The 115,343-nt window shown below is 67.6% G+C and carries 85 protein-coding genes and 3 tRNA genes (2 of these 88 cut by a window edge); 43 read left to right on the plus strand and 45 right to left on the minus strand.

Annotated elements, in window-relative coordinates; all coding sequences use genetic code 11:
• The 5 genes from AZL_RS29365 to AZL_RS29385 all read right to left on the minus strand — a co-directional run.
• Positions 1 to 453 carry the 5' portion of an MBL fold metallo-hydrolase gene (locus tag AZL_RS29365; protein ID WP_012978020.1) on the minus strand. The gene continues 282 nt to the left of window position 1, outside the view, so the window shows 453 of its 735 coding nt (coding positions 1–453); the start codon lies at positions 451 to 453; the stop codon falls past the left edge of the window.
• Positions 454 to 456: 3 nt separating this feature from the next.
• Positions 457 to 1,569, minus strand: a complete 1,113-nt coding sequence (locus AZL_RS37730) for an ABC transporter ATP-binding protein (RefSeq protein ID WP_012978021.1) — start codon at positions 1,567 to 1,569, stop codon at positions 457 to 459.
• Positions 1,566 to 2,357 carry an ABC transporter permease gene (locus AZL_RS29375; protein ID WP_012978022.1) on the minus strand — a complete coding sequence of 264 codons (792 nt, stop codon included), beginning with the start codon at positions 2,355 to 2,357 and terminating at the stop codon, positions 1,566 to 1,568. Before AZL_RS29375 ends, AZL_RS37730 begins: the two co-directional genes overlap by 4 nt.
• A complete protein-coding gene (locus tag AZL_RS29380) occupies positions 2,357 to 3,220 on the minus strand; it encodes an ABC transporter permease (protein WP_012978023.1) in 864 nt (287 codons plus the stop codon). Before AZL_RS29380 ends, AZL_RS29375 begins: the two co-directional genes overlap by 1 nt.
• 110 nt (positions 3,221 to 3,330) lie before the next feature.
• Positions 3,331 to 4,422: a polyamine ABC transporter substrate-binding protein gene (locus AZL_RS29385; RefSeq protein WP_012978024.1), complete on the minus strand. Its 1,092-nt coding sequence runs from the start codon at positions 4,420 to 4,422 to the stop codon at positions 3,331 to 3,333.
• A 113-nt stretch (positions 4,423 to 4,535) separates the two neighbouring features.
• Here AZL_RS29385 and AZL_RS29390 point away from each other — a divergent pair, with 113 nt between their 5' ends.
• Positions 4,536 to 5,159, plus strand: a complete 624-nt coding sequence (locus AZL_RS29390) for a TetR/AcrR family transcriptional regulator (RefSeq protein WP_012978025.1) — start codon at positions 4,536 to 4,538, stop codon at positions 5,157 to 5,159.
• A 627-nt stretch (positions 5,160 to 5,786) separates the two neighbouring features.
• Here the strand turns inward: AZL_RS29390 and AZL_RS29395 are convergent.
• The 9 genes from AZL_RS29395 to AZL_RS29435 form a co-directional block, all read right to left on the minus strand.
• The gene (locus AZL_RS29395; RefSeq protein ID WP_012978026.1) at positions 5,787 to 6,800 is read right to left on the minus strand and encodes a patatin-like phospholipase family protein; all 1,014 of its coding nucleotides are present in this window, start codon (positions 6,798 to 6,800) and stop codon (positions 5,787 to 5,789) included.
• Positions 6,797 to 13,270 carry a type I polyketide synthase gene (locus AZL_RS37570; protein ID WP_012978027.1) on the minus strand — a complete coding sequence of 2,158 codons (6,474 nt, stop codon included), beginning with the start codon at positions 13,268 to 13,270 and terminating at the stop codon, positions 6,797 to 6,799. Before AZL_RS37570 ends, AZL_RS29395 begins: the two co-directional genes overlap by 4 nt.
• A gap of 135 nt (positions 13,271 to 13,405) precedes the next feature.
• The gene (locus AZL_RS29405) at positions 13,406 to 13,900 is read right to left on the minus strand and encodes a hypothetical protein (protein ID WP_012978028.1); all 495 of its coding nucleotides are present in this window, start codon (positions 13,898 to 13,900) and stop codon (positions 13,406 to 13,408) included.
• A gap of 209 nt (positions 13,901 to 14,109) precedes the next feature.
• Complete coding sequence (locus tag AZL_RS29410; RefSeq protein ID WP_247894546.1) at positions 14,110 to 14,877, minus strand: thioesterase II family protein; 768 nt, start codon at positions 14,875 to 14,877, stop codon at positions 14,110 to 14,112.
• 57 nt (positions 14,878 to 14,934) lie between these two features.
• Positions 14,935 to 16,968, minus strand: coding sequence for a methyl-accepting chemotaxis protein (locus tag AZL_RS29415; RefSeq protein WP_247894547.1), 2,034 nt, complete (start codon positions 16,966 to 16,968; stop codon positions 14,935 to 14,937).
• 256 nt (positions 16,969 to 17,224) lie between these two features.
• Positions 17,225 to 17,731 carry a cache domain-containing protein gene (locus AZL_RS29420; RefSeq protein ID WP_148219724.1) on the minus strand — a complete coding sequence of 169 codons (507 nt, stop codon included), beginning with the start codon at positions 17,729 to 17,731 and terminating at the stop codon, positions 17,225 to 17,227.
• 229 nt (positions 17,732 to 17,960) lie between these two features.
• Positions 17,961 to 19,571 (minus strand): AMP-binding protein, encoded by a 1,611-nt coding sequence (locus AZL_RS29425; RefSeq protein WP_042446200.1) that lies wholly within the window; start codon positions 19,569 to 19,571, stop codon positions 17,961 to 17,963.
• Positions 19,572 to 19,939: 368 nt separating this feature from the next.
• Entirely contained in the window at positions 19,940 to 20,179 is a 240-nt protein-coding gene (locus tag AZL_RS29430) for a helix-turn-helix domain-containing protein (RefSeq protein ID WP_012978033.1), read from the minus strand.
• Between the two features lie 9 nt (positions 20,180 to 20,188).
• Positions 20,189 to 20,767 (minus strand): DUF2975 domain-containing protein, encoded by a 579-nt coding sequence (locus tag AZL_RS29435; RefSeq protein ID WP_247894512.1) that lies wholly within the window; start codon positions 20,765 to 20,767, stop codon positions 20,189 to 20,191.
• 108 nt (positions 20,768 to 20,875) lie between these two features.
• Here AZL_RS29435 and AZL_RS29440 point away from each other — a divergent pair, with 108 nt between their 5' ends.
• Both AZL_RS29440 and AZL_RS29445 read left to right on the plus strand, forming a co-directional pair.
• The gene (locus AZL_RS29440) at positions 20,876 to 21,256 is read left to right on the plus strand and encodes a hypothetical protein (RefSeq protein WP_042446203.1); all 381 of its coding nucleotides are present in this window, start codon (positions 20,876 to 20,878) and stop codon (positions 21,254 to 21,256) included.
• 361 nt (positions 21,257 to 21,617) lie between these two features.
• On the plus strand, positions 21,618 to 23,597 hold the full coding sequence (locus AZL_RS29445; RefSeq protein WP_012978035.1) for an FUSC family protein: 1,980 nt from the start codon (positions 21,618 to 21,620) through the stop codon (positions 23,595 to 23,597).
• A gap of 90 nt (positions 23,598 to 23,687) precedes the next feature.
• Here the strand turns inward: AZL_RS29445 and AZL_RS29450 are convergent, their stop codons facing one another.
• Positions 23,688 to 24,167: an Lrp/AsnC family transcriptional regulator gene (locus AZL_RS29450; protein WP_012978036.1), complete on the minus strand. Its 480-nt coding sequence runs from the start codon at positions 24,165 to 24,167 to the stop codon at positions 23,688 to 23,690.
• A 206-nt stretch (positions 24,168 to 24,373) separates the two neighbouring features.
• Between AZL_RS29450 and ald the strand changes: the two genes are divergently transcribed.
• The 7 genes from ald (at position 24,374) to AZL_RS29485 (ending at position 32,699) form a co-directional block, all read left to right on the plus strand.
• Positions 24,374 to 25,495 (plus strand): alanine dehydrogenase, encoded by a 1,122-nt coding sequence (gene ald, locus AZL_RS29455; RefSeq protein ID WP_012978037.1) that lies wholly within the window; start codon positions 24,374 to 24,376, stop codon positions 25,493 to 25,495.
• Between the two features lie 761 nt (positions 25,496 to 26,256).
• Complete coding sequence (locus AZL_RS29460; RefSeq protein WP_012978038.1) at positions 26,257 to 27,162, plus strand: branched-chain amino acid ABC transporter permease; 906 nt, start codon at positions 26,257 to 26,259, stop codon at positions 27,160 to 27,162.
• A gap of 5 nt (positions 27,163 to 27,167) precedes the next feature.
• Positions 27,168 to 28,664 carry a high-affinity branched-chain amino acid ABC transporter permease LivM gene (gene livM / locus AZL_RS29465; RefSeq protein ID WP_012978039.1) on the plus strand — a complete coding sequence of 499 codons (1,497 nt, stop codon included), beginning with the start codon at positions 27,168 to 27,170 and terminating at the stop codon, positions 28,662 to 28,664.
• On the plus strand, positions 28,661 to 29,563 hold the full coding sequence (locus AZL_RS29470) for an ABC transporter ATP-binding protein (protein ID WP_042446206.1): 903 nt from the start codon (positions 28,661 to 28,663) through the stop codon (positions 29,561 to 29,563). The genes livM and AZL_RS29470 overlap by 4 nt, the downstream gene beginning before the upstream one ends.
• A gap of 3 nt (positions 29,564 to 29,566) precedes the next feature.
• Positions 29,567 to 30,277: an ABC transporter ATP-binding protein gene (locus tag AZL_RS29475; protein ID WP_012978041.1), complete on the plus strand. Its 711-nt coding sequence runs from the start codon at positions 29,567 to 29,569 to the stop codon at positions 30,275 to 30,277.
• Position 30,278: 1 nt separating this feature from the next.
• A complete protein-coding gene (locus AZL_RS29480) occupies positions 30,279 to 30,632 on the plus strand; it encodes a DUF6867 family protein (protein ID WP_012978042.1) in 354 nt (117 codons plus the stop codon).
• Positions 30,633 to 31,013: 381 nt separating this feature from the next.
• Entirely contained in the window at positions 31,014 to 32,699 is a 1,686-nt protein-coding gene (locus AZL_RS29485; RefSeq protein ID WP_148219725.1) for a methyl-accepting chemotaxis protein, read from the plus strand.
• Between the two features lie 28 nt (positions 32,700 to 32,727).
• On the opposite strand, the gene AZL_RS29490 is transcribed toward AZL_RS29485, so the two are convergent.
• A complete protein-coding gene (locus AZL_RS29490) occupies positions 32,728 to 33,504 on the minus strand; it encodes a response regulator transcription factor (protein WP_012978044.1) in 777 nt (258 codons plus the stop codon).
• Positions 33,501 to 35,813 (minus strand): ATP-binding protein, encoded by a 2,313-nt coding sequence (locus AZL_RS29495; RefSeq protein WP_052293804.1) that lies wholly within the window; start codon positions 35,811 to 35,813, stop codon positions 33,501 to 33,503. The genes AZL_RS29490 and AZL_RS29495 overlap by 4 nt, the downstream gene beginning before the upstream one ends.
• Before the next feature lie 676 nt (positions 35,814 to 36,489).
• On the opposite strand from AZL_RS29495, the gene AZL_RS35980 reads away from it, so the two are divergent.
• The gene (locus tag AZL_RS35980; protein ID WP_148219726.1) at positions 36,490 to 36,963 is read left to right on the plus strand and encodes a hypothetical protein; all 474 of its coding nucleotides are present in this window, start codon (positions 36,490 to 36,492) and stop codon (positions 36,961 to 36,963) included.
• A gap of 664 nt (positions 36,964 to 37,627) precedes the next feature.
• On the opposite strand, the gene AZL_RS29505 is transcribed toward AZL_RS35980, so the two are convergent.
• Entirely contained in the window at positions 37,628 to 38,806 is a 1,179-nt protein-coding gene (locus AZL_RS29505) for an acyl-CoA dehydrogenase (protein WP_012978046.1), read from the minus strand.
• A 207-nt stretch (positions 38,807 to 39,013) separates the two neighbouring features.
• Between AZL_RS29505 and AZL_RS33690 the strand changes: the two genes are divergently transcribed.
• From AZL_RS33690 to AZL_RS29545, 8 genes are all read left to right on the plus strand, one after another.
• Positions 39,014 to 40,786, plus strand: a complete 1,773-nt coding sequence (locus AZL_RS33690; RefSeq protein WP_247894514.1) for a VTT domain-containing protein — start codon at positions 39,014 to 39,016, stop codon at positions 40,784 to 40,786.
• A 217-nt stretch (positions 40,787 to 41,003) separates the two neighbouring features.
• On the plus strand, positions 41,004 to 41,936 hold the full coding sequence (locus AZL_RS37275) for a hypothetical protein (RefSeq protein ID WP_012978048.1): 933 nt from the start codon (positions 41,004 to 41,006) through the stop codon (positions 41,934 to 41,936).
• Between the two features lie 120 nt (positions 41,937 to 42,056).
• The gene (locus AZL_RS29520) at positions 42,057 to 42,707 is read left to right on the plus strand and encodes a DUF1345 domain-containing protein (RefSeq protein WP_012978049.1); all 651 of its coding nucleotides are present in this window, start codon (positions 42,057 to 42,059) and stop codon (positions 42,705 to 42,707) included.
• Positions 42,708 to 43,006: 299 nt separating this feature from the next.
• Positions 43,007 to 43,828, plus strand: a complete 822-nt coding sequence (locus AZL_RS29525) for a hypothetical protein (RefSeq protein WP_052293805.1) — start codon at positions 43,007 to 43,009, stop codon at positions 43,826 to 43,828.
• A gap of 79 nt (positions 43,829 to 43,907) precedes the next feature.
• Positions 43,908 to 44,588, plus strand: a complete 681-nt coding sequence (locus AZL_RS29530; protein ID WP_012978051.1) for a hypothetical protein — start codon at positions 43,908 to 43,910, stop codon at positions 44,586 to 44,588.
• 127 nt (positions 44,589 to 44,715) lie between these two features.
• Positions 44,716 to 48,294: a hypothetical protein gene (locus AZL_RS29535; RefSeq protein ID WP_012978052.1), complete on the plus strand. Its 3,579-nt coding sequence runs from the start codon at positions 44,716 to 44,718 to the stop codon at positions 48,292 to 48,294.
• A 26-nt stretch (positions 48,295 to 48,320) separates the two neighbouring features.
• On the plus strand, positions 48,321 to 60,611 hold the full coding sequence (locus tag AZL_RS29540; RefSeq protein ID WP_012978053.1) for an Ig-like domain-containing protein: 12,291 nt from the start codon (positions 48,321 to 48,323) through the stop codon (positions 60,609 to 60,611).
• Between the two features lie 231 nt (positions 60,612 to 60,842).
• Positions 60,843 to 62,171 (plus strand): ATP-binding cassette domain-containing protein, encoded by a 1,329-nt coding sequence (locus AZL_RS29545; RefSeq protein ID WP_042446213.1) that lies wholly within the window; start codon positions 60,843 to 60,845, stop codon positions 62,169 to 62,171.
• A 126-nt stretch (positions 62,172 to 62,297) separates the two neighbouring features.
• Here AZL_RS29545 and AZL_RS29550 read toward each other — a convergent pair whose 3' ends face one another.
• The 6 genes from AZL_RS29550 to AZL_RS29575 form a co-directional block, all read right to left on the minus strand.
• The gene (locus AZL_RS29550; protein ID WP_012978055.1) at positions 62,298 to 62,789 is read right to left on the minus strand and encodes a DoxX family protein; all 492 of its coding nucleotides are present in this window, start codon (positions 62,787 to 62,789) and stop codon (positions 62,298 to 62,300) included.
• A gap of 206 nt (positions 62,790 to 62,995) precedes the next feature.
• Positions 62,996 to 63,700, minus strand: coding sequence for a nitrogen fixation protein NifQ (locus tag AZL_RS33695; protein ID WP_012978056.1), 705 nt, complete (start codon positions 63,698 to 63,700; stop codon positions 62,996 to 62,998).
• 100 nt (positions 63,701 to 63,800) lie between these two features.
• Entirely contained in the window at positions 63,801 to 65,012 is a 1,212-nt protein-coding gene (locus AZL_RS29560; RefSeq protein ID WP_012978057.1) for an NAD-dependent formate dehydrogenase, read from the minus strand.
• 246 nt (positions 65,013 to 65,258) lie between these two features.
• Positions 65,259 to 66,200, minus strand: a complete 942-nt coding sequence (locus tag AZL_RS29565) for a LysR family transcriptional regulator (protein ID WP_012978058.1) — start codon at positions 66,198 to 66,200, stop codon at positions 65,259 to 65,261.
• Between the two features lie 114 nt (positions 66,201 to 66,314).
• The gene (locus tag AZL_RS29570) at positions 66,315 to 66,968 is read right to left on the minus strand and encodes a DUF2478 domain-containing protein (protein ID WP_052293807.1); all 654 of its coding nucleotides are present in this window, start codon (positions 66,966 to 66,968) and stop codon (positions 66,315 to 66,317) included.
• A gap of 2 nt (positions 66,969 to 66,970) precedes the next feature.
• A complete protein-coding gene (locus AZL_RS29575; protein WP_012978060.1) occupies positions 66,971 to 67,810 on the minus strand; it encodes a substrate-binding domain-containing protein in 840 nt (279 codons plus the stop codon).
• Between the two features lie 252 nt (positions 67,811 to 68,062).
• Between AZL_RS29575 and AZL_RS29580 the strand changes: the two genes are divergently transcribed.
• The 4 genes from AZL_RS29580 to AZL_RS29595 all read left to right on the plus strand — a co-directional run bounded on the left by AZL_RS29580 (position 68,063) and on the right by AZL_RS29595 (position 73,193).
• Positions 68,063 to 69,220, plus strand: a complete 1,158-nt coding sequence (locus AZL_RS29580) for a bifunctional nicotinamide-nucleotide adenylyltransferase/Nudix hydroxylase (RefSeq protein ID WP_012978061.1) — start codon at positions 68,063 to 68,065, stop codon at positions 69,218 to 69,220.
• A gap of 122 nt (positions 69,221 to 69,342) precedes the next feature.
• Entirely contained in the window at positions 69,343 to 71,058 is a 1,716-nt protein-coding gene (locus AZL_RS29585) for an NAD+ synthase (RefSeq protein WP_012978062.1), read from the plus strand.
• Between the two features lie 30 nt (positions 71,059 to 71,088).
• Positions 71,089 to 72,405 (plus strand): nicotinate phosphoribosyltransferase, encoded by a 1,317-nt coding sequence (locus AZL_RS29590; protein ID WP_012978063.1) that lies wholly within the window; start codon positions 71,089 to 71,091, stop codon positions 72,403 to 72,405.
• 17 nt (positions 72,406 to 72,422) lie between these two features.
• Positions 72,423 to 73,193, plus strand: coding sequence for an isochorismatase family protein (locus AZL_RS29595; protein WP_012978064.1), 771 nt, complete (start codon positions 72,423 to 72,425; stop codon positions 73,191 to 73,193).
• Between the two features lie 20 nt (positions 73,194 to 73,213).
• On the opposite strand, the gene AZL_RS29600 is transcribed toward AZL_RS29595, so the two are convergent.
• Genes AZL_RS29600 through AZL_RS29610 form a run of 3 tightly spaced genes read right to left on the minus strand, consistent with a single transcriptional unit; the run spans position 73,214 to position 75,454 of the window.
• Positions 73,214 to 74,422 (minus strand): glutathionylspermidine synthase family protein, encoded by a 1,209-nt coding sequence (locus AZL_RS29600; RefSeq protein ID WP_012978065.1) that lies wholly within the window; start codon positions 74,420 to 74,422, stop codon positions 73,214 to 73,216.
• Positions 74,423 to 74,426: 4 nt separating this feature from the next.
• Complete coding sequence (locus AZL_RS33700) at positions 74,427 to 75,023, minus strand: DUF1190 domain-containing protein (RefSeq protein WP_052293808.1); 597 nt, start codon at positions 75,021 to 75,023, stop codon at positions 74,427 to 74,429.
• 17 nt (positions 75,024 to 75,040) lie between these two features.
• Complete coding sequence (locus tag AZL_RS29610; protein WP_012978067.1) at positions 75,041 to 75,454, minus strand: DUF350 domain-containing protein; 414 nt, start codon at positions 75,452 to 75,454, stop codon at positions 75,041 to 75,043.
• 217 nt (positions 75,455 to 75,671) lie between these two features.
• Here AZL_RS29610 and AZL_RS29615 point away from each other — a divergent pair, with 217 nt between their 5' ends.
• The 5 genes from AZL_RS29615 to AZL_RS29635 are packed head-to-tail and all read left to right on the plus strand — an operon-like array spanning position 75,672 to position 81,985.
• Positions 75,672 to 76,259 carry a TetR/AcrR family transcriptional regulator gene (locus AZL_RS29615; protein WP_148219728.1) on the plus strand — a complete coding sequence of 196 codons (588 nt, stop codon included), beginning with the start codon at positions 75,672 to 75,674 and terminating at the stop codon, positions 76,257 to 76,259.
• On the plus strand, positions 76,256 to 79,669 hold the full coding sequence (locus tag AZL_RS29620; RefSeq protein ID WP_012978069.1) for an acyl-[ACP]--phospholipid O-acyltransferase: 3,414 nt from the start codon (positions 76,256 to 76,258) through the stop codon (positions 79,667 to 79,669). Before AZL_RS29615 ends, AZL_RS29620 begins: the two co-directional genes overlap by 4 nt.
• Complete coding sequence (locus AZL_RS29625; RefSeq protein WP_012978070.1) at positions 79,666 to 80,313, plus strand: CDP-alcohol phosphatidyltransferase family protein; 648 nt, start codon at positions 79,666 to 79,668, stop codon at positions 80,311 to 80,313. The genes AZL_RS29620 and AZL_RS29625 overlap by 4 nt, the downstream gene beginning before the upstream one ends.
• Positions 80,310 to 80,987 carry a lysophospholipid acyltransferase family protein gene (locus tag AZL_RS29630; protein WP_012978071.1) on the plus strand — a complete coding sequence of 226 codons (678 nt, stop codon included), beginning with the start codon at positions 80,310 to 80,312 and terminating at the stop codon, positions 80,985 to 80,987. The genes AZL_RS29625 and AZL_RS29630 overlap by 4 nt, the downstream gene beginning before the upstream one ends.
• 32 nt (positions 80,988 to 81,019) lie before the next feature.
• Positions 81,020 to 81,985 carry a phosphatidate cytidylyltransferase gene (locus AZL_RS29635; RefSeq protein ID WP_012978072.1) on the plus strand — a complete coding sequence of 322 codons (966 nt, stop codon included), beginning with the start codon at positions 81,020 to 81,022 and terminating at the stop codon, positions 81,983 to 81,985.
• Here the strand turns inward: AZL_RS29635 and AZL_RS29640 are convergent.
• From AZL_RS29640 to AZL_RS29650, 3 genes are read right to left on the minus strand one after another with little or no spacing between them, the layout of a single operon-like run.
• Positions 81,970 to 82,158 (minus strand): hypothetical protein, encoded by a 189-nt coding sequence (locus tag AZL_RS29640; RefSeq protein WP_012978073.1) that lies wholly within the window; start codon positions 82,156 to 82,158, stop codon positions 81,970 to 81,972. The two genes, AZL_RS29635 and AZL_RS29640, sit on opposite strands and share 16 nt — an antisense overlap.
• A complete protein-coding gene (locus tag AZL_RS29645) occupies positions 82,155 to 83,324 on the minus strand; it encodes a PepSY-associated TM helix domain-containing protein (RefSeq protein WP_012978074.1) in 1,170 nt (389 codons plus the stop codon). Before AZL_RS29645 ends, AZL_RS29640 begins: the two co-directional genes overlap by 4 nt.
• A gap of 44 nt (positions 83,325 to 83,368) precedes the next feature.
• On the minus strand, positions 83,369 to 85,513 hold the full coding sequence (locus AZL_RS29650; RefSeq protein ID WP_042446216.1) for a TonB-dependent siderophore receptor: 2,145 nt from the start codon (positions 85,511 to 85,513) through the stop codon (positions 83,369 to 83,371).
• A gap of 249 nt (positions 85,514 to 85,762) precedes the next feature.
• On the opposite strand from AZL_RS29650, the gene AZL_RS29655 reads away from it, so the two are divergent.
• From AZL_RS29655 to AZL_RS29685, 7 genes are all read left to right on the plus strand, one after another.
• The gene (locus tag AZL_RS29655; protein ID WP_012978076.1) at positions 85,763 to 87,082 is read left to right on the plus strand and encodes an efflux RND transporter periplasmic adaptor subunit; all 1,320 of its coding nucleotides are present in this window, start codon (positions 85,763 to 85,765) and stop codon (positions 87,080 to 87,082) included.
• A complete protein-coding gene (locus AZL_RS29660) occupies positions 87,079 to 90,234 on the plus strand; it encodes a multidrug efflux RND transporter permease subunit (RefSeq protein WP_012978077.1) in 3,156 nt (1,051 codons plus the stop codon). Before AZL_RS29655 ends, AZL_RS29660 begins: the two co-directional genes overlap by 4 nt.
• Positions 90,235 to 90,240: 6 nt before the next feature.
• Positions 90,241 to 93,372 carry an efflux RND transporter permease subunit gene (locus AZL_RS29665; RefSeq protein WP_012978078.1) on the plus strand — a complete coding sequence of 1,044 codons (3,132 nt, stop codon included), beginning with the start codon at positions 90,241 to 90,243 and terminating at the stop codon, positions 93,370 to 93,372.
• Between the two features lie 130 nt (positions 93,373 to 93,502).
• Entirely contained in the window at positions 93,503 to 94,048 is a 546-nt protein-coding gene (locus AZL_RS29670) for an RNA polymerase sigma factor (protein ID WP_247894515.1), read from the plus strand.
• Positions 94,049 to 94,059: 11 nt separating this feature from the next.
• On the plus strand, positions 94,060 to 94,503 hold the full coding sequence (locus AZL_RS29675; protein ID WP_247894516.1) for a hypothetical protein: 444 nt from the start codon (positions 94,060 to 94,062) through the stop codon (positions 94,501 to 94,503).
• Positions 94,500 to 95,006, plus strand: coding sequence for a periplasmic heavy metal sensor (locus AZL_RS29680; RefSeq protein WP_012978081.1), 507 nt, complete (start codon positions 94,500 to 94,502; stop codon positions 95,004 to 95,006). The genes AZL_RS29675 and AZL_RS29680 overlap by 4 nt, the downstream gene beginning before the upstream one ends.
• 244 nt (positions 95,007 to 95,250) lie before the next feature.
• Positions 95,251 to 95,505 carry a hypothetical protein gene (locus AZL_RS29685; protein WP_042446219.1) on the plus strand — a complete coding sequence of 85 codons (255 nt, stop codon included), beginning with the start codon at positions 95,251 to 95,253 and terminating at the stop codon, positions 95,503 to 95,505.
• A gap of 117 nt (positions 95,506 to 95,622) precedes the next feature.
• On the opposite strand, the gene AZL_RS29690 is transcribed toward AZL_RS29685, so the two are convergent.
• Complete coding sequence (locus AZL_RS29690) at positions 95,623 to 97,671, minus strand: methyl-accepting chemotaxis protein (RefSeq protein ID WP_012978083.1); 2,049 nt, start codon at positions 97,669 to 97,671, stop codon at positions 95,623 to 95,625.
• 244 nt (positions 97,672 to 97,915) lie between these two features.
• Positions 97,916 to 98,716: an SDR family NAD(P)-dependent oxidoreductase gene (locus tag AZL_RS29695; protein WP_012978084.1), complete on the minus strand. Its 801-nt coding sequence runs from the start codon at positions 98,714 to 98,716 to the stop codon at positions 97,916 to 97,918.
• A gap of 203 nt (positions 98,717 to 98,919) precedes the next feature.
• On the opposite strand from AZL_RS29695, the gene AZL_RS29700 reads away from it, so the two are divergent.
• Positions 98,920 to 100,125 carry a THUMP domain-containing class I SAM-dependent RNA methyltransferase gene (locus AZL_RS29700; RefSeq protein ID WP_012978085.1) on the plus strand — a complete coding sequence of 402 codons (1,206 nt, stop codon included), beginning with the start codon at positions 98,920 to 98,922 and terminating at the stop codon, positions 100,123 to 100,125.
• 1 nt (position 100,126) lies between these two features.
• Positions 100,127 to 100,555 carry a DUF2267 domain-containing protein gene (locus AZL_RS29705; protein ID WP_012978086.1) on the plus strand — a complete coding sequence of 143 codons (429 nt, stop codon included), beginning with the start codon at positions 100,127 to 100,129 and terminating at the stop codon, positions 100,553 to 100,555.
• 110 nt (positions 100,556 to 100,665) lie between these two features.
• Here the strand turns inward: AZL_RS29705 and AZL_RS29710 are convergent.
• From AZL_RS29710 to AZL_RS29730, 5 genes are all read right to left on the minus strand, one after another.
• Positions 100,666 to 100,741: transfer RNA gene (locus AZL_RS29710), tRNA-Glu, on the minus strand.
• A 44-nt stretch (positions 100,742 to 100,785) separates the two neighbouring features.
• Positions 100,786 to 100,861, minus strand: a tRNA-Glu gene (locus AZL_RS29715).
• A gap of 67 nt (positions 100,862 to 100,928) precedes the next feature.
• Positions 100,929 to 101,004, minus strand: a tRNA-Glu gene (locus tag AZL_RS29720).
• Between the two features lie 43 nt (positions 101,005 to 101,047).
• Positions 101,048 to 102,082 carry a threonine aldolase family protein gene (locus AZL_RS29725; RefSeq protein ID WP_012978087.1) on the minus strand — a complete coding sequence of 345 codons (1,035 nt, stop codon included), beginning with the start codon at positions 102,080 to 102,082 and terminating at the stop codon, positions 101,048 to 101,050.
• A gap of 21 nt (positions 102,083 to 102,103) precedes the next feature.
• Positions 102,104 to 102,487: a hypothetical protein gene (locus tag AZL_RS29730; RefSeq protein ID WP_012978088.1), complete on the minus strand. Its 384-nt coding sequence runs from the start codon at positions 102,485 to 102,487 to the stop codon at positions 102,104 to 102,106.
• A gap of 52 nt (positions 102,488 to 102,539) precedes the next feature.
• Here AZL_RS29730 and AZL_RS29735 point away from each other — a divergent pair, with 52 nt between their 5' ends.
• The 4 genes from AZL_RS29735 (at position 102,540) to AZL_RS29750 (ending at position 106,445) form a co-directional block, all read left to right on the plus strand.
• Positions 102,540 to 103,631 carry an RluA family pseudouridine synthase gene (locus AZL_RS29735; RefSeq protein WP_012978089.1) on the plus strand — a complete coding sequence of 364 codons (1,092 nt, stop codon included), beginning with the start codon at positions 102,540 to 102,542 and terminating at the stop codon, positions 103,629 to 103,631.
• A gap of 163 nt (positions 103,632 to 103,794) precedes the next feature.
• The gene (rpoH, locus tag AZL_RS29740) at positions 103,795 to 104,685 is read left to right on the plus strand and encodes an RNA polymerase sigma factor RpoH (RefSeq protein ID WP_012978090.1); all 891 of its coding nucleotides are present in this window, start codon (positions 103,795 to 103,797) and stop codon (positions 104,683 to 104,685) included.
• A gap of 28 nt (positions 104,686 to 104,713) precedes the next feature.
• Positions 104,714 to 105,259, plus strand: coding sequence for a GNAT family N-acetyltransferase (locus AZL_RS29745; RefSeq protein ID WP_012978091.1), 546 nt, complete (start codon positions 104,714 to 104,716; stop codon positions 105,257 to 105,259).
• A 142-nt stretch (positions 105,260 to 105,401) separates the two neighbouring features.
• Positions 105,402 to 106,445: a MarR family winged helix-turn-helix transcriptional regulator gene (locus AZL_RS29750; protein ID WP_042446421.1), complete on the plus strand. Its 1,044-nt coding sequence runs from the start codon at positions 105,402 to 105,404 to the stop codon at positions 106,443 to 106,445.
• Between the two features lie 42 nt (positions 106,446 to 106,487).
• Here the strand turns inward: AZL_RS29750 and AZL_RS29755 are convergent, their stop codons facing one another.
• From AZL_RS29755 to rnk, 5 genes are all read right to left on the minus strand, one after another.
• Positions 106,488 to 107,291, minus strand: coding sequence for a PhzF family phenazine biosynthesis protein (locus tag AZL_RS29755; protein ID WP_042446424.1), 804 nt, complete (start codon positions 107,289 to 107,291; stop codon positions 106,488 to 106,490).
• A 65-nt stretch (positions 107,292 to 107,356) separates the two neighbouring features.
• Positions 107,357 to 108,385 (minus strand): threo-3-hydroxy-L-aspartate ammonia-lyase, encoded by a 1,029-nt coding sequence (locus AZL_RS29760; protein WP_042446425.1) that lies wholly within the window; start codon positions 108,383 to 108,385, stop codon positions 107,357 to 107,359.
• Positions 108,386 to 108,446: 61 nt separating this feature from the next.
• Complete coding sequence (locus AZL_RS29765; protein WP_012978095.1) at positions 108,447 to 108,896, minus strand: GNAT family N-acetyltransferase; 450 nt, start codon at positions 108,894 to 108,896, stop codon at positions 108,447 to 108,449.
• Positions 108,897 to 108,900: 4 nt separating this feature from the next.
• Positions 108,901 to 109,152, minus strand: coding sequence for a DUF1127 domain-containing protein (locus tag AZL_RS29770; protein ID WP_247894517.1), 252 nt, complete (start codon positions 109,150 to 109,152; stop codon positions 108,901 to 108,903).
• 454 nt (positions 109,153 to 109,606) lie between these two features.
• Positions 109,607 to 110,029, minus strand: coding sequence for a nucleoside diphosphate kinase regulator (gene rnk, locus AZL_RS29775; protein WP_042446225.1), 423 nt, complete (start codon positions 110,027 to 110,029; stop codon positions 109,607 to 109,609).
• A 401-nt stretch (positions 110,030 to 110,430) separates the two neighbouring features.
• Here rnk and AZL_RS29780 point away from each other — a divergent pair, with 401 nt between their 5' ends.
• Entirely contained in the window at positions 110,431 to 111,525 is a 1,095-nt protein-coding gene (locus tag AZL_RS29780) for an ISAs1-like element ISAzs12 family transposase (RefSeq protein ID WP_012974334.1), read from the plus strand.
• Positions 111,526 to 111,764: 239 nt separating this feature from the next.
• Here the strand turns inward: AZL_RS29780 and AZL_RS36675 are convergent, their stop codons facing one another.
• The 3 genes from AZL_RS36675 to AZL_RS29790 all read right to left on the minus strand — a co-directional run bounded on the left by AZL_RS36675 (position 111,765) and on the right by AZL_RS29790 (position 115,103).
• On the minus strand, positions 111,765 to 111,905 hold the full coding sequence (locus tag AZL_RS36675; RefSeq protein ID WP_173380532.1) for a hypothetical protein: 141 nt from the start codon (positions 111,903 to 111,905) through the stop codon (positions 111,765 to 111,767).
• Positions 111,906 to 112,133: 228 nt separating this feature from the next.
• Positions 112,134 to 113,552, minus strand: coding sequence for a PLP-dependent aminotransferase family protein (locus AZL_RS29785; protein WP_012978099.1), 1,419 nt, complete (start codon positions 113,550 to 113,552; stop codon positions 112,134 to 112,136).
• An 81-nt stretch (positions 113,553 to 113,633) separates the two neighbouring features.
• Complete coding sequence (locus tag AZL_RS29790) at positions 113,634 to 115,103, minus strand: MFS transporter (protein ID WP_148219730.1); 1,470 nt, start codon at positions 115,101 to 115,103, stop codon at positions 113,634 to 113,636.
• A gap of 154 nt (positions 115,104 to 115,257) precedes the next feature.
• Between AZL_RS29790 and AZL_RS29795 the strand changes: the two genes are divergently transcribed.
• A protein-coding gene (locus AZL_RS29795; protein ID WP_012978101.1) for a LysR family transcriptional regulator crosses the window boundary here: on the plus strand, positions 115,258 to 115,343 show its start. The gene runs 820 nt beyond the window's last position; the window shows 86 of its 906 coding nt (coding positions 1–86); its start codon is at positions 115,258 to 115,260; its stop codon lies beyond the right edge, outside the window.

The raw sequence follows: 115,343 nt of genomic DNA on the forward strand, positions 1-115,343 counted from the left end.
GCCCAGGTCGATCCGGTCACCGTCCTGGAGGATGCGGGTCGCCGGGGCCTTCTTCACCGCGTAGCAGGTCGAGCAATAAGGTTCGGGCGGCAACCGATCGAAGATGCCGTCGCTGACATAAGGGTCGGCGAGCGTGTTGGCCCGCGTCGGCCCGGCGATGATGTCGGCTTCGGCGGCATGCACCGCGCGGCAGTCGAATTCATGATGGCAGCCGATATGGTCGAAATGGGTGTGGCTGGCCACCGCGATCAGGTCGCGTTCGGTGACCAGCGGCACCCAGTCCCGCAGCGAGACGACGCCCATGCCGCTGTCGACCAGCATGTCGCGGTCGCGGCCGCGCACATGCCAGATGTTGCAGCGGTAGAATTCCTGGATGAAGGGCTCGGAAATCGCCGTGACGCCATCATCGAGACGGCGCAGCGCATACCAGTCTTCGGCGCGGGCGCGCTCCATCGATCAGGCCCTCCCGGCCGGGGTGGGCAGGGCCACGACATCCTCGGCCTCGACCGCGAGCGCGACCTCCTGGCCGTCCGTGACCGTCGCCGACGCCGGCATATGCGCCATGATGGTCAGATCCCCGGCCAGATCCCCGGCGGCGGCGGGCTTCAGATGGCAACGGTAATGGGTGCCGAAGAAAGCGGCATCGGCGATGCGCGCCTGTCCGAGCGGCGTGAGCGGACGGTCGGCCTTGCAGGCGCGGCGGAAATGCTCCGGCCGGATGCAGAGCGTCACCTGCTGCCCCACGGCAGGCTCGGCGGCGGTGAAATTGCGCCGGGGAAGCACCAGGCTGCCGATCGCGGTCCCGACCTTGGCCGTCGCCGCGTCCAGCGCCTCGACCACGCCGGGCAGGAAGTTCGTCTCGCCCAGGAAGCCGGCGGAGAACAGCGAGCGTGGGCGCATGTAGATCTCGGCCGGCGGGCCGAAATCCTCGACACGCCCCCGGTTCATCACCGCGATGCGGTCGGCGATCGCCATCGCCTCCTCCTGATCGTGGGTGACATGCACGAAGGTGGTGCCGACCCGCTTCTGGATCGCCTTCAGCTCATCCTGCATCTGGCGGCGAAGTTGAAGGTCGAGCGCGCCGAGCGGCTCGTCGAGCAGCAGCACGTCGGGGTCGACCGCCAGCGCGCGGGCCAGCGCCACCCGCTGGCGCTGGCCGCCGGACAATTCGTGCGGCTTCTTCTCGGCCGACTCCTTGAGCCCGACGAGATCGAGCAGCGCCTTCGCCCGCTCGTCGCGCGCGGCCCTGGCGACACCGCGCATCCTGAGACCGAAGCCGACATTGTCCTTCAGCCGCATGTGCGGAAACAGCGCGTAGTCCTGGAACATCGTCGTCGTCGGCCGCTTGGCCGGCGCGACATGGGTCATGTCCTTGCCGCCGATCATGACGCGACCCGAGGTCGGCGAGAGAAAGCCGCCGAGGATGCTCAGGAGCGTGGTCTTGCCGCAGCCGGATGGCCCGAGCAGCACGATGAACTCGCCGGCCGCGATGTCGAGGCTGACATTGTCGAGCGCGGTGAAGCCGACGAAGGTCTTCGTGGCATTCACGATCGAAACCGGCGCGGTCATGATTTCCTCGTCCTTCTGAACAGCCAAAGTTCCAGCACCATCAGCACGCTGACCGACACCAGGAAGACCAGCGATCCAACGGCGTTGGTCTTCGGGTTGAGACCGGAGCGCAGCAGGCTCCAGATCTCGACGGGCAAGGTCACGTCGAAGCGCGACAGAAGGAACGCGATGATGAACTCGTCCCAGCTGAAGGTCACCGACAGGAAGAATGCCGCCAGAAGCGAGGGCAGCAGCATCGGCGCCGTCACCAGCAGCATGACCTTGACTTCGCCGGCGCCGAGATCGCGGGCGGCGCGCTCGATGTTGACATGGTGCGCGCCCATCGACGAGTAGATGAGGGCGAAGCAGAGCGGCAGGTTGATCACCACATGGCCGATGCCGACCGTCCACAGCGACAGTCCGACGCCGAGCGCGTTGAGCACGGTCAGCAGCCCGAGCGCGATGATCAGGTAGCTGACGGTCATCGGCGCGATCAGCAGCCCGCGCTGCAACGCCGAGCCGGGCAGCCGATAGCGGGCGAGCGCATAGGCGGCGAGAAAGCCGAAGAGACAGGCGACGAAGGACGAGACCATCGCCACCACGAAGGAATGCAGCAGCGCGGCCATCAGCTTGCCGTCAGCGAACACCGCCTCGTACCAGCGCAGCGAGACGCCGTTGAACGGCGGCACCGGCAGGCGCCCGTCCTGGAAGGAGAACAGCACCAGCACGACCACCGGCAGGAAGATGAAACCGAAGAGCAGGGCGGCGTAGAGCCAGGAGGCCAGGGCGGCGAGAAGCTTGCGCGTCATCAGGCCCTCTCGATCTTCAGCCAGCGCGCGCAGGCGATGTAGGCGGCGGTGATCACCAGCATCAGGATGATCGACAGGGCCGCGGCCATCGGGAAGTCGGCCCGGCGGCCGAGTTGCAGCATGATGATCTGCGGCAGGACCAGCTCATTGTTGCCGCCGAGGATCTGCGGCGTGACATAGTCGCCGATGCACAGCACGAAGGTCAGGAACGCGCCGGTCATGATGCCCGGCAGCGTCAGCGGCAGGATGACATGCCAGAAGGTCTGGAGCCCGTTGGCGCCCAGGTCGGCCGCCGCCCGCCGGTAGTTCGGCGACAGCTGCACGAGGTTGGCATAGATCGTCAGCGTCAGCAGCATGACGAAGAAATGCACGAAGCCGATGACGGTCGCGGTCCGGTTGCTCGCCAACTCCAGCGGCTGGCTGATCAGCCCGATCTGCATCAGGGTCTGGTTGATGATTCCGGTTTTCGACAGAACCAGCAGCCAGGAATAGGACCGCACCACATAGGAGGTCCAGAAGGGCAGCACGGCCAGCATCAGCGCCAGTCGCTGCAACCGCCGCGGCACCCGTTCGGCGATGATCCAGGCCAGCGGGTAGGCGAGCAGCACCGACAGGACCGTCACGATCGCCGTGATCTCCAGCGAGTTGACCAACCCCTTGAACAGCGCGCTCTTTTCGAAGAAGGCGAGATAGTTCGTCAGCGTCCAGCTTTGGACGATCACGCCGCCCTGCTGTGTCCACAGGCTCATCGCGACCATGAACAGAAAGGGCGCGACGAAGAAGACGAGCGTCCACGCAAGCGCCGGGACGACGAACGCCCATGCCTTGCGCTGCTCCTTGTCATTCAGGGATAGGGTCGTCATCGGCGCAAGCTCCGTGCCGTCGGCCTCCGGTCCCGTCCGGCCCGCCGGTTGGCAGGGACGGACCGGAGCGCCGCCATCGTCGTTCAGACGCAGCCCTGCGTCACCGAAGGCTACTTCTGGAGCATCTCGGTCCAGGCATCCTGCATTTTGGCGTCCAGGTCAGGCGTGGGGACCGGATAGAGCTGCGTCTTCTTCAAATAATCCGCCTGCTCGGTCCAGCGCAGCGCCGTCTTCTGCGCGTCGGTCAGCAGCGCGCCGGCCTTCTGGTTGGCGGGCATCGCCCAATAACAGGCGGCCGTCGCCAGACGCGCCTGCCCCTCGGGGCTGACGATATATTGCACGAACTTCAGCGCCAGATCCTTGCGGGTCGAGTCCTTCATGACGCCGATCGACTGCGCCCAGCGGACCGCGCCCTGATCGGGAATCACCCAGTCGAGATTGGGCTTGTCCTTGACGAGACCGGCCGTCAGCCATTCGCCGCCGCCGAAGACGATATCGACCTCGCCGGTGGCGAGCGCCGTCTGCGACGACACCACGTCGCTGACCTGCTTGGCGTTCTTCTTGAGGTCGAACAGCTTCGACCTGATCGCCGGCAGATCGGCCTCCTTCAGGTCCGCGGTCGGCTTGCCGAGCACGATGCCGGTCAGACCGATCATCGGCAGATAATAGTCGTAGACGGCGATCCGGCCTTTGTATTTGTCCGACCACAGCTTGGACATGTCCCGCATATCGGCGGGATCGACCTTGGTCTTGTCGTAGGAGACCGTGTTGTAGCCGAATTTTTCGGTGACCGCGTAGGTCTTGCCGTTGCGCGTGTTGTTGGCCTCCATGCGCACTTCCGGGAAGAGGTCGGCGGTCGGCAAGGCGCCCGCCGGGATCTCGCCGAGGATGTTCTTGTCGACCGCCTGCTGCACGTCGACGCCGTCGATGACGAGAACATCCCAGTCGCCGGGGCGCGACTGGCTGATGATCGACAGCGCCGTGCCGGTGCCTTCATATTCCTTCAGGTTGACCTTGACGTTGTTCGCCTTCTCGAACGGCTCGATCAGCGCCGGATCGGTGTGATCGCACCAGACGAGCGCGTTCAGCGTGGTCTGCGCGGCGGCTGGCGCCGCCACCAGAGCGGATGCGGCACCCAACGACAGCACGGCAATCGAAGACAGCAGCCGGCGCGCCAACGCGCCTTCCAATGCAGGATTCATCGTTTCGCTCTCCGCTCGGCGGCGCTCCCGTTCGCGCCCATACAAAAAGATTGAATGGATTCAGTTTTGCGTCAATATGAAATCTGAATGCGTTCAGAATTTGAGGTTTCGATATGACGGGGCTCCGCGCACGGCAGAAGGCGGACCGGAACCGGCGCATCCTGGAGGCGGCGACCGCCCTCTTTCGCGACGCCGGTTACGACAGCACGCGCATCGAAGACATTGCCGAGAGAGTCGGGGTGTCGCCGGGAACCCTTTATAATTATTACGAAAACAAGGGAGACATCCTGGTCGCCGCGGTCTCCATGGAGGTCGAGGAGGTGCTGGAATCAGGCAAGTCCATCGTCGAGGCCCCGCCCAAATCGGCGCTCGACGCCCTTCAGGCGCTCATTGACCTATATTTCGACCACTCGCTCGTCTATTTCAGCAAGGAGATGTGGCGCACGGCGATGGCGATCTCGATCCAGCAGCCCGAAAGCCCGTTCAGCCGCCGCTATACCGAACTCGACGCGAGGCTGTGCGATCAAGTTTCCACGCTGATTCAGACGCTACAGATGCAAGGCGTGATCATCCCCGGCATTGACGCCGTCGCCGTTGGCCAAATGGTCTTCAACAATCTCAACATGATGTTCATCGAGTACGTCAAGGATGACGCCATGACGCTGGAGACGCTGAAGGACCGTGTCTTGCGCCAGAACCGGCCCCTTGTGCAGTTGATCGGCCAACCCATGATTTAAATACGAGCGGATATCTTTAATAGGCCCCGTCAGCCTTCGCGTCAGCTTGCTCCGCGGCTCAGGGCTGATATGGAGGATCGCCTTCGATCTGGAGGTGAGGATTGGCCTCCCGCACTGCCACTCGATCGGGACGACGGAGCGTTCGGTCCACGGCCACCGCTGATTCCGCTGCCCGAGCTTGCACGATCGGACCGAAAGCTCCTACGCGGCTTGGTCTTTTCACGCTTGGCCTTAAGTGCGATCGTTTCAAGCGGTATCGCTTGAGGCGTTGATCGCACGAAAAACCAAAAGCTTGGAGTCTGTCTGTTGATTCAATAATCACCAGACAGACTCAAAAAGCCGTGGGCGGTGGGCGGCGGCACTACCTTCCAGAGCCCCATCATGCCTGGGCCATGGGCGTGCCGGTCAACCGGACAACGTCGGTGCACCAGGGTTATCGCATTTGACAAGAATTGCCCTCTCCCGGGGCGGGAGAGGGTGTCAAATGCGATAGCCGTGGTCGGTGCACAAGGTGCGGGTCGTCTGACACCGACCACTCTCCAATCGACATCCGATCCTCCCGCCGCCAAGCAGGAAAAGTGAATAAAAACACCACGTCAAATGAAGCTACGGCAACAGATATGCTTCTCAGCTCATATTCAGATCAGCGGCATGGTGTTTCAGGAAATTGATACCGGCCTCATAGCCGACACGGAAAAGCCGATCCAGGCTGGACCGCTTCCAGGTCAGGGCCTGGGACAGGTCGTGCGGCGTCAGGTCGAAATGAACCTTCAGCAATTTGCAATTCGGGTATTTGGCGTTGTGAACCAGTTCGAACAGCTTCAGATCGGCCCGCGCCAACGCCACCAGCGGAGTGATCATCTGCTGTCCATAGGAATCCCATAGATTCTTCGGAGCGTGAAGCAGGCCATCGATCCCGATCACGTCGAATACAACCATGGTGTCGATATCCGGCTCGTGCTCCAACAACGCCTTGAAGTTGAACGTATCGCGGCTGGCGCCCTCGATATAGAGCTTGTCATCAAGCGGATAGGGCGGATAGATGAAGGGATAGGACAGGCTTGCCTTGAAATGCCGCATGTCGATCTCGCTCTTGTCGAAGATCGCCATCTTCTGATCGGTCAGGCAATAGGCATTCAGATAATAGTCGAGCTTTACCTCTTTCAGCTTGTTAAAGTCCACCAGCTCTTCGATGAATGGCGCATGGGCGCACAGCCCCTTGCTTTTCAGCGTCAGGTTGGATGGGGAGACGATCGCCCAGATCATCTGGATGAAATCGCTGGCCAGCTTCTGCGATGGCGTCATGTTGAGCTGGTTGGTGATCTTCTCATAGCCCGGCATCAGCTTGAGCAAGCCACGGAACGCCGATGCGGCGAGACCGCCCTTCTGGAAAACCTTGTAGTCCATCGGGACGAACCGATAGATCGGATCGGAAATTCCCAGATTGACCGAATTGTAAAGCGCTTCGGTGCGGGTCATGCCTTTCGGGGCGAGATAGGTCAGCCCCACCACCGCGCCGCCGCCCGCCATGGAGATGACGTCGAACTGCACCCCGGCCTCCTCGAAGGCCAGCAGCGCGCCGGTCATCAGCGTATAATTGGGGGCACCGCCACCAAGAACAAGCGCGACCCTTTTCTTCATGATGTCCTCACTGTCCGGGGAGTGGATATGCGTCCCACAGTCTCAGCGGACGGGGAAGCCAGCTCATGATTGATGGTGCTCTGGATGAACAGCGCGTCCTCGACGATCGAGTAATGTGACCCGCGCCGGATGTGGACCTGAAAGCGGCTGTTGGTGAAGCGGCCCCATCCGAGCACGTCTTCACGCGAGACGTACGGATCGCCGTACGAGATGAAGCAGGTCAGCGGCACGTCCCAGGGACGGGTCGGCTGGAACCGATAGTTCATCGTCATCTCGAATTCGGCCCGTACCGCCGGAAGCATCAGGCGGCGCAGTTCGGGGTCGCGCAGGAACTGCTCGGTCGCCGCCATATCGAAATGGCGGAGCATCGCGGCGAACACCTGCTCGGACTGCCGGTAGGGAGGGATTTCGGGACGGTATCCCGGCATCCCCATCATGGCCCGCCCCAGCTTCTTCTCGAACCGACCGACCTCCTGCACACGGTCCGGCGCGCGGGCGCCGGACACGAAGATGTGCTGCGGCGTCACCCCGCGTTCACTGATCAGCTTGCGGGCCACCTCATACATGGTGAGGCCGCCCAGGCAGTGGCCGAACAGGGCGATGGGCCGGTCGAGCCGTCCGGCCAGGGCGTCCAGCACGCGATCGACGAACACGCCCAGCTCGTGGACCGGATCCTCGGTGATACGGGCGAGACGGCCCGGCGGTTCGACCGCCAGGACCTCCACGGTTGGATCGATGCCGTTCGCCCAGTCCCGGAACACCGCCGAACCGCCGCCGGCGAAGGGGAAGCAGATCAGGCGCATGCGCGGCTCGCGGCGCCGGCCGATCGTCACCAGCCAGGGGCTTCCATTGTCGCCGCCGGAATACGCGCCGTTCCGGCCTTCGGGCCGTCCGGCCGGCCTGAAAGCTCCCTGAGCCTGCCCCTGGCCCGACCCCTGGCCGTTGACCGGAGCGGAACGGACGACTTCGCGGACGGCTTCCGCCCGCACGGTGCGGTCGGGACCCGGCACAGCCGGCCCCCCGGCGCCCTTCAGATCGGGCCAGACCTCATCGACCAGCTCTTCGATGCTCGGTCCCCGGATCAGCACGACCGCGGGGATCCGAACCGACAAGCCAGCCTCGACACGGTTGATCAGCGTGACGGCCATCAGCGAGTCAAGGCCCAGTTCCCGCAACGGACGGGTGGGATCGACCGGCTTGGTCAAGCCCAGGGTCGCCATGACCTGCTGGCCGATGACGGCGACCAGGGCGCTCCGTCGCTGTGCCGGTTCGGTGGAGGTCAGCCCGTCCGGCAAGGCCGCCGGCTCCGCGGACTCCGCAACCGCTGCCGCCGGCAGCACCTCCTCGTAATAGCGCGGCGGCCGGGTGAACTGGCGGGCGAAGGCCGTCCAGTCGTTGATCGTGACCGCCGCCTGTTCGATCTCGCTGCCGACCACGGCGTCGAGCGCCTCGGCCCCCACCTCCGGCGGGATGTAGATCAGGCCGCGGGCACGCCAGATCGCCTCGCCCTGCTCGCCCGACAGGGTGGCGAGACCGACGGCGGCCCAAGGTCCCCAGTTGATGGCGAGCGCCGGCAGACCCAGCCGGCGCCGATGGGTGACCAACGCGTCGAGACAACCGTTGCCGCTGGTGTAGTTGACTTGTCCGCCGGCACCGAACAGGCTGAGAATGGAGGAATAGACGACGAAGGCGTCGAGGGGCAGGTCGCGTGAGTAGCGGTGCAGATACCAGGCCGCGTCCAGCTTGGGAATGGTGGCGCGGCGGAACTTCTCCCAACCCATCTGCGGAATGGTGGCATCATCGAGCACCCCGGCGGAATGGACGATGCCGCGCAGAGGCACGGAACCCCGGCCGAGCTTTTGCAGAAGACGCTGCACATCCTTCCGCCGCCCGATGTCGGCCTTGGCGACGGTCACCCGCGCGCCGAGCCCCTCCAGCATCTCGATGACCGGCTTGGCGGCGGGATCGTCGGCCCCGCGGCGGCTGGCCAGCACCAGATCGCGGACCCCCCGCGACTGGATCAGCCAGCGCGCGGTTTCCACGCCCAGCGCGCCCAGACCGCCGGTGATCAGCCAACAGCCGGCAACGCTGGAGCCGGCGGTGGCGAGAGTCGTGGCGACTGGCTGCGCCGACCGTTCCGGGACCGGCTGCCGGACGAAGCGGGCGACATATCGGGTCCGATCACGGAAGGCGACCTGATCCTCGCCATCGTCGCGGAGCAGATGATCGGCCAGCGCGGCCACCTCCACCTCGCTCCCGTCGGCATCCGCGGCCTCCAGATCAGCCAGTCCGCCCCACAGGGCCGGCGCCTCCAGCGAGACCGAGCGTCCGAACCCCCAGAGCCCGCCCTGGACGACGGCCTGGGGCGGCTCGGTTCCGGTGGCCGAAACCGCGTTGCGCGTCACCACCCACAGCCGGGGCACGGCCGGATGGCGGTTGCGCGCCTCGGCCAGCGCCTGGGTGAGCAGCAGCAGGTTGCCGAAGGCCCGGCGGCGTGCCGGCTCGATCTCAGCATCGCCATCGGGGTCGAGATGGGCGTCCAGTCCCCACAGGGAGACGACTCCCGCCGGACCGCCGCCGGCATTGCGGATGAGGCTGTCGATCGGCTCGGCGAATTCCGCGGCGCCGACGGCCATGCCGTCCTCGGCCGCGATCCCGTCAAGGGAAAGCAGGCGGCAGGTCGCGCCCTGCGCGGTCAGGCGGGCGGCCAGCGCCTGCCCCACCCCGCCGTCATCGGCAAGGATCAGCCAATGGGATGGGGCCGTCGCCGTTCTCGCCGCCACCTCCATCGCCGGAGAGGGCTTCCACGACACGCGGTAAAGCCAGTCGGCCGCTGTCCGGTGTTCGGCGAACGCCGAGACGGGAACCGGCTTCAGCGTCAGGCCGGCGATCTCGGCGACCGGGTGACCCTCCAGGTCGAGGATGTCGATATCGACCACCACCGTCCCGTCTGGCGTCCCGTCCTCCCCCGCGCTCCGCCGCCGGGCGTAGGCCCAGACCTCGCGCCGGCCATCGGCAGCCATGGCGAACCCCTCGATGGCCACCGGCAGATGAAGGGTCCGGGTCGGCAGGGGCGGCGCGACGAAGTCGCCATACTCCTCGATGACCGCCGGATAGATGTGCAGACAGGCGTCCAGCAGAGCCGGATGCGGCGGATCGCCATCGGCCGCGGCCACAATGTCCGGCAGCCGGACCTGGGCCAGCACCTCGCCGTCACCGCGCCACAGGGTCTGCACACCGCGGAAGGCCGGACCATAGGTCAGCCCGATGGCGGCGAGGGCGCCATAGACGCGGTCGGCCGGCAACCCCTCGCCGCAGCGCCCGCGAACCGCCGCCAGATCAAGCGGCGGCTGCCGCAGAACCTCCCCCGGGCGCAGGCGTCCGGTGATGTGGGGGATCCAGGGGGCGTCGTCCCCACCGCTGCTCGAAAGGCGGGCGTCGAGCGTCGATCCCTCGCCGGGGGACAGCAGCAGGCTGACCGCGCGTTCCCCATCATCGGGGAGGATCAGCGCCTCGTGATAGGAAAAATCCTGGATGGCCAGCGGCGCGGAGCCGAAATGCGGCGCGGCCGCCTGAAGCAGCGCCGTCAGGGCGGCGGTGGTCGGCAGCACCATCCGGCCATGAACCCGGTGATCGGTCATCCAGGCCGGATTTCGGGCGTCCAGCACGCTTTCATACTGGATGTCCCGCAGGGGGGAACGCACGCGCCGGCCGGGCCATCCCTGGCCGGGTATGCGCTGCGGTCCCGCCGCCGCCCCTCGCCCGGCCCGATCGCCCGCCCGGTCGATCCAGTGCCGTTCGCGCTGGAACGGATAGGTCGGCAGCGGGATCCGGCGCACGGCGTAGGGCCGGTCGAACGCCTGCCAGTCGATGCGATGACCGCGCCGGTAGAGCACGGCGGCCGTCTCGGCCAGTTCCTTCCACGCCGCGCCGTCCCTGCCGATGGTGGCGAGCCAGGCCAGCCCCTCGCCCTGCGCGGTGGTCTGGCCCAGCGCCAGCAGGCTCTTGCCGGGGCCGATCTCGATGAAGTCGGTGATGCCCTCCGCCGCCATCGCCCGCACGCCGTCGGCGAACCGCACCGCTTTCAGGGCATGGTCGCACCAGTAATCGGCGGATGGCGCCTCGGTGACCGGGCCGCCGGTCAGGTTGGAGATCCAGAGCAGCCGGGGCGCGCTGGCGGGAGCCGCCGCCGCCGCCGCCCGCAGCTCGGGCATCGCCGGGGCAAGCAGCGGCGAATGGAACGCGTGCGAGACCTTCAGAGGCCGGGCGGCGATGCCCTGGGTCTCCAGAATGGCGGTGAGTCGCCCGACCGCTTCCGCGCTGCCCGAAAGCACGGTGCTCTGCGGGCCGTTGACCGCGCCGACCCCGATCTCGTCCGGGTCGACCCCGCTGTCGGCGATCGCCTTGCGCACCGTCTCCTCGTCGGCGAAGACCGCCGCCATGGCGCCGCCGGCCGGCAGGGCCTGCATCAGCCGGCCGCGCGCCGCGATCAGCCCCGCCGCCGCCTCCAACGTATAGGCCCCGGCCAGATGGGCGGCCGCGAACTCCCCGACGCTGTGCCCGACCACCGCATCGGGCCGGATGCCCCAGGAGCCGAGGAGTTCGGCGAGCGCGACCTCCACCGCGAACAGCGCCGGTTGGGTATAGGCGGTCTGGTGGATGAGGTCGGCGGTTGCATCGGCGGCGAACAGGATGTCGAGAAGCCCGGTCTCCAGATGAGGCCGCAAGGCCTCGGCGCAACGATCGAGGGCGGCGCGGAAGACCGGCTGCGTCCGGTACAGGTCGCGGGCCATGCCGGGGATTTGCGAGCCCTGGCCGCTGAACAGGAAGCCGATCCGCCGCCGGCCGCCGCGTCCGGCGATCGGCCCGCCCAGCGCCAGCTTGCCGGCCAGTTCGGCGGTCGTCGCCGCCGAGGCGGCGTAGCGGTGGGTGAAATGGCCGCGCCCGACCGCCAGCGTGTGGCAGACGTCGCCCAGCGACGCGTCGGGATTGGCCTCCAGCCACAGGCGATGCTGTTCGAGAAGCTGGGACAGCGCTGTTTCGGACTTGGCCGACAGCACGGCGACATGGACCGGACGCTCCGCGATGGCCGGCAACCCGGACGCGTCGTCGGTCGCCACAGGATGCGCGGGTTCGGCCGGGACCTCAGTCGGAAACTTGGGCGCCTCCTCCAGGATCACGACGCCGTTGGTGCCGCCGATGCCGAGCGAGTTGACCAAGGCGCGCCGCGGCTTGCCGTCGGCCGGCCAGTCGCTCAGCTCGGTGTTGACGAAGAAGGGGCTGCCGTCGAACCGGATCACCGGGTTCAGCGTCCGCACATTGATGGTCGGCGGGATCCGCCCATGCCGGATCGCCAGCACCGTCTTGATCAGCGAGGCAAGGCCGGCGGCCTGTTCCGGATGCCCGATGTTGGGCTTCACCGAACCGACGGGGCAGAATCCGACCCGCTCGGTACTGGTCCGGAACGCGTGGGTCAGCGCATGGATTTCAATGGGGTCGCCCACCACGGTGCCGGTGCCGTGGCATTCGACATACCCGATCTCGTCGGGCGAGACGCCGGCGGCGTCCAGCGCCTCCAGCATCGCGCCGGCCTGACCGGCCACCGAGGAGGCGGAATAGCTGGCCTTGTCCGCGCCGTCATTGTTGACCGCGGTGGCCTTGATCACCGCATGGATCGGGTCGCCGTCGGCGATGGCCTGACGAAGGTCCTTGAGCAGCACCGCCGCGACCGCCGATCCGAAGACGGTCCCCCGCGAGTCGGCGTCGAAGGTCCGGACATGGCCGTCCGGCGAATAGATGCTGCCCTTCTGCGTCCGGTAGCCCAGCGCCTCCGGCACCCGGACCGTCGAGATGGCCGCCAGCGCCGTGCCGCATTCGCCCGTCCGGATGCTGCGGCAGGCCAGATGCACGGCGACGAGCGAGGTCGAGCAGGCGGTCTGGACGTTGATGCTGGGACCGGTCAGATCGAACTTGTAGGACAGGCGCGTGCTGGAGAAATCCTTGTCGTTGCCGAGATGGACGAGATTGGCGGTCCGGCCGCGCGCCTCCTCATGGTCGTCCAGCTCGTTGAGCAGATAGCTGGTGACGACGCCGCCGGTGCCGACCACCACCCCGATCTTCTCCGGGACGCCGCCCGGGCAATGTCCGGCATCCTCGAAGGCGTGCCAGGCGACCTCCAGCAGCATACGGTGCTGCGGATCCATCAGGCAGGCTTCCTTGGGCGACACTTCGAAGAATTCGGCGTCGAAACGGTCGATCCCACGGATCACGAACCCCGACTTCACGAAATCCGGATCCCGCAGATGCTCTGCGGAAACCCCGGCCGCCAGCAACTCCTCATCGCTGAACCGGGTGATCGATTCGACGCCCTCGCACAGATTCCGCCAGAACTGGTGGTAATCGTCGGCCCCGGGCACCCGGCAGGCCATGCCGATGATTGCGATGTCCGTGTCGTTCCGCCCTGCGCTCATACCGATGCCCGTCCGATGTTCGTCATAGGGTTATTCACGCCGCGCCGACAGCGGAGCCTGTCCTGAGACGCCGTCGCGGCCGGCAGCAGTTAAGGGTGGCGGCCTCCACCCGCCGGGGTTCACCGCGGGGCGGCGTCACCAGATTTCCTCATCCTCCGCCTGCCGGTCCTCGTCATCCGTCGCCGCCAGAAAGGCGGTGGCGGCTAGCTCGCGGGAAAAGCCACCAAGGACATCCAGCTCCTTGAGATCCCCGATCGAGCTGTCCACCGTCTTTTCGACGGCGGCCGCCCCGCCGAGCGCCGTTCTCAACGCCCAGCCGAGAAGGTTGAGTTGGAGGTCGATCGCCGCGCCCGCCACCCCCTTCGCCATGGCGCCGGGGGCCTTGAGCATTCCGGCCGCGACCAGGGCTGGCACGGCTGCGGGCCCGCCCGCCAGGTCGCCCGAGGTTGCCTTGTCAAGCAGTGCGGCGCCGATCCGTTGGATTGCCTGCGCCCCTGGAAGGCCGGGGAAAGGCGGTAGGGCATCCTGCCTTTGCAGGATGCCGAAGGGCCAGGGAAGCCGGACATCATCACCATCCTGCTCCACAGCGAACCCCTGCGCGTCTTTCTCTCCAGGAAATCCACTCTTCATCGCGCATCCCTTTTCATGGAACAAAAAAGTTGTATTTCATGAAAAATCTCCAGGCAATAAAAATATTCATTCAAACCATCAAACTACCTATTACTGTATTATTATATATCAAATCCATTAAAAGTGATCGCGTCCAGCAGGGACGGTCCACAGCGGCCGTGAGGCGTCGCGGGTGCGGAATTGGGGGCGCAGCCGACGGGATCGGCGCCTTATGTCCGTAGGTCTCGGGCGATGACGGCGAGAAGGTCCGACTCGCACGGTTCAAGATAGAAATGTCCACCGGGAAACAGCACCCGCCGATAGCCGGTCTTGGTCAACGCCGCCCAAGTATCGAGATCGTCCGGATCGCAGGCCGGATCATCCGTGCCGCCAAAAGCCGTGATCGGACAGTTCAAACGGGGGGCAGCCGGCAACCGGTAGGTTTCAAGCAACTCCAGGTCGGCCCGGAAGACCGGCAATACGGAGTGGAGGAATTCAGGATTGCGCAGTACCGCCGGAGGCGTTCCGCCGAAAGCGTGCAGCACTTCCACCAACCCGGCATCCGAGCGCGTATGCAGCGAGGCGAGCGCGGTTCCGCGACTGGGCGGGGTACGGGCGGATACGAACAGGTGTTCCGGACCACGGCCGCCAGGGCCACGCAAGGCGTGGGCGGCGGCATAGGCCACAATCGCGCCCATGCTGTGACCGAAAATCGCGAATGGCCGGTCCAGCAGACCAGCCAGAGCGACGGAGAGAGCGTCGAGCAGCGCGTCCATGCGGCGGAAAGGGGGCTCCAGAACACGCGCCCCATGGCCGGGAAGCTGTACCGGGCACACCTCCAGATCGGGCGGAAGCCGATCGCACCATGAGCGGTAGAGAGCCGCGCTGCCGCCGGCATGGGCGAAGCAGAACAGCCGCATCGCCGCGGAAGGACGCCCCCCCTCCGGCTCCAGCCACAAAGGCCGCACGGTCCTATCGTCACGAGGATCCGGAGTCATCACGCGGCGCTCTCTCCCTGTCCCTTGTTGCCGTCCGGACGATGCGCGATCCCCACCTCACCCCATCCGACGCAGGGTCTGCTGCCGACCGGCGATGTGCTGTCCAAGCCAAGTCCTGAGAAGATCCGCGATCGCCCTGCCGGTTCCGGCACCGTCGGTCTCAAGACGCTCCTCAAGCGTGGACAGGTTCGCCGGCAACGCCAGGAGTCCGGCATCCCTGCCGGAAGCGCCGGACGCCTCCTGCCGCAGATGCGTGACGGCATAGGCCTTGAATTCGGCCAGGGCGACCCGAATGTCCTTGGCTGCCCCCGACGAGGATGCGAGCTCGGCGAAGCGGTTCAACAGGGCGACCAGCATCTTGTGCTCGTCGTCGGTCTCCGCCTCGCCGCTGACCAGATCGGCGCTCCAAGGCATGAACACCGTCTCCGCATTGCCGGATTCCAGCTCCTCCAGCCGCGCGGCATCGACCGCCCGGACGCTGACCAGGAAGGTGCCCACCAGCACGTTCAGATCGCCGGCCTGACCGGTCAGGCTACCGGCGGCATCCAGCAGGCTCCGGGCCGACCGACCCGTCTCTCCGGCCCCTTCACGGACACCGTCGATATTGGCCGAGACATCGCGCGTGCCATCGGCGGCCTGCTGGGCATTGCTGGCGATCTCGCTGGTGGCGCCGCCCTGCTGTCCCACCGCGGCGGCGATGGCCGCTCCGATGTCGCTGTTCTGGTTGATGATCGAGGTGATCTCGCGGATCGCTTCGATCGCGGCCCGGGTCGCGGCTTGCACTTCCTGGATCTGCCGGGTGATGTCGTCGGTCGCCTTCGCCGTCTGGTTCGCGAGGGTCTTCACTTCCTGCGCGACGACCGCGAAGCCCTTGCCGGCCTCCCCCGCGCGTGCGGCCTCGATCGTGGCGTTCAGGGCGAGAAGATTGGTCTGTCCGGCGATCGCGGTGATCAGGCTGACGACTTCACCGATCTTGCGCGTGGCGGTATCGAGACCGCCGACGAGTTCGTTCGCGCGATGCGAAGCCGACACGGCCCGCGAGGAGATTCGCGACGATTCGGAGACCTGCTGGTTGATTTCGGCGATCGACGCCGAAAGCTCCTCGACACTCGCGGCCACCCTCTGGACGTTCGCCGACGCCTGCTGCGACGCGACGGCGGCGCCGGATGCCTGGCCTTCGGTATGATCGGCGATCGACAGCATCGTTTCGGCGGTGCGCTCCAGCGAATGGGCGGCGGCGGCAACCCCATCCACCGCCACGCCGGCCCGTTTGTCGAAATCGCGGGCAAGCCGCTCCAGCGCCTCGACCCGCTGCTGGCGGATGCGGCTTTCAAGCGCCTGCCGCGCGGTTGACTGGGCAAGGGCGATCTGGGCCTGCTTGAACACCTCCACGCTGCCGGCCATCCGACCGATCTCATCACGACGGCCGACTCCGACGACATCCACCGCGGCATCGCCGTCGGCCAGTCTGGTCATGGTCGTCGCGAGTTGGAGAACCGGCCGGCCGATCGCCCGCGTGATGACTCCGACGAGGACGACAGCGCCGACAACCGCCAGCACCAGCAGGACGCCCGTGCGGATCATCGCGTCGGCGGCTGCGGTATCGGCTTGCCGGAACGCTGCGGCGCCCCGCTTTTCCGTCAGATTGGTGATGTCCAACAAGGCCGAGTGCAGATCGCCGAACATCTGTTCGATCGTGACCAGGGTGAGACCCGCCGATTCGGGATCGGCGTCGGCCATCAGCAGAAGGCTGCCGATCTGGCCGTCATAGACCTTGACGTTCTGCAACAGCTTCTGCAGCGCATCCTTTTCCTGCTGGCTTGCCGAGGGGGCTTCAGCCAGCCGCTGGATGTCCGCGACGGCGCCGGACAGTCGCTTGGTGATCGACGCGCCGAGCGCCGCGATCTTCTGCGGCTCGATCTTGTTATGATACCACAGCATCAGCCGATGCATGTCGCCCTGGCTCTGGATCAGCGCCTCCGCGATGCCGGACGTGGTCCGGAACTCGACGAAACCGGTTTGATGAACCTCGGCAAGGCCATTGCGGCTCACCATCGCGCTCCAGGCGGCGACTCCCGCGATGGCGACCATGAACAGCAACAATACCGCCGAAAGGGTGCCGATCTTGAAGCGGATCGACAGATTTTCGAACCAGCGGACTAGCATCGACATCTAGACATACTCCCGGGTTTAGGTACCCGATCGCGAATGGGCATCCCGTCCCGAATAGGCACCCCATCTGGACTGGAGTGCGCCACCCAACGGCTCGGCCTTGGCCTCCGGCGCCGCTCCGGCCATGATCGCGCCCGGACGCTGCCGCTTGGTCATCGAGCCGGTCAGCCAGGGTTCAGGTCTTTGGCTTATAAGCACCAACGCCGACATAGAAGGTGTCGAAGGGAATGACATAGCTGGTCTTCGGCTCGATCTTCCCGGTCGCCAGATTGAGGAACATGTAATCCACCCAGCCGGCCTTGCCACCCGTCTGGGCGAAGATCGCCATATCTTTGACGAACAGCTTTCCGGAAGCGTCCTTGAGTTCAAGCATGTTCTTGCCGACAAAGGTCGTCTTGCCGTGGGCATACATCATGCCGTCATAGCCGATCACGAAGACATACAGGTCGCGGTCGACCCATTTCTGCTTCGGATCGTTGAACTGAGCCGACGCCGCGTCCCGACCGATTTCACGAACCAGGGTCGCGGCGCGTTCCGCCAACGCCTTGGCGTCCTCCAAAGACGCGTACTCTTCCGCCCGTGCGGCTCCGAAGAAGGGCATGACGAGAAGAAGCCCAATGATTACAAATATGAAACGCCGCATTTCAATCCCCTCACAAGCCTTGCGGTAGAAAATCGTCAATTACTCTCTACAACAGGGGTGTTTTTTCCGCAACCGCTCATCGTCGAATTGACGGACTCACGGAGTTGCGACGGTCGCGATCCGCTGGGCCGGCGGAGCGCATTTGCCGCGTGCCCTCCGCCGGGTACCGTCCAACCGAATGGACGTGCTGCGTGAGGCCGCAGGCGATCGGCCGGGAGCCGACCACCCGCGGACGACCGAAGGCGCGTTTGACAAAACGGGTACGGCGTCACCCGGCGGCCAGGGTGTTGGCGCGCAATTCGAACTTCTTGATCTTGCCTGACGCCGTCTGCGGGAACCGGTCCAGGAAGGTCCAGCGCCTGGGGATTTTGAAGGATGCCAGGTGATTGCGGCAGAAGGCGTCCAGTTCCTCGGCACTCGGCCGGTGGTCGTCCTTGACGCGGACGAAGGCGGCGACCACTTCGCCCCATTCCGGATCGGGAAGACCCACCACGGCCACGTCGACGACCGACGGATGGGTGAACAGAATCTCTTCGATCTCTCGCGGGAAGACGTTCTCTCCGCCACGAATGATCATGTCCTTCAGCCGTCCGTGGATCCGGCAATAGCCGTGGACGTCCATGCTGCCGAGATCGCCGGTATGCAGCCACCCGTCGGGGTCGAGCGCGGCCGCCGTAGCGACGGGGTCATCGAAATAGCCTTTCATGGTCAGATAGCCGCGGGTACAGATCTCGCCGCTCACGCCGAACGGCACCGTCTTCCCTGTCGCCTGGTCGATGACCTTGACCTCGGTCCGCGGCAAAGGCCTTCCGACGGACCGGCGCCAGTCGGGAACCGAGTCGTTGGGAAGCGTATGGGTGATGTAGGGCGACGCTTCGGTCTGGCCGAAGCCGATGGCCACCGTCAGACCCAGTTCGGCTTCGGCCCGTCGGATCAGTTCCGGCGGGACCGGCGCCCCCCCCAGAGTCACCATGCGCCAGGAAGACAGATCACGCCGGCGGCTGCCGGCCTGTTCAAGAAGGCGGATCAGCATGGTGGGAACGCACAACACCATGCTGCCGCCTTCCGATTCGATCAGGTCCAGGATCAGGGCAGGATCAAAACCATGGGGAAGGACTTGGGCGCCTCCGGTCTGCAGGGCGCCAAGGGTGGTCAGGCCACAACCCGCCGTGTGGAACAGCGGCATAGGGTTTACCCAGACGTCGTCCGGGCCCATGCCAATGGTGCGGGCATAGAAACGGCCATTGTTGACCAGCCCGCGGTGGCAAAGCATGGCGCCCTTGGGAAAACCGGTGGTTCCCGAGGTGTATTGGATTTGCGCGATGTCATCGGGAGCGACCGGAGGAAGTGCCTGATCGACCGACCCGGATGCGATGAACCCGGCCCAGTCGGACAGAGGAATCACGTCGCGCAGCCCCGGCAGGCCCGGACGTACGGCCTCGACCACCGCCATCATATCGCGCCCGCGGTATTCCGGCTGGACGAACAGTCCGCTGGCGCGGGAATGCCGCAGCACATAGGCCAACTCGTTGGGCAGGAACGCGGGATTGACCGTGACCAGGGTCACGCCGGCCAGCGCCGCGCCGAATTCCAGCATCACCCACTCGGGGCAGTTGGCGGCCCATACCGCCACATGCTCGCCGGGGCTGAAGCGTGCCAAAATCGCCCGCGCCACACGTTCCGCTTCGGTCAGCAGATCCGAGAAGCTCCAGCGGCGTGTTGGGATGCCGGGCGCCCCATCGATCAGAGCGCAGCGCGGGCCCCAATTCGCGGCAGCGGAACGCAGTGCCTCACCAATGGTTTGCTCAAGCACCGGCTCCGTCCATGAGCCTTTCCAATAGGATAGATTCAGGGAATAAACGCAATCATCGCCCTTCATCGAGTCTATCTCCATACTATTGTATGTATTTGCCAGGCCATATGGGTGGCCTATTATATTTATTTAAATTATGAGTCAAGATGTCGGCAAATTTCCCTATGGCCTTCCGGTCAAGCTCGGAAAATATTCTTGAGGAGATTCGGGTCAGAGGCCCTATCGCTCCATATCCAGGATAACCACCTCCGCCATGCCATCGAATGCATGAGTGAAGGCGGCCCGGACATCGCATGAGGGTCCAGGCGAGCGTTCCGACGATGGTTATCCGCCGTGCCGAGTACCGCTTCCCCGTCCTCGGGTCCGTCCTTCCCCCTGGCCGAACCAAGCCTATCCGACCGTCCGGGAAACGGGGACCAGCTCACCCCACGCCGTTACTCCACCGTCGGATCACCGGCATCGTCCGCGCCCCCGACTTCGTAGCTGAGAAGATCGCCCGGCTGACAGTTCAAAAAGGCGCATATCCGCTCAAGCGTATCGAAACGCACACCTTTCACCTTGCCGCGCTTGAGCAGTGAAAGATTCGCCTCTGTAATCCCGACATATTCGGCCAAGTCGCGTGACGTGACGTTGCGTTCCGCGAGCATGACCCCCAAGCGAACCTTGATCGGCATTCGACCGGCCTAGACGAACTGGTTGTTTTCATCGGAAATCTCCACCGCTTCGGCCATTATCCAGGCGAATGCGGCGACGATTCCGGCAAAGATCAGCGCGATGAGGCTGTCCGAGCCGATGATCAGCGCGAAGGTTTTTTCTCCTTTCGGACCGTCCCAACTCAACAGCACGCTCAGGGCTGCGCCGGCCAAGGGTCTCAGGATCGCCGAGGCGGCGATTCCCAGTGAAAAGGCTTGCAGGCTACCGATCGACTGCGGCGTGAAGATGCGGCCCATCGCGAAGCCGGCAAAACAGCGACGGGCGCTCAACAAACCGAAGATCAGCGCGCCGAGTGGCACCATCGAAATTGCGAACGCCATGGCGCGCCTGGAAATGTCGAGATCGATGCCGGGGTCATACCGCACTCCGCTCTGGCCCAGCAACACCGGTGCGGGAGTCGCGATCCAGTAGAACAACATACCCGCGGCCAACAATGCCGACGTGACGAGGCATCCGGCCGCCATCCACCGGCTGAATCCCCGAATGCGGCTGATCCGCGCTTCGCGCCCCGCTCCGGGGACGCCGGCCGTCATTTGCGATGGTGCCACGATACCACTCCTCATTCTCTGAGCTGCACCAGAGCTTGGAGGAAAATTTATCGTTTCACAATAATTTTTTTATGCTAGACAGTCTGAATGGCATCAAGGAGGCATGATATGTCCCGCTGTTTCCCCGGAAGGCCCTTCATCCTTGCGACCGCGACAACGGTCTTCGCGGTCGTTTCCCCGGTAAGCGCCGCTCCGTCCACGTCCCACGGCCAACTGTCGGTCGCTCAGCTCATCCAGATGTTGGACATGGCGCCGGGAGATCGGACGGCGCGGCAGATCCTCACCGCCTATCTTGCCGGCGCGGGCGAAGCCGCGAGCTTCGTCGTTCACAGGAGCGGAGCGTCCTGCAAGGAGACGCCAAGCCTGAATATGGTCGATATCCGCCACGCCATCGACGCCGCGGCCGCGAGGCCAGACGCCGCGGAGACGCCGGCAACCCCACTGATCGTTCGGGACATGCTCGACCGCGCGGGATGCCGCCCGTCGTGACAGGCTTTGGCCGCGGAAACGCCAGCGGCACCGGGCTGGACAAATGTCCTGTCCGTCGAGGGGGGAGATGACGGACAGCGTGGCCGAGACATGCGAGTCCTGCTTCGGGCGCGCAAGTCCCATGTCGCCCGCCACGCGGTACTTGAACTAGGATCGGGGCTCGATCCCTCGTCCGATCGACGGCCCCCGGCAAGGTGGCGGACCGGGCGGGGCATTTCCCAAGCGGCCTTTCCGAACTCCACCCACGGACGGACGGGTTCGGGAAACCTGCGAAACCGGAGAGTCCGCGGGTCTCTCCAGGCCGGGCCCGTGGCCCGATCCGGAGAAACCCGCTTAGGATTGCCAATATGGTCGGACCCTGATGCCCTTCGCCGCCTTCCTCGATCCCGTAACCCGCAACCTCGCCATCCGGCTGACCGTGGCCTCCATCCTTGCGATGGCCCTGGCCACGGCCTTGTCCCTCCAGAACCCATGGTGGGCCGCCATGGCGGTGTGGATGGTGGGGCAGCCGGCGCGGGGGCTGCTGCTCGAACGAAGCCTCGCCCAATGTCTCGGCACCGTTCTCGGCGCCGCGGCGGGAGTCGCGTTGGTTCTGCCTTGGCCTGGAACACCGGCCGCGTCCGTCCTCGGCCTCGTGGCCTGGATCGCCGTCTGCTGCGGTTTCGCCAACATAATGCGTCACCAGCGCGCCTATGGGGCTGCGCTGTGCGGGCTGACGTCCGCGGTCGTCGTCTCGCTGACGCTGGGGACGGAGGTCGACCCGCTGGGTTTTGCCGCCGCCCGCGTCATCGACACCTTGATCGGGATCGGATCGGCGCTCCTCGTCGCGTTCGCCTTCGGTCCTTCCTCCCCCGGCCCGACATTCGCGGGCCGGGTGCGGACGGTGACCTCGCAAGCGCTCGACCTCATCGCCGAGGCTTTGGCTGACTCCGGAGCGCGACCGCCGGCGCGGGAACGCGAGTTCTTGCTGGCGCTCGCCGCTCTCGAGGCATCCGCCGAAGACGCTGCCGCGGGGTCGATCGCCGCCCGGCGTAAACTGGGCGAGGTGAAAGCGCTGTTCGCCTTGCTGCTCGACCTGATCGTGATCGCTCGCGCCATCCGCTCGCGTGAAGGCTCCGCGCTTGCTCCCGGGCATGCCGATATGGCCACGCTGCGGGAGGCGTTCGAGCGTTCCGCCGTCGCCTTGAACGCCAAGGGCGATCTCGACATCCGTTCGATCCAGGCGGCGTCGGAACGATTGGAGGAGGCGGACCCGGTGCTGTCCCCGGTTCTTGAGGAAATGCGGGCTCTGCTGAACCGTGCCGCCGATGGCCACCGGCGGATCGGCGCCGTCTCGGACCAGCCCGCCCCTCTCTGGTCCACACCGCATCCGGACCTGGCGGGGTTGCGGCTGGCCGTGCTCAGGGGAGTGCTGGCCGTCTCGCTCGCAGGCGTCGCGTGGCTCTCCATCGGCTGGGATCCGCTGCGTTTTCTGATGCTGGGAACCTGCATCTTCACGGTGCTGTTTTCCGCGGCGGACGAACCCGCCGGGGTGGTGCGCCAAGTCTTCATCGGCGGTCTCGCCGCGGCAACCGCCGCCTTCCTCTGGCGCGTGGTGGTTCTTCCGGAAGTCGCCAACGGATGGCTCTCGTTCGGTCTCGCCATTCCCATCGTCTTCGCGGCGTCGCTGTTGCAGGCGAAGCCGAACACGGCCTTCGTCGGTCTCGCCGCCAACATGCTGTTCGCGGTGCTTGCGCGCCCGGTGGACGTGGTTCCGAGTCCTCCGCTTGCTCTCGCCGGAGTCGAGACAATGCTCCTGGGAGGCATTTCCATCAGCTATGCGTTCTATCGCTGGCTGCTGCCGATGGACACGGCGCGGCGCCGGGCGCATTTGAGTGCCTCGATCCGCCGGGAGATCGCCGCCATCGCGATCCGCTCCTCCACGCCTTGGGCCGCACGTCACTTGGCGAGGTTGCGCTACCTCGTCTTCAGCCTGGCCGTCCGCTCGCGCGGACAGGTCCGGGAGGTTGACGATGCGCTTGCCGCGCTCTCCCTCGGGCATGCGCTCTTCCGGCTCGGAGAGATCGCGTCCACCACGGCACTGCCGGAGACCTGTCGCGGCCTCATTCGGGAAACGCTCCGCCTGACGAGCTCCCCCATCGATGATCCGCGCCGGGCTGGAGAAACTCTGCGCGGCTATGCCATCCAAATCCCCAAGCTTGATCGGACGACTGATCCACGCGAGGCCGGACAGTCTTCCAGACTCCGCTGGCTTCTCGAATTGGCCGCGGACGACCTCTGTGGTCACGCCTCCATATTCGGTTCAGCAGGTGCGAAAGGCGCCCAATCGAATCGGAAATGATCTTGAATCCGCTGCCAGGGCGATGCGTCGGCATGGAACATTCGAAGATGTCGCTTCCGATCGCGAGCAAAGGACCGCCGCCCCCCGCTTTCAGTCCGCCTGATCCTCCAGCGCCGGCAGGCTGTCGGGACGCACCACGCTGCGGATGGCGAAGCTCGACTGGATGCGCACCACGCCGGGCAGGCGCGACAGCGAATCCTTGTAGATGCGGTCGTAATCGGCGGGATCCCGCGCCACCACCCGCAGCAGATAGTCGGAGCTGCCGGACAGCAGATAGCATTCCCGCACCTCCGGACAGCGGCGGACGGCGGCGTCGAAACGGCGCAGGAACTCGTCGGTCTGCCGTTCCAGCGTGATCTGCACGATCACCGTGACCGACTTCTCCTCCTCCGCCGTCTCGATGATGGCGGTGTAGCCGCGGATCACGCCGGAATGCTCCAGCATATGCAGACGGCGCAGGCAGGCCGACGGCGACAGCCCGACCTCCGCCGCCAGCCTGGCGTTGCTCATCCGGCCATCCTTGCGCAGAAGCCGGAGAATCTTGTGGTCGAGGGCGTCGAGGGCGTGCATGCAACTTTATTCGAAGACATGGCGGATCATGCGGAAGCTCCACCACATTATGGGGGATTCATGCAAGGCTTTGCAGAGATTCGCCCGCCGCGCCGGCCGTATAGTGGCGCATCCGAGACAATCCGCCTGACCGATGGTTTCCAGGGATACCAGATCGGCGTCGACGGGGGTTCGCATCGGGGAGATCTCTCATGGTCACTTCTCGCATGGTCACGCGCATCGGCGTTCCCAAGGAAATCAAGAACCACGAGTATCGTGTCGGCCTGACGCCGGCATCGGTCCGCGAACTGGCGGCGGACGGCCATGCCCTGCTGGTGCAGAGCGGCGCCGGGGCCGAGATCGGCTTTTCCGACGAGGCCTACCGCGCGGCGGGGGCCGAGATCGCCGGCTCCGCCGAGGAGCTGTTCGCGAAGGCCGACCTTATCGTGAAGGTCAAGGAGCCGCAGCCGGCGGAATGTCGCAGGCTGCGCCCGGATCAGGTGCTGTTCACCTACCTGCACCTCGCCCCCGATCCCGAACAGGCCCGTCTGCTGATGGACAGCGGCTGCACCGCCATCGCCTATGAAACGGTGACCGACCGCGCCGGGCGCCTGCCGCTGCTGGCGCCGATGTCGGAGATCGCCGGCCGCATGGCGATCCAGGTCGGCGCCGTCGCCCTGCAGAAGAGCACCGGCGGCTCCGGCATCCTGCTCGGCGGCGTGCCCGGCGTGCTGCCCGGCAAGGTTCTGGTCATCGGCGGCGGGGTGGTCGGCGCCAACGCCGCCCGCATGGCGATGGGGCTGGGCGCCGATGTCACCATCGCCGACCGTTCCGTGCCCCGGTTGGCCCAGCTCGACGATCTGTTCGGGCCGCGGCTGAAGACCGTCTACGCCTCGGCCGACACCCTCGACCGGCTGGTCGCCGATGCCGATCTGGTGGTCGGCGCCGTGCTGGTGCCGGGTGCCGCGGCGCCGAAGCTGGTGCGCCGCGGCCAGCTCGCCGGCATGCGCCGCGGCTCGGTGCTGGTGGATGTCGCCATCGACCAGGGCGGCTGTTTCGAAACCAGCCACGCCACCACCCATTCCGACCCGACCTATGTGGTGGACGGCGTCGTCCATTACTGCGTCGCCAACATGCCGGGAGCCGTCGCCCGGACCTCCACCGAGGCGCTGAACCACGCCACCCTCCCCTTCGTCCAGGCGCTGGCCGGCAAGGGCTGGAAACGGGCGCTGGCCGAGGATCCGCACCTGCTGGCCGGGCTGAATGTCCAGGCTGGACGGCTGACCTACGCCGCGGTGGCAGAGGCCCTGGGGCGGCCCTTCACCGACCCGCGCGGGCTGGTCGGTTGAGATGTGAACAGCTATTGACCAAGAACTGAACGAAATTTCTGGGAGTTGATATATCTGGAAATTTCGTTCGGTTTTTTCTGCCGAATCCACGATGAATGTTGTTTTTTTCCGCCATTGAAAAGAGAGTGTTGCGCGTACGGATCAAGTTGCATTACCTGTCTGTCACAAGAAAAATGGTAACATAGGCAACCGGCGCTTAAGTGCCGGGGCCAAAGACCAAGAACAGTTTTGAACAGGGCAAGGCGCGGCGCCATTCGCCGACAGGTCGGGAACCGAGCGGTGATTCCGTCCGAACCGACCGTGGATTCATGAAGGATGTCCGGCAGCGATGCCGGTTGGGGACGCCACGGCCGCCGGCCGTGCCGCGAAAGGGGGAGCTGTTGGCGATGATCGAACGACGATTTGTCGGCCGGGTGCGGGACCCCGCCCCCGCTGCCTCGTCGTTCGTCCGGATGACGCGTATCCGGATGGCGGCTGGTCCTGTCGATCGCCACGCGCAGTCCCGCGAAAGTCCCCTGCACCACCTTTGACCGAAGCCCCGCCGGATCATGCGTCCGGCGGGGCTTCGGCAGGAACCGGGTGCGGCGGCGGGGTTCCAAGCGTCCCCTGCCTCGGTCCTGGATGTTCTCCCCCGTTCATCCGGATCGGAGCTCCGCCGCCGCACACGGCTCAAACCAAGCTTTGAGCGCCTGCCGATTCGGTTCCGGCCTATTCGGTGATCTGGCCTATTCGGTTCTGGGAGAGTGGGAGAAGCCTGTCTGATGGACTATTTTCTACAGCAATTGATCAACGGCTTGTCGCTTGGCGCGATTTACGGGCTGATCGCGATCGGCTACACGATGGTGTACGGCATCATCGGCATGATCAACTTCGCGCATGGCGAGATTTACATGATCGGCGCCTTTGTTGCGCTGATCACCTTCCTGGCGATCGGGGCGCTTGGGATCACCTGGGTGCCCCTGGCGCTGCTGATCATGCTTGTGGCCTCGATGCTGTTCACCAGCGTCTATGGCTGGACGGTGGAGCGGATCGCCTATCGGCCGCTGCGCTCGTCGCCGCGCCTGGCGCCGCTGATCTCGGCCATCGGCATGTCGATCTTCCTGCAGAACTACATCCAGATCCTCCAGGGTGCCCGCTCCAAGCCGCTGCAACCGATCCTGCCCGGCAACCTCACCCTGATGGACGGCGCCGTCTCGGTCAGCTATGTCCGGCTCGCCACCATCATCATCACGCTGGTGCTGATGGTCGGCTTCACCCTGCTGATCAACCGCACCTCGCTCGGCCGGGCCCAGCGGGCGTGCGAGCAGGACAAGAAGATGGCGGGGCTGCTCGGCGTCAATGTCGACCGCGTCATCTCGCTGACCTTCGTCATGGGCGCGGCGCTGGCCGCCGTCGCCGGCATGATGGTGCTGCTGATCTATGGCGTCATCGACTTCTACATCGGCTTCCTGGCGGGCGTGAAAAGCTTCACCGCCGCCGTGCTCGGCGGGGTCGGCTCGCTGCCCGGCGCCATGCTCGGCGGGGTGGTCATCGGCCTGATCGAGGCCTTCTGGTCGGGCTATGTCGGCTCCGAATGGAAGGACGTCGCCACCTTCTCCATCCTCGTCCTCGTCCTGATCTTCCGGCCCACCGGCCTGCTCGGCCGGCCCGAGATCGAGAAGGTGTAAGCGCCATGACCACCCCTTCCCACGCGCCGTCGCACCCCCATTACCACATCAACGGCAAGCGGCCCGGCGTCGATTGGCCCGCCACCCTCAAGGACGCCGGGCTCGCCGCCTTCGTCGCCCTTCTGCTGACCGTTCCGCTGGTGGGATTGCGCACCGTCGACCGCCCGACCGGTCTCGGCATCGAGGCCCGGCCGGAGGAGGTGGCCGCCTCGCTGCTGCTGGTCTTCCTCGGCCGGCTCGGGCTCGGGCTGATCCGCCAGGGCATGGCTCTGCCGGTGCTGATCCTGGCGCTGGTCTGCGCCGGCGTCGGGCTGGTGCTGCCGATGCCGACCCAGGTGCTGCGCCTCGTCCTGGTGCTGGGCGGCGGCGTCATCGCCATCCGCGCCGCCATGACGGTCGCCACCGGCCGCTCCAAGCTCAGTCAGGCCGAGCGCGACAAGCGGATGGACCGCGTCGCGGCACGCGTGCAGCACGCCAGCCGCTACATCGGCCCGGTCGCCGTCGCCTTCGCCGCGGTGCTGCCGCTGACGCCGCTGGCCGACCGCATGATCCTCGACATCGGCATCCTGCTGCTGACCTACATCATGCTGGGCTGGGGCCTGAACATCGTCGTCGGTCTCGCCGGCCTGCTCGACCTCGGCTATGTCGCCTTCTACGCGGTCGGCGCCTATTCCTACGCGCTGCTCGCCCATTATTTCGGGCTGAGCTTCTGGCTCTGCCTGCCGCTGGCGGGCGTGCTGGCCGCCTGTTCGGGCGTGCTGCTGGGCTTCCCGGTGCTGCGGCTGCGCGGCGATTATTTCGCCATCGTGACCTTGGGCTTCGGCGAGATCATCCGCATCATCCTGGTCAACTGGTACCAGTTCACCGGCGGCCCCAACGGCATCTCCGGCATCCCGCGGCCGAGCTTCTTCGGCATCGCCGACTTCTCGCGCAGCCCGGCCGACGGCATGCCGGCCTTCCATGAGCTGTTCGGGCTGGAATTCTCGCCGCTGCACCGCATCATCTTCCTCTACTACCTCATCCTGGCGCTGGCGCTGGTGGTGAACCTGTTCACGCTGCGCGTGCGCAAGCTGCCGCTGGGCCGGGCGTGGGAGGCTCTGCGCGAGGACGACATCGCCTGCGCCTCGCTCGGCATCAACCGCACCAACATGAAGCTGGCGGCCTTCGCCATCGCCGCGATGTTCGGCGGCTTCGCCGGGTCCTTCTTCGCGACGCGCCAGGGCTTCATCAGCCCGGAGAGCTTCACCTTCATCGAGTCGGCGATCATCCTGGCCATCGTCGTGCTGGGCGGCATGGGCAGCCAGATCGGCGTGGTGGTGGCGACGCTGCTGGTGATCGGCCTGCCCGAGGCGTTCCGCGAGCTGGCCGACTACCGCATGCTGGCGTTCGGCGCCGGCATGGTGGTGATCATGCTGTGGCGTCCGCGCGGCCTGCTGGCCCACCGCGACCCGACCATCCTCCTGCATGGCGGCGGGAAGCCCGCCGCGGGAGCCGCGAAATGAGCGCCCCCATGGACAATGCTGGGATGAATAGCGACAAGCCTTTGCTGAGCGTCGAACACCTGACCATGCGCTTCGGCGGGCTGGTGGCGAACAACGACGTGTCGTTCGAGGCGCGGGCCGGCGAGATCACCGCGCTGATCGGCCCGAACGGCGCCGGCAAGACGACGCTGTTCAACTGCGTCACCGGCTTCTACACGCCGACGGTGGGGCGGCTGACGCTGCGTCACCCGGCGGGCAAGGAATTCCTGCTGGAGCGGATGCCGGGCTACCGCATCGCCCAGCTGGCCGGGGTGGCGCGCACCTTCCAGAACATCCGGCTGTTCGGCGGGATGAGCGTCCTGGAAAACCTGATCGTCGCCCAGCACAACAAGCTGATGCGGGCGTCCGGCTTCGCCATCGCCGGGCTGCTCGGGCTTCCCGGCTTCCGCCGGGCCGAGCATGAGGCGGTGGAGCTGGCGAAATACTGGCTGGACCGGGTGCGGCTGACCGAGTTCGCCGACTGGGAGGCCGGCAACCTGCCCTATGGCGCCCAGCGCCGTTTGGAGATCGCGCGGGCGATGTGCACCGAGCCGGTGCTGCTGTGCCTGGACGAGCCGGCGGCCGGGCTGAACCCGCGCGAGTCGGGGGAGCTGGCCGAGATCCTGACCTTCATCCGCGATGTGCGGACGCCGCGGGGCCACCGCACCGGCGTGTTGCTGATCGAGCATGACATGAGCGTGGTGATGCGCATTTCCGACCATGTGGTGGTACTGGACTATGGCCGGAAGATTTCCGACGGCAATCCTGAGCATGTGAAGAACGACCCGGCGGTGATCCGCGCCTATCTCGGCGAGGACGAGGACGAGGCGTTGCCGCCGGAGGTCGCCGCCGACCTGAACCTCGCCCGGAAGGGAGCCTGAACCATGCTGAAGGTATCGGGCGTCCACACCTTCTACGGCGCGATCGAGGCGCTGAAGGGCATCGACATCGAGATCGGCGCCGGCGAGATCGTGTCGCTGATCGGCGCCAACGGGGCGGGCAAATCGACGCTGCTGATGACGATCTGCGGCAGCCCGCGGGCGCGCCAGGGCCGGGTGTTCTTCGAGGGCGAGGACATCACCGACCTGCCGACCCACGAGATCGTGCGGCGCGGCATCGCGCAAAGCCCGGAGGGGCGGCGCATCTTCCCGCGGATGACGGTTCTGGAGAATTTGCAGATGGGCTCGATCGTCGCCCAGCCCGGCAGTTTCGAGCGCGAGCTGGAGCGGGTGCTGACCTTGTTCCCGCGGCTGAAGGAGCGCATCAACCAGCGGGCCGGGACGATGTCGGGCGGCGAGCAGCAGATGCTGGCGATCGGGCGGGCGCTGATGAGCCAGCCGCGCCTGCTGCTGCTGGACGAGCCGAGCCTCGGCCTGGCGCCGCTGATCGTGAAGCAGATCTTCCAGGTGATCCAGGAGATCAACCGGGAACAGAAGATGACGGTGTTCATGGTGGAGCAGAACGCCTTCCACGCGCTGAAGCTGGCGCACCGGGCCTATGTGATGGTGACGGGGAAGATCACGATGACGGGGACGGGCGCGCAGCTTCTGGCCGACCCGGAGGTGCGGTCGGCCTATCTGGAAGGGGGACATTGAGATGGAGGCGCTTCTCGGGTCTTCGCTGCCGGTCTTCGTGTTCCTGACGGTCCTGGTGTTCGGCGGCTGCGGGGTTCTGACCGGCCAGACGCTGGCGGAGGGGTGGAAGCCGGTCTCCAGCGTGATCGCCTATTCGCTGCTGCTGGGCGTCGGCGACCGCTTCCTCGCCTGGGGCCTGTTCGGCGGGCAGCTGTTGTCGCTGTGGGGCTTCATCGTCCACACCGCCGTCATCGCCCTGATCACGCTGACCGCACACCGCGTCGCCATCGCGCGCCGCATGGTCAACCAGTACCCGTGGCTCTATGAGCGCGCAGGGCCCTTCGCTTGGAAAGAGCGCAGTCCAGCCTGCGGCTGAGACCAGCCCCTCTCCGTTGCGGCTCGATCATAGTATAAATACAACATCTATCGTGAGACGGCTGACAACCGGAAGTCTCATACCAAACATCCCATAAGTATTTTTAAATCCAAAGGCGCCGGTTCGTCATGAAGACGACGGCGCCTTGTTTTTTAATACAAAAGCATGACTTTCGTATTGCCATCCTGATTTACGGCTGGCCGAAAGTCAGAGCAAATTATCATGGCGCGAACTGCGACATTCCGTTACATTATCATTTAAATTTTGCAATTCGTTGACACATCAACCGCGCTTGCCGGCTTTGCCGGCGGTGAAGCGTCATGCCTTGACGACGGGCAGGAACGGCGGGCGGGCGAAGGCGGCATGGGAAGGGACAAGAGCATGGCAGTGGATAAGGCGGCCGCATCCCGGCCGCGCCGGATCTGGAGTGTCGGGAACAAGGTGACGGCGGCCTTCGTCGCCGCCATCGTCGGCGGCTTCATCGTCATCATGGGGTTGCAGGCCAAGATGCAGTATGACGACGCGGTGCGGCTGGCGACGCACGACGCCCGCGTCAAGACGGACATGCTGGCCAACGCCACTAAGACCAGCTTCGTCGCCGGTGACGGCGCCTCCATCGAGACGGAGTTCATGCCGCTGGCCAACAGCGGCGAGGTTCAGCTCGCCTCGCTGCGCGCGGCGACCGCCTCAGGCTTGCTGGCCGACTTCTCCAACCAGCAATTCGCCAGATACGACCTGAAGGCCGACCAGGTTCTGGTCGAGGCGGTGCTGGCCGGCAAGGGCGCCCAGACCCGTTCGGCCGACGGGCACATCGTCGTGACCGTGCCGGTGGTGACCGGCAAGAGCAACCGGCTGGTCGGCGCCCTGCAGATCGCCTGGAGCCTGGAAAAGCAGATCGACGCCATCGCCACCCAGATGCGCAACCAGATCGCCATCTGCCTGATCGCTCTGGTGGTGCAGATCGCCCTGCTGAACCTCCTGCTCGGCCGCATCGTCATCCGCCCGCTGCGCGCCATGGCGGCGGCGATGGCGAGACTGGCCGACGGCGACACCGCCATCGAGGTGCCGGGCGACGGCCGTTCCGACGAGATCGGCGCGATGGCCGGTTCGGTCACCGTCTTCCGCGACAACGCCCGCGCCATCGGGCGCATGCACGCGGCGCAAGCCGAAGCCGACGCCAAGGCCGAACAGGCCAAGCGCGCCGCCTTGCTCGACCTCGCCGACCGGTTCCAGGGCACGGTCAAGCGTCTGGTCGAGGGCATCGCCGAGTCCGCATCCGGCATGGCCGACAGCGCCGACCGCATGGCCATGGTGGTGGGCGAGGCGACCAGCCAGACCCGCAACGTCGCCCGCGAATCGGACGACATCCAGTCCAACGTCCGCTCCGCCGCGGCGGCGGCGACCGAACTGGCCAGCTCCATCGGCGGGATTTCCGATCAGGTCGGCCATTCCGCCCGCATCGCCGGCGCGGCGGTGTCCCACACCGACCGCACCAACGCCACCGTCCAAGGGTTGATCGCCAATGCCGACCGCATCGGCCAGGTGGTCGGGTTGATCCACGCCATCGCCAAGCAGACCAATCTGCTGGCGCTGAACGCCACCATCGAGGCGGCCCGCGCCGGCGAGGCCGGCAAGGGCTTCGCCGTGGTGGCGACCGAGGTGAAGGGGCTGGCCGACCAGACCGCCAAGGCCACCGACGAGATCGCCACCCAGGTCGACGCGATGCAGTCGGTCACCCGTGAGGCGGCCGAGGCCATCGGCGCCATCGGCAGCACCATCACCGAGATCGACGGCATTTCCGGCACCATCACCCAATCGGTGCGGGAACAGAACGCCGCCACCCAGGAGATCGCCCGGGCGGTGGAGATGGCCGCGCTCGGCACCCAGGACGTGTCGGCGACCATCGCCGCCTTGGCCCGGACGGCGGAGAGCGCCGGCGGCACGGCGCTGAATGTCCAGGACGCCGCCCGCGGCCTGTCCGGCCAGACCCGCGCCCTGGCGGCGGAGGTCGAACGCTTCCTCACCGAGGTGCGCCAGCAGGCGACCGGCGACGTGGAGGCGGCGTAGAGCGCGCCTCGCCCGAAGACCGCCAATATCAGGAGCTCGGCAAGACGGCCACGGTCAAGGATCGGGAAAAGCTGTAGCCGACGCCATGCACGGTGGAAACCGGCAGGCTTCGGCCCAGCACCTCCTCCGCCTTCATCCTCAACCGGCGGATGAGAGCCTCGAGACGGCGGTGCCCACCGGTATCGTCGGGGTATCCCAGATGCCGGATGAACACGTTGCGCGGGACGACCTCTCCCGGCTGACGCGCCAGCACCTCGATGAAGCGCATCTCTTTCGGCGTCAGCATCATCTCCCCTCCGTCCGGAGCGACCAGCAGCCAGCGCGACGGGACCAGCAGCCAGCACTCGGCCCGCATGCCGCCGCCACCGCCGGTCTTTCGATCGGCACCGGCGGCCGGCCGCGGCAGCCGGCCGCCGGAAGACCGGTTGAAGAGGCGAACCGCCGCCGCGGCAAGCTCGCGGCAATCCACCGGCTTGACGAAATACAGATCGGCGCCGGTGTGGAACCCGCGGATCCGCTCTTCGATATCGCCGGCGGCGGAGAGGATGATGATCCCCATCGACGTATGTTCGGCGATGAAGTGGACGACCGAACGCCCGTCGCCGTCCGGCAGCCCCAGATCGACGATCGCCACATCGTAGCGTTGCACCAGCAGCCTGCGATAGAAGTCCGCCATGCTGCCGACCCCCTCGACCGCCAGGCCCAATCCACACAGGGTCATGACCAGCGCGTCGCGTTGATCCTCGTCATCCTCCAGCAGAATCACTTGGAGTTGCGGGGCGGGGGAAAGGGGTTGGCCGCTCATGCCGCGACCTCCCCGATCTTTCCGTTTGCGGCAACGGGCGGCCGCTCCGCACCGATGCCCGCCGCCCGGATCGCCCTGGCCGCGGCCGCCAGCGCATCGGCCAGGGCGGCCGATTCCGCCAGGACCGCCTCCACCCGGCCATCATCCGGCGGGCCACCATCCGGCGGGGCGTCTTCCAGCAGGCGGGATAGCCGTTCGGCATGGCCGGCGATCCGCTCGGCGCCCAGCGTCACCGCCGCCCCCCGCAGGCGGTGGAGAAAGGGCCGTAGCCCGGCATCGGCCGGTGCGGCAAGCAGCTCCGCCGCCTCGGCGCAACGCTGGGCGAAGCGGTCGAGCAGATGGCGGACCAGCCCGGCATTGCCGCAGAAGCGCTCCACCGCCGCCGCGATGTCGAACCCGGCGATGCTGTCGGGAAGCCCGGCGCCGGCCGGCGAAGCCGCAGCCGCAGCAGCCGATGCCGCCACCGCCGCCGTCCGGGGCTTGAGCCAGCGGGCGAGAACACCGAGCAACCGCTCGGGCGCGACCGGCTTGGTGACGAAATCATTCATGCCGGCGGCGAGGCACTGGCGCCGCTCCTCGTCATAGGCATGAGCGGTCACCGCGATCACCGGCAGGTCGGCAAGGCCGCGCTGTTCGCGGATGAAGGCGGTCGCCGCCAGCCCGTCGAGTCCCGGCATTCGGATGTCCATCAGCACCGCATCGATCCCGGAGGCGGGATCGATGGCCCATGCCACCGCTTCACGGCCGTCCAAAGCGGTTTCGACCAGCGCACCCGCCTGTTCCAGGATTTCGCGGGCGACCTCGCGGTTGACCTCGTCGTCGTCGACCACGAGAACACGCATTCCGTCCAGCCTGACCGGCGGCGCCTGCGGAACGGTGGAACCGGCCGCGGTCCCGAAGGGCAGGATCACGGTGAAGACGCTTCCCTGGCCGGGGCGGCTGTCGGCCGAGATCGTTCCGCCCATCAGCGTCGCCGCCTGCCGCGCGATCGCCAGACCGAGCCCGCTGCCGCCATGCCGCCGGGCCGACGCGGCGTCCGGTTGGTGGAACGGCTCAAAGATGTCGGACAGGTGGCGCGGGTCGATGCCAGGCCCGCTGTCGCGCACGGAAAAACGCAAGCCCCGGCGCCCGCCGGCAAGCATGGCCGGCTCGACCGACAGCCGGACGGAACCGGTCTCGGTGAACTTCACCGCGTTGCCGGCGAGGTTGAGCAGGATCTGGCCGAGCCGGCCGGCATCCCCGCGCAGGACCGCCGGCACGCCGTCGCTCCGGTCGATGACGAAATCCAGCCCCTTGGCCTCCGCCACCGGCGCCACGGCGCCGGCCACCCCGTCGAGCAGGTCGGCCAGATCGAAGTCGCTTTCGTCGAGCGCGACCTGTCCGGCCTCCAGCCGCGCCACGCTGAGAACGCCGTCGGTCAGCCGCAGCAGCAGATCGGCGGCGGCGGCGATGCGGGTGACATGGATGCGCTGGCGCTCGTTCAGGACGGACTGCCCGAGCAGCCGGGCGAGGCCGCTGACCGCATTCATCGGCGTCCGGATCTCATGGCTCATGTTGGCGAGGAAGCGGCTTCTGGTCGCGGCCATGCGTTCGGCCGCCTCTTTGGCGCGGGCCAGCGCCGCCTCGGACGCACGGCGGCTGTCCACCTCCTCGCGCAGGGCGTTCTGGGCATCGGCCATATGCACCCACAGCAGGCTGACCAGCCCGGCGACGACGAGGATCAGGAACAGCAGCAGCAGGCCGCCGCGCTGCGCCTCGCCCTGCTCCGCGGCGCCCCCCGGCTGGAACAGGACCAGGACGACCCGCATCGCATGGATCAGCCCCAGCCCGATGAGCGGCAGGGCGGCGCAACGGACCGCGATCAGACGCCAGCGCCGCCGTTCGCCGAGCAGCAGCGCGCCGGCCGACAGATAGAGAACGCCGTACAGCCCGCTGGCGAGGATCGACCGCACCTGATAGTCCGGCTGGATCAGGGTGAAGTGGAAGAACAGCAGGGCGTCGGCGGCGAGGGCCGGCGGCATGATCCAGACGGGAAACCGCCGCCCGGCCAGCAGGGCGGCGGCCCAGCAGACCAGCAGCGTCCCGCCATGCATCAGGAGATTGGCGGCGACCACGCTCAGAAGCGGCGACACCGCCCCGCGCAGAACCCAGAGGGTGTTGCCGACCACTCCCAATCCCAGCCCGAGGGCCAACAGGCCGGCCGACCGGCTGCCGCTCCCCTGACCGCCGCCCCTCTGAATGCCTCCCTGGCGCCAGACGATGGCGAAGATGCCGGTGAACAGCAGCAGCACCAGCATCTGCATCATCATGACGGTCCGGACATCCGGTACGAGAATATTAATCATATTTTAACATCCAAATGGATGCGTATAATGGATTTACCAGTATAAATAATTGTAAAACAAAATAACATCTCTCTATTTTCTGCGAATACAATCAAAGATTACAAAAAAAATTATAGAAATACTATTGGTTTAATCAAAATCTCTACCTAAATTTCATATGAGTATGCTTCAAAACACTCAATAGTATTTTCAAATATTATTTGAATCTCTGATGGTTATTTTTTAAACAAATGAATTGGCCTTATGACAAAACATGCATATCATTATTTCGTCGTTTTTTTGTGATGATTTGTGGGTTGTTTTGTATTCTCTTTTTTGTCAGAAAAGTAAACGTGAGGATGATTGAATATGGCATTCAAATTAATCCATGCCAGAAGCACAGTTTTTAATAAATATCAAATATATAATTTGGTGATATGGAGAATACGAAATATCATCTTAAGGTTTTTTGCGGTATTTACCGAAAAGTCTATGATTAAATAATAATAATAAAGTAATCATCATTTACTAAAAGGGAGAACAAATATGTAACCGACAAAATGCCAATTTATACCCTATGCTCATATCGGATATTACCACAAATTCTCATGTCATTTCGCCATGAGATCATGTCAACCCCTCAGAAATCAGGAGGACAGTCATGGTAAAAAAGAATATAATTGCGCTGTACGCCTTCACTCTCGCGATGACAGCGACCGGTGCTTGGGCCGACAGCGTGAACGTATGCGTTACTGCAGACACCCCGAATACATATCTATCCGTGCTGAACGCGGCCCGCGAGGTGGGAATCGTCGTCATTGAGCCTAACAAAACCCAGGTCCGCGCCAACAACCACTACCAAGCGGGCGCGGGTTCCTACTGGAACTCGTCATTACCAATCAACATTACGCTGCCCAGTGGATGCTCGCAGATTTTTCTTATGTCAAAGAATACAAACCCCAACAACAAGCAACCTTGGCAATGCGATACCCCGACGATTGTTGTGGAACAGGGCAAGGGTATCCTTATAACTGGTACTGCTCCCGGCGCCGTGATTCCGATCAACTCGATTAATATTCCAGATCCTAATGCAAAATACACAACCGACAGCAGTTCATGCCCTTCGGGGACTTAATCAGTCGGTCGGAATGATAGTCTCCGGGTCCGTTCCCGATTCATGCAATCGGGTTTCAAGATGACGGATGGGCTGGGAAGCGTGCTTCCCAGCCCATTTTCTCATGGCAACTCAAGGTGCCGCGCCAGCGGGGTGAGCGCCAGCGAGTTGCGCCTTGGCGCGGTGAGAGAGCAAAGGGCGGGTAACGGCACGGATACCTGTTGAAGCAGAAGACGCGCTCTCGCCACTTGCAGCCCGCCTCCAAGGCGCAAGCCGCGTTCCAAAAAAGGGGCTGCCCGAAGCGCTGAAAGCCGCGGCGGCCGCACATTAAGGTGATGTGGTGGACCGCCCTTCCACCTTCTGGGATTGGTGGCAAGCTAATGCCGTCGAAGAAACCATATGTCAATGCTTAAGCGTGGCGGTATCGGTTCAAAATGCTAGCGAATATTTAAAAACAGATCCACAACCCATCTGCGACAATTCGGAAGCCACCCATATCCTGCTTGCATTTACCATCCAAAGCGCTTCAACGGCGCATTGTGATGTGCCAAGCGAACCATCGCGGCGGGCGAGGACAGGGAGGTATTCGGAAATCCGCAACCACACCGATTTCCGAACCCTTTCCTTGTCCTCCCTGCCGCTTCCCGTTCCGCCATGTCCTGCACGGCCGAACGGGAGGGTTCGATCAGAAGAACGCCTGAAGCCCCGTCTGCACCCGGCCCAGGATCAGGGCATGCACATCGTGGGTGCCTTCGTAGGTGTTCACCGTCTCCAGGTTCACCATGTGGCGGATGACCTGGAATTCCTCGGAGATGCCGTTGCCGCCGTGCATGTCGCGGGCGACGCGGGCGATGTCGAGCGCCTTGCCGCAATTGTTGCGCTTGATCAGCGAGATCGCTTCCGGCGACCAGCTGCCGTCGTCCATCATGCGGCCGACGCGCAAGGCAGCCTGGAGGCCCAGCGTGATCTCCGTCATCATGTCGGCCAGCTTCTTCTGCACCAGCTGGGTCTGGGCCAGCGGACGGCCGAACTGCTTGCGATCCAGCGTATACTGGCGGGCGGCGTGCCAGCAGAACTCCGCAGCGCCCAGCACGCCCCAGGCGATGCCGTAGCGCGCCTTGTTCAGGCAGCCGAACGGACCGCCCAACCCCGTCACGTTGGGCAGCAGGTTCTCGTCGGGGACGAAGGCCTCGTCCAGCACGATCTCGCCGGTGACCGACGCGCGCAGCGACAGCTTGCCCTCGATCTTCGGGGTGGAGAAGCCCTTGGTGCCGCGCTCGACCACGAAGCCCTTGATCTTGTTGTCATGGGCCTCCGACTTCGCCCAGACGACGGCGAGGTCGGCGATGGGCGAGTTGGTGATCCACATCTTGGACCCCGACAGCAGATAGCCGCCATCGACCTTGGTGGCGCGGGTCTTCATGCCGCCGGGGTCGGAGCCGTGGTCCGGCTCGGTCAGGCCGAAACAGCCGACCAGCTCGCCGGTGGCCAGACGCGGCAGCCACTTCTTTTTCTGCTCCTCGCTACCATAGGAATAGATCGGATGCATGACCAGCGAGGACTGCACCGACATGGCGGAGCGATAGCCGCTGTCGACCCGCTCCACCTCGCGGGCGACCAGCCCGTAGGCGACGTGGCTGACGCCCGGCCCGCCATACTCCTCCGGGATGGTCGGGCCGAGCAGCCCCAGCTCGCCCATCTCGGCCATGATCTCGCGGTCGAACCGCTCCTCGCGGAAGGCGGAGATGACACGGGGCTGGAGCCGGTCCTGGCAGTAGGCGCGGGCGCTGTCACGGACCAGCTTCTCGTCCTCGGTCAGCTGGCTTTCAAGGAGGAAAGCGTCGTCCCACTGGATGCTCTGCACGGTGCGTCTCCTGATCGTGTCCGGGCCGGTTCGGCCACCGGTTACCGCTTGGCCGCTCGCCAATTGGGCGCTACTGTGCCGCGCCGGCGCCATATCCACAAACACATATTTTCTATCCTATCCATAACATTTCCATATGGCTAAAAAGAAACAGTCTTCATGCGGGACGGTTCCACAAAAGTTTTAACGTGAAGCTTACCATTTGCTATGCAATTTTGCCGGTGGCACCGTAGCCGCCACCTACCCAACGGACACCCACCCGTGTTTGCTGCATTGCAACCAATAACCGCCTTCGCCGGTTTCCCCCTGTTGCTGGGCCTTGCTTTGCTTACGCTTCTGCACGAAGACGTTGCGATCGCGGCCGGAGCCACCCTGGTCAGCGTCGGAACCGTCAGCATCGGCGTCACCGCCCTCACGCTGCTGTGTGGAATCGTTATCGGCGATCTGTTCATTTATGTCCTCGGACTATTGTCTCTCCGGATCAGTTGGATCCGGCGGCGGACCGAGGGGCCTATGCTTGAACGCTGCCGCAGGGCCTTGCAAAGCAATCTGCTGCCAACATTGGTGACTTGCCGTCTGGTGCCCGGCGTCTTATTCCCGACCTATTTCGCCTGCGGCGTGATGCGGGTGCCGTTCTTCCGCTTCGTCGCCATCACGCTGGCGACCGCCGGCGTCCATGTCGGTCTGCTGCTGACGCTGATGACCTCCTCGCTGGAGGCGGCGGCGCTCCAGGTCCAGGTGATCGGCATCAGCTGCGCGGCGGTGCTGATGCTTCTGCGCACCAAGCGCGCCCAATCCATCGCCCGTGCGCTGATCGGCCGCATCCGGGCGGCGCTGGAGCCGCTGCTGCCCGGCGGCCTGCGCGACGCGTTGCGCGGCTGCCCGACGCCGCGCGCCATCGCCCTGCCCGGCCTGCCGATGGTGCCGGCCGGCGCCCGCACCATCGGCTGGGCGGAGCGTATCCCGCCGCTGCTGTTCTACATCCCGCTGGTGGTCCAGTGGTTCGCCCTCGGCGCCCGTTACCGCAGCCTGACCCTGCCGACCGCCGCCAACCCGTCGATCGAGGCGGGCGGGCTGCTCGGCGAATCGAAGATCGCCTGCATGGACCTGATCGGGCCGGACGCGCGCCGCTGGGCCGCCCGGTCGGTCGCCTTCGTCAACCGGCCGTCGCTGACCCCGGCCCAGTTGGACTCGCTGGCATCGGGGGCCGGCCTGTCCTTCCCGCTGGTCGCCAAGCCTGACATCGGCTGGCGCGGCATCGGCGTGCGCCTGGTGCGCGATTCCACCGATCTCCGCAGCTATCTGCACGGCTTTCCCGCCGATGTCCGGCTGATCCTGCAGGAGCATGTCCCCTATGCCGGGGAGGCCGGGATCTTCTATGTCCGCAAGCCGGGCGAACGCCACGGGCGGATCTTCTCGATGACCTTCCGCTATTATCCCCATGTCGTCGGCGACGGCCGCTCCACCCTGCGTGCGCTGATCGCCGCCGACCCGCGCGCCTCCTGGAAGGCGGGGCTGCATCACGAGGCGCTGGCCGACCGGCTGGACGAGGTGCCGGCGGCCGGGCGGACGGTGCGGCTGTCTCTCGTCGGCAGCAGCCGGGTCGGCGGCCTCTACAAGGATGCCTGCGGCCATGTCACGGCGACGCTGACCGCGCGCTTCGACGAGATCGCCGACGAGATGCCGGGTTTCCATTTCGGCCGCTTCGACGTGCGCTTCGCCTCGGTGGAGCGGCTGGCGGTGGGCGAGGATTTCCGCATCATCGAGGTGAACGGCGCCGGGGCCGAGGCCATCCACATGTGGGATCCGGACTTCGGGCTGGGCGAGGCCTACGCCACCCTGTTCCACCAGCAGGCGCTGATGTTCGAGGTCGCCGACGCCTGCCGGGCGGCGGGGGCCCGGCCGCTGACCGCGCTGGAGCTGGTCCGCTACCAGCGCCGCCAGCAGAACCTGCTGCCACTCTATCCGGCCTCGAACTGACCGGACGCCGGGGCGGCCAGGCCTGTCAAGCATCCCCTATGCCGGCACGAACCGCGGGTTCGCGCCGGCTTTTTTGACGGCATGCACACGCAATGGCATGTCAATTACAAAGCATCACAATTTGATTCCCAAAGTCTCAGGAAACACATCGATAAATGAAACAAAATATAATAATCATAAATTCCGTTGATCAAAAATATCTTTCTCGGAGAAACAAATGACGATTCTGATGAATGGAGCCTATTTCAACAGCCTGGATCAGGACAGCGGTTTGGAAAACGCACTGGACCAGATACCGGGCAGCGGAACGACCGACTACATCATCTTCAGCCTGAACGTAAAGAGCAAAACAATTGTGGATATAAGCTTTGGTCTCAGTGGACCTACATTGGCTTCTGATGGAGACATACAAGACGGTTTCTCGGATATCATTGAACCGATCATCAGCGCTGGAATCAAGAATAAATCATTGAAGCGGATTTGGCTTTCGATTGGTGGCGCAGAATCCGATGCTTTTACCTATATCAACGACATCATTTCACAAAATTCGGATCTAACAAAAACACTTTACAATAACTTCAATGCGATCATCACGGCCATTGGAAATATCCAAGGCGCTGCGAGCGAGAGCGGCCCTGTATTCTCCGGGTTCGATATCGATTTCGAACAAAAAAAAGGCGACCTGCAAACCCTTGTTTCCAATGTGACAATCTGGCTCTATCAGCAGTTCAAATGCACTTTTACGTTCTGCCCATTCCAGTCTTTGCCGATCACTCCACCGCACGCGAAGACACAGGCGGTCTCGCCATGGATATCGTCCTTGTCGACCATCTATTCCGCCTTGAACACCCAACCGGTGCTCGGGTTCAATTTGCAGACCTATGCCGGCGGTTACGGAAACGATCCCACGGCCTGGGTGAGCGCTGTCTCGGCTCAATCCGGCACCAGTGTTGCCGACGCCTCCGCCTTCATCTGGCCGATCTTCTCCTGCGACAGCGGCCTAGGCAACGGCCCGAACTCCACACCGTCGCAGGTGACGACCGCCATGCAGGGGTGGAAATCGCAAGGGGCCTCGCTTTGGGCCACCGCGTCGCTTCCCTATGACAACTACAATCTGAGCGATTACGCCACGGCCATCAACGCTGGCTGAGGCGATCCGGCAACGGCAAGGCCGGCAGTTCCTCTTGGGACCGCTGCCGGTCTTGCGCCCGCCTCTTCCCGCCTCCACTTGATAGCGGCCGTTGCCCGCCCCTATCCTTTGGAGATCTGGATGCGCCGGAGCCTGACCCATCTGCGCAACCGCCCTTCGCTCACCGGGTCGCTGGCCTTCGCCCTGTTGGCGGGAGCGGTCGTGGCGCCATGGCTGCGCCCGACCACCGCCCTGCTGATCGGCTGGGATCTGGGCGTCGTCCTCTACATCCTGCTCGCCGGTTTCCTGATGAGCCGGGCGACGGTGGCGTCGATGCGCCGCCGGGCCAAGCTGCTCGATCCCGGCAAATGGGCCGTGCTGGCCGGCGCCGTGCTGGCCGCACTCGCCGCCCTGGTCGCCATCGTCGCCGAACTGGTGTCGGCCAAGGGCTCCCCGCACGAGGGCATGGCGGCGATCCTGGCGGGGGCGACGGTGCTGCTGTCCTGGACCTTCCTGCACGTCTTCTTCGCCCAGCTCTACGCCCATGACTATTGGCTGGACGGCGGACCTGCGCGGGAGCGCAGCCTGGAGTTTCCCGGCAACGAGGCGCCGGATTATCTGGAATTCCTCTATTTCAGCTTCACCATCGGCATGACGGCGCAGGTGTCCGACGTCACCACCCGCGGCGCCGGCATGCGCCGCCTGGTGCTGATGCACGGCGCCCTGTCCTTCCTGTTCAACACCGCGGTGCTGGCGCTGGGCGTCAATCTGGCCGCCAGCCTGGTCGGCTGATCCGCCGCCGCCTTCGGCACCCCGCATCGAGACCGGCCGCGCTCCGCCAACCGGGAAGGAGTCTGCGCAAGACGCGGGCGGAGTCCGAATGCGAAAGCGTCGAATTTGGCACCGCAGCAACATACATAAGTAATGATCATGTTTTTTGTTTTCTTCAAAGACAATTGAAAATACATACATTTGCATTATTTGCAAAATTCTGAGCTGTTATGTTGTTTTTCTTTCGAACGCACTATAATTTACGGAGAAGTTCAGAGGCATTAACAATGACAAAATTGTTATTTCCTATTCTTCTATTTATGACTTATGGCTGCACCGCTCATGCCAATGTCGGCATCGGGGCGGTCGCCGCGTCCGATGAATTCGTCATCAAACTGTCGGTCCTGAACGTGACCAGCGATACGGCGACCATCGGCTACCGGTCGTTGCCGGCCAACCGGCCGAAGAGCTACGGCGATTTCCTGGCGATCTGGCAGGGGCGCATGATCCCGTGGCGGGCGCCACCGCTGGCGCGGATCACGATTCCACAGGACACGGATTCCGGTTCGGTGGTGCTCAGCGGCTTCACCCTGGCCAATCTTGATTATGTGGTGGGGTACGGCACCGGGCCGGCCATCTCCACCATCGCGGCCTCCGTTCCCATTCCGCCCGTAACCGGCGAGTCGGCGGAAGGCGGCACCAGCACGGCCAATCCCGCCCCCGGCCAGCCGGGATCGTCGGTGACGATGACGCTGGCCAGCCAGACGTCGGAAGCGCTCGCCGTGCGCTATGCGACGCTGCCGGGATACCAGCCGGCCAGCTACGGCAACTGGATCGGCATCTGGCCCGGTCAAATGTCGCCCTACAACGCCTTCAAGCCATTGGCCTGCGCCGATGTGCCCTCCGACGCCAATCTCGGCACCGTGGCGATGAACGGCCTGTCGCTGGGGGCGGAGGAAACCTACACGCTGGTCTATTTCACCGGCCCGGCCGCCCCGGCGTCCGACGGCAAGGCCGCGCCGGGCTGCGCCGCGGCCTGGAGCGATGGCGGCCAGACACCCGACACCACGCAGGCCGCGGCGATGCTGGTCTTCCAGACCGCCAGCCGCGCCGGCGCCCAACAGCCCGTGCCCTCCAAATAGTCCGGGCACGGACCCAGGCGGGATTTTCCCCGCCGACACCCAGCAGGACCGATCCTGCGCCACGATTGAGGGTAAGCATATGGCAACGGTTATTTCGACTGCGAAGACCACCCTGGCCCTGACGCTTCTGGACGACGCAACCCTTCAGGTCGATTACAATACCCTGTCGGGCAACATGCCGCAGACCTACGGCAATTACCTGGGGATCTGGCAGGACAACAGCGGGAACATCCCCTACAACCAGACCGCCCAGAACACCTCGACAGTCAACGGCAACACCCAGGCCGGCTCCACCACCTTCCCGGTTTCGTCGCTGACCACCAACGGCTATGTCGTCTGCTTCGCGGTCGGCAGGCAGCTGACGGCGCCGATGCAGATCTATGGCAACGCCTGCTCGACCGCCTTCCTTCCCCCCAATTCCAGCACCGTCATCTATACCCCTGGCTCGCTGACCTACAATTCCAACGGCAGCAACAACCTCAATCTCAACTACGCTCTGCCGGTCGGCGATTCGCCCAGCACCAACGGCGCCTGGGTCGGCCTGTGGAAGGGCAGCCTGGCCTCCTACACCTCGGCGCCGAATGTCGGAGCCGCCGCGATCACCTCGACCTCCTCCAGCGGCATCGCCTTCATCAACGGCATCGCGCTTGGCCGCGGCGCCACCTACACGGCGGCGCTGTTCACCTCCGGCTGGAACGCCGCGACTCCCGCGTCGAGCCTGCTGACCACCATGGCGGCGACCGTGACCTTCCAGATCTGATCCTGTCCGGTTCTCCGGCCGACGCGGGTTCGGCCGCTCACGTCACGGGACCGGCCCGGCGGCCCTCCCCCCTCGCGGGGAGGACCGCCGGGCGCGTCCCCGATCCCGCCACGACCGGAGGCCGCCCATGGATTTCTTCACCAAATTCCACACCGCCCGCCTGTACAGCGCGCAGCAGGGCGCCGGATTCTTCTATTATGTGCTGCCGGCGGGCTGCACCAGCTTTCCCGACGGCATCGGCCTGCAGGACGCGCTGTCCTCCGCCGCGTTCCAGGGAACATTCGTCTATTCCGCCGGCGACCCGGCGATCACGGCGGCGAGTGCCGACGGCTTCGTCGAGGCGATCGACGGCGTCCTGCGCCAAACCCAGGACAGCCGCGGCTTCATCTGGCTGGCCGATCCCACCGCCATCACCCCGTCGACCTGCCCGATCATGAGCCTCAGCCCGGCGGGGGACAGCGGCGGACCGCTGGCCGCCCCGATCGTGCCGGCGCTGTCGCTGACCCTGACCGGCGGCATGACGGTGACGCTGGACGGGACGACGCTGTCGCTGACCAACGCCAACCCGAGCTTCCAGGGCGCCGCCCAGCCGGTCAGCAGCCGAAGCCCGAACGCGCGTCTGCCCTGCGACGGCACGCTGCGGGGCACCCTGCGGTTCGACAGCTTCATCCAGCGCCAGTCGCTGCATGACAGCTGGAACTGGGGATTCCAGTATGCCTTTCCCTCCGCCGACAGCGATGTTTCGGCGGTGACCGCCCTGTGGCTGCCGCTGGCCGTCGGCAATCTGCCCAGTTCCAGCGACATGATCGGCTTCCATCTCGCCATCGATCCCAGCGATCCGACCAACGCCTTTCTGCCGGCGCGCACCACCGTCGCCTTTTCCGGCGAGATCCTGAACCAGCCCTCGGTCCCGGTGGCGCTGGCGTCGGGATTCGCCACCACCACCGGCTTGGCCGTCTGGCTCTATCCCGTTCCGGGGCAGATCGACGAAAATCCCGACGCCGCCTATCTCGTGTTCAATCCCGGCTGCCAGCCCGACCGCGTCGGCCCCACCAGTTTCCAGGCGGCGCCGGTCGGCGCCTATGAGCTGGCGGTGCCCGACGCCCCGGCGGGCGGCGGGACGCTGGGCATGATCGGCGGCCTGCTGGGAACGGAATACATCGCCTTCCAGCCGCGCGGCGACGGCGGCGACGGCGACCGGCTGTGGTTCGAGACCGGAAAGCCGGCCTGGGCGCCCCGCTTTCCCTTCCCCCCCGCCTCGCCGGTATCCGCCCCGACCGATCCGTCGGCACCGCTTCTGGAAAGCGCCTTCCTCACCTCCTGGGCGACGGTGGTCACGGCGCAAGGAGCCGGGACCGTCCCCTATGTCGCCCAGCCCAAGGGATCGCCCCTGCTGGGGCGCGATCCGCTGATCTTCGCGTCCTACCCCAGCCTGTTCGGCGCCATGGATCCGGCGGTGGCGCTTCCGGGCGCGGGCAGCCCCTTTCCGCTGGCTCCCTACGCTCTGGCCACGGCCGGCGACGGCGTCGTCAGCTTCGACGCCAGCCAGATCGCCAATTTCGAAGGCCAGGTGCTGGCGGCGACGCGGCGGTCCGCCATAGCGGGCACCGGGAGCGCCGGCGGCATGGCCAAAGCCGCCGTCGCGAAGCCCACGACCCTCAGATCGGCCGCCCGGTCCCGCGCCCTTCCCAAAACCACTCTGGCCCAATCCCCTCTGGCCAAAGCCGCCTTGGCCGACACCGCAGACGCCGGAAGCGGTCAGGATGTGGTCACCACCCCGTCCGGGCAGCTGGTGACGCTGGCCGACGACGGCAGCTGGCGGGAGATCCTCCTCGGCAGCAATCTGGCGGCGGGCAGCGACGGAACGCTGGCCTTCCTCAATCCCGGATCCGAGCTGCACCAGGCCTTCTCCACCGGGGACCTGTTCCTGGTGATCGCCAACGCCACCCTGCTGGGCAGCACCGATCCCGGCGCCTCCGGCGCGCGCTTCCTCAACGGCATGACCATCGAGGATTGGCTGCTGACCGCCAATGTCGGGCACAATTCCTACAACGACTACAACAACGTGATTATCGTCAAGGGCTGCAAGGGCGCGCTCTACGATCCCAGCTCCGACGCGACCAAATCCTCCAGCCTGGTGTCGACGCAGGACAAATGGACGCTCGCCACCGACTTCGCGGCACCGAGCGACCTCGACCCCGCCAACCCCTCCCTGCCGCCCGGACCGCCGGATCCGGCCGAACTTCCGGTGCTGTCGACCTGGCTGCGCTCCTATTTCCAGGCCGCCAGCGACCAGTCCGACACCGACTATTTCGGCAATTTCAACGCCATCGCGCGCGACCCCGACTGGACCGGCATCCTGGTGCTGGCGATGGATTGCGGCCTGCCGTCCGACCTTGCCGGGCTGGCGGCGGGGATCACCGATCCTGGCGCCTTCATGGCCCACCATCTCGGCATCGAGGTCAGCCCGGTCGCCAACGACCCGGCGGCGGCCAGCATCGCCCTGTCCTCCTCCAGCTCGATGTTCGGCCTGATCTATTACCAGGACCCCGATTATGTCCCGCCCGCGGCCGGGCAACCGGTCACCCCGGTGCCGGTCGCCGAAGGGGCCGATTTCGGTTTCCGGGTGCTGACGCTCCAGGTCCTGTTCGAGAACACCGCCGTCAAGCTGTTCCAGAGCTACGCCCAGGTGACGCTGAACTCCCTGTTCGGGATGCCGGTCGAACGGATGGGTGCCGATGGCGGCAACGATGCCAACGCCATCATTCTGAAAGGCACCTATGTCAACAACAACGGCACGCCCATCTACAGCATGGGGGCGCTCTACACCACCACCTATTACTTCGACAATAATATCTTCAACAAGATCGAGATCGACTCCGCCCAGATGAGCACGGTGGATGACGGAACTGGGACCGGCATCCTGCAAAGCCTGTTCAGCTTCAGCGGCTATCTCGACTTCACGCTGGTGCGGACGGCCGCGGATGTTCCTTTCGACGTGTTCTCCTTCGGCAGTCCGGACGGCCAGGACATCCTGCGCCAGGGGCTGCGCTACGCCACGCTGGGATTGCAGCTGACCTCGCCCGCGGCGTCGCCGACCGAGACCGCCTTCCGCTTCGTCACCGACCAGATCACCTTCGACGTCGTGACCAGCACGCCACGCTCCGGCTGCCTCTACACCAACTTCGCCCTGACGCTGAACGGGCTGGTCTCCGGCAGCGCCGCCGCCGCACCGGAGGCGTCGAACTGGCTGACCGTCATCCCCGACGCGGTGTTCAGCGGCGTCGGCGGGACGGAGTGGTACGGGCTGAGCTACCGGTTGGACATGGGGACGCCGGGGGCGCTGGCCGGCAAGGCCAAGCTGACCTCCCAGCTGCTCACCGCCTGGTCAACCGACAGCAGCGGAACCGGGTCCTACCGCGCGCTGGTCGGCATCCAGCTGCCGGGCACCGGCGGCGGCGCCAAGCTGATCAGCCTGCAGAATGTGCTGAAGCTGTCGGTCAACCAGATCTGGCTGGCCTATGACCCGGACCAGTCGTCGTTCCTGCTGATGCTGACCGACATCGCCCTGCGCTTCCTCGGGCTGCTCAAGATCCCGCCGAGCGGCTCCACCCTGTTCTACCTGTTCGGAAACCCCGAGTCCGGGGGCAAGCCGTCGGGATTGGGCTGGTACGCCCTCTACAACAACGAACCCGACAATTCCTGACCTGCCGCCGACCGGGGAGAAACGCCATGTCCTTCACCGAACTTCTCGCCCAGTTGATGCAGGGCAACGCCGAAAGCGAGCAGAAGGCCGCCGAGGGCGCCACGGCCTTCGGCGCGTTTCTCAACGCCCAGGCCCAGATCCGGATCTATGTGGACAACACCCCCAACATGGGGCACCAGGCCACGACCATCCATCTGCTCAAGCGGCAGATCGACCGGTACGGTTACGCGGGGCAGGTGCGGATCGTCTGGGCGCCAGCGGGCACATCGAAGGACGGGATCAACGATACAGCCCGCAAGCTCGGCCTGCTGCTGACCGGCCTCGACCCCGCCCAGATCGACACCGCGCAGATCACCTATGGAACCTGCCAGGATATCCGGTTCATCAATCTGGCCTCGCCGGGCGACAAATTGAATGATCGTGTCGCGTTCGGGATGACCGGCGGCGCCGACGACCTGACGGTGAATTATGCCGAGAAACTCAATGTCTCGGCGTTCCTGCGCTTGCAGCCCTTCGCGTGGCGTCTGGAGAATGGGAGTTTCGTTCCCAACCAGATCGAGTTCCAACCCGCTTCGGGGCGTGCGACGGTCCGGATCGGCGATCTGTCGGACACGATCAACCTGCTGCCCTACAAGTTCGACAAGGCCGCCGTCACCACGGTGCCGCAGTCGGTGTGGGACTGGTATTGCTCGCAGACCTGGAACCCGGCGCTGGCCACCAGCACCGGCTACGCCCGCAGCCTGATGAGCGCCTGCGAGAACACCGGGGCGTTGATTTGGCCAGCCTATGGGCTGCACCAGTTCGATTCAACGGAGATGCTGCTGAACATCGCCATCATCGCCGGCTGTTACCAGAAAGGCCAGAATTTCCTGGGGGCGCCGATCGTCGTCCCCCTGCTGAACACATTCACCGACGAAAAATTCACCTATGTTGATCTGTACAAATCGGCCGATCCGAAATCCACTGAAAACCTGAACAAGAAAATCAAGGATGATTACGGCTACACGAACAAGAACAAATCGAATTTTGACGACTTCCTCGGCCGAGTTGACAGTTACAAGACCGACAATCAGGCATCTCAGCGCGTAAGCATACTCCGTGGTGACTTCACCGCTGAGGACATCACTCAGAAAATCTCCGCCCTGCACACCGGCGATGTCCTGATGGTCGTGATCGGCAGCGTGCCGCAGGATGTCTATAATTGCCTGTTCACAGCACCCTTGCCGCCACTCTTCGAAGGGCAAGGGACATCGAGCCTGGTCATTTCCCTTGGCACCCCCTATTTTCAGATGCCGAAACCGGGAATGAACGGCAACAATTATCCGAGCGCACCGCCGGTCGGTCAGCCGGCGGGCATCCCGATGCGATGCAACGAAACCGCCGCCCTGGTTCGTCTCGGCTACAACAAATACCTGACCTATCCTCCCATTCAGAAATTCGGGGACAGCATAAATTCGATCATTTCCTTCATGAATGATCTTCGGAACGCGGAAAGCGAACTCAGTGGATATTTCAAAACCCTCTTCACATATTACTCCCAGGATATTCACGACAAGCTGACGCTCGGGCTGATCGCCTACCAGTCCCAGACCACGGCCCAGCAGGAGCCGAACGCCGTGGCGCTGTCTGCACGCTCCGCGTCCCGCCTGTCGGCCGAAGCCGGGTCGACGGCGACGCTGGCCGGCATCTATGACAGCCTGACCGCCGCCTGGTCGGATGGCACGCTTGATCTGCTGGCGGCCATGGCCGGCTCGGAATTCGCCGATTTCTGGCGGCCGGTGGTGGGATCAACCTTCCTGGTGACGGTGGCGCTGGACGACATCACCGAGACCAAGGATGACGGCGGCGCGGTGACGGAGGTGTCCGTCGTCAATGCCGGCACGCTCGCCTTCGGCACCCCCTTCTCGCTGGGGCTGCTGTTCACGGCACCCAACGAGGGGCCGATCCTGTCGACCCTGAGCTGCCGCGCCACCCAGGTCTGGTCGATCGACGGCGCGCCCTGGATCCAGTTCGCCGACCCCGGCTTCGACCTGACGGTGACGGAGGCGCTGACCCCGGTGCAGGGTGGTCTGGTCGGCACGGTGATCGGCGGCGCCACGCTCACCATGGAGATCCGCTATCCGGTCGAGGAGAACCGCTGGATCGTCACCGGAGTGTTCGCCGCCCCCTACCCGTCGATCGGCAGCTTCTTCCAGATGGCGGGCGGTCTCAACCTCGTGCAGAGCCTGCCCTCCCCGCTCAACGCCCTGTCCGGCTTCGGCCTGCGGGAGGCCCAGTTCGTCTATGACCAGACCGCCGCCGCCATCGAGTCCCTGACCTTCACATTCTCAACGGATTCGCCGTGGATCCTGCTGAAGGATCCCGCCATCTCGCTCGCCCCCACGATCGTCTACACCATCTCGGCCCCCGGCGACCTGGAGAACCGGAGCTGGATGATCAACGCCACCGGCGACTTCACCATCGGCGGCGGCACGGTGACGATCAGCACCCAGTATCCCGACTTCCAGGTGTCCGGCGCGCTGACCGACGGCGAGATCAAGATCGCCGATCTGGTCAAGCTGCTCGGCGCCGTGCTCGACGTCGATGCCGCCATCACCGGCTTCAGTTTCTACGTCTACCCGACCACCGGCTTCTTCGGCGTCTCCGCCGACGCCGTGCTCGACGCGCCGGTGACCATCGGCGGCATCACCCTGTTCAAGTTGGACACGCTGGGGGTGGACACCACCGGCGGCGACGGGCGCTATGCGGTGACGCTGCGCGGCACCACGGTCATCCTGCCGGGGACGTCGGCGGAATTCTCGCTGAGCCTCGGCGCCACCTTCGAGCTTCCCGACGCCTGGACCTTCGTCGGCCAGCAGACCGACGGCACCTCGGTCTCGCTGACCGGACTGCTCGACTATTATCTGGGCTGGAACACCGGCGACGGCGACCCCTACGGCATCGCCGGGCTGGCGCTGTCCTTCGACACCGGCACCGGGGCGTGGTCGTTCGCCGGCGGCACCGCCGAGCCGTGGAGCGTGCCCTTCATCCCCGACATCAAGGTCGCCGGGCGCTTCTCCTGCGGCAGCCGGGTGCCGGACGGGGGCGGCGAACTTGAATCCTACGGCCGCATCGACCTCGACTGGCTGTGGAACGGCATCACGCTGAAGGTCTGGTACGATTACCAGCCCGAGGTCACCTCCTTCGGCATCACCTGGGATCTGCTGTCGGGAACGGTCACCTACGATCCCAAGACCGGCGAATACACCACCAAGCTCGGCTTCACCGACAATGTGACCATCGGGTCGCTGATCGCGACCATGATCGAATGGCTGACCGGCTCCTCCTTCACGCTGGAGGCGCCGTGGGACGTGGTCAACCAGATCAGCCTGAGCGGCGTGTCGCTGGTCTATGTCTTCAACACCAAGGACAGCAGCCGCAACCGGGTCAGCTTCGACCTGTCGATCGGGCCGCTCGACCTCGGCTTCGCCCGCATCGACAGCATTTCCGCCTCCTACCTGTCGCAGGGCAAGGACCGCGGCGTCAATGTCTCGCTCAAGGGGCTGTTCACCTGGAACATCGGCGACGGCGCGATGGGGGACAGCACGACGCTCGGCCCCTGGGACGCCAGCAAGCCGGGAGCGGCGCCGGCCCCTCCAGGCCAGGGCAACAAATATCTCGACCTGCGCATGATGGCGCTCGGGCAGCGGGTGACGGTCAAGGGGTTGACCGACGCCACCACGGTGCAGGACGCCATCGCGCTGATGACGACGCTGCCCGACCCCAGCCCCGGCACCCTGCCGCCCCTGGTCTTCGACGCCGCGTCCGACTGGATGGTCGGGCTCGATTTCGGCGTGCTGAAGCTGGGCGAGAAGGATGGCGGCCGCGACACCGGAACCGGCTATTTCCTGACGCTCCAGACCGTCTTCAACGACCCCAACTTCTACGCCCTGCGCCTGGCGCTCGACGGCTCGATGGCCAAGGTGTTCAAGGGGCTGGATTTCCAGATCATCTACCGCCAGATCAGCGATACGGTCGGGGTCTATTCCGCCCAGATCGCCCTGCCGACCATCATGCGCCGCATCGATGTCGGCGCCTACACCATCACGCTGCCGGAATTCGCCATCTCGGTCTACACCAACGGCGATTTCCAGATCGATGTCGGTTTCCCCTGGAACAATGATTTCAGCCGCTCCTTCACCGTCGAGGCGATCATCCCGCCGGGGATCCCGATGCTGGGATCGGGCGGCTTCTATTTCGGCAAGCTGTCGAGCGCCACCACCACGCTGGTACCGACGGTGGTCAACGGCACCTTCAATCCGGTCCTGACCTTCGGCTTCGGCTTCCAGCTCGGCCTCGGCAAGTCGGTGGAATACGGCATCCTCAGCGCCTCCTTCAGCCTGACCGTGTTCGGCATCCTCGAAGGTGTGCTGGCGACCTGGAATCCCTATGACGGCGCCGGCTCGACGCTTCCCGCCGGGCAGTTGCAGGGAGCCTATTACTTCAAGCTGTCCGGCACGCTGGGCATCAGCGGCAAGCTGGATGGCAGCGTCGATTTCGGCATCATCAAGGCCTCGGTCTCGGTCGAGGTCATGGTGATGGTCCAGCTCTCCTACGAGAGCTTCGTGTCGATGACCTTCACCGTGCTGGCCTCGGTCAAGGTCAAGGCCAGCGTGCGCATCAATCTCGGCCTGTTCAAGATCACCCTGCATTTCAGCTTCTCGATGCGGGTGAAGGAATCCTTCACCGTCGCCAACACCGGCTCGCCGCCCTGGCAGGTGGCCGCGACGACCACGGCCCAGACGGCCTCGCTGCTGAGCCGCCCGGCGGCGCTGCGCACCTCGGCCCTGCGCACCTCGGCGCTGCGCAAGACCGCCCAACCGGCGGCGCGGACGCTGAAGGCGGCGGAAACAGCGGTGGACAGCGGCCCGTCCTGGTCCAACCTGCTGCCGGCGGACAAAAAGGCGCCATTGTCCGGCTACACCGCCATGGGCCTGACCGGCGCCCGCAGCGAATGGCCGGAAGACACCACCCAGACGCCCTGCTGGGTCGCCATGCTGTTCATCGACAGCGTCGCCCCCTCCGACGGCACCACCACCGGCACCGACACGGGCGACACCGCGTTCGAGACGCTGGCCAAGGCGGTGGCGCGCTGGGTGATCGCCGCGATGCAGCCGGCGCCGCTGACCAGCGATCAGGTCGACGCCCTGATCATCGACGAGACGGCCCTCGACGCCCTGCTCGACACCACGCTTGTCAGCACCGACGACAACCCGACCCCGATTCCCATCGACGCCATCGACCCCTTCTTCGACGGCCAGTTCGTCATGACGGTGGCGCTGCCGCCGGACGAGGACGGGTCGGCCACCGCGACCTATTTCCCGATGCCGGGCGCGGTGACGATGACGGTGCCGGCCTATGGCGCCGATTACGCCGGCGTCTCCTACGCCTTCGGCGACTACAACGCGATCTCCTCGGCCGGGCTGGCGGAGCTGCGCGCCTATTTCAACGCGCTGTCCGTCCAGAGCGGGGAGAGCGGCGACGCGGCGGCGCTGGCGGTCAAGAGCGGCGGCACCGACGACAGCACCTCGATGGCGGACTGGATCCGCAGCGACTACATGCTGCTGATCGCCCGCCAGATGATCCAGGCGATGCGCGACGGCCTGCGCGACTTCACCCACCCCATCGACGCCACCACCACGCCGCAGGCGCTGGTCGCGTCGGTGAACGCCACCGGCCAGCTGTCCGGGGGCGCGGCGGTCAGCGTCGCCGATCTGTTCACCGCCAACCCCTCCCACGCACTGGCCGCCGGCAAGCCGTTCGGCATCGGCACCAGCCTGACGGCGCCCGCCCCGTCGCCCAGCTTCAACGATCTCGCCCTGGATTACGCCGCCGACGGCGTGACCGGCGGCAGCCTCGCCATGGCCAACGCCGCCAGCGCCGGCATCCTCGCCGCCGGGGCCGTCGTCTCCTGGCCCGGCCATGATCCGGCCTCCTACACCGTCGCCGCCGGCGACACGCTCTATGCCGTCGCCGACGCCTTCGACGCCCTGCTCGCCGATCTGCTGAGCGAGGCCGATGTGCTCGACCAGCCGGGGCTGCCGGCCTCCGGCGCGCTGCTGCTGGTGCCGCTGATCACCGCCTCGGCCCTGTCGGGGGACAGCTTCACCAGCATCGCCGGGCGCGAGCCGTTCGCCGCCGCCGGCCTGACGGCGAGCGCGCTGGCGCTCGCCAACGCCGGCAACCAGATCCTGCGGACGGGCGCCCAGGTCGGCTATCCCGACAAGGCGGCGGTCACGGTCCAGCCGCGCCAGGGGCTGGGCGACATCGCCCACAGCCTGGGCGTCAGCCTGGACGATCTGCTGGCCCACGGCCAGGTGCTGACCCAGACGGATCTGCTGGCGACCGTCGCCGTGCTGGCCCTGCCGGTCCTGACCATCGACACCGCCGAGGGCGACACGCTGACCGACATCGCCGCGCGCTACGGCACGACGCCGGCGGCGCTGGGCGACCTGCCCGCCAACGCGGCGATCGCCGGCCTGTTCGCCGTCACCGATTCCTCGGGCGCCGACATCGGCACGCTCGACCTGCCGCACCTGCCCCACTATCAGGTCGCCGCCCTGATCGACGAGGCGCAGCGGTCGCAGGCGATCGCCAACCTGTCCGGCATGGCCTCGCGCTATTACCTCCAGGGGCTGCGCCTGCCGACCGACGGCATCACGCCGAAGGCCGCCGGCATGTGGGTGCGCGACAGCGGCGGCACCCTCACGCTGCCGCCCTTCGCCGGGCTGTTCGCCCTGACCGGGCAACAGATCGCGCTGCCGGCGGCGATCACCGCGACACCCTTCACGGTCACGCTGAGCCGCGCCGCCGGACCGGCCTGGCTCGCCTTCGCCGATGCCGCCGGCACGAGCGTCGACAGCCTGACGATCGAGGTGGCCGCCGGCACCCCGGACGCCAACCGGATCACCAGCATCGCCGCCTGCCTCGCCGCACCGCTCGACATCCCGCTGCTGGCGCTCGGCACCGGGACGGTGGCGCGCGGCAGTCCCGCCACCTATCCGCTGTCCAGCATGACGGCGTGGCTCAGCGCCGATCTGGTCGGCCTGCCGAACGGCAGCCCCGGCGACGGCAACCAGACGCTGCGGGTGTGGACGCTGCCCGACAGCCTGACCGCCCTGCCCGACCCGTCGACCCGGCGGATCGACCCCCGCTTCGCCGTCATCCTCAGCCGCTACGACGAGGCGTCGGGATCGACGGTGGACGGGCCGGTCGGCGCCTATGGCTGGGCCTCGGCCATCGCCTTCACCGTGCGCAAGGTCCCGGCCATCGAGGGCAGCCCGGCCTCCGCCACCACCTATGAGGTGATCGGCGCCGACGACGAGGGCATCGTCATCCTGGAGCGCCTGCTCGACCAGCTGAAGACCGACGATGACGCCATCGCCAGCCTGCGGGTGGCCTTCGTCATGGATGGCGGGATCCAGAGCGATGCGGACGCCGCGGTGACCATGGGGATTTCCCAGGCCAACCTGTCGACCCAGACCAACCCGCCCGCGACCATGACGGCCCGCGCCCTGACCGCGACCGCGTCCACCGGGCTCGGGCTGCTGAACAGCAAGCTCGATTTCCTGCGCCTGCTGTGGGAGGCGAGCATCACCCGCTCGGGCGGCTTCTATCTCTATTATTACGACCAGACCGACGCCCGCGGCCTGCCCGACGACGCCTTCAACGACAAGGGCGAGGCGTCGCTGACGGCGATGGTCCTCTACGCCGCCCCGGCGGCGGCGGCGCGGCGGAACCGGCTGACCGACTACATGAACGCCGTGGTCACCGGCGGCGGCTTCGACCTCGGCAGCGCCGCGGTCAACGCCAAGGCCGATCCCCAGACCGACCCGCTCACCGTGACCGCCACCGCCACCGACACGCTGGCGGGTCTGGCCTACGGCTATTTCGCCAATCCCGGCGATCTCGCCGAGAGCAACGCCGGGCTGGCGCTGACCGCCGGCACGGTGCTGACGGTCAGCCAGGGGCTCTACCAGCCGCCGCCGGGGGCGCCGCAGTCGCTGGACGCCATCGCCGCGCGGTTCGGCACCAGCGTCGCCGCCCTCCAGGCGGCCAACGGCGGCACCCTGCCCGATCCGGCATCTTTCCCGCTGGCGATCCGGCTGCCGGCCCTGTCGCTGACCGCCGGCACCTCGAGCCACAGCGGCAGCCTGGAGGAGATCGCCGGCTGGTACGGCATGGATGTGGTGGCGCTCGCCGCCCACAACCGTCTGGTGGCCGGGCTGTGGACCGGCCGGACGGTGGTGGTGCCGGAGGGGCCGGTCACGGTGACCAGCACCGTCGATGTCGGCACCGCCGCGCTGCTGGCCCTGCGCGAGGTGCCGCCGGAAGAGGCGGCGGCCCCTGCCGGCGCCAGCGACACCGCATGGGCCACCGCCTTCCTGCTGAACGACGTCTCCCTGCTCGGCTGCCGGATCTACGGCAACGCCGACTTCACCGAAAGCCCGGTCAGCCTGCCCTTCGGCCCGACCTCGCCGGACGACGGTGGCGATGACGCCGACACCGGCGACACCCTGGCCACAGCCGCCTTCGGCAAGGTGGCGGCGCCGGAGCTGGCGACCGCCGGGGAGCCGGATTGGGAGTTCCGCCAGAACATCCCCTATTCCTCCTATGCCCGCGACGGCAGCGGCGACAGCCCCTATGACGGCGTCGGCGGCGTCCTCCAGGTCACCTTCTCCTGGCAGGATCTCTACGGCAACCAGATCGACACCACCCTGTCGGAGCCGTCGGCCGGCAGCGGCGGCCCCTTCAACCAGCCACCGGTCATCGTCGGCTACACCGATGCCCTGATCGGCCTCGGGCAATGGCCGACCCTGTCGTCGAACTGGCTGGTGGACAGCGCCGAGGATGGCGGCGCCCGGATCACCCTGACCCTGTCCTTCGCCCAGGCCAGCTATGACGGGCTGCTGATGGCGGTGCCGCAGACCGACAGGACGGTGCTCGCCACCTTCACCCAAACCCTGGATCCCACCAGCGCCGCCAACGCCGCCAACTACAGCCTGACGGCGGAGGACGGCGCGGTCAGCCTGGAGGTGGCGTCGGCGGCGCTTCAGCCCGGCGGTCTGTCGGTTCTGCTGACCCTTGCCGGCGCCTTCACCGACGGCGACGCCGCGACCCTGACCGTCAACGGCCTGACCACCGCCACCGGGGACGGGGTGTCCGGCTGGGCCGGCTTCTCCTATCCCGACACGGTGGCGGCGCGGGGATCGGGCGTGCAGTCCAGCGCCGCCCAGGCCCAGCGCACCTACGGCAGCCTGCGCGACCAGCTGAACGATCCCAACGGCATCAGCCTCACGGTGTCGATGTCCCTGCTGGTCGACGAGGGCGGCAAGCCGCTGGTGACCGCCCTGTCGGCGGACGAGGTTACGGCCCTGAAGCAATGGCTGTTCGACGGCACGGGCGGCACGGGCGGCACGGCCGGAACAGACGGCACGGCCGCGACCACCAGCATCCTGGCCTTCGTCACCGACCGTGCCGCCTTCGGCACCGGCGTCGCCGCCCCGCCGCCAAGCCAGCAGATCACCCTGCCGGTCGCGGCCTCCAGCCTCACCAAGACCGAGATCGTCAAGCTGGAGCTGATCTTCACCGTCACCCGCACCGGCGGCAGCGTCTGGGGCGACCTGCAAAGCGTGCCGGGCATCCGCAGCGCCTCCACCATCGTGCCGCCCCTGACCAAGGGCGACAGCAGCAGCAGCCTCGCCCTGTCGGCCTTCGCCGCCGCCATGGAGGAGGCGCTGTCCCAGCCGGGCGGCTACCTGATCCGGGTGGCCACCGGCACCGACCGCGACGCCTCGGTGAGCACCGCCGACACCAGCGTCTGGGCGGTGCGCGTCGGCGAGACGGCCGGGCAGGCGATCTCCTATGCCCTGTCGTCGTCGCCGGACGATCCGGCGATCTTCGCGCCCAGGCCGGTGTCCAACCGGCTGGAGAGCCGGTCGGGCGTGCCGATTTATCCCTATGCCACCGGCCAGGGCCTGTCGAAGACCGGCGTTCCCACCGACTTCACCAATGTCGACATGGACAGCTGGACCAGCCAGCTGTTCGCCGCGGTGGATGCGGTGCTGACCCCGAAATTCCTGCCCGCCATCCAGATCCTCGACAAGCTCTCCCCCGGCGGCCGGCTGGAGGCGCTGCTGGACTACAAGGATGATCTCGCCACCATCACCAGCGAGCTGATGGAGCCGGTCTATGCCGATCAGGCCGACGCCGACCCCAGCAACGCGCGCGAGGCCTTCTATCAGGAGCTGCTGGCCCAGCTTTCCAACGCCTACACGGTCAAGGCGGCGCTCGGCTTCACCGCGGCCGTCACGGGCTCCACGACCGGCGCCTTCAGCGGCGACGAGGTTCCGCCCCGCCTCTATGGCGCGACGACGGTCAATCCGCAGATGACCGCGGTTACCCTCGCCGAAGCGTCGGCCAGCGCGCTCACCGTCTGGTTCAGCACCGCCATGGCCACCGACCCCGCCGGATCGCCCGGCTCCTACACGCTGTCGGGCGGGCTGGAGGTCGTCGGGGCGGTGGTCGCCTCCGACGGACAGAGCGTGACGCTGACCCTGAACGGCGATGCGACGGCCGGGACGACCGTCGTCACCGTCGACGGCGCGCTGACCGATACGCTGGGCTGGCCGATCCAGGCGCCGCTGTCGATGACCGTGACCAGCGGGGCGGCGACGCCGCTGGCCTCGACCCTGTCGCTGTCGGCGCCGAAACTGTCGCTGGAAACGGCGCCGGACCAGCCGCTGACCATCATGGTGTCGGCGCCGGGCATCCTTCACGACGACAGCGGCGCCGCCGTCTCGTCGGTCGCGCTTAACCTGCGCTATTATGGCAGCAGCATCGAACACCAGATCGGCAGCCTGTCGGGCATCGAGAATTACGAGGCGTCGAGCTGGCTGAGCTTCGTGATCGCCCAGCCCTCCGGCCCGCTGACCGCCGATCTCGGCCGGTTCCCGGTGCCGATGGTCCTGCGCAGCTTCCCGACAACGCCGGACCTGCCGGCGCAGACGGCGACCGGCACCCCGCAGGCCGACGCCGACGAGCTGTCCGAAATCCTGGTCTGGACGCTGGATGCCACCTATTCGCTGCCCTACCACTATCCCCAGGACCGCGTCCACGCCACGGTGCAGTTCAACATCGCCACGCCATTGATGGCCTTCGCCTCGTTCCTCGACGCCTTCAACGCGCTGGCGCAGTTCGTGACGGTGTTCCCCTCGGTCCAGGCGGATCTGGACAGCTGGCTGGCCGGCATCGACGCGTCGATCGACGCCGCCGACGCGGAAGGCCAATTGCGGATCGCCAACGCCGCGACGGCGCTGGACAGCATGCTGGAGATGGTCGGCGACATCGTCGAGGCGTCGGGCGGCGGCAACTCCTTCCGCGTCGCCGCCGCCAGCCCGTCGGCCGGTGTCGGCGATCCATCCCTCAGCTACGCCTTCACGGTGGCGGAATCGTCGGTCGATCATGGGCAGACGCGCGATGCCCTGCTGGTCACCATCATCGGCGCGCCGCCCGCCGGCATCGGCGTACCGGTGATCCTGGTGGCGCCGGACCTTTATGAAGCGGTGCTGATCAGCGCTCCGGACGGCGCAAGCAGCTTCAGCTATGTCTACCGCCGGCGGGACGGCGACGACGTCTACCTGTCGGCCGGCGACGGCCAGTCCATCGCCGACCGGACCATCGAGCTGCCCGGCATGAACATCCTCCAGCGCCAGGACGCCCAGACCAGCGTCCTTCTCACCCGCAACGAGGAGCTGGTGGCCGGGCGGCCCTCCGCCGCCGGCTTCGTCTACACCACGCCGGACGTGACCTTCGCCAACCCGGTGCTGCCGAGCGTCAGCTGGGATCAGGCGATCGACGTCGCGGCGATCGGCGGCAGCGGTCCGGTCAGCCGGACGCTGACCGGCCAGCTCGCCAACCTGTTCGCCACCCTGCTGACCGGGGTCACCCTGCCGACCCTGTCCATCCAGGTCCGCACCGTCTACGGCTACGCCAAGACCAGCTTCGCCACCGTGGAGTTGCCGGTGTTCATGCAGGCGCCGCGGTCGGTCGCGATCTTCGGCACCGGCGAGGGCACGCTGGATGCCATGATCGAGGCCTGGACGGGCGCCATCTCCCTGTGGTTCGCCACCAATGCGCCATCGGGCACCGGCGGCCGGCTCGCTTTCGACCTCCGGATCATGTCGGATCTGACCAAGCAGACGATGCCGCTGGTGCATCTGAGCAGCCTGACCCTCGATCTGGACTACATCGATCCGCCCCTGACCACGGCGGGATGAGCGTGCGGAATGGAGCGGCCCCCTTCTCCCGGCGGGGAAGGGGGCCGCTCCATCCGGCTGTGCCGCGGGGGAGCGAGCGGCGCTGGCCGCCAGCCCTCCTCGACTCCCTCTGACAGCGCGACCGAGCGACGACCCTGCCCCGGAGGCCGCCGCTTGTGCGGCGTGCGGCTTCCCTATATTCTTACAAATATAACGACTGTCCATCCGGCACCGGGGCGTGGAGAGCGAGCGATGAAGCCACCCATCGTCATACTCGGCGACGGCGCGCCATGGCTGCGGCTGGGGCGCATCCATCTGACCGCCGGACAATGCGGCCTGATCACCGGCCCGACCGGCACCGGCAAGACCAGCGTGCTGCGGGCGCTCGCCGGGCTGCCGGGCCATGACGGACGGGTGATGGCGGTCGATGGCGGCATCGCCGTGCCGCTGGGAACCGCCCGTCCGGCCGTCTTCGTGCCGCAGTTGCCCGACAGCCCCCTGCGGTCCGGCCGGGTGGACACGGTCATGGCGGCGGCTGCCGGGGACGGCCCGGCGCTGATCGCGGATCTCCTGCGCGAGGTCGGGCTGGAAACCGCCGCCGGCCGCATGGTGGAGAGCCTGTCGATGGGAGAGCGCCACCGCCTCGCCATCGCCGCCGCCCTGGCCGCAGATCCGGCGGTGCTGCTGCTCGACGAACCCTTCGCCCTGTTGGATGGCGACGGGGTGCAGAGGCTGCGCTCCATCATCCGCCGGCGCCTCGCCAAGGGACGCATCCTGCTGGTCAGCGAACACCGGCCGGAACGGATGGCCGGTCTGCCCGCCGTCCATCTGCGCATGCCGGCGCCGGACGGCCACGCCGCCTCCCCGTTTCCGAACGGTGGTATTGCCAACGAGGACGGGCCAAGGCCGGAGACCGGGCCGGCTCCTCCGGTTCTGCTGGCCGAAGGGCTGCGGCTGCCGCGCGGCGACGGCACGCCGCTGTTCGACCGGCTGGCCATGACGCTGCCGGCGGGCCGGCGTTTCCATCTCAGCGGCGTGAACGGGGCGGGGAAGAGCCGGCTGCTGCGCTGCCTGATCGGCGCGGAGCCGGTGGAGGACGGCACCATCACCGTCACCGATCTGCGCAATCCCAGCCCACGCGACCTGCCGGGCCGCGTCGGTTTCCTGCCCCAGGAGCCGCCGCGCCATTTCTTCGCCGAGACGGTGCGGACGGAGATCGGTTTCGCCCTGACCCGCGCCGGCCTGCGTCCGCCCGACCGCGCCGATCGGGTGGACCGGGTGATCGCGCAATTCGGCCTGACGGCGCTGGCCGACCGACCGCCGCCGAGCCTCAGCGTCGGCGAGCGCCAGCTGGTGGCGCTGGCCGGTCTGGTGGCCGGGCGTCCGCGCCTGTTCCTGCTCGACGAGCCGCTGAGCGGGCTGGATGCGCCGCGCGCCGCCCATGCCCTGGCAGTGCTGGCCGCCGCCGCCCGCCGCGACGGCGCCGCCGTCCTGCTGGCGAGCCATGACGCCCTGCCGGTCTCCGGCTGGGCCGACCGCAGCCTGCGGCTGGAGAATGGCCGCCTGCACGCGGTGGCGTGAGGCGGCCCCATCCTTCTCAGACGCTGTGGCGTGGTGATGAGAGCATCATCCGGCCCGGTTCCGGGAAACCGCCGGACAGGGGGTGCGGGCCGGCTGACCTTCGTCTGGCCGACCTTCGTCTTGTCTTCAAGCCAGCCAGCGCAGCGTGGGATTGCTTTCCACGATGCCGAGACGCGAAACAACCGCATCCAGACCGAAATAATGACCTGCCCTGCGCATGACCAGCAAGACCAGCAGCAAGGCGTAGATCAGGTGTTCATCGACCAGGAAGTTGTTGTGATTCTGGACAAAGGGGAAATCCAGATGGGCCGTCCAATAGGTCAGCATGATGAAGATCGCGAAAGGCGCGCTGACGCGGACGAAAAGACCCGAGATCAGGGATAGGCCAATCAACATATGTCCATATTCCACAAGGAAGGCGATGACGGGAATCAGCGCCGACTGGGACAGCGGACCATAAATAAAATTGAAGGTCTTGGTGGAGGACAGGAAGCCGGCAACGTAGCCGGTGCTGCCATAATGATGGATGGACGCCCAGAGGAAAACCCAGCCGACGAAAATACGCAAAGCGGCCAGTAGAATACGTTCCCCTTGCTGGGATTGATGGAGATTTGTCATGCTCGCAGCCTCACATTATGAGTGTTTTCTGGAAATAAACTTACGGTGAGCTATTTTTTCCAACCATGATCTAAGTCAAATAATGGCGTTTGGCAGGAGCCGGCCGACCCTCCACCGGTTTCAAAAGCCGTGGCCCGCGCGGTCTTCGCGCAGGGCTCGCCACCCGGCCCGCTGTTCGGCGGCCGATGGACGCTCCGCGAGACCGCTCACACCGGACCGGCGCCGGTTCCGGCGTCGCCATAGCAGTCGGAATGATGGGAGCAGGTCGCGCAGACGGTCGCCCGGTCGGTGGGCCGCCCCTCGGCGAACAGACGCTCGTAGAAGAAGCGCTTCCAACGCAGCTTGCGGGTGTTGGCGGACGCCAGCGGATGGAAATGGCGATGCAGCAGCCCCGCCAGCCCCGCGCGCCCCGCCAGCCCGAGCGAGCGCCAGAGATGGTCGTTCTCCAGGCAGGCCCGCGCGATGACGGTGGCGAAGACCGCGCCGATCGGATCCTGCGCGCCGCGATGGCGCCGCAGCAGACCGAGGAAATCCTCCTCCTCGCGCCTCAGCCGCAGGATCTCCGACGCGGTGACGTCCGGTACACCGTTATCATCATGGGCGGGGCAGGCGTGGGGGCACTCCGCCTCCACACCGGCCAGACGATGGATATGGCGGGAAAAGCACCGCCCCGGCCTCCAGCCGACCGCCGCCGCCGGAAAGACGGCGGCGACCAGCGCGCCCAGATCGTCGGGCGGCAGCCCCAGCGCGGCCGGATAGGGTGCCGCGGCGGCGCTGCACCGGCGCAGCAGCATGCGGCCGAGATCCCGCATGTCGGCAAGGCCGACATCGGAAACGCCGCCGGATGCCACAGTGGCTATCAGGTGATGGTAAGCCGCCGTTTCCGTCACATCCGCCTCTCGCACCGTCATGGCGCATCATAGCCGTCCATATCCGGCGGTTGCCACCATGCCATCCGATGGAGGCCGGGCGGGGAGGCGCGCCGGCCACCATCGGACCGTCCGCAAGCGGTCAGGCGGGCACCGCCACCTTGAACTTTGCCGCCTCCTCCGAGCCGCCGGTGGCGTTGCCGGCACTGTAGGAGTGGGCGCCGACCCCGGCCAGCCTGCCGCCGTCGACGATCAGATACTCGTCGCGGATCGGCCGTCCCTCGAACCAGCATTCCAGGATCTCGCGGGTGCCGGCGGCGTAACGGGTCTGCGCCGACAGCGACGTGCCGGAGATGTGCGGGGTCATGCCGTGGTGCGGCATGGTCCGCCAGGGATGGTCCTGCGGCGCCGGCTGCGGGAACCACACGTCCCCGGCATAGCCGGCGAGCCGGCCGCTCTCCAGCGCGCGGGCGATGGCGTCGCGGTCGCACAGCTTGCCGCGCGCGGTGTTGACCAGATAGGCGCCGCGCTTGAACCGCTTCAGCGTCTCCTCGTTGATCATGTGCTCGGTTTCGGGATGCAGCGGACAGTTCAGGGTGACGACGTCGCAGACCTCGAACATCTCCTCCCGCGTCGCGTGCCAGGTCAGGTTCAACTCGGCCTCGACCGATTCCGGCAGCCGGTGGCGGTCGGTGTAGTGCAGGTGCATGTCGAACGGCTTCAGGCGGCGCAGCACGGCCAGACCGATGCGGCCGGCGGCGACGGTCCCGACATGCATCCCCTCGACATCATAGGAGCGCGCCACGCAGTCGGCGATGTTCCAGCCACCCTTGCGCACCCAGTCATGCGACGGCAGGTAGTTGCGCACGAGGCCCAGGATCATCATCACCACATGCTCGGCGACGCTGATCGAGTTGCAATAGGTGACCTCGGCCACCGTGATGCCGCGGTCCATCGCCGCCTGGAGATCGACATGGTCGGACCCGATGCCGGCGGTCAGCGCCAATTTCAGCTTCGGCGCCCTGGCGATGCGCTCGGCGGTCAGGTAGGCGGGCCAGAAGGGCTGGGAGATGACGATCTCGGCGTCGGCCAGCTCCCTCTCCAGCCGGCTGTCCGGGCCGTCCTTGTCGGAGGTGACGACCAGCTCATGGCCGAGGCTTTCCAGGTAACGCCGCAGCCCGAGCTCGCCGCTGACGCTGCCCAGCAGGGTGCCGGGCTGGAAATCGATCGCCCTGGGCGTCGGCAGCGTCTGGCCGCCGGCGTAACCGTCGATCCCCGGCAGATCGTCGCGGGCGTAGGAGGTCGGATATCCGGTCACCGGATCGTCGTACAGAACACAGACAACTTTGGCCATTTCTCTATCCCCTTCGTTGAATTTCAAAGGAGAAAGCGCCAGTCCTCCGCGCAGGCCGCCCTTCTTCGCAAATGGCGGCCGCTTGGGACAGACGGGACCGGACATCCCGTCTTCTTCTTGTGACGTTTCCCCGATCGTCCAGGCCGCCTGTCTGTTTGCGGGCCGTCGCGCTGGACAAGAAAATGATGCGTTGTGCTGACTGCTTTATAAAATGAATGTTTTGGAACGATCGATAGGCATCATCAATCAACCGCCCGCCTCATCATTGTTCCCCTCATCGCCGCCCATCGCGGCGCGGTCGGGATCGAAGCCGGCCTTCGCCGCCGCCAGGGCCAGGGCCTGGGTCATCGGCGATGGCGGCTCACGCTTCGACAGCATCAGGCCGACAAGCTGGCTGACGGCCGGCTCGACGAGATCGATCAGCGCCAGATCGGCCGGGCGGCCGAACATCGGCCCGAAGCTGTGGGGGACGATGCTCGACCACTCCCCCCGCATCAGATGGGAGAAGACGCCGAGGAAACTGTCGCTGACCACCGCCGCCTCGATCGACAGCCCGGCCGAGGCGGCGATCCGGTTGAGAATGCGCCGGTTCTGCATGTCCTCGTGCAGCAGGCACAACCGCTCTCCCACCGCCTCCGCCCAGGACATCGTCCCGCGGCCGGCATGGCGGTTGCCACGGTGGGTGGCGAAGGCGTAACGCTCGCGGTAGAGCGGGATGTGGCGGACGGTGTCGAGCGGCTCGCCGTCGAGATAGGTCAGGCCACCGTCCAGCTCGAAGGCGTCAACCCCCTGCCGGATCGCCCGCGAGGTCATCGACCGGATCTCGACGGTCGCGGCCGGATGGGCGGCGGCGAAACGGGTGGTCAGGGCGGACACGGCCGGCATCGCCGTCGGCACCACCCCCAGCCGCAGCGTGCCGGTCAGCCCCTGGCGCAGGCCCGACAGGTCGGCCCGCAGGCTTTCGTAATCGGTCAGGATCTGCCGGCCCCAGGCCAGCACAGTCTCGCCTTCCGGCGTCAGGCCGAGGAAACGGTGGCCACGCACCACCAGCGGGACCTGGAGATCCTCCTCAAGCTTGCGGATGGCGGCCGACAGCGTCGGCTGCGCGACGTTGCAGGCCTCGGCGGCGCGGGCGAAATGCTTCTCGCGGGCAAGGGTGACGAAATAGGACAGGTGACGAACCAGCATGCGCATGCCCCCCGGCAGGGCCGGCGCGCCGTCCGGCGCGTCGCGGGCCGGACCCCTGGCTTTCCGCCGGGCGGCGCGGACCCCGCCCAGTCTGTTTTTATGGTCAGCCCGCGCTCATTTGGCCCGTTCGCACAGCGTCGAACGCCGCCCGGCCGGAGATGGTGCCCGCCACAGCGACGCCCACCAGCGATCCAGCGCGGCGCGGTCGCAGGGCAGCTTGACGGTCAGCCCGTCGGCGAGGTCGAGCCAGTGCGGGAACAGCGCGTCCGGCACCGCGATCACCGCCGGCACGTCGCGCAGCATGGCGAGTTGCAGAACGTCGAGCAGGCCGAAGCCGTTCAACTCCTGCCAGCCGAACCGGTTCAGCACGACGATGTCGGGCCGCAACTCCACCAGGGCGGCCAGCCGCCGGCCGATGCCGGCCAGGGTCTCGACGCCCGGAGTCCCAAAGCCGGGAGTCTCGCCCTCCCTTCCCTCCGGTGCGGGCTCGCCGCCCCGGCCGGGAAGCAGACGGAAGCCGGGCGCCGCCATCCCGGTCACCGACGCGTCGGGGCGGACCTGCACCACCCCCACCGCGTCGAAGCCCTGGGCTTGCAGGTCGAGCAGGAAGGCGGACAGCAGACTGTCCGGGTCGTCGCCACCGCCATAGACCAGGGCGGCGACGTCGGAGCGGTCGTCGAACAGCGGCCGGATCGCCGCCATGCCGGCCTGTGGCGGCGAGTGCGGCGAGGCATGGAGACGGAATGGGAGGCGGAACGGCAGGGACATGATCAACGCTCCCCACTGGATGCGGACGGCAAACCGACCGGATCGAAGCCGAAGCGCGCCAGCGTCGCCTGCCCCTCCGGCGACAGGATCGCCAGCATCAGGCCGACGGCGGCCGGCTTTTGCAGGCTGGTGATCGCCAGACCATATTCCGGACCGGTGGCGTAGGGCGGCGGAACCGGCACCACCTGCAAATCCGGCGTGGCCCGCCGCCGCTGCTCGGCCCCGCTGCAATAGGCGATCATGACGGTGATGTCGCCGCGCGCGAAGGCCGAGGCGATCGGGTCGGGGTCGGCGGGATCGGCGGCGGTGCTGTTGCCGACGATCTTCTTCGCCTTGGCGTCGAGGATGGCGAAGGCGCCGGGATGCCGCCGCTCGATCCGCTGGAACATCTCCCAGGTATAGTCGCCGCCGGGGTCGGCCTTGGGCGTCGAGGTGCCGATCCGCACCGCCGGGTCGAGCAGCCGCTCGGCGAAGACCGCCGGCTCCAGCCGGGCGTCGGGCTTGGCGTAGGCGCACAGCCGGTTGCGGGTGAACATGACCACGGCGGCGGCCCGCCCGTCCTTCCGCAGCGTCAGCGCATGGCCCATGTCGGCCGAGGTGAAGAGATCGACCGCCTCCCCCGCCTCGATCCGGTCGCGCATCAGGCCGGATGGCCCGAAGGCGGTGCGCACGCTGGTGCCGGTCGCCTTGCCGTAGTCGGCGGCGATGGCGGTCATCGCGTCGCGCAGGCTGCCCGCCCCATAGAGGACGAGCTCCTCCGCCCAGGCGGCGGAGGCATGGAGGCTGGCCAGAAGGGTGGCGGACAACAACGTCAGGGCGGCGATGCGGCGGAACGGCGTCATGGGGCCAGGACCTCGGTCGGCAGGGGGGCGGTCACCGCGATGGAGCCGGCGGAATGACCGCTTCACTATATTCAATGGAATATAGCGTATCAGGCGTGGCGTGGCTCGGGCAATCCTCCTGTCGCGCGGCATTGGCTCGCAGGGTACCTCCAAAGAGCCTATCCGCGGCTCTTGAGATGCGCCCGCCATCACCGTATCGTTGGTGTGTCGTAGATAGACTGCGGCGTTCCTTCAGCAAGGAGCTTGCTGAGCATGACTTCCGCCACCGTCACCGGACGCGAGTCCGGCCCTCTGTCCTTGCCGAAGAAGACCACGGCCCCCGGCGCCCAGGGCGTCCCGGCCCCAGGCGCCCCAGTCGCCCCGACTTATGATTTCATGGTCTTCGTCGGCCGCTTCCGCCCCTTTCATCTCGGCCATCTCGCCGTCCTGCGGCAAGCCCTGTCGCTGGGGCGGCATGTCATCCTGCTGGTCGGATCGTCGCGTCAGGCGCGCAGCCACCGCAACCCCTTCCGCTTCGAAGAGGTGCGCTCCTGCATCCTGGACGCCCTGCCGCCGGAAGAGCGCGAGCGCGTCACCGTGCTTCCCCTCATCGACCGCTACAACGACCTGGAATGGATCCGCGACGTCCAGGCGGCGGTGCAGGGCGTCGTCGTCCAACACCAGCGGCCGCCCGACGGCTCGGCCCCGGTGATCGGCCTGATCGGCCACGCCAAGGACCACAGCAGCCGGTATCTGCGCATGTTCCCGCAATGGGGCGGCGTGGAAGCCGGGAATGTCCGGGGAATTTCCGCCACCCCCATCCGCGACGCCTATTTCGCCGATGCGGCGGCGGCGTTGGAGACTTGGAAGGAGGCGCTGCCCGCGACCGTCGCCGACTTCATGGCGCGGTTCGCGCAAACCCAGGACTACAGGCGGCTGGCCGAGGAAAGCGCCTACATCGCCAAATACAGGGCCGGCTGGGCCGGCGCGCCCTACCCCCCGACCTTTCTCACCGCCGATGCGGTGGTCGTGCTGTCCGGCCATGTCCTGCTGGTCGAGCGCCGGGGCCTGCCCGGTCGCGGCCTGCTGGCCCTGCCCGGCGGCTTCGTCGGCCAGCATGAACGGATCAAGGACGCCATGATCCGGGAGTTGCGGGAGGAGACGAAGCTCAAGGTTCCCGTCGGTTTCCTGGAGGGCGGCATCCGCGCCAGCCAGATCTTCGACCATCCCTACCGCTCGTCGCGCGGCCGCACGGTGACCCAGGCGTTCCTCATCCAGCTCAAGGCCACCGACGAGGGCTTCCCCAAGGTGCGCGGCGGCGACGACGCCAAATCGGCCCGCTGGATGCCGATCGCGGAAATCGATCCCGAACAGATGTTCGAGGATCACTTCCACATCATCCAGACCCTGATCGCCCAGTCCAACGATTGACCGCGCCGCCCGCCCACCGCCCGGTCCCGTTCACAGCGACGGCGTGGCGTCTCATCACATCGCCCCCCAACACGACCAAGCCCGCCGGACAGACCGGCGGCATTCGGCAAAGGAGCTTTGCCATGTCAACCACTCCATCCACCACCCTGCGCATCGTCTGCGTCCAGGCAAACCCCACGGTCGGCGCGCTCCGGGGCAATTTCGACATCGTCCGCCGCAAACGCGAACAGTATCGCGGCAAGGCCGACCTGCTGGTGTTCAGCGAGTGTTTCGGCACCGGCTATCCGCTTCAGGATCTGGTTCTGCGTCCCGGCTTCCGCCGCGACTTCCGCACGGCGCTCGACGCGCTGGCCGCCGGAATGCGCGGCGACGGCGGGCCGGCGGTGCTGATCGGCGGGCCGCTCGACGGCGCCGCCCTGCCCTACAACGCCGCCTTTCTCATCGAGACCGACGGCTCGATGAGGATCCTGCTCAAGCACATCCTCCCCAACGACGAGGTCTATGACGAGAAGCGGGTCTTCGCCCCCGGCCCGATGCCCTCGCCGGTCGATTTCCGCGGCTTCCGCCTGGGCATCGCCATCTGCGAGGATTTCTGGCACGGCAAGGTCGCCCAGGCCCTGGCCGCCGAGGGCGCCGATGTGCTGATCGTGCCCAACGGCTCGCATTTCCGGAGCGGAAAGCAGGCGGTCCGCCTCGCCATCGGCCGCCGCACGGTCAAGGCCACCGGCCTGCCGGTCCTCTACGTCAATCAGATCGGCGGGCAGGACAGCCTGGTGTTCGACGGCGGCAGCTATGTGATGGACCGCGCCGGGCTGGTGATCGCCCAGGCCGGCTTCCAGGAGTGCGACCTCGACATCACGCTGGAACGCGGCGAGGGTGGAGGAGTGGACCCGCGGCGCGGCGACGTGCTCGGCATGCCGCCGAACAGCTACCCCGACGAGCCGGAGGCGATGTACCGGGCGCTGGTTCTGGGCCTGCGCGATTACGTGGACAAGAACGGCTTTCCCGGCGTGGTGCTCGGCATGTCGGGCGGCATCGACAGCGCCTTGTCCGCCGCCGTCGCGGTGGACGCGCTGGGTGCCGACCGCGTGCTGCCGGTGCGCATGCCGTCGCCCCACACCTCGGCGGCGAGCATGGAGGACGCCGAACGGGCCGCCGCCCTGCTCGGCACCCGCCTGCTGACCGTACCGATCGCGCCGGCGATGGAGGCGTTCGACCGCATGCTCGCCCCGGTCTTCGCTGACTTGCCGCCGGCGGCGCCGGACGACACCAGCTTCGAGAACATCCAGGCGAGGGCGCGCGGCATGACGCTGATGGCGCTGTCGAACCGGCTCGGGCTGATGGTGCTGAGCACCGGCAACAAGAGCGAGATGAGCGTCGGCTACGCCACCCTCTACGGCGACATGTGCGGCGGCTATTCGGTGCTGAAGGACGTCTACAAGACGGTGGTCTTCGCCCTGGCGCGCTGGCGCAACACGCATGTGCCCGCCGGCCTGCTCGGCCCGCATGGCGCGGTCATGCCCGACCGCATCATCACCAAGCCGCCGAGCGCCGAACTGCGGGCGGGCCAGACCGACGAGCAGGCGCTCGGCGCCTACGAACATCTCGACGCGGTGCTGGCGACCATGGTCGAGGGGCTGAACGGCGCCGACCGCGCCGCCGAACTGGCGGGCGCCGCCGTCGGCCAGCCGATCCCCACCGCCTATGCCGAGCGCATCGGCCGGATGACGGCGCGGGCGCAATACAAGCGCGACCAGAGCCCGCCGGGCGTGGTCGTCACCGAACGGACCTACGGGCCGGGCTGGCGCCTGCCGGTCACCAACCATTACGGGCTGTGACCCGGTCAGCGAGAACAGGAGGTTCCAGCCATGCTCGTCAATTTCAGCAGCCGCGCCCACAACCACAATTTCGCCACCGACTTCATCGTCCGCTCGCTGCTCGACACCGACTGGTACAAGCTGGCGATGCTGCAATTCATCTGGCGGCATTTCCGCGACGTGAAGGTCCGCTTCAGCCTGATCAACCGCAGCCGCTCGGTGAAGCTGGCCCGGATCATCGACGAGGCCGAACTGCGCCGCCAGCTCGACAATGTCCGTTCGCTGCGGCTGAAACGCTCGGAGGCGGTCTGGCTCCAGGGCAACACCTTCTACGGCCAGCGCGGGATCTTCCGGCCGGAGTTCGTCGCCTGGCTCGCCGACGATTTCGCCCTGCCCGACTACCGGCTGTCGGAGCAGGACGGCCAGTGGCGCCTGGATTTCGAGGGGTCGTGGGCGATGACGACGATGTGGGAGATCTACGCCCTCAGCGTCATCAACGAGCTGAAGACGCGGGCCGCTCTGGCCGCCATGACGGAGACCGAACTCGACATCCTCTATGCCCGCGCCAAGGTCCGGCTGTGGGACAAGATCGAAAAGCTGCGCCCGCTGGCCGATCTCAGCCTCTCGGATTTCGGCACGCGGCGGCGGCACAGCTTCCTCTGGCAGGAATATGTCGTGGAGACGATGGCGGCCGAACTCGGCCCGCGCTTCATCGGCACCTCCAACACCCATCTCGCCATGAAGCATGATCTGGAAGCCATCGGCACCAACGCGCACGAGCTGCCGACGACGGTCGCGGCGCTGGCGCGGACCGACGACGACCTGCGGGCCGCGCAATATGACGTGCTTCGGCTGTGGCAGGAGACCTATGGCGGCGCGATGCTGGTGTTCCTGCCGGATACCTTCGGCTCGACCCAGTTCCTGAAGGACGCGCAGGGCTGGGTGGCGGACTGGACCGGCATGCGGGTGGACAGCAAGGACCCGGTGGCGGCGGGCGAGGAATATATCGGCTGGCTGGAACGCCACGGCCGCGACCCCCGTGAAAAGCGCGTGCTGTTCAGCGACGGGTTGGACGTCGAGGACATCCTGCGGCTCCACCGCAACTTCGCCGGCCGTATCCGCGACGGCTATGGCTGGGGCACCCTGCTGACCTCCGATTTCCGCGGCTGCCACCCGCGCAGCGGCCAGGGGCTCGATCCGCTGAGCCTGGTCTGCAAGGTGACGGCGGTCGAGGTCGACGGCGCCTGGAAGGGGGCGGTCAAGCTCAGCGACAATTACGAGAAGGCGACCGGCCCGGCCTCCGAAATCGCCCGCTACCGCGCCATCTTCGGCACCGAGGGCGTCGCCAACGTCCCGGTGCTGGTCTGACCCTGAGGAGACGCTTCATGACCGATCCCCTTATCAGCAGCCCGGCCATCGCCCCGCCCATTCCCCCTGATGTCGCGCTGGAGACCGTCGCCGCCGCCCTGCCGGTGCGCAGGACCAGCGTCGCGCTGGCCGGCAAGCGGGTCGGCAAGCTCGATGTCGATCCGGTGAACGGGTTCGCCGCCATCGGCGGCGGCAATCTGGCGCCGCCGGTCGCCAACGCCCAGGTCACGCGCATGATCGCCGAGATCGACCGCAGCGACCGGCTGTTCCTCTCGGCGGGATATCCCATCGCGGTGTTCCTCGACACCCATGAGCCGGGCAAGCCCGAACACCCCTACCCGCCCCATTGCGAGGCCGGCACCGGCGAGGAGGAGCTGGTCGCGGAGCTGTCCTGGCTGGACGGCGCCCCCGGCGTCACGCTGATGCGCAAGGACTGCATCAACGGCGTGGTCGGCACCACCGACCTCGCCACCGGCCGCAACCGGCTGTTCGACTGGATCGCCGCCAATGGCATCGAGACGCTGGTGGTGGACGGCATCTGCACCGACATTTGCGTCCTCCAGGCGGTGCAGGCCCTGCTGTCGGCGCGCAACCACGGCATGACCGGCCCGCTGCGCGAGATCGTGGTGCATGAGCCCGGCTGCGCCACCTACGACCTGCCGCTCGCCACCGCCCGCAACCTCGGCCTGCCGGACACCGCGGCCCATCCGCAGATGGTGGCCCACCATATCGGGCTGTACCTGATGCAGGCGAGCGGCGCCGTCATCGCCGACGCGCTTGTCCTTTAGACCCGGTGCCCCCCGCGCCGTCAGCCCACCGCGATCAGATGCGGGACGAAACGGCTGGTGTCGCCGGTGATCAGCGCGCGGTCCTCGCGGATGCCGAGGCCGCAGGCCTTGCCGCCGGCCATCCAGACGCCGAAGACGGCATGGTTGCCGTCGGCCTCCGCCAGCGGCGTGAAGGCTTGGTACACCCAGCCGTCATCGACATAGGGGCCCTCGGTCTGGGCGATCGGCGGGCCGACCGGGAAACCGGCGGCGTCGAGGGTGGCGATGCTGACGTTGCGGCCCTCGCGGCCGAGCAGCGGCTTCGCCACCACCCTGCCGCCGGCGGCGAAGCCGTTGCGGTCGAGCGCCGTCGGCAACAGGTTCGGATGGCCGGGGTTCAGCGCCCACAGCAGGGCGAACAGCCCCTTCGACGCCATCACCATCTTCCAGGCCGGCTCGATCATCCGGATCCGCCCTTCGGCGGCGGCGGCCACCAGCTCGCGGCCGGTCGTCTCCCGGATCATCCAGTCCCAGGGATACAGCTTCATCAGATGCCGGATCGGCAAACCGGCATCGTCCAGGAAACGCCCGGAGGCGTCGTCGTAGCGGATCGCCTGGATCGGCAGCGCCTTGGTGGTCATGCCGGCGCGCAAGGCCAGGGTCTGGAGATAGGCGATGGTCGCCTCATCCTCCGGATGCGGCATCAGGCAGGCGAAATGCACCGCCTCCGCCTGCGACGCCAGGGCGGGAAAGGCCCGCATCCGCGCCTGCCAGCGTTCGACCAGGGCCTCCTCCAGGCTGTTGAACTGGTCGGCGTCGGGATTGGTATCCTGAAGCCAGCACCATTGGGCGACGGCGGTCTCATAGAGCGAGGTCGGGGTCTCGGCGTTCAGCTCCAGCGCCTTCGGCGGCCCGCCCATACCGTCCCAGGCGAAGTCGAAGCGGGCGTAAAGGGCCATGTCCCGCCCCTCACGTTCCGCCCAGCTCGCCTCGATGGCCGGGGCCGCCCAGCGCGGAAGGCCGACCGCCTCGTACAATCCCCGCGTCACGACATGGCCGACCGCCTCCTCGCACAGGCGATAGACCTCCTCGGCCGCCGCCTCCAGCGTCTCGACCTCGGCGAGCGGGAAGCGCCAATGGGCGCTTTCGTCCCAATAGGCGGTGCCGTCGAGCTCGGTATGGAAGGGGAAACCGATCTCCTCGAGCCTGGCCTGCCAGTGCGGGCGGGGGGCCGTCCGGATGCGCTCCATGGCCTCAGCTCCCCGAGAAGCCGCGCGACGAGCCGGTCGAGCCGAAGCCGGCGCTGCGCCCGCTCGTGGTGACGGTGAAGGATTTCCCCGCATCGCCCGAGCCCGGCCGGTAATAGGAGCCGGAGCTGACGGCCACGCCGCCGCCACCCTGACGGGTCTCGTCGCGGCGCCGCGGCGGAAGCGGCGTCTCGGAGATCCGGCTGTTGCCGCTGCGGGCATAGCCCTGGCGGTCGAAATAGACCGGCTGGGCGTAACCGCCCGTCAGGCCGCGGCCGATCATGAAGCCGACCAGCGCCGGAACGAAGACGCTCCCCGTATCGCTTTCCCCGCCCTCATCCGCCGCCCCGTTCGCTGGAGTGCAGGCGCCGTCGCCCATCTCCGCTTCGCAGGCCTCCCGGCTGGCGAAACGGGGAGCGCCCGCCCAATGCGCTTCGCGCGCGTCGGCGAAGGCCTCGGCGCAGTCGCTCGCCGGCTTCTCGGCGGTGCAGGCTTCGACGGAGGGATAAACGGTCGCCTCCTCGGTACCGTCCTCGCCGCAGGCGAACAGGACCGGGCTGATGCCGCCCATCAGCAGGGCCGCCACGGTGCGCGAGCGCTTCATCGGAATCCCTCTCCACATCAATAGGTCAGCGAGCCGTAATTCAGCAGCCCGACGGCGATCGACAGGCTGCCGAGCAGGATGCCGTAGGCGGTGCGGTCGGCTTCGACGCCGGCACGGAAGTCCGGCAGCAGCAGGCGGGAGCCGATGGCGTAGACCAGAAGCTGCGACACCAGCGCGATCACCCCCCACACCGCCAGATCGACGATGCTGGTGGTGTGGGAGGCGACGCTCGTCAAGGGCAGGGCGAAGCCGATCATGGCGCCGCCCAGGGTGAGCGCCGCGGTCGCGTTCCCCCGACGGACCAGGGCCAGGTCGCGATAGGGGGTGACGGCGGTGTAGACCAGGATGAACAACAGCAGGAATCCCAGCATCACCGCCGCGAAAAGCAGGTAGGAGGGAAGGGTTGCCAGGGAATGGAGAACCGACGCCATGCCTTCATCCGACGTTGCTTGACCCATCGCGGAGCGCCGCGTCCTTCGCGGGCATCCGGCACGCCATGATCGCAATGGTGGCGATCATGCAGCACCCGCGCAAAGGTGGTGACCCTTACGCCCGAGCCCGGACGCGCCACCCTATCCTTTTTTTCCGTTGCGCCGGGAAAATGGCTTCGTCACGCTGTGAGTGAACATTCATTCACAAAGGGACATCATGTCCATCGACGTTCGCCAGAAGGTCCGCGACGCCGCCATCGCGCAGTTCGCCCAGAAGGGGGTGAAAGCGACGACGGTGCGCGACATCGCCCGCGCCGCCGGAGTGTCGGAGGGGGCGCTCTACCGCCATTGGCCGAGCAAGGACGAGCTGGCGGGCGATCTGTTCGCGACGGAATACACGGCGATGTCGCAAAGCCTGCGCGACGCCGCCGGCCAGGGACCGGCGCCCGAGCGGCTGCGGCGGGTCATCCACCACGCCTTCCATCTGGCGGAGGCTGCCCCCGACCGCACCCGCTTCCTCCTGCTGTCGCAGCATGAATCGCTGCCCCTGGTGCCCAGGGACCAGGAAACGCCGGTCGACGTGATCTGCGGCATCGTCGCCGACGGCATCGCCGAGGGCAGCATCGTCCCGGCCGACCGCGACGCGCTGTCCCACATCGTCATCGGCGCCATCGTCCTGAATGTGCAGTCGCAGGTCTATGGCCGGCAGACGGCGCCGCTCTCCAGCCTCGCCGGCTCGATCACCGACGCGATCCTCACCGGAATGTCCAAGGTCGGCATGTCCAAAATCGGAGCCGGACAATGAACGCCCCCGCCCTTCTCGCCTCGCGGCGCTTCCTGCCGCTGTTCCTCACCCAGTTCCTCGGCGCCTTCGGCGACAATGTCCTGCGCGGCGCCATCGCCGTGCTGGCGGTCTATGGCGTGGCCGGTGCCGGCCCCCTGAACGGCGCGATGATCTCGACGCTGGCGGCGGGCGCCTTCACCCTGCCCTTCCTGCTGCTGTCGGCCACCGCCGGCCAGCTCGCCGACCGCCACGACCGCACGCTGATCGCCCGCATCGTCAAGCTGGCGGAGATCGGCCTGATGGCCGTCGCCTCCTGGGGCATCGTCGCCGCCGACCTGCCCGTCCTGATCATCGCCCTGGTCGGCATGGGCGCCCATTCGACGCTGTTCGGGCCGGTCAAATACGGCCTGCTGCCCGACCTGCTCGCCCCGTCGGAGCTGAGCGCCGGCAACGGGCTGGTCGAGGCCGGAACCTTCGTCGCCATCCTGCTGGGCACCATCGCCGGCGGCTCGCTCGCCCTGCTCCATGCCTGGGCGGTGCCGGGGCTGCTCGCCGCCTCGGCGCTGGCCGGGCTGGCCGCGTCGCTGTTCATCCCGCGCGCCGGCAACGCCGACCCGGCGGTGCGCGTCGGCCTCAATCCGCTGGCGGTGACGGCGCGGGTGCTGCGCTCGGCCGCCGGCGACCGGGCGTCGATGCGGGCGATCCAGGGCATCTCGGTATTCTGGGGCGTCGGCGCGGTGGTGATGGCGCAATTCCCCTCCATCGCCCGCGAGACTTTGGGCACCGACAGCGGCGGCGCCACCCTGCTGCTGGCGGTGTTCGCCGTCGGCGTGGCAGCCGGCTCGCTGCTCGCCGGCCTCAGCCACCGCACGCCGTCGACCGCCGACGCCGGCCGCGCCGCGCTCGCCGGTCTGGTCGCCGCCCTGGCCGGCGCCGTCCTGCCCCTGCTGACGCCGGCCGCCCCGGCTTTGGTACCGCTGTCGCCGCTGGCGCTGCTGGCCCAGCCCTGGGCGCTGCCACTGCTGGCCGACCTCTTCGTCATCGCCGCCGCCGGCGGCGCCTTCGCCGTGCCGCTCTATGCGTTGATCCAGCACCGGGCGCCGACGGGAACCCGCGCCCGCGTCATCGCCGCCGCCAACGTGGTCAACGCGCTCTTCATGGTCGCCGGCTCGGCCGTCGCCGCCGCGATGTTGGCGCTGGGCTTCTCTCCGCTGGCCGTCGCCTCCCTGGGCGGAGCCAGCATGCTGGCCGCCGTCGCCCTGGCGCTGGCCGTCGATGCCCAGGCTTTGATGCGCGCCGTCTTCCGCGCCGTCTTCAAGCTGGCTTTCCGGGTCGAGGTCCGCGGGGCCGAGCATCTGTCCGGCCTCGACGGCGCCGCCGTGGTGACGCCGAACCACCAGTCCTTCCTCGACGGCGCGCTGCTCGCCGCCTTCCTGCCGGGCATGCGCTTCGCCGTCGACACCCACATCGCCAAGCATGCCCTGGTCAAGCCGTTCCTGGCGGTCGCCGACCATGTCACCATCGACCCGACCAACCCGCTCGGCACCCGCGTGCTGGCCCGCGCGCTCTCCGAGGGCGACAAGGTCTGTGTCTTTCCGGAGGGGCGGATCACCGTCACCGGGTCGCTGATGAAGATCAACGGCGGCCCCGGCATGCTGGCCGACAAGGCGCGCTGCCCGGTGGTACCGGTCTCGATCGAGGGCGCCCAGCGCTCACTGCTGTCGCGCATGAAGGGCCGGCTGCGGCTCGGCCTGTTCCCGCGCATCACCATCACCGTGCTGCCGCCGGTCATGCCCCCGGATGTCGGCGGTCTGGTCGGCAAGAAGCGGCGCGCCACCCTGAAATCCTGGCTGTCGCGGGTGATGACCGAGAGCGTCTTCGCCGCCCGCCCGCGTCCGGAGACGCTGATGCTGGCCCTGCTCGACGCCCGGACCAAGACCGGCGCGCGGGAGGAGGCGGTCCAGGACGGCGACTTCTCCACCCTGTCCTACCGGGCGCTGGCGGCCCGCGCCCTGGTGCTCGGCCGCATCCTGACCGAGGGCACCGGGGCGGACGAGGCGGTCGGCGTGCTGCTGCCGACCGCCTCGCCGACGGCGGCGGTGTTCTTCGGCCTCGCCGCCCATGGCCGTCCGGCCGCGATGCTGAACTTCACCGCCGGCCCCGAGGCGGTGAAGGCCGCCTGCCGCGCCGCCGGGGTGCGCCGGATCGTCACCTCCGCCCAGTTCATCGAGAAGGCCCGGCTCGGCGCCCTGGTCGAGGCGCTGGCCGCCGACCACGCCATCATCCATCTGGAGGAGGTCAAGCGCGGCCTGCGGCTGGGCGACAAGCTGCGGGCGCTGGCGGCGCTGGTCATGCCGGAACGGCTGCTGCCGCCGCAGGGGAGCGGCGACGACATCGCCGCCATCCTCTTCACGTCGGGGTCGGAGGGGCCGCCGAAGGGCGTGGCGCTCAGCCACGGCAACCTGCTCGCCAACATGGCGCAGGTGGCGTCGGTGGTCGATTTCACCCGCCAGGACGTGGTGTTCAACTGCCTGCCCGTCTTCCACTCCTTCGGCCTGACCGGCGGCATGCTGCTGCCGATCCTGAACGGGGTGAAGACGGTGCTCTACCCCAACCCGCGCCATGTCCGGCTGATCCCGGAGCTGGTCTACCAGACCAACGCCACCGTGCTGTTCGGCACCGACTTCTTCCTGAACGCCTGGGCGCGCTCGGCCGATCCTTATGACTATCGTTCGCTGCGCCTCGTCTTCGCCGGGGCCGAGCGGCTTCAGGACGAGACCCGGCGCGTCTACACCGAACGGCTGCGCGTCCATCTGCTGGAGGGCTACGGCACCACCGAGACGGCGCCGGTGATCGCCGTCAACACCCCGGCCCGCTTCCGTCCCGGCAGCGTCGGACAGGCCCTGCCCGGCATCGAGACCGAGCTGGTGCCGGTGCCCGGCGTCGATGCCGGCGGGCGGCTGCGCGTGCGCGGGCCCAACGTGATGAAGGGGTACCTGCATGCCGACCGCCCCGGCGTGATCCAGCCGCCGGCCGATGGCTGGCACGACACCGGCGACATCGTCGAGATCGACGCCGACGGCTTCATCCGCATCGTCGGCCGGGTCAAGCGCTTCGCCAAGGTGGCGGGCGAGATGATCCCGCTCGGCCTCGTCGAGGAGCTCGCGGCGCTGGCCGATCCGGACGCCGGGCATGCCGCCGTCGCCCTGCCCGACGCCAAGCGCGGCGAACGCATCCTGCTGGTGACGACCGGTGCCACGCTGACCCGCGACGCGCTGGCCGCCGCCGCCCGGACCAGGGGAGCGCCCGAGATCGCCATTCCGCGCGACATCCTGCGCATCGACGCCATCCCGCTGCTGGGCACCGGCAAGACCGATTATCCGGCGGTGGCGCGGTTCGCCGCCGAAGCGATCGCCAAGGAGCCCGCATGATGGAGACCAGCACCAACACCGCCACGCCCACCGGAGACCGGCGCCCCATCGCCACCCGCTCGGCCCGCTGGGCGCAGCGGCTGGCGGCATGGCTGACCACGACGCCGGTGACGCCGAACCAGATCTCGCTCCTGTCGGCTGTGTGGGCCATGCTCGGCGGCGCCCTTCTGTTGCAGGGCGGCGGCCCGGCCTGGATCGGCGCCGCGCTCTGCGTCCAGCTCCGCCTCGTCTGCAACCTGCTCGACGGCATGGTCGCGGTGGAGGGCGGCAAGGGCTCGCCGGCCGGCGCGCTCTACAACGAGATCCCCGACCGCGTCGCCGACACCGCCTTCCTGGTGCCGCTGGGCTATGCCGCCGGCCTGCCCTGGCTCGGCTGGGCGGCGGCGCTGGCGGCGATGATGACCGCCTATGTCCGGACCTTCGGCGGCGCCCTTGGGCTGGCGCAGGATTTCGGCGGGGTGATGGCCAAGCAGCGCCGCATGGCCGCCCTCACCGTCGCCCTGCTCGCCCAGACGGTCGAGCATGCGCTGTGGGGGACGGGGTACAGCCTGCTGGCGGCGGTCTGGATCATCACGGCCGGCAGCCTGCTCACCGTCGCGACGCGCACGCTCGCCATCGCCCGCCGCCTGGAGGCCCGGTCATGAGGATCCCGCTTCTCCGCCCGGCCCTTCTGGGCCTCACCCGCCTGCTGATCGGCGCCCGCGCGAGCTGGGAGGGCGGCGGCGCCCCAACCGCCGAGCCCGACGTTCCGCGCCTCTATTTCGCCAACCACACCAGCCATCTCGACACGCTCGCCGTCATGGCGGCCTTGCCGGCGGCGCTGCGGGCGCGCACGCATCCGGTGGCGGCGCTCGATTATTGGGGCGGCTCGGCGCTGCGGCGGACGGTGGCGGTGGGTTGCCTGAACGCGCTGCTGGTCGACCGCACCGGCAAGGCGACGGCGGAGGTGATGGACGCGATGGCGGCGGTGCTGGAAAGCGGCCGGTCGCTGATCCTCTTCCCCGAGGGCACGCGCGGCGACGGCACCGTCGCCCCGTTCAGGAGCGGCCTCTACCACCTCGCCCAAAGGGTGCCGGCCGCCGCGCTGGTGCCCGTCTTCATCGAGAACCTGCACCGGGTGATGCCGAAGGGCATGCCGCTGCTGGTGCCGCTGATCTGCACCATGCGCTTCGGCGCCCCGCTGGAACGGGTCGGGGGCGAGGACAAGGCGGCGTTCCTGGAGCGGGCGCGTGACGCGCTGGTCTCCCTGTCCCGGCCCAAACCCCAATCCGCCTCCCAGCCCGATTCCCAGTCCACCGGCCAACGGACCGCCCGATGAACACCGCGATGAACAGCATGATGACCACCGTGATGGACACCGTGACGAGCTTCCTCACCACCACCGAGCCGTTGTTCCTCTGGCTGTCGGGCGCCGCCCTCGGCCTGCTGGTCGTCGCCACCCTGATCGGCGCCGTCCTCGCCCACCGGGTGCGGACACCGGCCGGACATGACGCCGTGCGCAACCTCAACGCCCGCATCCGCTCCTGGTGGGTGATGGTGGCGCTGTTCGCCGCGGCGATGCTGCTGGGCGGCATGGTGACGCTGGTGCTGTTCGCCCTGCTCTCCTATCTGGCGCTGCGCGAGTTCATCACCCTGACGCCGACCCGGCGCGGCGACCATGCCGGGCTGTTCCTGTCCTTCTTCGTCGTCGTGCCGCTGCAATATTGGCTGGTCGGGATCGGCTGGTACGGGCTGTTCTCGATCTTCATCCCGGTCTACGTCTTCATGGCGCTGCCGTCGCTGGCGGCCCTGGGCGCCGACACCACCGACTTCCTCACCCGCACCGCCAAGGCGCAATGGGGGGTGATGCTGGCGGTCTACTGCGTCAGCCACGCGCCGGCCCTGCTGTGGCTCGACATCCCCGGCCACCGGCTGCCCGGCGCCCTGCTGCTGCTCTACCTGATGACGGTGGCGCAGTTGAGCGACGTCTTCCAGTATGTCTTCGGCAAGCTGTGGGGCAGGACCCGGCTGTCGCCCGGCATCAGCCCGTCCAAGACGGTGGAGGGGCTGGTCGGCGGCGGGCTGACCGCCGTCGCCATCGGCACCGGGCTGCACGTCATCACGCCCTTCTCGCCGCTCCAGGCGGCGGGCATGTCGCTGGTCATCGTGACGGCCGGCTTCTTCGGCGGCTTCGTCCTGTCGGCGATGAAGCGCGATCTCGGCGTCAAGGATTGGGGCACCATGATCGAGGGGCATGGCGGCATCCTCGACCGCCTGGATTCGGTGGTGTTCTCGGCGCCGCTGTTCTTCCACCTCACCCGCTACTGGTTCACCTGACCCGCTCGGCCGGCGGGCCATTGCCGCCAGAGCTTGACCATGCAGATCGCCAACGGCACCGACAGGGCGGCCCAGCTCAGCCCGTCCCAGACACCGTCGCCCAGGATGGCGGCGGCCAGCCCGATGAGGGACAGCAGGGCCAGCCCCGCCGGAACGCGCCAGAGCCCGCTCATGCCCCGCCCCCCAGCCCGGCGGCGGACGCCGCATCCCGTCTGGCGGCGGACGCCGCGGCGCGCCCGGCCGGTTCCCGCCGCGCCCTCGGCCGCTTCAGCCAGACGACGAAGCCGGTCACCGTCACGACGCCGGTGACGATGGTGAACAGCGCCCAGATGATCTGCAACGGCAGGCCGCCATAATCACCGAAATGGAAGGGACCCGACAGCATCAGCACCGTCATGTACCAGGGGGTGCCCGCCGTCTCGGCGACGGCGCCGGTCTCGGCATCGACCAGGGCGACGCTGAGCAGCCGCTTGGTCAGTTCGGTGTGGCCGCGCACCACCACGCTGAAATGGCGGCTGCCGGCATATTCGTTGCCGGGATAGGCGATGAAGGCGATGTCCTTGCCGGGAAAGGCCGCCAGCCCCGCCGCCGCCACCCGGTCGATGGAGACCGCTTCGCCCGTCATCGGCTCGGGATGGCGGGCGGTCAGCGCCGCCAGCTCGGTCTTCTGCCAATAACCGGTGATCAGCGGCGAGAAGGACAGGATTGCGCCGGTCAGCCCGACGACGAAGGCCCAGACCAGCGTCGCCACGCCGAACAGATTGTGCAGGTCGATGCTGCCGATGCGGGGGCCGCGGCCGAAGCGCAGGATGCCGAAGGCCAGCTTCTTCATGAAGGGGCCGTAGACGACCAGCCCGCTGACCGTGCTGACCACGAACAGCAGGCCCATGACGCCGACGAACATCTGGCCGGCGAAGCCGGTGAACAGGTCGACATGCAGCTTCAACAGGAAGCCGACCAGCGTCTCCTCCGGCAGCTTCAGCATCTGGTTGGCGCCGGTGAAGCCGTTCAGCACCACCCAGCGCCCCAGATCGAAGCCGCTCTCCTCCGGCTTGCCCAGATAGATGTAGCTGACCGCCCTGTCCTCGTCATCGAAGGAGATCATCTTGGGCACCAGGGCGGGATCGGCCTTCCGCGCGATGTCCTCCAGCGTCCGGAGGGGCAGGCGGGCCTGCCCCTCCGCATGGCTGCTGTCGAGATTCTCCCCCATCAGAGTCTGGATCTCATGGTGGAACACCAGGATCAGCCCGGTGACGCAGAGGATCAGCAGGTTGGCCGAACAGATCAGGCTGGTCCAGCGATGGACGAGGCGCCAGCCCCGCAGGCTCGCAGGCGTCATGACGGCTTCCTTTGCCAAGGGGGGAGGGGGGACCGCACCGCCGCTTACCAGCGGTAGCGCAGGCCGGCGGTCACCGTCCGCCGATAGCCGTAGGCGCACCATTCGCCGTAATAGCAGGAGGCGACATACTCCTTGTCGAACAGGTTCTTGCTGTTGACGGTGACCTCCGCCCCCCGCAGCTTGGGCGACAGGGCCCCCAGATCGTAGGAGACGGTGGCGTCCACCAGGGTGAAGGACGGCACCTTGAAGCTGTTCGCCGTGTTCACCGTGCCGCCGGTGAAGCGGACACCGGCGCCGACGCCCAGCCCGGCCAGCGGGGTCGCCTCCGGCAGATGGTACATCGCCCAGGCCGACGCCTGATGGCGCGGCACCGCGGCCAGGCGCTTGCCCTCCAGCCCGTCATTGTCCTTGGTGTATGTGGTGTCGAGGAAGGTGTAGGTGCCGATCAGCTCGAGATCCTTGGTCACGCCGACCTTGGCCTCCAGCTCGACGCCGCGCGACCGCGCCTCGCCGCTCTGGACGGAGAAGCCGGGATGGGCGGGATCCCTGGTCAGCAGGTTGCTGCGGGTCAGGTCGAACAGCGCCGCGGTGAACAGGCTGTTGAGGCCGGGCGGCTGATACTTCACGCCGACCTCGTACTGGGTGCCCTTTTCCGGCTTGAAGGGCGCGCCGGAGAAATTGACGCCGCTGCTGGGCGTGAAGGATTCGGCATAGCTGACATAGGGAGCGAGGCCGTTCTCGAAGACATAGGTCAGGCCGGCGCGGCCGGTCCAGGCCTGATCGGACTGGGTGCTGCCGCCGCCGCTCGTGGTCGAAGTGGTCTTCGCCCAATCGCGGCGTCCGGCGACCGTCAGGATGAAGCCGCCGAGCCTCAACTGGTCCTGCAGATAGACGCCGGTCTGGCGCCCGTCGATCTCGGTGCGGCTGGTCGGCGGCCGGGTGACGGCGATGCCATAGACCGGATTGAACACGTCGATCGACGGCGCCGCCCCGAAGCCGGCGGTGTAATGGCCGTCGAGCCGCTGGTGATCGATGCCGGCCAGCAGCGTGTGCCGGACCGGACCGGTGGAGAAGCGCCCTTCGATCTGGTTGTCGAAGGCGTAGGCGTTCATCTCCTCCCGCGAGGTGGCGATGCCGCGGAAGAGGCTGCGGTTGTCCGACGACAGGCCGTTGGCATACAGGCTGTCATAGGCGACCTTGGCGTTCAGCCAGCGCCCGTTCAGCCGGACGGTCCAGACATCGCTCAGCCTCTTGTCGAAGGCGTAGCCGAGGGAGGCCTGGCGGCGGTCGAATTTCTCGAAATTCGGGTCGCCGTCATAGAAATCGACCGGGATCCGGCCCAGCGGGTTGGGCAGCACCGTGCCCTGTGCCGGGATGCCGCCATAGGAATTGCCCTTCGGGTCATGCTGGTAGAAGCCCAGCAGGGTCAGGCTGGTCTCGGCGTCCGGCCTCCAGGTGACGGAGGGGGCGACGGCGATCCGCTGATTCTCCGTCATCCGGATCTGGCCGTCCTCGCTCAGGCCGACGGCGGTCAGGCGGTAGAGGAATTTACCGTCCTTGTCGATCGGGCCGGAGAAATCGGCGGTGCCGCGCCAATGGTTGTCGGTACCATATTCGATCCCGACCTCGTTCAGCGCGGTGGCGGTCGGGCGCTTGGAGACCTGGTTGATCAGGCCGCCGGCCGGCGACTGGCCGTAGAGCACCGAGGTCGGCCCCTTCAGCACCTCCGCCCGCTCCAGCAGATAGGGATCGATCTGGGAGGTGGTGTAATAGAGGGACTGGAGCTTCAGCCCGTTCAGATAGATGTCGGCGTCGAAGCCGCGCACCTTCAGCTGGTCGTAGCGGGTCGCCACCGCGCCGCGCGTCTCCGCCGTGACGCCGGCGGTATAGCGCACCACCTGATTCAGCGTCTGCGCGTTCTGATCGCGGATCTGATCGGCCGGAATGACCGAGATCGACTGCGGCGTCTCGATCAGCGGCGTGTCGGTCTTGGTGCCGGTCGCCTGCTGGTTGGCGACATAGCCGGTCACCGGCGACAGGGCCGTTTCCCCCCGCCCGGTCACCGTCACCGCCGGCATCTGCACCGCGGCGCCATTGCCGGCACCATTGCCGGAGCTTTGCGCCCCCGCCACCGCTGGCACCATCAGGCCGGCCAGCACCATCACGCCGAACGTCGTTCCCTGCGACATCGGGCCACGTTCACCCTGCTTCCCCACTGTCTTGCCCCCAAACACTAATAAGAATCATTCTCATTTCAAAAACCGTCATAGTGCAAATGATTATCATCTTCAATACCTATCAGCGTATGCAGTCCTCAAAAAATCTTCGCGACCCTCCGACGAATCCGCCCAACCGCCCCGTATCAGGGACGGACGAAAAGACCGGGGCGGCCACGCGCGCCGCCCGGTCGAACGTCGGGGCAAGCGTCGGAACAGGTCATGACGATTCGTTGGAAGCCGGTGGTCACCGGTGTTGTTCTCGCCGGTCTGGTCGGCGGCGTCGGCTATGCGGTCCAACAGAAGCTGATGCCCCCGGCGGCGCAGCCGGGCCAGTCTCCCGGTCCGCGCGGCGCGTCCGGGGCGCGCAACAGCGTGGTGGCGGTGCAGGCCGGCACGGTGGCGCGCGAGGATGTGCCGATCTGGTTCGACGGCATCGGCACCGTCCAGGCCTTCAACACCGTCACCGTGCGCGCCCGCGTCGATGGCGAGTTGCAACGCGTCTCGCTTCAGGAAGGGCAGCTGGTCAAGGCCGGCGACCTGCTGGCGACCATCGATTCCCGGCCGCTCCAGGCCCAGCTCGCCCAGGCGGTCGCCAAGAAGGCGCAGGACGAGGCGCAGCTCGCCAACGCAAGGCGCGACCTGGAGCGCAACATGGGGCTGAAGGAATTCGCCTCGCGCCAGACCGTCGACACCCAGCGCGCCCTGGTCGCCCAGTACGAGGCGCAGATCCGCGCCGACGAGGCGGCGATCGAGGCGGTCCAGGTCCAGCTGAACTACACCACCGTCACCGCCCCGCTCAGCGGCCGCATCGGCCTGCGCAACGTCGACCAGGGCAATGTGGTGCGGGCCAGCGACCAGACCGGCATCGTCACCATCACCCAGATCCAGCCGATCGCCGTCCTCTTCACCCTGCCGGAGAAACAGCTCCAGGCGGTGCTCGCCGCCCAGGCGCAAGGGCCGGTCAAGGTCGAGGCGCTGGACCGCGAGGGCCGCCGCCTGCTCGACAGCGGCGGCCTGTCGGTGGTGGACAACCTGATCGACACCGGCACCGGCACCATCCGGCTGAAGGCGGAGATGCCCAACGACCCGCAAAAGCTGTGGCCGGGCCAGTTCGTCAATGTCCGCCTGCTCTCCACCATCCGCCGCGGCGCCACCACCGTGCCCTCCACCGTGGTGCAGCGCGGCCCCCAGGGCACCTACGCCTATGTCATCAAGGATGACCTGACGGTGGAGCAGCGCCCGATCAAGGTCGCCCGCCAGGAGGAGAACAAGGCGATCATCGACGAGGGGCTGACCCCCGGCGAGCGGGTGGTGGTGGACGGCCAATACCGCCTGCAACCCGGCTCCAGGATCCGCATCATCGAGCCGGTCGCCGCGGCGGAACCGGCGGACAGGAGCGCGGATAAGGGAACGCCCGAGACGGCCCCCGCCGGCCAGCCGCAGGACCCGGCCGCCCGCGAAAACCGGCGGCGCGAACACCAGCCGGGAGAAGGACGGCAACGTGACGGGCAACAACGCGAGGGGCGGCAACCCTCATGAGCATCTCCACCCCCTTCATCCTGCGTCCGGTCGCCACCGGGCTGCTGATGCTGGCGGTCGTGCTGCTCGGCCTGCTCGGCTACAGCGCGCTGCCGATCTCCTCGCTGCCGACGGTCGATTTCCCGACGGTGCGCGTCACCACCCAGCTTCCGGGGGCGGCACCCGAGGTGATGGCCTCCTCGGTCACCGCCCCCCTGGAACGCCAGCTCGGCCAGATCGCCGGCATCTCCTCGATGATCTCGACCAGCTCCTTCGGGCTGTCGGTCATCACCCTGCAATTCGACCTCAGCCGCGACATCGACGCGGCGTCGCAGGACGTGCAGTCGGCGATCAGCGCCGCGTCGGGCACGCTGCCCAAGGGGCTGCCGAACCCGCCGGTCTATGACAAGGTCAATCCGGCCGACACGCCGGTGATGGTGCTGGCGCTGAGTTCGGAATCCTTGCGGCTGGAGACCGTCAGCGACGCCGCCGACACGCTGCTGGCGCAGAAGCTGTCCCAGGTCGACGGCGTCGGCTATGTCGGGATCGAGGGGGGCTTGCGCCCCGCCGTGCGCGTGCAGGTGAACCCGGCCGCCGTCGCCGGTCTCGGGCTGACGCTGGAGGATGTGCGGAGCACCATCACCCAGGCCAACGTCAACGCGCCCAAGGGCAGCTTCGACGGACCGCGCCAGTCCTGGTCGATCGGCGTCAACGACCAGATCGAGAACGCCGCCGCCTACCGCCCGGTGATCGTCGCCTACCGGAACGGCGGGCCGGTGCGGCTGTCCGACATCGGCACCGTGGTCGATTCGGTGGAGAACACCCGGCTGGCCGCCTGGCATGACGGCAAGCCAGCGGTGCTGCTGAACGTGCTGCGCCAGCCCGGCGCCAACATCATCGACACGGTGGACCGCATCCGCAAACTGCTGCCCGCGCTCCAGGCCAGCCTGCCGCCGCAGATCCACATGGCGGTGCTGACCGACCGGACGGAGACCATCCGCGCCTCGGTGGTCGACGTGCAGAAGACGCTGGTGCTGACCGCCGGTCTGGTGGTGCTGGTGATCTTCCTGTTCCTGCGCAAGGCCTGGGCCACCGTCATCCCGGCCGCGGCATTGCCGCTGTCGCTGATCGGCACCTTCGGCATCATGGCGCTGTGCGGCTTCAGCCTGGACAATTTGTCGCTGATGGCGCTGACCATCGCGTCCGGCTTCGTCGTCGACGACGCCATCGTGATGATCGAGAACATCGTCCGCCACATCGAGGAGGGCGAGACGCCGTTGCAGGCGGCCTTGAAGGGGGCCAGCCAGATCGGCTTCACCGTGGTCTCGCTGACCCTGTCGCTGATCGCGGTGTTCATCCCGCTCCTGTTCATGGGCGGGGTGGTCGGCCGGCTGTTCCGCGAATTCGCCATCACCCTGTCGATCGCGGTGCTGGTGTCGGCGGTGATCTCGCTGACGCTGACGCCGATGATGTGCGCCCGCCTGCTCAAGCCCGAAACCGAGACCAGGCCCAACGGCCTGTTCCGCTGGACCGAGCGCGGCTTCGACGCGTTGCTGAACGGCTATGCCGCCTCGCTGCGCTTCGTCCTGCGCCACCAGCCGGCGACCCTGCTGGTCACCATCGCCACGCTGGCCGCCACGCTCCACCTCTATGCCGTGGTGCCGAAGGGCTTCCTGCCGCAGCAGGACACCGGCGTCATCATCGGCGTGACCGACGCCGCCGCCTCGATCTCGGTCAAGGCGATGGCGGAGCGCCAGCGCGAGGTCGCCGACATCGTGCGGCGCGATCCCGACGTCGCCGGGGTGGCCAGCTTCGTCGGCACCGGCACGGTGAACGCCACCACCAACACCGGCAACCTGACCATCGCGCTGAAGCCGCGCGACCAGCGAGGCGCCTCGGCGGAGGAGATCATCGCCCGGCTGCGCGCCGCCACCTCCGACCTGAAGGGCGTGTCGCTGTTCATGCAGGCGGTGCAGGACGTGCAGATCGACAGCCGGGTCAGCCGCACCCAGTACCAGTATGTCCTTCAGGACGCCGACCCGCGCGAGCTGGAGAACTGGACCCCGCGCCTGCTCGACGCCCTGCGGGCGCGGCCGGAGCTGACCGACGTGGCGACCGACCAGCAGCCGGACGGCTTGCAGGTCTATCTCGCCATCGACCGCGACGCCGCCAGCCGGCTGCATGTGCTGCCCCAGGCGATCGACGACACGCTCTATGACGCCTTCGGCCAGCGCCAGGTCTCGACCATCTACACCCAGACCAACCAGTACCGGGTGATCCTGGAGGTGGAGCCGTCCTTCCAGATGGACCCGGCGTCGCTGTCCAAGATCTATGTGAAGTCCAGCGGTGGCCCAAATGGAACCACCGTGGTGCCGCTGAACGCCGTGGTGTCGGTGGTGCGCCGGACCGCCCCGCTGGTCATCACCCACCAGGGCCAGTTCCCCTCCGTCACCCTGTCCTTCAACGTGGCGCCCGGCGTCTCGCTGGGGGCGGCGGTGGCGGCGATCCAGGAGGCGCGGGCCGGCATCGGCATGCCCGAAACCGCCACCGCCCGCTTCGCCGGAACGGCGGCCGAGTTCCGCTCCTCGCTCGACAGCCAGCCCTGGCTGATCCTGGCGGCGGTGGTCGCCGTCTACATCGTGCTGGGCGTGCTGTACGAGAGCACGATCCACCCCATCACCATCCTGTCGACCCTGCCGTCGGCCGGCATCGGCGCCCTGCTGGCGCTGATGGCGACCGGGCATGATCTGTCGCTGATCGCGCTGGTCGGCATCGTGCTGCTGATCGGCATCGTCAAGAAGAACGCCATCATGATGATCGACTTCGCCCTGGAGGCGGAGCGTCACCAGGGCATGGCGCCGGAACGCTCGATCTACGAGGCGTCGCTGCTGCGCTTCCGCCCGATCATGATGACCACCATGGCGGCGCTGCTCGGCGCCCTGCCGCTGGCGTTGGAGAACGGCACCGGGTCGGAGCTGCGACGGCCGATGGGCATCGCCATCGTCGGCGGCCTGGTGTTGAGCCAGGTGCTGACGCTCTACACCACGCCGGTGGTCTACCTCTACATGGACCGGCTTGGCGACCGGCTCGGCCGCTGGCTGCGGCCCCGGCGCCGGAAGCCGGCGGCCGAGCCGGGCAACGACGCCTCCGCCGACCGCGCGGCGGCGGAGTAGCCGGCCATGCTGCCCCCCAATCCCCTAGGCAACCCGCTCTCCTCGGCCGCCTCGCTCTCCGCCCTGTTCATCCGGCGGCCGGTCGGCACCGCGCTGCTGATGGTCGGGCTGATGATCCTGGGGGCGGTGGCCTATCGCTTCCTGCCGGTGGCGCCGCTGCCGCAGGTCGAATTCCCCACCATCATCGTCACCGCCTCGCTGCCGGGCGCCAGCCCGGAGACCATGGCGGCCTCGGTCGCCACCCCCTTGGAACGCCGGCTCTCCCGCATCGCCGGGGTGTCGGAGATGACGTCGAACAGCAAGCTCGGCAGCACGGTCGTCGTCGTCCAGTTCGACCTGAACCGCGATGTCGAGGCGGCGTCGCGCGACGTGCAGGCGGCGATCAACGCCGCCGGCGGCGACCTGCCGGCCGACCTGCCGAGCCCGCCCCGGATGCGGCGCATCAACCCGGCCGACGCGCCGGTGATGACGCTGGCGATGACCTCGACCACGCTGGCCCCGGCGGAGCTCTACAATCTGGCCGACAGCGTCATCGGCCAGCGGCTGAGCCAGATCGAGGGGGTGGCCCAGGTCACCATCAACGGGGCGGAGAAGACGGCGGTGCGCGTGCGCGTCAACGCCACCGCCGCCGCCAACATGGGCGTCAGCCTGGACGCGATCCGAACCGTCATTTCCCAGGCCAACGCCAACGGCGCCAAGGGCAGCTTCGACGGCACCCATGAATCCTGGGCGATCGGCGCCAGCGACCAGCTGTTCGACGCCGACGCCTACCGCCGGCTGATCGTGACCGAGAGGAACGGCGCCGTCGTCCGGCTCGGCGACGTCGCCGACGTGATCGAGGCGCCGGAGAACAGATACACCGCCGCCTGGCAGGACGGCCATCGCGCCATCCTGATCAACATCCAGAAGCAGCCCGGCTCCAACGTGGTCGACACGGTGGACCGCATCCGGGCGGAACTGCCGACGCTGCGCGGCTGGATGCCGCCGGGCGTCAGCCTGTCGGTGCGCACCGACCGCACGCCGACCATCCGCGCCTCCATCGACGACGTGCAGAAGACGCTGGCGGTCACGGTGGCGCTGGTGGTGATGGTGATGGCGCTGTTCCTGCGCCGGCTGTGGGCGACGGTGATCCCGGCGGCCTCGGTGCCGCTGTCGCTGGCCGGCACCTGCGGCGTGATGTGGATCGTCGGCTACAGCCTGGACAATTTCTCGCTGATGGCGCTGACCATCTCGGTCGGCTTCGTGGTCGACGACGCCATCGTCGTCATCGAGAACATCGTCCGCCACATCGAAAAGGGCGCCAGGCCCTTCGAGGCGGCGGTGGCGGGAACCCGGCAGGTCGCCTTCACCGTGGTGTCGATCAGCCTGTCGCTGGTCGCCGTCTTCATCCCCATCCTGTTCATGGGCGGCATCCAGGGCCGGCTGTTCCGCGAATTCGCCGTCGTCCTGTCGGTCGCCATCGCCGTGTCGGCGGTGGTGTCGCTGACCCTGACGCCGATGATGTGCGCCCATCTGCTGCGACCGGAGACGGAGCGCGGGCCGACCGGCCGCCTCGGCCGCGCGCTGGGCTGGGTCGGCGACCGGCTGTTCGGGCTCCATGCCGGCGGGCTCGACTGGGTGCTGGCCCACCGCCGGGCCATGCTGCTGGCGACCGCCGCCATCATCGGCGTCAGCGTCTGGCTCTACGGACAGGTGCCGAAGGGCTTCGTGCCGCAGCAGGACACCGGCCTCTTGATCGGCTTCAGCGACCCGCCGCCCGACATCTCCTTCCGCGCCATGGTGTCGCGCCAGCGCGCCCTTCAGGACGCGGTGGCCGGGGATCCGGCGGTGGACAGCGTCGGCGGCACCATCGGCGGCGGCGGCCCCGGCGGCACCTATTCCGGCCAGATCGTCATCGGGCTGAAGCCGAAGGACGAGCGCGACGACCTCGCCACCGTCATCCAGCGGCTGCGCCAGCGCGCCGGCAAGGTGCCGGGGGTGCAGCTCTATCTGACGCCGGTGCAGGACATCCGGGTCGGCGGCTTCCAGGGGCGCAGCCAGTACCGCTACAGCCTTCAGGACGCCGACATCTCCGCGCTGAACGAGTGGGCGCCCAAGCTGGTCGACAAGATGCGCACCCTGCCGGAGTTGGTCGACGTCGCCAACGACCGCCAGAACGGCGGCGTCCAGGCCAACGTCATCGTCGACCGCGACGCGGCGTCCCGCCTCGGCGTGTCGCTGAGCGCCCTGGAATCGACGCTTTACGACGCCTTCGGCCAGCGTCAGGTCTCGACCATGTATCTGATGCAGAACCAGCACAAGGTGGTGCTGGAGGTCGAGCCGTCGGAGGCGCTCGGCCCCGACGACCTGAAGCGGATCTTCGTGCCCGGCCGCGGCGGCATGGTGCCCTTGTCGGCGGTGTCGCGCGTCGTCATCGGCAACCAGGCCGCCAGCATCCAGCACCAGAGCGGCTTTCCGGTCGCCAACCTGACCTTCGACCTCGCCCCCGGCGTCTCGCTGTCCCAGGCGACCGAGCTGATCCAGCGCGCGGCCGAGGACATCGGCATGCCGGCCAGCATCCGCGCCGGCTTCCAGGGCGACGCGCGGGCCTTCCAGCAATCGGCCTCCAGCCAGCCGCTGCTGATCCTGGCGGCGCTGATCACCATCTACATCGTGCTGGGCGTGCTGTACGAAAGCCTGATCCACCCGCTGACCATCCTGTCGACCCTGCCGTCGGCCGGGCTGGGGGCGCTGATCGCGCTGATCCTGACCGGCTACGACCTGTCGATCGTGGCGCTGATCGGCATCATCCTGCTGGTGGGCATCGTCAAGAAGAACGCCATCATGATGATCGACTTCGCCCTGGAGGCGGAGCGGACGCGCGGCCTGTCGCCCTTGGAGGCGATCCGCGAGGCCGGGCTGGTCCGCTTCCGCCCGATCATGATGACGACGATGGCGGCGCTGCTCGGCGCGGTTCCGCTGGCCTTCGACTATGGCACCGGCGGCGAGATCCGCCGTCCGCTCGGCATCGCCATCATCGGCGGGCTGCTGGTCAGCCAGATGCTGACGCTCTACACCACGCCGGTGGTCTATCTGACGCTGGAACGGCTGGCCCTGCGGCGCCACCGCCGCGCCGCCATCGCCGCGCCCGCGGAATAGGGGGGGGCGGATGGGTGCCCTGATCCTACTCCACCCGCCAAGATCCCCTCTCCCCTCCGGGGGGAGAGGGAACTGGCACCCCCTCGCCCTCTTGGGCATAGTTCCCGCCCACGGCAGGAGCGGAGCCCCGGTGGCGGAGGACAGCGACGACGCGTTGATGGCGCGGGTGGCCGGCGGCGACGCCGCCGCCTTCGACCGGCTGGCCGCCCGCCACATGCGCCGGGCGGTGGCGCTGGCCCAGCGGATGACCGGCAACCCGTCCGACGCCGACGAGATCGCGCAGGAGGCGTTCCTGCGGGTCTGGCGGCATGCCGGCCGCTGGGACGGGGCGCGGGCCGCCTTCACCACCTGGCTCTACCGCATCGTCATGAATCTCGCCATCGACCGCGGCCGCCGTCCCGGCTGGTCGCCGCTGCAAGAGGCCGGCGATCCGCCCGACGAGCGGCCCGACGCCCTGACCCGCATCGCCGAGCGCCAGACCGCCGAACGCGTCAACCGGGCGCTGGCCGCCTTGCCCGACCGCCAGCGCGCCGCCGTCCTGCTGTTCCACCAGGAGGGGCTCAGCCTGCGGCAGGCCGCCGAGATCCTGGCGATGAGCGAAAGCGCCTTCGCCTCGCTGCTGGCCCGCGCCCGCGCCGCGCTGAAGACCGCGCTCACCGTCTCCGAGATCCTGTGAGGGAGGATGCCATGACCGACGAAGACTTCCTCCGCCATCTGGACGCGTACGGCGCCGCGCCGGAGCGCTGGCCGCCGGAGCTGCGGGCCGATGCCGAGGCGGCGCTCGCCCACTCCCCCGCCCTGCGCGCCGCGCTGGAGCGGGCACTGGCCTTCGACCGGCTGATCGGCGGCCCCACCCCGCCGGTGGAGGACGCCCGCGTCGCCCGCCTGTTGTCGGCGGTCGGCGCCACGGTGCGCGGCCGGCCTCAGGAAGGCGTGGTCATGCTGCTGCTGGGCCGGATGCCGCGGCCGAGGGTCGCCGGCTTCTGCGCCGCCCTGCTGGCGCTGGGCTGGCTGGCCGGCGGCTGGCTGGAAGGCCAGCGCGCCGTCCCCGGCGCCGCCAGGCCGCACAGCCAGGAACTGGCCCTGCTGAACGACGAGGTCGTCACCCTGTTCGACGGAGAGTCCCGATGAGCGGTTTCGCCCCCCGGACCAGCCCGTCGCCGCCCTTGGTCAACCGCCTCCGGCGGAGCCTGACCCTGCGCCGCCTGGCGCTGATCTCGCTGGCGCTGAACCTGTTCCTGGGCGCCATGCTGGCCGGCACCATCGGCAAACCCGCGCCCCCGCCCTACCGGCCGATGCCCGACCGCTTCGTCGAACATATGGCCGCCGGCCTGTCCGATGCCGATGCCGCCCGTCTGCGCGCCGCCTTCGAACCGCTGCGCCCGCGCTACGACGCGCTGAGCCAGGACTATCGCGAGGGGGGGCAGCAGGTGCGCGGCCTGCTTCAGGCGGAGCCGGTGGATTTCGACTCCTTGAACGCCGCGATCGCCGACGCCCGCGCCAAGCACCGCCAGATCGCCGAATTGACCGAACAGACCGTGCTCTCCGTCCTGCCCGACCTGTCGCCGCCCGGACGGCTGCGGCTGGTCGGCGGATGGGGGACCGCCGGCATGGCCGATGCGCCTAAAAAATAGGCAAACCCAGTCATCCACAGGCCGGATGGGCTGGCCGGAAGGGTGCGGATGATTCTGTTCGGGGATTGCGCACACATCTATCCACAGATTCTGTGGAGAAGAAAACCGGGTTGGATTTTATCCACACAAATTCACATTCTATCATCCCCAAGTTTTATCGCCCGTCTTCCCATGGTGCCTTGTATCCACCGCCGATCCGGCATATCCAAAAGACGTGGATCAGCAAGATTGGTGGGGGATCGTCATGATCGGAGATCCGTTTCATCCAAAGAAGGCGACGATCTCTTTGCGGGTCGACCGCCGGATCAAAGATGTCGCCAAGAATTACGCCCGTCAGCGCCAGACGCCTTTGGCCGAGGTCATGCGCGACCTCTTGGCCCGCTATGTCGCCGAATGCGCGCGGGAGAATGCCCAGGCGACCCCGGACCTGTTGAAGGACCTGCCGGCGCAATATGTGGATTTCGCAAAGCTGGAAGGGCTGATGGTCCGGCGGGAGTAGGCCCGCCCGTCTCAAGCGGGCGGGTCCGCCCCCATGCATCGACGCCGGCCCCGCCGCCAGACCACCTTATGCCAGTGGCTTTTGAGCCCGATGGGGCGGGCCGCTGGCATCATCCCCTCAGGCCGCCCGCACCGTCGCGATGAAGCTCGTCACCTCGTTGCGCAGGCGTTCCGCCTCGGTGGCCAGCGCCTTGGAGGTGCCATGGACCCGGCCGGCGGCGTCGCCGGTCTCATGCACGGCGGTGCTGACCCCGGCGATGTTGCTCGACACCTCCTCGGTGCCCATCGCCGCCTGGGCGACGCTGGCGGCGATCTCGCGGGTGGCGGCGGCCTGTTCCTCGATGGCGGCGGCGATGGCGGTGGTGATCTCGCTCATATGGCCGATGGTCTGGCCGATGCCGCCGATCGCCCGCTGGGCGCCGCCGGTGGTCTGCTGGATTTCCTGAACCTTGGCCTGGATCTCGTCGGTGGCCCTGGCGGTCTGGTTGGCCAACTGCTTGACCTCGCTGGCGACAACGGCGAAGCCCTTCCCCGCCTCCCCCGCCCGCGCCGCCTCGATGGTGGCGTTGAGCGCCAGCAAATTGGTCTGGGCGGCGATGCCGCTGATCAGTTCCACCACCGCGCCGATCTGCTCGGCGGCGGCGACCAGATCGCGCATGGTGCGGTCGGCGCCGTCGGCATCGGCCACCGCCCGGGTGGCGATGCGGGTGGAATTCTCCACCTGCTGGCCGATCTCCTGGATCGAGGCCGACAACTCCTCCGTCGCGGTGGCGACGGTCTGGACATTGGCGGAGGCCTGTTCGGAGGCCGAGGCGACCAGGAGCGAGCGCTCGCTCGCCTCCTGCGCGGTGGCGGTCAGGGCGGTGGCGGCGTCACGCATGCCGGTGGCGGCGTTGGCGACGGTGTCGACGATGCCCTTCACCGAGTGTTCAAAACTGTCGGCCATCCGCATCATCGTCTGGCGGCGCTGGGCGGCGGCCTGCCGCTCGTTCTCCTCCTGCGCCTCGCGCATCCGCGCGATCTCCAGCGCGTTGGTCTTGAAGATCTGGAGCGCGCGGGCCAGCGCGCCGATCTCGTCGCGACGCTCATGGTCGGTGACGATCACCGCCAGATCCCCCTCGGCCAGCCGCCCCATCTCCCGCGTGACGGTACCGAGCGGCCGGGTGATCGCCCGCGAGATCGCCCAGGCCATCAGCAGGCCCAGCAGCACCGCCGCCACCGTCACCACCGAGCCGCGCGTCTCCGCCGTCGCCACCGAGGTCGCGGCCATGTCCTCCAGCTGCGCCATCACCTCGGCGGAGCGGGCGCGGATCATGCCGATCTTGTCGTTGATCTCGTTACCGGCCTTGCCCAACGTCTCGCTGTTGAGCGACGTCAGCCGGTCGCTCAGCGCCGCGATGCGGTCGATGCCGGCGGCATAGGCGGGCATCCTGGCGACCGCTTCGGCCAGCCTGGTCTTGACCGGGCCGTCCGCCATGCCGTCGCGCAGCGCCTGGGCCTTCGCCGTCACCTCGGCCATGTCCTTGCGGATGCGGACCAGGTCCTCGGCCTTCAACTCCGCCACGAAGCGGGCGACCAGCACGCGGACCAGCAGGAACTGTTCGCTGACCTCGCCGGCCCGCACCGTGGCGTCGAGATCGCCGGAGGTCCTCTGCGCCCTGACCGTGTCGCTCAGCGTGCGGCGGATGTCGGCCCCCAGCGTGTTGACCACCGAGGCGATGATGGAGTCGCGCTCCGTCCGCGCCGCGACCATCTGGTCGAAACCACCGGTCAGCGTCGGATAGAGGGTGGTGACGTCCCGCACCGCCTGGCTGTCGGCCGGGCTGGTCATGCGCGTGGCGGCGCTCTCCAGTTTTCCGCGGAGTTTCTCCACCTCGCGGCGGAAGCGGTCGGCCACCGCCGGGGACCCGCTGGACACGAATTCCTGGGCCGCCCCCAGGGCGTCGGAAATGCTGTTGTCCGCCTCCCCCATCGCCATGGCGATGTGCGACTGGGCGGCATAGCGGCGCAACGCGTCGTCGCTCGACCGCAGGCCCGTCCAGGACACCGCCCCGAGCCCGACCAGCAGCGCCAGCGTGACGCCGAAACCGGTGTAGATCTTGGTCGCCGTGCGCAGATTGGCGAAGGGGCTGACCTTGTGCGTTTGGGCTGGGCTGGTGGCGTTCATGCTGGCGTCCTCGTCTTCTGACCCCGGAAAGGGTACGTCCGGATCATTCCTGTGACCGGTTTTCGACGGGTCATCCTACAAGAAGGATGCCAAAGCCTCCTTAATGCCCATGCTGTTTTTCTATCCTGCGAAATGCCCCGCCTTATCAGCGGAGGGCGGCCCTTTCCCTTCGCACTATGCAAACACCACCGAGATTGCTTCGCGTTTTGCCAAAATTTCCCTTCGCAACCGCGAAAAAGAACGGTCAACTGTAGAATTGCCCGCCATTCACCTCGATCACTTGGCCAGTGATGTATCCGGCCAGCGTCCTTGAGGCGAGGAACAGGTAGGCACCGACGCAATCCTCGGCTGTTCCCAGCCGCTTCAGCGGAATGCGCGACGCGGTTTGCGACAGTTTGTCCGGGGTGGAGTAGCGTTGGTGAAAATCGGTGTCGATGGTGCCGGGCGATACCGCGTTGACGCGGATGCCGTGCGGCGCCAGCTCGGTCGCCAGCGAGCGGGCGAGGCTGGCCTGGAAGGCCTTGGCGGCGCTGTAGAGCGACGAGCCGGCGCTGCCCCCGGTGCGGCCGGAGATCGAGCCGGTGTTGACGATCACCCCCGCCGACCCGATCAGCGCCGGCAGCGCCGTGCGGCTGGCGACCACCGCCGAGGCGGCGTTCAGGTCGAACTGGCGCTGGAGGAACCCGTCGTCGATGTCGGCCAGCCCGACCCGGCCCAGCATGGTGCCGGCATTGTTGATCAGCACGTCCAGCCCGCCCAGCCGCTCCACCGCCTGTTCCACCACCGCGCGGGTCTGCGCCTTGTCGACGAAGTCGCCGGCCAGCGCCAGCACGTCCGGCCCCGCCCCGGCCCCAATCCGGGCGGCTGCCGCCTCCACCGCCGCCCGGTCGCGGCCATGGATGGCGACGCGGGCGCCGAGCTGGGCGAAGGCCGACGCCACCGCCGCGCCGATGCCGCGGCTGCCGCCGGTGACCAGCACCCGCTTGCCGTGGAAGTCCCGCGCCAGCAGATCGGCGGGCCAACGGGCGGTCTCGGTGACGGTCATGATGGGCGTCCTCCCCCTGGCGGCCGGTGCCGGTCCTGTTCGGACTCGAAAGCCAGCTTGATTGTTCGTGGTCCCATCCGATCATCGGGGGCCGGCGGCCCGGCGTCAACCGCACGCGCATCGAGGGGAATCCGGCGCTCCGGTCCCGACGCCACGCCAGAATCCTGTCGAAGCGCGCACGGCCTTCGGGCTATGTAGGCGGCATGAACACCGACAAAGACAAGTCCGGCCAGACCGGCCCCGCCCAGCCCTTCGAGATCTTCCTGGTGGCGGCCCCCGGCCTGGAATCCGTGCTGTGCGCGGAAGCCTGCGACCGCGGCTTCGCCAACCCGACCGCCGTCAAGGGCGGGGTGACGGTGTCCGGCGGCTGGCCGGAGGTGTGGCGGGCCAATCTGGAGCTGCGCGGCGCCACCCGCGTGCTGGCGCGCATCGCCAGCTTCCGGGCGCTGCATCTGGCCCAGCTGGACAAGCGCGCCCGCCGGGTGCCCTGGGCCGACATCCTGCGCGCCGACGTGCCGGTGCGGGTCGAGGCGTCGTGCAAGGCCTCGCGCATCTATCATGCCGGCGCCGCCGCCCAGCGCATCGAACGCGCCATCGCCGAGGAGCTGGGCGCCCCGGTGGTCAAGGGTCCCAAGAGCCCCGCCAAGACCGGAAAGGACGCATCGGAGGAGGATTCGGCGGCCCAAGCGGGCGCGATCCAGATCAAGGCGCGCATCGACGACGACCTGTGCACCATCAGTGTCGACAGCTCCGGCGAGTCGCTGCACAAGCGCGGCCACAAGGAGGCGGTCAACAAGGCGCCGATGCGCGAGACGCTGGCCGCCCTGTTCCTGCGCCAGTGCGGCTATGACGGACGCGCGCCCGTGGTGGATCCGATGTGCGGATCCGGCACCTTCGTCATCGAGGCGGCCGAGATCGCCGCCGGCCTGAAGCCCGGCCGCTCGCGCGCCTTCGCCTTCGAACAGCTCGCCAGCTTCGACCCCTGCCTGTGGCGAAGCCTGCGCGGCGCCGGCGCGGTGACGCCGCCTTCGGTGCGTTTCTACGGCAGCGACCGCGACGCCGGCGCCATCACCATGAGCCGCGCCAACGCCGAACGCGCCGGGGTGTCGGGCTGGACCGACTTCGCGCATCACGCCATCAGCGACCTGACCCCGCCGGAGGGTCCGCCCGGCCTCGTCATCGTCAACCCGCCCTATGGCGCCCGCATCGGCGAGGGCAAGTCCCTGATCCCGCTCTATCACGCCATGGGCCAGACGCTGCGGACCCGCTTCGCCGGCTGGCGCGTCGGCATCATCACCAACGAGGCGGCCCTGGCCAAGGCGACGGAGCTGCCCTTCGGCGAGGACGGGGTGACGGTGTCGAACGGCGGGATCAAGGTGACGCTGTATCGGACGGAAGTGTTGGGGTGAAATGCCGATCCCGATGGAAATCCAGCATGCGTCGGAGGAGTTCGAGCGTTTCCTGGCCGACGCGCGCGATGTCTCCGCCCTGACGACCCGCAACCAGACCTACACCATGGTGCAGGGGGTGTTGCAGGTCTTCCGACGCCGCCTGTCCTTCGAAGAGGCGATCCGCTTCGCCGGGGTTCTGCCGCCGGTCCTGCGGGCGATCTTCGTGACAGACTGGAATCCCGACGAGCCGCGCCTGGCGTTCGGCGACCGCGCCGCCATGACCCGGGAGGCGCAATCGCTGCGCCGCGACCATAATTTCGCCCCCGACAGCTGCATCGGCGATGTGGCGACGGCCCTGCGCCGCCATGTCGACCGGCAGGCGTTCGACCGCGTCATCGCCACGCTGCCCGAGGGGGCGGCCGAGTTCTGGCGGGTGGGAACCGCGTAGGAGTGGGGTTATGGAGGCGGAAGGGCACCAAAAGCTCACGTCCCATCGCGAAATTCTGCGATGGAAATGCTGCTGAGGGCAGAAAGGTCGGAGCTGTTTCTTATAAGAAATGGCGTCCCCGACGGGAGTCGAACCCGTGTCGCCGCCGTGAAAGGGCGGTGTCCTAGGCCTCTAGACGACGGGGACATTGTGGCTTCAATCCGCGCGAACAAACGCATCCCGCGCGTGGATGGCGTCCCCAAGGGGAGTCGAACCCCTGTTACCGCCGTGAGAGGGCGGTGTCCTAGGCCTCTAGACGATGGGGACGTCTGGTCCCGATGATTGTCGCGGCGGTGGAGGCTGCCACCGGCCGCGCGACCCAACCCGGAAAGGTTGGCGTCCCCAAGGGGAGTCGAACCCCTGTTACCGCCGTGAGAGGGCGGTGTCCTAGGCCTCTAGACGATGGGGACGTCATCGGCGTGGGCGGCTTTCTAGCGAAGCCCGTCCCACTGATCAAGCCTTTTCTTGCGGTCCGCGCAAAATAGCCAGCAAACCGTCCACCGCCGCCGCCGGGGTGTCGAACGCCGTCACGAAGCGAGCGGTGCCGTCGTCCCAGCGGTAGAAGCCGTAACCGGCCGCCTCCAGCGCCTCGGTGTAAGCGCCCGGCAGGCGGACGAACAGCTCGTTGGCCTCCACCGGGTGGGCCAGCTCGACGCCGGGCAGCCGGGTCAGCCCGGCCGCCAGACGGTCGGCCATGGCGTTGGCATGGGCGGCCAGACGCAGCCACAGCCCATCCTCCAGCCATGCGTCGAGCTGCGCCGACAGGAAACGCTGCTTCGACACCAGATGGCCGCCGCGCTTGCGGCCGAAACCGAAATCCTCGGCCATCGCCGGGTTGAAGAACACCACCGCCTCGGCGGCGAGGCAGCCGCCCTTGGTGCCGCCCAGCGTCAGCACGTCCACCCCGGCCCGCCACGTCACCTCGGCGGGCGCGCAGCCCAGCCGGGCGATGGCGTTGGCGAAACGGGCGCCGTCCATATGCACGGCCATGCCGTTGGAATGGGCGGCCTCGACCAGCGCCTCGACCTCCGCCGGGCTGTAGACGGTGCCGGCCTCCGTCGCCTGGGTCAGGCTGAGGGCGGCGGGCTGCACCCGGTGGACGACGCCGACGCCGGCCCTGGCGACATGGCGCAGCACCGAATCGGGCGTCAGCTTGCCATGGGCGCCGGCCAGCGGCACCAGCTTGGCGCCGCCGGTGAAGAATTCCGGGGCGCCGCATTCGTCGACGGTGATGTGGGAGTCGTCATGGCACAGCACGGCGCCATAGGGCGGCACCAGCGCCGACAACGCCAGCGCGTTGGCCGCCGTGCCGGTGGCGACCGGGAAGACCGCGACCTCGGTTTCGAAGACCGCGCACAGCCGCCCGGTCAGCCGCCGGGTCCACGGATCGGCGCCATAGGGGGCGGCGGTGCCGGACGCGGCGGAGGCCAGCGCCGTCATCACCTGCGGGGCGGCGCCGGCGACGTTGTCGCTGCGGAAATCATGCATGGTCGCGAATCCTGGTGGTTCTCAGGGTGCCGCTGGGGATTCCAGCGAGGATGCCGGCGACGACGACGGCTTGCCGGCGATGACGATGGCGGTGACGGTGGCGTCACGCGGGTCCATCAGATAGAGCCGGTCCGGCTCCTGCGGCACCGCGACCTTGAACACCAGATGGTTGCCCTTCATCGCGATCTCGCCGATGCGGGCGCCGGCGGGAAGGTCGAGCGTCACCTCGATCGGGCGGGTGGCCTGGCTGTCGGGCGGCGGTGCCGTCGCGACGGCCTTGGCCGGTCCGGTCAGGGAGCCACGGGAGGGGTCCGACATCCGCTTGTACAGCTCCACCCCGAGAAAAGTGAAGCCGGCGACGATCAGAACGCCCATGATGACGACGAGTGCCTTGAGGATCTGCACGGTTTGGGGTCCACTCCCGGACGATTGAAACAGGACGCGACACGCACGCCCGATGGCTGACGATATTCCCGCCGATCACGACGCCGATTTCGACGCAGCTTTCGACGCCGATTTCGACGCCGATCCAGACGATGAACGTGACGGTCCCGGTCCGAAGACCAGCCCCGCCGAAACGCTGACCTATCGCATCCCCGACACGGCGGCGGGGCAGCGGCTGGACAAGGCGCTGTCCGCCGGCCTGCCGGACCTGTCGCGGTCGCGCGTCCAGGCCCTGCTGGAACAGGGCTGCGTGCGCGGCGACGGACGGACGATAACGGACCCGTCCCAAAGGGTCAAATATGGGCAGATTTTCGAACTGCGCATGCCGGGAAGCGCAGCCGCCGAACCGCTGCCGCAGGACATCCCGCTCGACGTGGTGTATGAGGACGCCGACGTGCTGGTGGTCGACAAGCCGGCCGGGCTGGTGGTGCATCCCGCCGCCGGCAACCCGGACGGCACGCTGGTCAACGCCCTGCTGGCCCATTGCGGCGACAGCCTGTCCGGCATCGGCGGGGTGCGGCGGCCGGGAATCGTCCACCGGCTGGACAAGGACACCAGCGGCCTGATGGTGGTCGCCAAGAACGACCGCGCCCACCACGGCCTTTCCGACCAGTTCTCCGACCGCACCCTCAGCCGCACCTATCTGGCGCTGGTCTGGGGCGTGCCCAACCCGACGCAGGGCCGGATCGAGGGCAACATCGGCCGCAGCAGCGCCGACCGCAAGAAGATGGCGGTGGTCACCGGCGGCGGCAAACCGGCGGGCACCAAATATCGCGTGGTCAAGAGCTTCGGCATGGCCGCCTCGCTGGTCGAATGCGTGCTGGAGACCGGGCGCACCCACCAGATCCGCGTCCATCTGACCCATATCGGCCATCCGCTGGTCGGCGATCCGCTCTACGGCCGCGGCCGCTCCGGCCGCCCGGGCGGCAAATTCGCCTCGCTGCTGCCCGAGGCAGCGCGCGGCCTCCTCACCGGCTTTCCGCGTCAGGCGCTGCACGCCGCCGCCCTGACCTTCCGTCATCCGGTTAGTGGCGAAATTGTGGCATTCCGCTCCTCAATTCCGGCGGACATTCATGAACTAATTGTCACCCTGGAGTCGTTTTAAAACGGTACACCGTGAAATGTTTCTTGGTTAGACTCCCCGTCAACGGCGTGGTTCCGCCGTCCACTCATTGCGGGTGGCCTGTGGAACCCGCACCGGAGAACGGCGGTGTGCGCATGAATTCATGTCCGCGCGCATCGGCCGTCAGAGAGGGGGTTTTAGAGCCATGGCGACGGGGTCCAACCTTCCGGCGATCGGGTCCGAGAGCAATCTGTCCCGCTATCTCCAGGAGATTCGCAAGTTCCCGATGCTGGAGCCGGAACGGGAATACATGCTGGCCAAGCGCTGGCAGCAGCACGAGGATTCCGGCGCCGCCCACCAGCTCGTCACCAGCCATCTGCGGCTGGTGGCCAAGATCGCCATGGGCTATCGCGGCTACGGCCTGCCGCTGTCGGAGCTGATCTCCGAAGGCAATGTCGGCATGATGCAGGCGGTCAAGCGCTTCGATCCCGACCGCGGCTTCCGGCTGGCGACCTACGCCATGTGGTGGATCCGCGCGGCGATCCAGGAATACATCCTGCACAGCTGGTCGCTGGTGAAGATGGGCACCACCGCCGCCCAGAAGAAGCTGTTCTTCAACCTGCGCCGGCTGAAGGGCCAGATGCAGGCGATCGAGGAGGGCGACCTGTCGCCCGAACAGGTCCAGGCCATCGCCACCAAGCTGGACGTGCCGGAACAGGACGTCGTCAACATGAACCGGCGGCTGGCCAGCCCCGACCATTCGCTGAACGCGCCGCTGCGGGCGGAGAGCGAGGGCGAATGGCAGGATTTCCTGGTGGACGAGAGCGCCAGCCAGGAGATCGCGCTGGCCGACCGCGAGGAGCTGGGCAAGCGCCGCAAGCTGCTGGTGGAGGCCATGACCGGGTTGAACGAGCGCGAACGCGACATCCTGACCGAACGCCGCCTGCGCGAGGCGCCGACGACGCTGGAGGATCTGTCGCAGAAATACGGCATCAGCCGCGAGCGCGTCCGCCAGATCGAGGTGCGCGCCTTCGAAAAGCTGCAGAAGGCGATCAAGGCCGCCGCGCTGGACCTGAAGATGGAGACGGAGGCGTAAGGGGAGGCCCCCTCGCCGCGACAGAGTCATGATGGGAATGATGCAGGATAGCGAAGTCACGCTCGCGGTCGTCGATCCGGGCGAGCTGCCGGCTTTCAAACGGCAGATGGCGGACGCCTTCGCGGTGGCGGTGATCGAGGAGTTCGGCGCCGTGACGGAGGGCTCGATCCCGGACGCCGCGGATCTCGACCACTCCATGGAGTCGCCGGGTGCCGTGGTGCTGCACATCCTGTGCGGCGGCGAAAAGGTCGGCGGCGCCGTCGTGGTGATCGACGACGAGACCCAGAGCAATTCCCTGGATCTCTTCTTCATCTCATCGCGGGAGCATGGCCGCGGCCTGGGCTTCAAGGCCTGGACGGCCATCGAGCGGAGGTATCCCGAAACCCGCGTCTGGCAGACCCACACGCCCTATTTCGAGAAGCGCAACATCCATTTCTACGTCAACAAATGCGGCTTCAGGATCGTCGAGTTCTACAGCGACCGTCACCCGGACCCGCATTCCCCCGGCCCGTCCGGCCTGCCCGGCGGCGGTGAGATGTTCCGCTTCGAAAAGGTCATGGAAGGCCGTCCCTGACCCGGTTCGCCGCTCTTTACAAACCGCCCCGCCGCGCGGATAGTTGCATCATACAACTTCATGCGGAGGGGTCCTCATGCCAGCGCCTGCCATGCCGATGCCCAGCCGGCCCGCCGCCCAGTCCGAACCGGCGCGCTCCGAAATGGCGCAGCTGGAGAAGGCGGTGCCGTCGATCCGCGACGCGTCGCGCCGGATGGTCCGCGAACTGGGATTCATGAAGCCCACCCTGGCCGGCACCGACCTGCCGCCCTCTGCCGTCCATGCCCTGATCGAGATCGGCGGGGAGGGCGGCCTGACCGCCAGCGATCTTTGCGAAAGGCTGGGGCTGGAGAAATCGAGCGTCAGCCGGATGCTGCGCAAGCTGATCGACAACGGCGCGCTGGCGGAGGCGGGCGGCGACGGCGACGGGCGGGTGAAACGGCTGACCCTGACCGCCCAGGGCCGGGGGACGCTGGCCGCCATCGACGCCTTCGCCAGCGACCGGGTTGCCGGCGCGCTCGCCTGCCTGCCGCCCGGCGGGCCCGCCATGGTGAGGGAGGGCCTGCGGCTCTATGCCGACGCCCTGCGGATCCGCCGTACCGGCCAGCCGGGACCGGACATCCCCGCCCCGCCGGTGCGGATCGAGGAGGGGTATCGCCCCGGCCTGATCGGCCGCATGGTGGAGATGCAGGCGCGCTTCTATGCCGACGCCCACGGCTTCGGCCCGCTGTTCGAAAGCCGGGTGGCGGCCGGGCTGGCGGAGTTCGCGCCGCGACTCGACCGTCCCGGCAACGCCGTGTGGGCGGCGCTGGACGGTGAGCGCATCGTCGGCGGCATCGCCATCGACGGCGAGGATCTGGCCGCAGAAGCCCCGGGCCAAGGCTCCTGCCCTCCCCACTCCTCCCCTCCGGGTGGCATCGCCCATCTGCGCTGGTTCATCATCGAGGATGGCCGGCGGGGCGGCGGGCTGGGCCGCCGGCTGCTGGACGGGGCCCTCGCCTTCGCCGACCGGGCCGGCTTCGCCGAAACCCGGCTGTGGACCTTCAGCGGATTGGATGCGGCGCGCCGGCTCTATGAGGCGGCCGGCTTCGTCCTGACCGACGAGCGGCCGGGCGACCAGTGGGGCAGCCGGGTCCTCGAACAATGCTTCACCCGCCGCCGGCCGAAGGAGGCGAGTTGCACATTCTCTTGCCGCAAGGTGCCGTAGGAGAACAGCGGCACCGGATCGTCAGCCATGGCCGTCGCCCCCCTACAGCAGGATCGAGCCTTCGAGATAGAGCACCGCCTGCCCGCCGATCCGCACCCGGTCGCCGGCCAGTTCGCACAGCAGGTCGCCGCCGCGGGCAGAGACCTGACGCGCCCTCAGCACGCTCTTGCCCAGCCGCTCCGCCCAATAGGGGGTGAGCATGCAGTGGGTGGAACCGGTGACCGGATCCTCCGGAATGCCCTGGGCCGGGGCGAACAGCCGCGACACGAAATCGACCCCGTCTTCGCCCAAACCATCGCCGGGTGCCGTGACGCAGACGGCGAACGGGTCGAGTTCCGACAGCAGCGCCATGTCCGGCGCCAGCGCCCGCACCGCGTCCGCCGACTCGTAGACGACCAGATAGTCGCGCCCGCTCAGGATCGCGGCCGGCGCCGGTCCGCCCAGCGCCGCCAGCAGCTTGGGGTCGGGGCTCTCCGCCGGCTTGGGCGGGCGGTTGGGGAAGTCCAGGGTGTAACGGTCGCCGTCGCGGGTGACGGTCAGCGTGCCGGCCTGCCGGGTGGCGAAATCCATATGGGCGCGGCCCGGCTCCAGGATGGTGGAGATGACGAAGGCGGTGGCCAGCGTCGCGTGGCCGCACAGCTCGACCTCGACCACCGGGGTGAACCAGCGCAGCTCGAACCCATCCCCGGAGCGGATGAAGAAGGCGGTTTCCGCCAGATTGTTCTCCGCCGCGATGGCCTGGAGTTGGGCATCGGGCAGCCAGACCTCCAGCGGCACCACCGCCGCCGGGTTGCCGGCGAAGACGCGGTCGGTGAAGGCGTCGACCTGATAGATGGGCAGGCGCATGGCTTTCCCGGTCATGGATAGGGATCCCTTACGTCTTGGGGGAAGATGATGCGGCGGAGGGGCGGTCAGGCCGCCTGGACCAACGACGCGAAGCGGGCGAGATCGACATTGCCGCCGGTGACGACGATGCCGACGCGCTTGCCGCGGACATCGAACTTGCCGGACAGCACGGCGGCGGCGGCGAGGCAGCCGGTCGGCTCGACCAGCATCTTCATCCGGCCGGCGAAGAAGCGCATCGCCTCGACCAGTTCGCCGTCGGTGACGGTGACGATGTCGTCGACCAGCCGCCGCAGCACCGGGAAGGTCAGCTGGCCGACCGCGCGGCTCTGGGCGCCGTCGGCGATGGTCTTCGGCGCGTCGATGCGGACGATGGCGCCGCTGCGCAGGCTCCGCTGGGCGTCGTTGCCGGCCTCGGGCTCGACCCCGACGACGCGGCAGCCGGGATTCAGCGTCTTGGCGGCGACCACGCAGCCGGACAGCAGCCCGCCGCCGCCGGTCGGCACCACCAGCAGGTCGAGCGGCCCGCCGGTCTCCCCGGCCTCCTCGATCAGCTCCTTGGCGACGGTGCCCTGGCCGGCCATCACGTGGGGATGGTCGAAGGGCGGGACCAGCACGCCGCCCCGCTCCTCCAGCACGCGGGCGACGGCGGCGTCGGGCGGCTCGGCATAGCGGTCGTACAGCACCACGTCGGCGCCATAGCCGCGCGTCGCCGCCAGCTTGGCCGCCGGGGCGTCCTCCGGCATGACGAGGGTGGACTTCACCCTCAGCATCGACGCCGCCAGCGCCAGCGCCTGGGCATGGTTGCCCGACGAATAGGCGACGACGCCCAGCGCGCGCTGGACCGGGGTGAAGCGCGACACCGCGTTGTAGGCGCCGCGGATCTTGAAGGCGCCGGTGCGCTGGAAATTCTCGCATTTGAACAGCAGCTCGCCGCCGGTCAGCGTGTCGGCGGTGCGGCTGGTCATCACCGGCGTGCGGTGGGCGACGCCGGCGATCCGCTCCGCCGCCCCGGCGACGTCGGCATAGCAGATGGCGAGGCCGGCGGTATCGATCCCGCTGTCGGTGGCGCTTTTGGCCGAGCTGTTGGCGATCATGTCGGGCATGGCAGCGGTGCTCCCCCCCTTGTCTCAAGTCCGGAATCCTGATTCCGGAGGCTCATTCCAGATCGGTGAACAGGAAGGCGTGGTTGTGCCGCGTCAGACCGGCCGTCTCGTAGAAGGTGATGGCGCCGGGCGCGGACAGCAGCATGCACATGGTGCCCGGCCCCACCGCGTCGCGGGTGCGCCGCATCAGCTCCTTGCCGATGCCGCGCCCCTGTAGGGCGCGGTCGACGGCGAGGTCGGACAGATAGCAGCAGAAGACGAAGTCGGTGATCGAGCGGGCGACGCCGACCAGCCGGCCCTCGGCCCTCGCGGTGACGGTCAGGCCGGCGTTGCGCAGCATCGCCTCCACCCGCGGGCGGTCGCCCACGGGCCGGCGTTCGGCCAGCCCGGAGCGTTCCAGGACGTCGATGAACTCGTCCGCGGTCAGGTCCGGTTCGACCGCGTACTGGATTTGCACGGATTCATGCTGAACGGATTGGTCTTGAACGGATTCGTCGGCCATCGTCTCATCCCCGCCAGAACGGCTTCGACACCTCGTGATCCACCTGGGACCGGCTGAGGCCGATGTCCTTCAGCAGATGGTCGTCGAGCCCCATCAACGCATTGCGTTGTTTGCGCCGTTCCAGCACGGAAAACAACACATCGAGCAGATGCCAGACCGGGCGCCGGGTGACGCGGGCGACGCGGTTGGCGGCCGGAACGGCGCCCTGGGCTGCCGTGGGAATGCCGGAACTGCGGGTCACGTCGGTGTGGCGCATGGGATCCTCCATACTCTGGCGCACATTGCTCGAACAATCGAGACAATCAGGATTATGAAGATGAAATCGGCGGGGTCAAACGGAACATTGTCACCATTACATTTCCGATATCGGATGTATCTTTTCGGCCACAGGAGCGATCTTGTGCCGCGGCATGCTGAAAGGGACAAGGACGGGGAAAGCGGACAACGCGATGGAAGGCGCGAGTCCACTGGGTTTTGAACGCGTCCGCCGCTGGCGGCGGGAATGCTGGGCACGCCGACGAAGCGTTCATCACCACAAGGGGTACAATCAGCCGCCTCGAAATGAGTTGTCACGCCAAACAGTCAGCATCACACGAGGTTGGAGACCATCTCCCGGCGCCAGGCTCCAGGGCCGTCGCCCTGATTGTCGTTCCGCGGGTTCCGGGAGGCCCCCGGACCCGCGGCGATGCGGTCACTCTTCGGACCGCAGGTCACGCGGCGATGGCGCCCCCGTCCACACCGGGACGCTCGACGGCCAGAACGGTGAGAATCTTCGCCTCGCCCTCCCGCGTGTACCATGTGATGGACTGCCCTTCCGCAACGCCGATGAGGGCCGCGCCAATGGGAGTCAGCACCGACACCCGGCAGGCCGCGAGATCGGCGTCACGCGGATAAACCAGGGTGACGGTCCGCTCCTGTCCGGTCACCTCGTCCCGGAACGCCACGCGCGCGCCCATCGTGACCACGCCCGTCGCGAGTTCGCCCTCCTCGATCACCGCGGCGCGCTCCAGTTCGACCGTCAGGTACGCGTAGACCTCGGGCAGCCTCTCGGAAACGGCCTCGACCAGGGCCGAGAGGCGGTCATGGTCGGTGGCGGTCAGCAGGATGGGCGGAAACTGGTCCGTCGGACGCATCAGGGTCTTCCTTCGCTTTTCTCGGCATGCGCAACCGGCCGCCGGGCGGCGCCCCCCGGTGGGCGCCTCCTCGGTCATGCGGCGGTTGCACGTTATGAACCCGCGACCGCAGGGAGGCGGTTCGAGCGGTTCTCTTGGATTGGGAGAGTGTGTCGGCCCCGGACGGTCCGGGAGCCTTGCCTCAGGCGACCAGATCCGGGGCGAGCGAGCCCGCGTGAACGCGGCCTGCACGCAGGAGGTTACGGATATGGCGGGGCGGCGGTGTCATGGTTCCTGGAGCTTGGACAGGTTCGCTCTGGAATTCAAGGCTTACCCCAGGGGAATCGCATACGGAAAAGCCTTGCCATTCCTATCGGATTTGATTCTACCCGGCGGACCGATTTGGGCGTTGGGGGAACGAGATGGAAGGGTTCAAAGCGTGCTTTGGAGCGCTGGACGATCCACGACGGGGCAATGCTCGTCAACACGACCTTCATGAAATGCTGATGATCGCTCTCTGCACGTTCCTGTGCGGTGGGCGAACCTGCATCGACATGGCGGAGTTCGCTGACGAACGTCAGGAGTTTCTGGGCGAATTCCTCACCTTAAAGGGCGGTCCGCCATCGCACGATACCTTCAGCCGGCTGTTTCGTCTCCTTGATCCCAAGCAGTTTCAGGCCTGTTTCCGCACCTTCATGGACCGCTTTGCCGAGACCTGCCAGGGCGTCATCGCCATCGACGGCAAGGCGCTGCGGCGCTCCTTCGATACGGCGAGTGCTAAGTCGCCCCTGCACATGGTCAGCGCCTGGGGGTGCGAGCAGCGTCTGGTGCTCGCTCAGATCGCCACCGACGCCAAGTCCAACGAAATCACCGCCGTGCCCACGTTGTTGGAGATGCTGGCGCTCAAAGGGACCATCGTGACCGTCGACGCGCTCAACTGCCAGCGCGACATCGCCCAGAAAATCATCGATCGGAAGGGCGACTACGCCTTGGCGCTCAAAGGCAATCAGGGCACGCTCCATGCTGACGTGAGCCTGTTTCTCGACGATCCCGAGACCACGACCACCACCAGCCACACCACCGTTGATGGCGATCATGGCCGCATTGAGACCCGTACCAGCGTCGTCTCCACCGACATTACCTGGCTCCAGGCCATTCACCAATGGCCTGGGCTGGCGGCCATCGGCAAGGTGGTCCGTACCCGCGAAACCCCGGCCAAGACGACGACGGAGACCGCCTACTACCTGTTCAGCACGCCGCTCTCCGCCGAACGCTGCGGTGAGGTCGTCCGCGCCCATTGGGGCGTGGAGAACAGCCTGCATTGGCGCCTCGACGTCACCATGAACGAGGATCAAGCCCGTAACCGCAAGGACAACGGCCCCGAAAACCTCGCCGTCCTCCGGCACCTCGCCATCAACCTCGTCTCAAAGGATGCTTCCAAGGGGTCTACCCGCGTCAAGCTGCTGCGAGCCGCCTGGAATTCCGCCTTCCTCCGAAAACTGCTCGCCCAAATCTGATATGCGATTGCCCTGAGGCTTACCCGATCATGACGCAGGGTAAAGACGCCAGGTCAACGGGACGCGGCGGTTGCCCCTCTCTCCCCCCTTGGGGAGAGGGCCGGCGCGCTTCGCGCGCCATCTTCCGGGAGTTCGCCGGGATCGCGCCTTGAGCCTCGCCAAGGCCCGATCCAACCATGGTGACAAGGCTTCGATATCCGAGGCCTCGACCGTGGCTCAAGGGTTTGGTCGGCGGGCGCTTACGGTCCGCCGGTCTCGTTGTTCTTCTTCGCTCGCTCCTTCTTCGCCTGATCGTGATGCCACTTGACGGCGAAGAACATGCCGGTGCCCAACACGATGATCTTGAACGGAAAGAAGACCAAAGGGAACCAATCATACATTTTGGACATCTCCAAGCTGTGAGCCCATGGCGTCGCCAGAGGACCCTGACGGCGGTCAGGTCGGGTGCCGGTCTTCGCCTGCGGGCGGAATCCAGGTCGGCGGCAGGGGACGGCATCACGCGGTCCCGCGGGAGGCGCCGGCAAGCATTGACTGCATTCAATATGTAATTGTATGCCCCGATGAGACCGGCAATGTCAACCAGAATGCAGGCAATATGCCGTCGGGAGTCATACAACCATGGAGGACATGGCGGGTGTCTCGGCCAGAAGGTCAGCCAATTGCCGCAACGCCTCGCGCAGATCCTCGCGGTCCTTCGGAACGCCGAGCGCGACACGGACAGCCTCCGGCGGCGTCGACACGGCGAAGGCATCGCTGCCGACGATCCCGACCCCCGTCCCGCGCAGGCGCGCGATGAACTCGCCGCGGGTCCACTCGCCGGGCAGCCCCAGCCATAGGTGAAAGGCGCAAGGGCTGGCCGCGACCGCCCCCGGCGGCAGCGTTTCCCTCGCAATCGCCTGCCGCGCCGCCGTCTCCCGCCTGATGCCCGCGACGATGCCCGCCGCCGTGCCATTGTCGATCCAGCGTGTCGCCAGCGCCGTGGTCAGCGGCGAGGCCATGCCCGTCGTCGCCCGCACCGCCGCGGCCAGCCGGGAAAGCTGCCGGGGTTCGGCCACGGCGAGATAGGCGATGCGGAGTGCCGGTGAGACCGATTTGGCCAGACCGGAGACATGGAAGACGCACTCGGGCGCCAGCGCCGCCAGAGGAGGAGGCGCATCGGGCGCCAAGGCGCCGTAGGCGTCATCCTCGATGATGCGCACGTCATGGCGGCGCGCGATGGCCGCCAACGCCTCGCGCCGTTCGAGCGGCAGCGTCGCCGTGGTGGGATTGTGCAAGGTCGGGGTGCAATAGAGCGCCTTGGGGCGATGGGTCCGGCACGCCTCCTCGAAGGCATCCGGCAGCAGGCCGTCGCCGTCCATGGCCAGTGGCGCGAGCCGCAGCCGCAGATGCGCCGCCAAGCTGCGGAAGCCCGGATAGGTCAGCGCCTCGCAACACACCACGTCGCCCGGCTCGCACAGGACGCTGAGCAAGGCGAGCAAGGCGCCCTGTGCGCCCGCGCAGACCAGCACCCGCTCCGGGGGCACGGCCAGCCGGCCCTCCAGCCAACGCGCTCCGGCCTGACGGTCGGCCCGACCGCCGCCGACCTGCTGGTAGCGAAGCAGCAGGTCCGGCTCCAGTTCCGCCGCGAAGGCGGCCATGTCGTGCCGAAGGGCGTCCCGCAAGCCCGGCCCGATCGGCAGAGGCGGCGCGTTCATCTGGAGATCGGCGGGACGCGCCGCCTGCCGGGGGTCGGGCGACGGTTCGGGCGGCAGCGGCGATGCCGCGCGGTTCGCCCGAACGAAAGTGCCCTGGCCGACGCGCCCCTCCACCAGACCGCGTCGGGCCGCCTCGGCATAGGCGCGCGTGATGGTCGTGACATCGACGCCCAGCTTCCCGGCAAGGAGACGCTGCGGCGGCAGGCGGGTGCCCTGTGTGACGCGCCCGGCCCGAATGTCCTCCTCCAGCGCATCGGCGATGGAACGGTACAGCGGGCCTGCCGAGCGATCGATGCTCGGCACCCACACCACGTCGTCAACGGAGCGCGACATGCCTCACCCTCATCCACATACAATATGGCAGTGTAGCCCCTCATTGCATGCAGGCAAAGCGATTGTCATGGCGGCATCGTCTCAGCCACGGCGCGCCGGAGGAGCCGCCCGCCGAAGCACGCCCCAGGCGATGGCGAGCGCCACGGCGATCAGCGCGGCGGCGACGGCGAAGGTCATGCGGGTGCCCGCCGCGACGGCGTCGGGCGCCGCCGACACGGCATCCGTCCCCACCCCCAGCGCGAACACCATTCCCATCACCGAGGCGCCGGTCACCAGCCCCAGATTGCGCGAGAGGTTGAGCAGCCCCGACACCAGGCCGCGCCGGTCCGCCTCCAGGCCCGACATCACCGCCGTGTTGTTGGCGGCCTGGAACTGCGCATAGCCGGCGGTGACGATGACCAGCGGCCCGACATAGCCGGCCACGCCGAGCGTCGCCGGCAGCAGTGCCAGCAGCACGCATCCGACCGTCGCCATCGCCAGCCCCAGGCCCGTCATGCCGGCGGTGCCGAAGCGGTCGACCAGCCGGCCCGCCGGCACGCCGGTCAGCGCCGACACCACCGGCCCGGCCGACATGGCCAGACCGACCATCGCCGCCTCCAGCCCGAGGGCGCGGGACAGATGGAAGGGGCCGACCACCAGCGTCGCCATCATCACCGTCGCCACCAGCATGTTCATCAGCAGCCGGCCGCCCAGCGCCCGGTCGCCCGATATACGGCCGCCCGATGTCCGGCTGCCCAGCAGCTCCAACCGCAGCAGCGGCGACGCCGTCCGCGCCTCCACCAGCAGGAACAGCCCCAGCCCGCCCGCCGCCGCCAGCAGCAGCGCCGGAACCGGCAGGCCGAACCCGCCGGTCATCGCCAGGGCATAGGCCGCCAGCGTCAGGGCGAGGATCAGAGTGCCGGGACCGTCGAAGCGCCCGCGCGCCCCGCCCGCCTCCACCCGGTCGGCCGACAGGCCGTGCCGCACCAGCAGGAAGGCCGCCGCCCCCGGCGGCACGGTGACGAGGAAGATCGCCGGCCAGCCGAAGGCCGCGATCAGAGCGCCGCCCAACGTCGGGCCGAGCGCGGTGCCGAGCGCCGACATGGTCCCCATCAGCCCCATGGCCCGGCCGATCCGCGCCTTGGGAACCGCATCGCCGACGAAGGCGGTGGCGAGCGCCATCATCGCCGCCGCCCCCAGCCCCTGCACCGCCCGCGCCGCGATCAGCATCCACAGGCTGGACGCGGCACCGGCCAGGGCGGAGGCCGCCGTGAACAGGGCGATCCCCAGCAGCAGCAGGCGCCGCCGCCCGACGATGTCCCCCAGCCGCCCCACCCCGACGATCAGGGTGGTGATCGACAGCAGATAGGCCAGCACCACCCATTGCACCTCGCGGAACGGCACCGCGAAGACCTGCGCCAGCGCCGGCAGCCCGACATTGGCGATGCTGATGCCGAGCGAGGACAGCAGCACCGTCAGCGCCAGCCCCGCCAGTCCCCAGCGCACCGTTGCGCCCGCCACCAGCGCGGCGTCGTCCGCGCCGCCGTCCCCCCGTGCGATCCCTTTCCTCATCACGCCCCTCCTTCTCCAAGACAGGCGCAAAGGCTAGGGCCGGAGCGGGACCGGGCGGAACGCGCAGCGGTCGCATTGTATCCGTGCATCCGACGCCATGTCGGGACGGCGCCGGCAAGTGCGGTCCATGCTATGCCCATGCTATCCTCGGCGCATGACCATCCCCGACCTCAACATGCTGATCACGCTCGACGCCCTGCTGGCGGAAGGCAGCGTCGCCGGTGCCGCGCGGCGGCTGCG

The organism is Azospirillum sp. B510 (assembly GCF_000010725.1).
Taxonomy (GTDB): domain Bacteria; phylum Pseudomonadota; class Alphaproteobacteria; order Azospirillales; family Azospirillaceae; genus Azospirillum; species Azospirillum lipoferum_B.

What these genes read in the sequence shown, in the direction of transcription:
- AZL_RS37730 (WP_012978021.1), bottom strand. Translation starts at nt 1,569, where the DNA reads ATGACCGCGCCGGTTTCGATCGTGAATGCCACGAAGACCTTCGTCGGC.
- AZL_RS29375 (WP_012978022.1), bottom strand. Translation starts at nt 2,357, where the DNA reads ATGACGCGCAAGCTTCTCGCCGCCCTGGCCTCCTGGCTCTACGCCGCC.
- AZL_RS29380 (WP_012978023.1), bottom strand. Translation starts at nt 3,220, where the DNA reads ATGACGACCCTATCCCTGAATGACAAGGAGCAGCGCAAGGCATGGGCG.
- AZL_RS29385 (WP_012978024.1), bottom strand. Translation starts at nt 4,422, where the DNA reads ATGAATCCTGCATTGGAAGGCGCGTTGGCGCGCCGGCTGCTGTCTTCG.
- AZL_RS29390 (WP_012978025.1), top strand. Translation starts at nt 4,536, where the DNA reads ATGACGGGGCTCCGCGCACGGCAGAAGGCGGACCGGAACCGGCGCATC.
- AZL_RS29395 (WP_012978026.1), bottom strand. Translation starts at nt 6,800, where the DNA reads ATGAAGAAAAGGGTCGCGCTTGTTCTTGGTGGCGGTGCCCCCAATTAT.
- AZL_RS37570 (WP_012978027.1), bottom strand. Translation starts at nt 13,270, where the DNA reads ATGAGCGCAGGGCGGAACGACACGGACATCGCAATCATCGGCATGGCC.
- AZL_RS29405 (WP_012978028.1), bottom strand. Translation starts at nt 13,900, where the DNA reads ATGAAGAGTGGATTTCCTGGAGAGAAAGACGCGCAGGGGTTCGCTGTG.
- AZL_RS29410 (WP_247894546.1), bottom strand. Translation starts at nt 14,877, where the DNA reads ATGACTCCGGATCCTCGTGACGATAGGACCGTGCGGCCTTTGTGGCTG.
- AZL_RS29415 (WP_247894547.1), bottom strand. Translation starts at nt 16,968, where the DNA reads ATGGTCGCCATCGCGGGAGTCGCCGCCTGGAGCGCGATGGTGAGCCGC.
- AZL_RS29425 (WP_042446200.1), bottom strand. Translation starts at nt 19,571, where the DNA reads ATGAAGGGCGATGATTGCGTTTATTCCCTGAATCTATCCTATTGGAAA.
- AZL_RS29430 (WP_012978033.1), bottom strand. Translation starts at nt 20,179, where the DNA reads ATGCCGATCAAGGTTCGCTTGGGGGTCATGCTCGCGGAACGCAACGTC.
- AZL_RS29440 (WP_042446203.1), top strand. Translation starts at nt 20,876, where the DNA reads ATGTCCCGCTGTTTCCCCGGAAGGCCCTTCATCCTTGCGACCGCGACA.
- AZL_RS29445 (WP_012978035.1), top strand. Translation starts at nt 21,618, where the DNA reads ATGCCCTTCGCCGCCTTCCTCGATCCCGTAACCCGCAACCTCGCCATC.
- AZL_RS29450 (WP_012978036.1), bottom strand. Translation starts at nt 24,167, where the DNA reads ATGCACGCCCTCGACGCCCTCGACCACAAGATTCTCCGGCTTCTGCGC.
- ald (WP_012978037.1), top strand. Translation starts at nt 24,374, where the DNA reads ATGGTCACGCGCATCGGCGTTCCCAAGGAAATCAAGAACCACGAGTAT.
- AZL_RS29460 (WP_012978038.1), top strand. Translation starts at nt 26,257, where the DNA reads ATGGACTATTTTCTACAGCAATTGATCAACGGCTTGTCGCTTGGCGCG.
- livM (WP_012978039.1), top strand. Translation starts at nt 27,168, where the DNA reads ATGACCACCCCTTCCCACGCGCCGTCGCACCCCCATTACCACATCAAC.
- AZL_RS29470 (WP_042446206.1), top strand. Translation starts at nt 28,661, where the DNA reads ATGAGCGCCCCCATGGACAATGCTGGGATGAATAGCGACAAGCCTTTG.
- AZL_RS29475 (WP_012978041.1), top strand. Translation starts at nt 29,567, where the DNA reads ATGCTGAAGGTATCGGGCGTCCACACCTTCTACGGCGCGATCGAGGCG.
- AZL_RS29480 (WP_012978042.1), top strand. Translation starts at nt 30,279, where the DNA reads ATGGAGGCGCTTCTCGGGTCTTCGCTGCCGGTCTTCGTGTTCCTGACG.
- AZL_RS29485 (WP_148219725.1), top strand. Translation starts at nt 31,014, where the DNA reads ATGGCAGTGGATAAGGCGGCCGCATCCCGGCCGCGCCGGATCTGGAGT.
- AZL_RS29490 (WP_012978044.1), bottom strand. Translation starts at nt 33,504, where the DNA reads ATGAGCGGCCAACCCCTTTCCCCCGCCCCGCAACTCCAAGTGATTCTG.
- AZL_RS29495 (WP_052293804.1), bottom strand. Translation starts at nt 35,813, where the DNA reads ATGATGATGCAGATGCTGGTGCTGCTGCTGTTCACCGGCATCTTCGCC.
- AZL_RS35980 (WP_148219726.1), top strand. Translation starts at nt 36,490, where the DNA reads ATGGTAAAAAAGAATATAATTGCGCTGTACGCCTTCACTCTCGCGATG.
- AZL_RS33690 (WP_247894514.1), top strand. Translation starts at nt 39,014, where the DNA reads ATGCAATTTTGCCGGTGGCACCGTAGCCGCCACCTACCCAACGGACAC.
- AZL_RS37275 (WP_012978048.1), top strand. Translation starts at nt 41,004, where the DNA reads ATGACGATTCTGATGAATGGAGCCTATTTCAACAGCCTGGATCAGGAC.
- AZL_RS29520 (WP_012978049.1), top strand. Translation starts at nt 42,057, where the DNA reads ATGCGCCGGAGCCTGACCCATCTGCGCAACCGCCCTTCGCTCACCGGG.
- AZL_RS29525 (WP_052293805.1), top strand. Translation starts at nt 43,007, where the DNA reads ATGACTTATGGCTGCACCGCTCATGCCAATGTCGGCATCGGGGCGGTC.
- AZL_RS29530 (WP_012978051.1), top strand. Translation starts at nt 43,908, where the DNA reads ATGGCAACGGTTATTTCGACTGCGAAGACCACCCTGGCCCTGACGCTT.
- AZL_RS29535 (WP_012978052.1), top strand. Translation starts at nt 44,716, where the DNA reads ATGGATTTCTTCACCAAATTCCACACCGCCCGCCTGTACAGCGCGCAG.
- AZL_RS29540 (WP_012978053.1), top strand. Translation starts at nt 48,321, where the DNA reads ATGTCCTTCACCGAACTTCTCGCCCAGTTGATGCAGGGCAACGCCGAA.
- AZL_RS29545 (WP_042446213.1), top strand. Translation starts at nt 60,843, where the DNA reads ATGAAGCCACCCATCGTCATACTCGGCGACGGCGCGCCATGGCTGCGG.
- AZL_RS29550 (WP_012978055.1), bottom strand. Translation starts at nt 62,789, where the DNA reads ATGACAAATCTCCATCAATCCCAGCAAGGGGAACGTATTCTACTGGCC.
- AZL_RS33695 (WP_012978056.1), bottom strand. Translation starts at nt 63,700, where the DNA reads ATGACGGTGCGAGAGGCGGATGTGACGGAAACGGCGGCTTACCATCAC.
- AZL_RS29560 (WP_012978057.1), bottom strand. Translation starts at nt 65,012, where the DNA reads ATGGCCAAAGTTGTCTGTGTTCTGTACGACGATCCGGTGACCGGATAT.
- AZL_RS29565 (WP_012978058.1), bottom strand. Translation starts at nt 66,200, where the DNA reads ATGCTGGTTCGTCACCTGTCCTATTTCGTCACCCTTGCCCGCGAGAAG.
- AZL_RS29570 (WP_052293807.1), bottom strand. Translation starts at nt 66,968, where the DNA reads ATGTCCCTGCCGTTCCGCCTCCCATTCCGTCTCCATGCCTCGCCGCAC.
- AZL_RS29575 (WP_012978060.1), bottom strand. Translation starts at nt 67,810, where the DNA reads ATGACGCCGTTCCGCCGCATCGCCGCCCTGACGTTGTTGTCCGCCACC.
- AZL_RS29580 (WP_012978061.1), top strand. Translation starts at nt 68,063, where the DNA reads ATGACTTCCGCCACCGTCACCGGACGCGAGTCCGGCCCTCTGTCCTTG.
- AZL_RS29585 (WP_012978062.1), top strand. Translation starts at nt 69,343, where the DNA reads ATGTCAACCACTCCATCCACCACCCTGCGCATCGTCTGCGTCCAGGCA.
- AZL_RS29590 (WP_012978063.1), top strand. Translation starts at nt 71,089, where the DNA reads ATGCTCGTCAATTTCAGCAGCCGCGCCCACAACCACAATTTCGCCACC.
- AZL_RS29595 (WP_012978064.1), top strand. Translation starts at nt 72,423, where the DNA reads ATGACCGATCCCCTTATCAGCAGCCCGGCCATCGCCCCGCCCATTCCC.
- AZL_RS29600 (WP_012978065.1), bottom strand. Translation starts at nt 74,422, where the DNA reads ATGGAGCGCATCCGGACGGCCCCCCGCCCGCACTGGCAGGCCAGGCTC.
- AZL_RS33700 (WP_052293808.1), bottom strand. Translation starts at nt 75,023, where the DNA reads ATGAAGCGCTCGCGCACCGTGGCGGCCCTGCTGATGGGCGGCATCAGC.
- AZL_RS29610 (WP_012978067.1), bottom strand. Translation starts at nt 75,454, where the DNA reads ATGGCGTCGGTTCTCCATTCCCTGGCAACCCTTCCCTCCTACCTGCTT.
- AZL_RS29615 (WP_148219728.1), top strand. Translation starts at nt 75,672, where the DNA reads ATGTCCATCGACGTTCGCCAGAAGGTCCGCGACGCCGCCATCGCGCAG.
- AZL_RS29620 (WP_012978069.1), top strand. Translation starts at nt 76,256, where the DNA reads ATGAACGCCCCCGCCCTTCTCGCCTCGCGGCGCTTCCTGCCGCTGTTC.
- AZL_RS29625 (WP_012978070.1), top strand. Translation starts at nt 79,666, where the DNA reads ATGATGGAGACCAGCACCAACACCGCCACGCCCACCGGAGACCGGCGC.
- AZL_RS29630 (WP_012978071.1), top strand. Translation starts at nt 80,310, where the DNA reads ATGAGGATCCCGCTTCTCCGCCCGGCCCTTCTGGGCCTCACCCGCCTG.
- AZL_RS29635 (WP_012978072.1), top strand. Translation starts at nt 81,020, where the DNA reads ATGGACACCGTGACGAGCTTCCTCACCACCACCGAGCCGTTGTTCCTC.
- AZL_RS29640 (WP_012978073.1), bottom strand. Translation starts at nt 82,158, where the DNA reads ATGAGCGGGCTCTGGCGCGTTCCGGCGGGGCTGGCCCTGCTGTCCCTC.
- AZL_RS29645 (WP_012978074.1), bottom strand. Translation starts at nt 83,324, where the DNA reads ATGACGCCTGCGAGCCTGCGGGGCTGGCGCCTCGTCCATCGCTGGACC.
- AZL_RS29650 (WP_042446216.1), bottom strand. Translation starts at nt 85,513, where the DNA reads ATGTCGCAGGGAACGACGTTCGGCGTGATGGTGCTGGCCGGCCTGATG.
- AZL_RS29655 (WP_012978076.1), top strand. Translation starts at nt 85,763, where the DNA reads ATGACGATTCGTTGGAAGCCGGTGGTCACCGGTGTTGTTCTCGCCGGT.
- AZL_RS29660 (WP_012978077.1), top strand. Translation starts at nt 87,079, where the DNA reads ATGAGCATCTCCACCCCCTTCATCCTGCGTCCGGTCGCCACCGGGCTG.
- AZL_RS29665 (WP_012978078.1), top strand. Translation starts at nt 90,241, where the DNA reads ATGCTGCCCCCCAATCCCCTAGGCAACCCGCTCTCCTCGGCCGCCTCG.
- AZL_RS29675 (WP_247894516.1), top strand. Translation starts at nt 94,060, where the DNA reads ATGACCGACGAAGACTTCCTCCGCCATCTGGACGCGTACGGCGCCGCG.
- AZL_RS29680 (WP_012978081.1), top strand. Translation starts at nt 94,500, where the DNA reads ATGAGCGGTTTCGCCCCCCGGACCAGCCCGTCGCCGCCCTTGGTCAAC.
- AZL_RS29685 (WP_042446219.1), top strand. Translation starts at nt 95,251, where the DNA reads ATGATCGGAGATCCGTTTCATCCAAAGAAGGCGACGATCTCTTTGCGG.
- AZL_RS29690 (WP_012978083.1), bottom strand. Translation starts at nt 97,671, where the DNA reads ATGAACGCCACCAGCCCAGCCCAAACGCACAAGGTCAGCCCCTTCGCC.
- AZL_RS29695 (WP_012978084.1), bottom strand. Translation starts at nt 98,716, where the DNA reads ATGACCGTCACCGAGACCGCCCGTTGGCCCGCCGATCTGCTGGCGCGG.
- AZL_RS29700 (WP_012978085.1), top strand. Translation starts at nt 98,920, where the DNA reads ATGAACACCGACAAAGACAAGTCCGGCCAGACCGGCCCCGCCCAGCCC.
- AZL_RS29705 (WP_012978086.1), top strand. Translation starts at nt 100,127, where the DNA reads ATGCCGATCCCGATGGAAATCCAGCATGCGTCGGAGGAGTTCGAGCGT.
- AZL_RS29725 (WP_012978087.1), bottom strand. Translation starts at nt 102,082, where the DNA reads ATGCATGATTTCCGCAGCGACAACGTCGCCGGCGCCGCCCCGCAGGTG.
- AZL_RS29735 (WP_012978089.1), top strand. Translation starts at nt 102,540, where the DNA reads ATGGCTGACGATATTCCCGCCGATCACGACGCCGATTTCGACGCAGCT.
- rpoH (WP_012978090.1), top strand. Translation starts at nt 103,795, where the DNA reads ATGGCGACGGGGTCCAACCTTCCGGCGATCGGGTCCGAGAGCAATCTG.
- AZL_RS29745 (WP_012978091.1), top strand. Translation starts at nt 104,714, where the DNA reads ATGATGGGAATGATGCAGGATAGCGAAGTCACGCTCGCGGTCGTCGAT.
- AZL_RS29750 (WP_042446421.1), top strand. Translation starts at nt 105,402, where the DNA reads ATGGCGCAGCTGGAGAAGGCGGTGCCGTCGATCCGCGACGCGTCGCGC.
- AZL_RS29755 (WP_042446424.1), bottom strand. Translation starts at nt 107,291, where the DNA reads ATGCGCCTGCCCATCTATCAGGTCGACGCCTTCACCGACCGCGTCTTC.
- AZL_RS29760 (WP_042446425.1), bottom strand. Translation starts at nt 108,385, where the DNA reads ATGATCGCCAACAGCTCGGCCAAAAGCGCCACCGACAGCGGGATCGAT.
- AZL_RS29765 (WP_012978095.1), bottom strand. Translation starts at nt 108,896, where the DNA reads ATGGCCGACGAATCCGTTCAAGACCAATCCGTTCAGCATGAATCCGTG.
- AZL_RS29770 (WP_247894517.1), bottom strand. Translation starts at nt 109,152, where the DNA reads ATGCGCCACACCGACGTGACCCGCAGTTCCGGCATTCCCACGGCAGCC.
- rnk (WP_042446225.1), bottom strand. Translation starts at nt 110,029, where the DNA reads ATGCGTCCGACGGACCAGTTTCCGCCCATCCTGCTGACCGCCACCGAC.
- AZL_RS29780 (WP_012974334.1), top strand. Translation starts at nt 110,431, where the DNA reads ATGGAAGGGTTCAAAGCGTGCTTTGGAGCGCTGGACGATCCACGACGG.
- AZL_RS36675 (WP_173380532.1), bottom strand. Translation starts at nt 111,905, where the DNA reads ATGTATGATTGGTTCCCTTTGGTCTTCTTTCCGTTCAAGATCATCGTG.
- AZL_RS29785 (WP_012978099.1), bottom strand. Translation starts at nt 113,552, where the DNA reads ATGTCGCGCTCCGTTGACGACGTGGTGTGGGTGCCGAGCATCGATCGC.
- AZL_RS29790 (WP_148219730.1), bottom strand. Translation starts at nt 115,103, where the DNA reads ATGAGGAAAGGGATCGCACGGGGGGACGGCGGCGCGGACGACGCCGCG.